The organism is Moorena sp. SIO3I6, assembly GCF_010672095.1.
In genome coordinates, this window is the sequence record NZ_JAAHHU010000011.1 from 57672 (window position 1) to 156292 (window position 98621).

The 98621-nt window shown below is 44.0% G+C and carries 87 protein-coding genes, 1 tRNA gene and 5 pseudogenes (1 of these 93 only partly in view); 43 read left to right on the plus strand and 50 right to left on the minus strand.

Annotation, left to right across the window (positions count from 1 at the left end):
* Window positions 1-334 carry the 3' end of a serine/threonine-protein kinase gene (locus F6K49_RS06325; RefSeq protein ID WP_293028730.1) on the plus strand. The gene continues 734 nt to the left of window position 1, outside the view, so 334 of the gene's 1068 nt are visible here — the last part of the coding sequence; its start codon lies beyond the left edge, outside the window; its stop codon occupies window positions 332-334.
* A gap of 106 nt (window positions 335-440) precedes the next feature.
* The gene (locus F6K49_RS06330) at window positions 441-800 is read left to right on the plus strand and encodes a sigma-70 region 4 domain-containing protein (protein WP_293028739.1); all 360 of its coding nucleotides are present in this window, start codon (window positions 441-443) and stop codon (window positions 798-800) included.
* A gap of 223 nt (window positions 801-1023) precedes the next feature.
* On the opposite strand, the gene F6K49_RS06335 is transcribed toward F6K49_RS06330, so the two are convergent.
* Window positions 1024-1455 (minus strand): hypothetical protein, encoded by a 432-nt coding sequence (locus tag F6K49_RS06335; RefSeq protein WP_293095098.1) that lies wholly within the window; start codon window positions 1453-1455, stop codon window positions 1024-1026.
* Between the two features lie 476 nt (window positions 1456-1931).
* Entirely contained in the window at window positions 1932-2813 is an 882-nt protein-coding gene (locus tag F6K49_RS06340; protein WP_293095101.1) for a 4-hydroxybenzoate solanesyltransferase, read from the minus strand.
* Window positions 2814-2987: 174 nt separating this feature from the next.
* Between F6K49_RS06340 and F6K49_RS06345 the strand changes: the two genes are divergently transcribed.
* Window positions 2988-4643: a Ppx/GppA phosphatase family protein gene (locus tag F6K49_RS06345; RefSeq protein WP_293095104.1), complete on the plus strand. Its 1656-nt coding sequence runs from the start codon at window positions 2988-2990 to the stop codon at window positions 4641-4643.
* Window positions 4644-4993: 350 nt separating this feature from the next.
* Here the strand turns inward: F6K49_RS06345 and F6K49_RS06350 are convergent, their stop codons facing one another.
* On the minus strand, window positions 4994-5287 hold the full coding sequence (locus F6K49_RS06350) for a hypothetical protein (protein WP_293028717.1): 294 nt from the start codon (window positions 5285-5287) through the stop codon (window positions 4994-4996).
* A gap of 430 nt (window positions 5288-5717) precedes the next feature.
* On the opposite strand from F6K49_RS06350, the gene F6K49_RS06355 reads away from it, so the two are divergent.
* Together F6K49_RS06355 and psbA (F6K49_RS06360) are read left to right on the plus strand one after the other, a co-directional pair.
* Window positions 5718-7106, plus strand: coding sequence for a GH1 family beta-glucosidase (locus F6K49_RS06355; protein WP_293095107.1), 1389 nt, complete (start codon window positions 5718-5720; stop codon window positions 7104-7106).
* Between the two features lie 347 nt (window positions 7107-7453).
* A pseudogene (psbA, locus tag F6K49_RS06360) lies at window positions 7454-8362 on the plus strand (photosystem II q(b) protein); the annotation flags it as partial.
* 41 nt (window positions 8363-8403) lie between these two features.
* Here the strand turns inward: psbA (F6K49_RS06360) and F6K49_RS06365 are convergent.
* On the minus strand, window positions 8404-9354 hold the full coding sequence (locus F6K49_RS06365; RefSeq protein WP_293095110.1) for a DUF4351 domain-containing protein: 951 nt from the start codon (window positions 9352-9354) through the stop codon (window positions 8404-8406).
* 621 nt (window positions 9355-9975) lie between these two features.
* Between F6K49_RS06365 and ndhL the strand changes: the two genes are divergently transcribed.
* The 4 genes and pseudogenes from ndhL (at window position 9976) to F6K49_RS06385 (ending at window position 11583) form a co-directional block, all read left to right on the plus strand.
* The gene (ndhL, locus tag F6K49_RS06370) at window positions 9976-10221 is read left to right on the plus strand and encodes an NAD(P)H-quinone oxidoreductase subunit L (RefSeq protein ID WP_293095318.1); all 246 of its coding nucleotides are present in this window, start codon (window positions 9976-9978) and stop codon (window positions 10219-10221) included.
* 30 nt (window positions 10222-10251) lie between these two features.
* Window positions 10252-10617, plus strand: a complete 366-nt coding sequence (locus tag F6K49_RS06375) for a DUF3007 family protein (protein WP_293095113.1) — start codon at window positions 10252-10254, stop codon at window positions 10615-10617.
* A gap of 14 nt (window positions 10618-10631) precedes the next feature.
* Window positions 10632-11192, plus strand: a pseudogene (gene trpA, locus F6K49_RS06380) (tryptophan synthase subunit alpha); the annotation flags it as partial.
* Between the two features lie 16 nt (window positions 11193-11208).
* Window positions 11209-11583, plus strand: coding sequence for a hypothetical protein (locus F6K49_RS06385; protein ID WP_293095117.1), 375 nt, complete (start codon window positions 11209-11211; stop codon window positions 11581-11583).
* A gap of 56 nt (window positions 11584-11639) precedes the next feature.
* Here F6K49_RS06385 and F6K49_RS06390 read toward each other — a convergent pair whose 3' ends face one another.
* The 5 genes from F6K49_RS06390 to F6K49_RS06410 all read right to left on the minus strand — a co-directional run bounded on the left by F6K49_RS06390 (window position 11640) and on the right by F6K49_RS06410 (window position 18410).
* Window positions 11640-12251: a Uma2 family endonuclease gene (locus tag F6K49_RS06390; protein ID WP_293095120.1), complete on the minus strand. Its 612-nt coding sequence runs from the start codon at window positions 12249-12251 to the stop codon at window positions 11640-11642.
* A 435-nt stretch (window positions 12252-12686) separates the two neighbouring features.
* The gene (locus tag F6K49_RS06395) at window positions 12687-14270 is read right to left on the minus strand and encodes an NAD(P)H-quinone oxidoreductase subunit 4 (RefSeq protein WP_293095123.1); all 1584 of its coding nucleotides are present in this window, start codon (window positions 14268-14270) and stop codon (window positions 12687-12689) included.
* 104 nt (window positions 14271-14374) lie between these two features.
* Complete coding sequence (locus F6K49_RS06400; protein WP_293039627.1) at window positions 14375-16441, minus strand: NAD(P)H-quinone oxidoreductase subunit 5; 2067 nt, start codon at window positions 16439-16441, stop codon at window positions 14375-14377.
* Window positions 16442-17175: 734 nt separating this feature from the next.
* Window positions 17176-17607, minus strand: a complete 432-nt coding sequence (gene trxA, locus F6K49_RS06405) for a thioredoxin (protein ID WP_293017631.1) — start codon at window positions 17605-17607, stop codon at window positions 17176-17178.
* Window positions 17608-17693: 86 nt separating this feature from the next.
* Window positions 17694-18410 (minus strand): NnrU family protein, encoded by a 717-nt coding sequence (locus tag F6K49_RS06410; protein WP_293017629.1) that lies wholly within the window; start codon window positions 18408-18410, stop codon window positions 17694-17696.
* Window positions 18411-18627: 217 nt separating this feature from the next.
* Between F6K49_RS06410 and F6K49_RS06415 the strand changes: the two genes are divergently transcribed.
* The 4 genes from F6K49_RS06415 to F6K49_RS06430 all read left to right on the plus strand — a co-directional run bounded on the left by F6K49_RS06415 (window position 18628) and on the right by F6K49_RS06430 (window position 24640).
* Window positions 18628-19641 carry a LysR family transcriptional regulator gene (locus F6K49_RS06415; RefSeq protein ID WP_293017627.1) on the plus strand — a complete coding sequence of 338 codons (1014 nt, stop codon included), beginning with the start codon at window positions 18628-18630 and terminating at the stop codon, window positions 19639-19641.
* A gap of 249 nt (window positions 19642-19890) precedes the next feature.
* Complete coding sequence (locus F6K49_RS06420) at window positions 19891-21315, plus strand: serine/threonine-protein kinase (protein WP_293095126.1); 1425 nt, start codon at window positions 19891-19893, stop codon at window positions 21313-21315.
* 59 nt (window positions 21316-21374) lie between these two features.
* A complete protein-coding gene (locus tag F6K49_RS06425; protein WP_293095129.1) occupies window positions 21375-22811 on the plus strand; it encodes an ABC transporter substrate-binding protein in 1437 nt (478 codons plus the stop codon).
* A 500-nt stretch (window positions 22812-23311) separates the two neighbouring features.
* Window positions 23312-24640 (plus strand): ABC transporter substrate-binding protein, encoded by a 1329-nt coding sequence (locus F6K49_RS06430; protein WP_293095132.1) that lies wholly within the window; start codon window positions 23312-23314, stop codon window positions 24638-24640.
* 272 nt (window positions 24641-24912) lie between these two features.
* Here F6K49_RS06430 and nadC read toward each other — a convergent pair whose 3' ends face one another.
* From nadC to cofG, 13 genes and pseudogenes are all read right to left on the minus strand, one after another.
* The gene (gene nadC / locus F6K49_RS06435; protein ID WP_293095135.1) at window positions 24913-25782 is read right to left on the minus strand and encodes a carboxylating nicotinate-nucleotide diphosphorylase; all 870 of its coding nucleotides are present in this window, start codon (window positions 25780-25782) and stop codon (window positions 24913-24915) included.
* 79 nt (window positions 25783-25861) lie between these two features.
* Window positions 25862-26665 carry a DUF4058 family protein gene (locus tag F6K49_RS06440; RefSeq protein ID WP_293095138.1) on the minus strand — a complete coding sequence of 268 codons (804 nt, stop codon included), beginning with the start codon at window positions 26663-26665 and terminating at the stop codon, window positions 25862-25864.
* 113 nt (window positions 26666-26778) lie between these two features.
* Window positions 26779-27522 (minus strand): isochorismatase family protein, encoded by a 744-nt coding sequence (locus F6K49_RS06445; protein WP_293039617.1) that lies wholly within the window; start codon window positions 27520-27522, stop codon window positions 26779-26781.
* 56 nt (window positions 27523-27578) lie between these two features.
* On the minus strand, window positions 27579-27914 hold the full coding sequence (locus F6K49_RS06450) for a XisI protein (RefSeq protein ID WP_075903795.1): 336 nt from the start codon (window positions 27912-27914) through the stop codon (window positions 27579-27581).
* Window positions 27902-28318 carry a XisH family protein gene (locus F6K49_RS06455; RefSeq protein ID WP_293095141.1) on the minus strand — a complete coding sequence of 139 codons (417 nt, stop codon included), beginning with the start codon at window positions 28316-28318 and terminating at the stop codon, window positions 27902-27904. Before F6K49_RS06455 ends, F6K49_RS06450 begins: the two co-directional genes overlap by 13 nt.
* Window positions 28319-28418: 100 nt before the next feature.
* Window positions 28419-28754 (minus strand): XisI protein, encoded by a 336-nt coding sequence (locus tag F6K49_RS06460; protein ID WP_293095144.1) that lies wholly within the window; start codon window positions 28752-28754, stop codon window positions 28419-28421.
* Window positions 28742-29158: a XisH family protein gene (locus tag F6K49_RS06465; RefSeq protein ID WP_293095147.1), complete on the minus strand. Its 417-nt coding sequence runs from the start codon at window positions 29156-29158 to the stop codon at window positions 28742-28744. The genes F6K49_RS06460 and F6K49_RS06465 overlap by 13 nt, the downstream gene beginning before the upstream one ends.
* 282 nt (window positions 29159-29440) lie before the next feature.
* On the minus strand, window positions 29441-29965 hold the full coding sequence (locus F6K49_RS06470) for a Uma2 family endonuclease (protein ID WP_293095151.1): 525 nt from the start codon (window positions 29963-29965) through the stop codon (window positions 29441-29443).
* 145 nt (window positions 29966-30110) lie between these two features.
* The gene (gene nadB, locus F6K49_RS06475; protein WP_293095155.1) at window positions 30111-31835 is read right to left on the minus strand and encodes an L-aspartate oxidase; all 1725 of its coding nucleotides are present in this window, start codon (window positions 31833-31835) and stop codon (window positions 30111-30113) included.
* A 146-nt stretch (window positions 31836-31981) separates the two neighbouring features.
* Complete coding sequence (gene nadA, locus F6K49_RS06480; RefSeq protein ID WP_293095157.1) at window positions 31982-32956, minus strand: quinolinate synthase NadA; 975 nt, start codon at window positions 32954-32956, stop codon at window positions 31982-31984.
* 513 nt (window positions 32957-33469) lie between these two features.
* Window positions 33470-33958 (minus strand): annotated as a pseudogene (locus F6K49_RS06485) (hypothetical protein); the annotation flags it as partial.
* Between the two features lie 24 nt (window positions 33959-33982).
* Complete coding sequence (locus F6K49_RS06490; RefSeq protein ID WP_293095159.1) at window positions 33983-34225, minus strand: hypothetical protein; 243 nt, start codon at window positions 34223-34225, stop codon at window positions 33983-33985.
* Window positions 34226-34281: 56 nt separating this feature from the next.
* Window positions 34282-35280, minus strand: coding sequence for a 7,8-didemethyl-8-hydroxy-5-deazariboflavin synthase subunit CofG (gene cofG / locus F6K49_RS06495; protein WP_293019535.1), 999 nt, complete (start codon window positions 35278-35280; stop codon window positions 34282-34284).
* Between the two features lie 79 nt (window positions 35281-35359).
* Here cofG and F6K49_RS06500 point away from each other — a divergent pair, with 79 nt between their 5' ends.
* Complete coding sequence (locus tag F6K49_RS06500) at window positions 35360-35497, plus strand: hypothetical protein (RefSeq protein ID WP_293019533.1); 138 nt, start codon at window positions 35360-35362, stop codon at window positions 35495-35497.
* Here F6K49_RS06500 and F6K49_RS06505 read toward each other — a convergent pair.
* Together F6K49_RS06505 and F6K49_RS06510 are read right to left on the minus strand one after the other, a co-directional pair.
* A complete protein-coding gene (locus F6K49_RS06505) occupies window positions 35494-36219 on the minus strand; it encodes a helix-turn-helix transcriptional regulator (protein WP_293019532.1) in 726 nt (241 codons plus the stop codon). The genes F6K49_RS06500 and F6K49_RS06505 overlap by 4 nt on opposite strands.
* 419 nt (window positions 36220-36638) lie before the next feature.
* Window positions 36639-36944 (minus strand): hypothetical protein, encoded by a 306-nt coding sequence (locus tag F6K49_RS06510; RefSeq protein WP_293095162.1) that lies wholly within the window; start codon window positions 36942-36944, stop codon window positions 36639-36641.
* Between the two features lies 1 nt (window position 36945).
* On the opposite strand from F6K49_RS06510, the gene F6K49_RS06515 reads away from it, so the two are divergent.
* Both F6K49_RS06515 and psbA (F6K49_RS06520) read left to right on the plus strand, forming a co-directional pair.
* Window positions 36946-37068 carry a hypothetical protein gene (locus F6K49_RS06515; protein ID WP_293095165.1) on the plus strand — a complete coding sequence of 41 codons (123 nt, stop codon included), beginning with the start codon at window positions 36946-36948 and terminating at the stop codon, window positions 37066-37068.
* Between the two features lie 465 nt (window positions 37069-37533).
* A complete protein-coding gene (gene psbA, locus F6K49_RS06520; RefSeq protein WP_293019530.1) occupies window positions 37534-38613 on the plus strand; it encodes a photosystem II q(b) protein in 1080 nt (359 codons plus the stop codon).
* A gap of 189 nt (window positions 38614-38802) precedes the next feature.
* Here psbA (F6K49_RS06520) and F6K49_RS06525 read toward each other — a convergent pair whose 3' ends face one another.
* The 5 genes from F6K49_RS06525 to F6K49_RS06545 are packed head-to-tail and all read right to left on the minus strand — an operon-like array spanning window position 38803 to window position 46090.
* A complete protein-coding gene (locus F6K49_RS06525) occupies window positions 38803-39156 on the minus strand; it encodes a four helix bundle protein (RefSeq protein ID WP_293065193.1) in 354 nt (117 codons plus the stop codon).
* Between the two features lie 51 nt (window positions 39157-39207).
* Window positions 39208-42180, minus strand: a complete 2973-nt coding sequence (locus F6K49_RS06530; protein WP_293019525.1) for an SAV_2336 N-terminal domain-related protein — start codon at window positions 42178-42180, stop codon at window positions 39208-39210.
* A gap of 12 nt (window positions 42181-42192) precedes the next feature.
* On the minus strand, window positions 42193-43290 hold the full coding sequence (locus F6K49_RS06535; RefSeq protein WP_293065191.1) for a MoxR family ATPase: 1098 nt from the start codon (window positions 43288-43290) through the stop codon (window positions 42193-42195).
* A 1-nt stretch (window position 43291) separates the two neighbouring features.
* On the minus strand, window positions 43292-45223 hold the full coding sequence (locus tag F6K49_RS06540) for a caspase family protein (RefSeq protein WP_293065190.1): 1932 nt from the start codon (window positions 45221-45223) through the stop codon (window positions 43292-43294).
* A gap of 12 nt (window positions 45224-45235) precedes the next feature.
* Window positions 45236-46090, minus strand: a complete 855-nt coding sequence (locus F6K49_RS06545; protein ID WP_293021947.1) for a hypothetical protein — start codon at window positions 46088-46090, stop codon at window positions 45236-45238.
* A gap of 1035 nt (window positions 46091-47125) precedes the next feature.
* On the opposite strand from F6K49_RS06545, the gene ltrA reads away from it, so the two are divergent.
* Both ltrA and F6K49_RS06555 read left to right on the plus strand, forming a co-directional pair.
* Window positions 47126-49036, plus strand: coding sequence for a group II intron reverse transcriptase/maturase (gene ltrA / locus F6K49_RS06550; protein WP_293095170.1), 1911 nt, complete (start codon window positions 47126-47128; stop codon window positions 49034-49036).
* A 511-nt stretch (window positions 49037-49547) separates the two neighbouring features.
* On the plus strand, window positions 49548-52457 hold the full coding sequence (locus tag F6K49_RS06555; RefSeq protein WP_293095173.1) for a glycerol-3-phosphate acyltransferase: 2910 nt from the start codon (window positions 49548-49550) through the stop codon (window positions 52455-52457).
* Window positions 52458-53202: 745 nt separating this feature from the next.
* Here F6K49_RS06555 and recG read toward each other — a convergent pair.
* Together recG and F6K49_RS06565 are read right to left on the minus strand one after the other, a co-directional pair.
* Entirely contained in the window at window positions 53203-55689 is a 2487-nt protein-coding gene (gene recG, locus F6K49_RS06560; protein ID WP_293021949.1) for an ATP-dependent DNA helicase RecG, read from the minus strand.
* Window positions 55690-55733: 44 nt separating this feature from the next.
* Window positions 55734-56627 carry a hypothetical protein gene (locus F6K49_RS06565; RefSeq protein ID WP_293095177.1) on the minus strand — a complete coding sequence of 298 codons (894 nt, stop codon included), beginning with the start codon at window positions 56625-56627 and terminating at the stop codon, window positions 55734-55736.
* A gap of 898 nt (window positions 56628-57525) precedes the next feature.
* Here F6K49_RS06565 and F6K49_RS06570 point away from each other — a divergent pair.
* A pseudogene (locus F6K49_RS06570) lies at window positions 57526-58335 on the plus strand (ammonium transporter); the annotation flags it as partial.
* 113 nt (window positions 58336-58448) lie between these two features.
* Here the strand turns inward: F6K49_RS06570 and F6K49_RS06580 are convergent.
* Complete coding sequence (locus F6K49_RS06580; RefSeq protein WP_293071330.1) at window positions 58449-58610, minus strand: hypothetical protein; 162 nt, start codon at window positions 58608-58610, stop codon at window positions 58449-58451.
* Window positions 58611-59072: 462 nt separating this feature from the next.
* Between F6K49_RS06580 and F6K49_RS06585 the strand changes: the two genes are divergently transcribed.
* The gene (locus tag F6K49_RS06585) at window positions 59073-60002 is read left to right on the plus strand and encodes a hypothetical protein (protein WP_293019201.1); all 930 of its coding nucleotides are present in this window, start codon (window positions 59073-59075) and stop codon (window positions 60000-60002) included.
* A gap of 444 nt (window positions 60003-60446) precedes the next feature.
* Here F6K49_RS06585 and F6K49_RS06590 read toward each other — a convergent pair whose 3' ends face one another.
* Window positions 60447-61127, minus strand: coding sequence for a hypothetical protein (locus F6K49_RS06590; RefSeq protein ID WP_293095181.1), 681 nt, complete (start codon window positions 61125-61127; stop codon window positions 60447-60449).
* Between the two features lie 325 nt (window positions 61128-61452).
* On the opposite strand from F6K49_RS06590, the gene F6K49_RS06595 reads away from it, so the two are divergent.
* Entirely contained in the window at window positions 61453-61995 is a 543-nt protein-coding gene (locus tag F6K49_RS06595; protein ID WP_293095184.1) for a hypothetical protein, read from the plus strand.
* A 293-nt stretch (window positions 61996-62288) separates the two neighbouring features.
* Here the strand turns inward: F6K49_RS06595 and F6K49_RS06600 are convergent, their stop codons facing one another.
* The 5 genes from F6K49_RS06600 to F6K49_RS06620 all read right to left on the minus strand — a co-directional run bounded on the left by F6K49_RS06600 (window position 62289) and on the right by F6K49_RS06620 (window position 65367).
* Entirely contained in the window at window positions 62289-63386 is a 1098-nt protein-coding gene (locus F6K49_RS06600) for an anthranilate phosphoribosyltransferase family protein (protein ID WP_293095187.1), read from the minus strand.
* A 30-nt stretch (window positions 63387-63416) separates the two neighbouring features.
* Window positions 63417-64412: a LysR family transcriptional regulator gene (locus F6K49_RS06605; protein WP_293019204.1), complete on the minus strand. Its 996-nt coding sequence runs from the start codon at window positions 64410-64412 to the stop codon at window positions 63417-63419.
* A gap of 257 nt (window positions 64413-64669) precedes the next feature.
* Window positions 64670-64879 carry a hypothetical protein gene (locus tag F6K49_RS06610; RefSeq protein WP_293071334.1) on the minus strand — a complete coding sequence of 70 codons (210 nt, stop codon included), beginning with the start codon at window positions 64877-64879 and terminating at the stop codon, window positions 64670-64672.
* An 86-nt stretch (window positions 64880-64965) separates the two neighbouring features.
* Window positions 64966-65181 (minus strand): hypothetical protein, encoded by a 216-nt coding sequence (locus tag F6K49_RS06615; protein ID WP_293095190.1) that lies wholly within the window; start codon window positions 65179-65181, stop codon window positions 64966-64968.
* Window positions 65182-65367 carry a hypothetical protein gene (locus tag F6K49_RS06620; RefSeq protein ID WP_293095193.1) on the minus strand — a complete coding sequence of 62 codons (186 nt, stop codon included), beginning with the start codon at window positions 65365-65367 and terminating at the stop codon, window positions 65182-65184.
* Between the two features lie 293 nt (window positions 65368-65660).
* On the opposite strand from F6K49_RS06620, the gene psbA (F6K49_RS06625) reads away from it, so the two are divergent.
* Window positions 65661-66740, plus strand: coding sequence for a photosystem II q(b) protein (gene psbA, locus F6K49_RS06625; RefSeq protein WP_070393396.1), 1080 nt, complete (start codon window positions 65661-65663; stop codon window positions 66738-66740).
* 154 nt (window positions 66741-66894) lie between these two features.
* On the opposite strand, the gene F6K49_RS06630 is transcribed toward psbA (F6K49_RS06625), so the two are convergent.
* Window positions 66895-68796, minus strand: a complete 1902-nt coding sequence (locus F6K49_RS06630; RefSeq protein ID WP_293095196.1) for an iron uptake porin — start codon at window positions 68794-68796, stop codon at window positions 66895-66897.
* A 562-nt stretch (window positions 68797-69358) separates the two neighbouring features.
* Window positions 69359-69514 (minus strand): hypothetical protein, encoded by a 156-nt coding sequence (locus F6K49_RS06635; protein ID WP_293046617.1) that lies wholly within the window; start codon window positions 69512-69514, stop codon window positions 69359-69361.
* A gap of 308 nt (window positions 69515-69822) precedes the next feature.
* Here F6K49_RS06635 and F6K49_RS06640 point away from each other — a divergent pair, with 308 nt between their 5' ends.
* The 7 genes from F6K49_RS06640 (at window position 69823) to F6K49_RS06670 (ending at window position 76027) form a co-directional block, all read left to right on the plus strand.
* Window positions 69823-70239 (plus strand): element excision factor XisH family protein, encoded by a 417-nt coding sequence (locus F6K49_RS06640; RefSeq protein ID WP_293095199.1) that lies wholly within the window; start codon window positions 69823-69825, stop codon window positions 70237-70239.
* Window positions 70227-70562: a XisI protein gene (locus F6K49_RS06645; protein ID WP_075900259.1), complete on the plus strand. Its 336-nt coding sequence runs from the start codon at window positions 70227-70229 to the stop codon at window positions 70560-70562. The genes F6K49_RS06640 and F6K49_RS06645 overlap by 13 nt, the downstream gene beginning before the upstream one ends.
* Window positions 70563-70650: 88 nt before the next feature.
* Window positions 70651-71940, plus strand: a complete 1290-nt coding sequence (locus F6K49_RS06650) for an AAA-like domain-containing protein (protein WP_293095204.1) — start codon at window positions 70651-70653, stop codon at window positions 71938-71940.
* Window positions 71937-73853 carry an AAA-like domain-containing protein gene (locus F6K49_RS06655; RefSeq protein ID WP_293095209.1) on the plus strand — a complete coding sequence of 639 codons (1917 nt, stop codon included), beginning with the start codon at window positions 71937-71939 and terminating at the stop codon, window positions 73851-73853. Before F6K49_RS06650 ends, F6K49_RS06655 begins: the two co-directional genes overlap by 4 nt.
* Window positions 73854-73991: 138 nt before the next feature.
* Window positions 73992-75443, plus strand: coding sequence for a CHAT domain-containing protein (locus F6K49_RS06660; RefSeq protein WP_293095212.1), 1452 nt, complete (start codon window positions 73992-73994; stop codon window positions 75441-75443).
* A 156-nt stretch (window positions 75444-75599) separates the two neighbouring features.
* The gene (locus F6K49_RS06665) at window positions 75600-75785 is read left to right on the plus strand and encodes a type II toxin-antitoxin system HicB family antitoxin (protein ID WP_293095215.1); all 186 of its coding nucleotides are present in this window, start codon (window positions 75600-75602) and stop codon (window positions 75783-75785) included.
* Window positions 75786-75904: 119 nt separating this feature from the next.
* Complete coding sequence (locus tag F6K49_RS06670; RefSeq protein ID WP_293044099.1) at window positions 75905-76027, plus strand: hypothetical protein; 123 nt, start codon at window positions 75905-75907, stop codon at window positions 76025-76027.
* 168 nt (window positions 76028-76195) lie between these two features.
* On the opposite strand, the gene F6K49_RS06675 is transcribed toward F6K49_RS06670, so the two are convergent.
* Both F6K49_RS06675 and F6K49_RS06680 read right to left on the minus strand, forming a co-directional pair.
* A complete protein-coding gene (locus F6K49_RS06675) occupies window positions 76196-76804 on the minus strand; it encodes a PAS domain-containing protein (RefSeq protein WP_293095218.1) in 609 nt (202 codons plus the stop codon).
* A gap of 401 nt (window positions 76805-77205) precedes the next feature.
* Window positions 77206-78405: a HEAT repeat domain-containing protein gene (locus F6K49_RS06680; RefSeq protein ID WP_293095221.1), complete on the minus strand. Its 1200-nt coding sequence runs from the start codon at window positions 78403-78405 to the stop codon at window positions 77206-77208.
* A 530-nt stretch (window positions 78406-78935) separates the two neighbouring features.
* On the opposite strand from F6K49_RS06680, the gene F6K49_RS06685 reads away from it, so the two are divergent.
* The 5 genes from F6K49_RS06685 (at window position 78936) to F6K49_RS06705 (ending at window position 82690) form a co-directional block, all read left to right on the plus strand.
* Complete coding sequence (locus tag F6K49_RS06685) at window positions 78936-79499, plus strand: globin family protein (protein WP_293066503.1); 564 nt, start codon at window positions 78936-78938, stop codon at window positions 79497-79499.
* A 29-nt stretch (window positions 79500-79528) separates the two neighbouring features.
* Entirely contained in the window at window positions 79529-80173 is a 645-nt protein-coding gene (locus F6K49_RS06690; RefSeq protein ID WP_293095224.1) for a cytochrome c3 family protein, read from the plus strand.
* Window positions 80170-81009, plus strand: coding sequence for a cytochrome c3 family protein (locus tag F6K49_RS06695; RefSeq protein ID WP_293095227.1), 840 nt, complete (start codon window positions 80170-80172; stop codon window positions 81007-81009). Before F6K49_RS06690 ends, F6K49_RS06695 begins: the two co-directional genes overlap by 4 nt.
* Window positions 81010-81178: 169 nt before the next feature.
* A complete protein-coding gene (locus F6K49_RS06700) occupies window positions 81179-81823 on the plus strand; it encodes a DUF3365 domain-containing protein (protein WP_293048237.1) in 645 nt (214 codons plus the stop codon).
* A 255-nt stretch (window positions 81824-82078) separates the two neighbouring features.
* The gene (locus tag F6K49_RS06705) at window positions 82079-82690 is read left to right on the plus strand and encodes a hypothetical protein (protein WP_293095230.1); all 612 of its coding nucleotides are present in this window, start codon (window positions 82079-82081) and stop codon (window positions 82688-82690) included.
* On the opposite strand, the gene F6K49_RS06710 is transcribed toward F6K49_RS06705, so the two are convergent.
* Window positions 82684-82875, minus strand: coding sequence for a hypothetical protein (locus F6K49_RS06710; protein WP_293095233.1), 192 nt, complete (start codon window positions 82873-82875; stop codon window positions 82684-82686). The genes F6K49_RS06705 and F6K49_RS06710 overlap by 7 nt on opposite strands.
* Before the next feature lie 3 nt (window positions 82876-82878).
* Here F6K49_RS06710 and F6K49_RS06715 point away from each other — a divergent pair, with 3 nt between their 5' ends.
* A complete protein-coding gene (locus F6K49_RS06715; RefSeq protein WP_293095239.1) occupies window positions 82879-83511 on the plus strand; it encodes a thioredoxin domain-containing protein in 633 nt (210 codons plus the stop codon).
* A gap of 204 nt (window positions 83512-83715) precedes the next feature.
* Here the strand turns inward: F6K49_RS06715 and F6K49_RS06720 are convergent, their stop codons facing one another.
* Entirely contained in the window at window positions 83716-84120 is a 405-nt protein-coding gene (locus tag F6K49_RS06720; RefSeq protein WP_293095247.1) for a pentapeptide repeat-containing protein, read from the minus strand.
* 339 nt (window positions 84121-84459) lie between these two features.
* On the opposite strand from F6K49_RS06720, the gene F6K49_RS06725 reads away from it, so the two are divergent.
* From F6K49_RS06725 to F6K49_RS06745, 5 genes are all read left to right on the plus strand, one after another.
* On the plus strand, window positions 84460-86226 hold the full coding sequence (locus F6K49_RS06725; protein ID WP_293095253.1) for a cytochrome c biogenesis protein ResB: 1767 nt from the start codon (window positions 84460-84462) through the stop codon (window positions 86224-86226).
* A 61-nt stretch (window positions 86227-86287) separates the two neighbouring features.
* Window positions 86288-88012: a cytochrome c biogenesis protein CcsA gene (ccsA, locus tag F6K49_RS06730; RefSeq protein ID WP_293095278.1), complete on the plus strand. Its 1725-nt coding sequence runs from the start codon at window positions 86288-86290 to the stop codon at window positions 88010-88012.
* Between the two features lie 173 nt (window positions 88013-88185).
* Window positions 88186-88776: a DUF4058 family protein gene (locus F6K49_RS06735; protein WP_293095285.1), complete on the plus strand. Its 591-nt coding sequence runs from the start codon at window positions 88186-88188 to the stop codon at window positions 88774-88776.
* A 457-nt stretch (window positions 88777-89233) separates the two neighbouring features.
* The gene (locus F6K49_RS06740) at window positions 89234-89899 is read left to right on the plus strand and encodes a hypothetical protein (RefSeq protein ID WP_293023213.1); all 666 of its coding nucleotides are present in this window, start codon (window positions 89234-89236) and stop codon (window positions 89897-89899) included.
* 31 nt (window positions 89900-89930) lie between these two features.
* Window positions 89931-90314 (plus strand): hypothetical protein, encoded by a 384-nt coding sequence (locus F6K49_RS06745; protein ID WP_293023215.1) that lies wholly within the window; start codon window positions 89931-89933, stop codon window positions 90312-90314.
* A gap of 254 nt (window positions 90315-90568) precedes the next feature.
* Here F6K49_RS06745 and F6K49_RS06750 read toward each other — a convergent pair whose 3' ends face one another.
* On the minus strand, window positions 90569-91732 hold the full coding sequence (locus F6K49_RS06750; RefSeq protein ID WP_293095292.1) for a pentapeptide repeat-containing protein: 1164 nt from the start codon (window positions 91730-91732) through the stop codon (window positions 90569-90571).
* Window positions 91733-91988: 256 nt separating this feature from the next.
* Between F6K49_RS06750 and F6K49_RS06755 the strand changes: the two genes are divergently transcribed.
* Entirely contained in the window at window positions 91989-92789 is an 801-nt protein-coding gene (locus F6K49_RS06755; RefSeq protein ID WP_293095296.1) for an MOSC N-terminal beta barrel domain-containing protein, read from the plus strand.
* 309 nt (window positions 92790-93098) lie between these two features.
* Complete coding sequence (locus F6K49_RS06760; RefSeq protein WP_293023221.1) at window positions 93099-93293, plus strand: hypothetical protein; 195 nt, start codon at window positions 93099-93101, stop codon at window positions 93291-93293.
* Between the two features lie 783 nt (window positions 93294-94076).
* Here the strand turns inward: F6K49_RS06760 and F6K49_RS06765 are convergent.
* The 5 genes and pseudogenes from F6K49_RS06765 to F6K49_RS06785 form a co-directional block, all read right to left on the minus strand.
* Window positions 94077-94149 (minus strand) — tRNA-Ala (locus tag F6K49_RS06765).
* A gap of 77 nt (window positions 94150-94226) precedes the next feature.
* Window positions 94227-94439: a hypothetical protein gene (locus tag F6K49_RS06770; protein ID WP_008183028.1), complete on the minus strand. Its 213-nt coding sequence runs from the start codon at window positions 94437-94439 to the stop codon at window positions 94227-94229.
* Window positions 94440-94565: 126 nt separating this feature from the next.
* Window positions 94566-95252 (minus strand): annotated as a pseudogene (hisF, locus tag F6K49_RS06775) (imidazole glycerol phosphate synthase subunit HisF); the annotation flags it as partial.
* The gene (locus tag F6K49_RS06780) at window positions 95231-96523 is read right to left on the minus strand and encodes a nif11-class peptide radical SAM maturase 3 (protein ID WP_293095303.1); all 1293 of its coding nucleotides are present in this window, start codon (window positions 96521-96523) and stop codon (window positions 95231-95233) included. The gene F6K49_RS06780 and the pseudogene hisF, both read right to left, overlap by 22 nt.
* A 453-nt stretch (window positions 96524-96976) precedes the next feature.
* Window positions 96977-97318: a Nif11-like leader peptide family natural product precursor gene (locus F6K49_RS06785; RefSeq protein ID WP_293051653.1), complete on the minus strand. Its 342-nt coding sequence runs from the start codon at window positions 97316-97318 to the stop codon at window positions 96977-96979.
* A 1024-nt stretch (window positions 97319-98342) separates the two neighbouring features.
* Between F6K49_RS06785 and F6K49_RS06790 the strand changes: the two genes are divergently transcribed.
* Window positions 98343-98621: PD-(D/E)XK nuclease family protein (locus F6K49_RS06790; protein WP_293095307.1), on the plus strand; the 279-nt coding region annotated here is incomplete at its 3' end.

The window sequence follows — 98621 nt, forward strand, 5'->3', positions numbered from 1 at the left end:
AATGGTACGCTACAACTCTGATGAGCGTTACTCCTGTGCAACTCAGGCACTAGAAGCACTTAAGGAGGTTACAGAGAAACTACAACCAACCATAACACTTAAGCCTCTTCAACCAAATCCAAAAGCTCCCGCATCTCCACACTTTAATTTTGGGGCGATGCTTTTAGCTTGCTGGTTTTCTTTTATCCTTGCTTTGGGTTTTTTCTTTTTAGTTTTCAAGCCAACAGGAGAAGGTAAACAAAAAAAAGATCAAAGTCCTGAAAAGCCACAAGAACCAATTGTTCCCAATACAACACAACCTCCTGTCCCTCGGTCATGCGATCCCTGGTGTTGAAACTCAGAATATAGAAAACCTATACTTTCTTTATTCTTTCAAGGCTCAAAAAAAATTAGAATAATTTTAAACTTTAATAAGGCTGTCTCATCCCTTCCTAGTTAACATCCCTCATCAGCATCAACTCTCCCCAGATCAGGAGCAAATCTTCTTGCTACGTTTCGCGAGTGAGATGGAATATCAGGAAATTGCAAGTCAACTGAAGACCTCTAGAGGGTTGTGGCGCAAACCCATGAGTCAAATCTACATGATTTTAATAATTTTGTGGAATGGGCATCTTGATGGAATGGGCATCTGGCTGTGGAACGGGCATCTTGGTGGAATGGGCATCTGGCTGTGGAACGGGCATCTTGCCCGTTACAATTCCCAGGCGGGCAGGATGCCCACCCCACTGATATTCATCCCGCCCCTCAGCAATGCCAGAAATTTGACATCACAAGGGTTAATCGCTAATTTTCACCAATGATGTCTAATCACTAATGTAAGTATTCAGCTATCAGCTATCAGCTATCAGTTGATGCACTACGCGCACGGTACTTGAGGTGCTATCAGGGGCTTTAACTCGACGAGGTCGGATCAGTAAGACTAGCAGAGATTTTCAAGCAGCCGTACCAGCCCGTAAGCTTGTTTACTACCTCCCCTTGATTAGCTGATAGCTGACAGCTGATAGCTGACAGCTTACCTAATTACTAGTTATCAGCTTCACAGGACTTAATCAGTTTATTGAAATCTTCAGGAGGTTCCGCACCACCAGTAATTTCTAGACCAATACTTAGAAACTCTTCATAGGGGTATTTTTCTTGAATTTTATCAATGGTACACTGACAAAATGCCTGAGCCTCTGAGCCCTTAGTGCCAACACATTGCCCCATGTAAAAATTTACAAACTCTGGTGTATAGCCAATCTCAGCGTTTTGGAGGATAGTCTCAGCTTCTTCAGGGATAGTCAATGGTTTTTGAGGAATAGTCTCAGCCTCTTCAGGGATAGTCAATGGTTTTTGAGGAATAGTCTCAGCCTCTTCAGGGATAGTTTCAGTTTCTTGGGAATAACCAACGGTTGGGCTGACGAGAGCAAACAAACAGGCACTGATAATTGATAGCTGGTATCGTTTGATGTTCATGCTTTTAACCTCTACAGAAAATAGCCGATTCGGACTATTTTAACAATTGCACACTATTAGGTTTCCCATCTTTTCTCTGAAAGAAACATTAGGCAAAAATATTGCATGCAAAAGGCAAAACAGCTCATTAAAAATTAGCAATTAACTGTTTTTAATCAACAATTAACTGTTAGCAATTTTTAAAATACTAAGAGACTAGCCAATAAACACAATACCAGCTTTTACCTTGTAGGATAGGCCAAAAAAGTTTGGTTTTGTTGAGTATTCTAGATTAGATTAACTTAAGTGGCTAGTTATCAGTAGCTAGTTAAAAAAATACCTCAAAATCCCTTCCACACACCAAAGCTTAGTATCACTAGATACTCAATTCTCGATTATTGCTATCAAGAGCTAATCTTTCTAAGAATAACTAGCAACTTTCCTGAGATTACTTCGCCCACCCCACTTTAATTGGTATTTTTTTTTGACGCAAGTCCCTAATGACTACCAATAATCATCCCCGCCAGTAGCACAAAGCCAATCCAGACATTTTGGCGAAAAATCTCTCCATAGACAGATGTGGGATGATTGGGCTTTCGTAGTCTAGTATAGTGCCAAATCCAGACTACTGTCGCTATCACTAGGGTTAACCAAAAGGCCAGTTGGAGATCCATCACAACCCCGAGGCCAGCAAGCAAGCTAGCACTACCAGCAAAGAACACACCTACGGCATCAGCAGCATACTTACCGAAAAACAAGGCACTAGAGCGCACCCCAATCCTCTGGTCATCCTCCCGGTCTGGCATGGCATAGACTGTGTCAAATCCCAATGCCCAAAGTACTGTTGCTCCCCAGAGTAACCAGGTAGCTGGTTCTAGAGTAGTAGTAATGGCACTCCAACTAATCAGTACAGCAAAACCCCAAGCAATTGCCATAACCAGTTGCGGTACAGCAAACACTCGCTTGGCAGATGGGTAAAACACAATTACTGGTACAGCGGCCACGCAAAGCCCAAAGGTGAAAGCATTAAGATACAGAGCAATCACCCCAGCGCAGACCATAGCAACTAAGGCAACTACTACGCCAACTTTGACCGATAGGGCTTTGGATGCCAAAGGGCGTGAGCGAGTTCGCGCCACTTGGGAATCAATATTGTGATCCCAAACGTCATTAATTACACAGCCAGCAGCACTGGTGGCTAAGCTTCCAAGAATAATCACCGCAACCAGGGGAATCGGTGGTGTCCCTTGGGCTGCTAAAAAAACAGCCCACAGTGCTGGCACCATTAAAATCAATCGTCCAGTTGGCTTGTCCCATCGCAACAGTCGCATAATGGCTAGCCAGGTGGGTATGGGATTGGGGTTTGGCTGGGTAAGCATAGCAGGAATGGTTACTTGTTTGTTGGTAATTTTGTTTGTAGGTAATTTTCCGGATTGTTTCCTCGAATCAGAGGAATTTCACAATAGGAGATAGTGCCTATTTTTTGTTATTCTCCTTAAAGATATCGTTATTCATAGGTTTCGGGCTGATATATGTAAGCAGGATACATCAATATGGTTAACTCACTGACCCAAGACATTTTCCTACATGTTTCCACTCCTGACAAAGAGCAAGAGCGCATTATTGCTGCCATCGATATTGGTACCAATTCCATTCACATGGTGGTGGTGCGAATTGACCCTAAACTACCGGCATTCACCATTATTGGTAAAGAAAAGGACACGGTCAGGTTAGGGAATTGCAACCCCCGAACCGGTGAGTTGACCCCCGAAGCCATGAAAAGAGCGATCGCAACTCTACAACGCTGCAAGGAACTCGCAGCCAGCCTCAATGCTGAAAACATCGTTGCTGTAGCAACCAGTGCTGTGCGGGAAGCTCCAAATGGGCAGGCTTTTTTACATCAGGTATATACAGAATTGGGTTTATTGGTCAACCTAATTTCTGGTCAGGAGGAAGCACGACGCATCTACCTAGGTGTGTTGTCAGCTATGGAATTCAACAACCAGCCCCATATCATTATTGATATTGGTGGTGGTTCAACGGAATTGATCCTCGGGGATCGTCATAACCCCCGTTCCCTAAGTAGCACAAAGATAGGAGCCGTTCGTCTTACAAAGGAGTTTGTCACTACAGACCCGATCAGCCAAAGTGAGTTTCTCTATTTGCAAGCCTATGTCAGGGGAATGTTAGAGCGAGCTGTTGACGACATCCAGGGTAACTTGAAACTCAGTGAACAGCCTCGTTTAGTGGGGACATCTGGCACTATTGAGACCCTAGCCAAGATGCACGCCTATGAGAATCTGGGTATGTTACCTAATCCCCTAACCGGGTATGAGCTCAGTCGTGAAGATTTGGAAACAATGCTCAAGGGCTTAGCTGCTATGAGTTTGGCTGAACGCTCAACCCTGCCAGAGATGTCCGAGAGGCGTTCAGAAATTATTGTTGCTGGCGCAATCATTTTATTAGAAGCTATGAAGCTTCTGGGAATGGAGTCGATCATAATTTGTGGACAATCACTCCGGGAAGGCTTAATCGTTGACTGGATGCTCACCCATGGATTGATTGAAGACCGACTACGCTACCAAGATGAGGTCAGGGAAAGGAGTGTGCTCGCAGTTGCTGGGAAATATCAGGTCAACCTGGACTATAGTCAGCGGGTGGCTAACTTTGCCCTGAGCTTATTTGACCAAACCCAAGGAAAACTGCACAATTGGGGAACACAGGCACGGGAATTACTTTGGGCAGCAGCAATTTTACACAACTGTGGGGTGTATATTAGTCATTCGGCCCACCACAAGCATTCTTATTACTTAATTCGCAATGCTGAACTGTTGGGCTTTCTGGAGCCAGAAATTGAAATCATTGCTAATCTGGCTCGTTACCATCGCAAGAGTGCTCCGAAGAAAAAGCATGAGAATTACAATAATCTGGCCAATCAAGAGCATCGCCTGTTGGTGAGTCAGCTTAGTGCTTTGTTACGGTTAGCTATTGCTTTAGACCGTAGACATATTGGTGCAATTCGGCATGTTAAGTCGGATTATCGCTCCGATGATAAAGCACTTCATCTAGATCTAGTGCCAGCTTTTGCTAATGATGATTGTGCTTTGGAACTGTGGAATTTGGATTATAAAAAATCGGTATTTGAAGAGGAATTTGGAGTTAAAGTGGTGGCGAGTTTGGCATCCAAGAGTAGTCTGGACCGTCATTAAGGCTAAGCATTCAGCTCTGGGCTCTGAGGCATTGATAGAGCTGAAGGCTTACAAAAAAATTGACATATCAAGACTTCCAGTAGAAAGTTTCCTGTCAATTTTTAGGAATTTTAGTTACACGATTTTGCTTTTACCTAATCGTTAGCCAGAAAAATCCGCTGATAAAACTAGCAATTTATCGGCTAACTGTTATCAATCTATCAACGCCGAAAAGGTCTTGGAGTTCGTTTCCCTTCCTAAACCATTAGGATAATTCCCGTACAGAACAGATATAGATAATAGATAATTTTAATCTCAACCATATCCCCAATACCTCAGGGGAGTTTGAACAAATTTGAGTACGATTATACTTAGTTATCATTCAGATTTTGGTAGCGGGCGCAGGCGTAGAGGTCAAATAATGCTCCGACTAGGCTACAGGTAAAGGCAATCACTAATACTCCCTGAATTGGGGATCCATTACCAAAAATAGTCAGAAATTTCAATAGCTCAGTTGTGGCAGTAAGACCAAACCCTGTCAAGCCAGGAATGTATCCTATTATACCAAAACCTGCAAGTAAACCAATAACTAGTGCCACTGGAGCCATAAAGCTCAGAAGGATTGTTATTACCAAAGAACGGAGAAAGTTTGGCAAAATGCTCATAAAATTTAACCGCATAAGCAGGTGAGTTAAAAGCCAGAGCCAAAGTATGACTTGGCACTTTCTACCTTAGGCGAAATCCCTGTCGATAACCGAAAATGTCAAAAATCTTAAATTTTCATTAAAAATCTTGGTAAAGGTCTGTGAATCTGGATCATAAAGCCGGGTTGTTGGTGGCTTCTCTTTTGGGCTACCGGTGCTCGGTTAAATTGATCGGCCTCAAGGTCCCTGGCTTGATATATCAGTGATTTCGGCTCAGTGGCAGGGGACTTCCAACCCTAAAAGACCCTACCCAATTCCTGAGAAGCTGTGGATCAAAAGTTATCATTCCTGTTAAGATTCTTCGTTGATTGCGGATAGGTTAACTCGTCCCAGGACTAAAGTAGGTGGGATGATCTAGTACGTAACTCCCTTTCTTAATAACAAATCACTAATGACTAACGGCGATCGCATCAGTTACCAATTCCCAGAGAAATTCTTATGGGGAGTAGCCACCGCTGCCTATCAGATTGAAGGAGCAGCCAGTGAAGGAGGACGCAAACCTAGTGTGTGGGATACCTTCAGTGGTATCCCTGGAAAAGTACTTAACGGTGATACCGGTACGGTTGCTTGTGACCACTACCATCGCTACGAACAAGATATAGAGCTGATGGTAAAACTAGGGATCAAGGATTATCGCTTTAGCATTGCTTGGCCTCGGATTATTCCTGACGGGCGTGGCAAAGTCAATCAGGAAGGAGTTGATTTCTATAAACGTTTGGTGGATTGCTTGTTAGATCATGGCATTACTCCCCATGCCACTCTATTTCATTGGGACTCTCCCCAAGCCCTAGAAGACAAATACAAGTCTTGGCTTTCTCGCCAGATGGCCTTTGACTTTGCGGATTATGTTACCGCTGTGGTCACTCAATTAGGCGATCGCATTACTAATTGGATGACCATTAATGAGATCATGTGTTTTACTCACTTAGGCTATGGGTTTGAGCACGACCCGATCCATGCTCCGGGTAGGCGTGTTACATCCATCAAACAGGTATGGCAAACCTCCCATCATGCCCTTTTAGCTCATGGTTTGGGCTGTCAAGCCATCCGTAGTGCTTCCCGGGTTCCCTGTTCTATAGCCTTAGTGGATAACTTGTCCGTCACGGTGCCAATCAATGAGTCACCCATCCATGTGGCAGCAGCAAAAAAGGCATTCCCTTTATGTGGGCAAAATGGCGGTATCATTATCCCTGCTCTGACTGGTGCTTATAGTCCTGAATTACTTGAGGTGTTAGGAGACAATGCCCCAGACATCGGACCATGTGACCTACAAATCATTCATCAGCCTCTGGATGGGATTTGTCTTAATATTTACACTGGTACCTATGTCCGGGCTGCTGACAATCCACAGGGGTACGAGTTCCTTGGTATGCCCAAAGGCTACCCTCGCATGAATCTGCCTTGGCTGAATATCCTACCAGATTCCCTTTATTGGGGCATTCGTCATGTCAGTGAAACCCTGGGGCGACAGGATTTGCCTATGTTTATCACTGAGAATGGCTGTGCGGCACAGGATGAATTGAATGGTCGGGGTGAGGTGATTGATACGGACAGGATTATGTACCTCCGAGAGTACCTCAAAGCAGCCCATCGCGCTGTTAGTGAAGGGTATCCTCTTAATGGTTATTTCCTCTGGAGTCTGATCGATAACTTTGAGTGGTATTGGGGATATGATCGGCGCTTTGGGATTACTTATATTGATTATCCAACCCAACAGCGTATTCCTAAAGCTAGTTTTGAGTGGTATTCCCAGTGTATTCAAAATAATCGGGTGGTTTGATCATTAATCGGATAAATCCGATAAAACCCTATCGGTATAGTGGTAATCCGTTAGTGTAACCCTAGGGAGAGGGTTAAGGAGTAAGTCCTAGTAGCGATCGCTACCAGATCAAATGCGATCGCTATTTTGGTTTACCTATTTTTGTTGGCTAATACCCTATTATTATCATTTTGTCAATACTTAAGTAATATAATTATTACTTATTTACATTATTTAATAACCTGAGGGGAAATTACTCTCAAAACCCTTTACAAAAATAAATATATTGCTTAATATAAATATATGAAGGCGCACACAAGCCGGACGAACCTCGAAAAGTTCATATTCATACCCGCAATCATAAGAACATGACTACTGTATTACAGCAGAGCAACACCTCTGTGTGGTCTCAGTTCTGCAATTGGGTCACCTCCACCAACAACCGCCTCTATGTAGGTTGGTTTGGTGTCTTAATGATCCCAACCCTGCTAGCTGCTACCACCTGCTTCATCATTGCTTTCATCGCTGCTCCTCCTGTGGACATCGATGGTATCCGCGAGCCTGTTGCTGGCTCCCTGATGTATGGAAACAACATCATCTCTGGTGCTGTTGTTCCTTCTTCTAACGCCATTGGCTTACACTTCTACCCAATCTGGGAAGCTGCTTCTTTAGATGAGTGGCTATACAACGGTGGTCCTTACCAGTTGGTAGTGTTCCACTTCCTGATTGGTGTATTTGCCTACATGGGTCGTGAGTGGGAACTGAGCTACCGTTTAGGTATGCGTCCTTGGATCTGCGTAGCTTACAGCGCACCCGTTGCAGCTGCTAGCGCCGTATTCTTGATCTACCCAATTGGACAAGGTTCTTTCTCCGATGGTATGCCTCTAGGTATCAGCGGAACCTTCAACTTCATGTTTGTGTTCCAAGCTGAGCACAACATCCTAATGCACCCGTTCCACATGCTAGGTGTAGCCGGTGTATTCGGTGGTTCCTTGTTCAGTGCAATGCACGGTTCTTTGGTAACCTCCTCCTTAGTACGTGAGACTACTGAAACTGAGTCTCAGAACTATGGTTACAAGTTCGGTCAAGAGGAAGAAACTTACAATATCGTTGCAGCTCACGGCTACTTCGGTCGTTTAATCTTCCAATACGCTTCCTTCAACAACAGCCGTTCCTTGCACTTCTTCTTGGGTGCATGGCCTGTAATCGGCATCTGGTTTACTGCACTGGGCATCAGCACCATGGCATTTAACCTGAATGGCTTCAACTTCAACCAGAATAGATACAGGACATATCAGTCCTGGTTTTAATCAGCGTTTTAATTAGCGGCTTCGGGTGCTGGCAAATGGTCTACTAATTGCTCAACAGATTCTACATCAATGGCCACATCCATTAACTGTTCTAATTTTTCGACACTCAACCCCTTCACACGAGCTTGAATTTCAGGGGATAGGTCTCCAAAGCGCCTTTGAAGCAATCGTAGCAGCAGTCGCTCAGCTTCTTCCTGACGACCTTGCTTAATGCCCAACCTTTCGATACTCGTGACATACTTCATGTTGACCTCCTGTTCGTACTGGTTAAGTTCTTCACGAAAGGTTTGTTCTAGTGCTGAGGGTAAGTGCATTACCCAGTCGATGAAGTGATATAAGTTTAAAATGTCTTGTCGCTGATACCCTTGCTGGTACAATCGTCTGGTCAGAGCCATTTTCCAGATTTTCCGTTGCTGGCCATCACTACGAGTATCAACTGCTTTCAGGTGAGCCATGATCACCGTGGCAAAGGGATTGGCACTTTGTTCTAATTCTGGCCACTGCTGTTTGTAGTCTAACAGTTTCACCATCAAAAAATTGAACTGGATTTTACAGCCGAAGATTTCGCTACTGTATTGGGTTGGTCGCCACTGGGGGTTAGCATCACTCAAGACTGCTAAACTAGCAACCGGTCGATTGTAGCGTCCGCTAATCCGATGATGGTAGGTGTACATCCGTTTAGCAAACTCCGTCTGTTTTTCCCCTTGGACTTCCACATGAATTAGAATCCAAGTTTCTTGACCATTGTTGAGCCAGACCTTAACCAGTTTGTCTGCCCATCGACGTCCTACTTCGGCGTCTCGCACCACCTTTTGTAGTTCTTTGTCGAGGAATTCACTGGGACGAGACCAATTGATTTGACTATGAATGTGGGCAAAGCACAGGGCAATGAAGGGCTCAAAGTACCATTCCAGGGTGTCTTTCCAGGGGGAATCATAGTCCGCTGCTGGGTTAATCATTAATTTCCTCTAGTTCGGCTGATTCATCTAATTAATCACCAAACCCTGTTTCCCTGCTCTGAAAATATCTCTGTCGTAAGTAAATATGGGGGCGGTGGGACTTGAACCCACACGACCGTTTAAGGTCAACGGATTTTCATTCTCCCGTAGCTTTCGCTACTGCCATAGCTGGCTCTTGAGAATTGGACTCTCTCTTTACCCTCGGCTTTACGTTAGGGTAGCTCCCGTCGAGTCTCTGCACCTTCCGAGAGGTTTTCCCGGCTTGGCTCAGGATTGCCTTATCTGTGACCAGACTTAGGTTTCCCTGAATTTGAGAGCATTCACATGACAGATTTCTCTATCAGTGCTCAATTTCCTTAAGTCCGTAGCGTCTACCATTCCGCCACGCCCCCTGGTTGATATCACATAGCGGTGGGTTTGCGTTTACCCATCAACCACTGTGATTTCACTGTTTTCTATTTAACCATGAACTGGGGCTACTATGCAAGTATACTGTTGAAATTTTTGAAATTTTTAAGAGGGGGCAAAGTCTGGCTCTGGGGGAACACAGGGCAGCATGTTCGACCTAAGGTAATATAGTAGGGTTGAGCGATTGACCTGCATGTCACGCTACGCGAACGCATTTTTGTCTTCTGTGTCCTAAACCAAAATTCTATGATTACTGCGATACTATACCTGTCTTTGGCAGGAGCCTACTTATTGGTATTCCCTCTCGCCATATATCTCTACCTACAGAAACGGTGGTACGTTGCTAGCTCCTTCGAGCGAGGCTTCATGTACTTCCTGGTCTTCTTATTCTTTCCCGGTCTATTACTCTTCAGTCCAATCTTAAACCTCCGCCCCAAGCGGCGTCAGCCACAAGGGTAAGTCAGTCACTTAAGCGATCATTAGTAATTCATGCGACGAATTGACGCGATTGGAATTGCCCTTGGTATCTTTGCTACTGGCGGCATAGCCTACTTGATCTTTCAGCTCGCTGGGTACGATCAAATCCAAGCCGGGATTTGGAGTCAAGTCCTCTTGGTTGGGGGGTTAGTTGGGTGGGTGCTAACCTACCTGTTTCGAGCCCTGACCCAAACCATGACCTATAACCAGCAGGTGAAAGACTATAAAGATGCTGTCCTGCAAAAGCGACTCGAAGAAATGACACCAGAAGAACTTGCCCAACTCCAAGCAGAGGTGGAACAGGAAAAGTGTTTGACAAAAGCACAGGACGATTCCTCCATATCCCCCCTTAAGCAGGAGGGGCAGGGGCAAAACTAGATGACGAATGACCAATGACAAACATTTCCGATTGCTTCGGATCCCTGAGATCTAACTCCCAGTGTGCTCTGATTCCTTTTATTACCGCTGGGGATCCCGATTTAGAAACCACAGCCAAAGCCTTGCGGGTACTCGACCAATCCGGTGCTGACATCATTGAATTGGGAGTACCCTATTCCGACCCCTTGGCCGATGGTCCAACTATCCATGCTGCTGCGACTAGAGCATTACAAAAAGGTGTGCAGTTGGATGATGTTCTGGCAATGGTAAAGGAAGTTAGCCCAGAGTTACAAGCGCCAATTGTCCTATTTACCTACTACAATCCCATTCTCAACCGAGGGATTAATTCCTTTTTAGAGCAGATTGCTGAAGTGGGGGCGAAAGGCTTAGTGGTGCCTGACTTACCCCTGGAAGAAGCTCAAATATTGCTCAAACCTGCAGCAGAGCTTGGGATTGAAGTGATATTGTTAGTGGCACCAACTTCACCAACAGAACGGATTGAAGCGATCGCTAAACAGTCTCAGGGCTTTATTTACCTAGTCAGTGTTACCGGTGTCACCGGGATGAGAACTCAGCNGAGTATTAGAATACATGCAGTATGACCCTGTGGAAGATTATCTCCAACCACCCCTGAAAGGATTACGTCTGGTGGAGGGAAACTATGAGCCTATAGCTAGCAAACCTTTAGGAGATGAAGATTTCTCGATTTACAGTGAAGTCTTAGGTCTAGAACTTCAAGTGAATCAGGGAAAATTAGAGTTTTTCGATCCAAAGTTAGGTAAAAAGCTATTAAATTTTCAAGAACTGGACATGGCTTATGAGGAAGCTGAACAAGCACTACAGAAAACTGAACAAGCACTACAGAAAGCTATTTCCCATTTATTAGGATTAGGGGTGAGTGTGGAACAGATAGCTGACGCTTTGAGTATATCAGTAGACGAGGTTAATCACAGACTGCAAAAATAACTAAGGTCAGTTTTGGATAAGGAGGAGCGAAGGGAGTAGGCTGAAAGTACTACCCCTCAACCTTCCCAAATTTCCTCCATAACCATGACAAAACCAGGCAGCACCGAATCATCCCCCTTGACCGTAGTGGGATTTTCCAATTGCTCCACATCAGCACCAGGACGGTAAATATACACCCGACGACTATTTGGCTCAATCAACCACCCCAACCTCGCACCATTGTCCATGTACTCCTCCATCTTGTCCTTGAGGTCTTTTACCCTATCACTGGGGGAACGCAACTCAATCACAAAATCTGGGCACAGAGGAATAAATTTTTTCCTTTGTTCTTTACTCAGGGATTCCCACCGCTCCAGCTTGAGCCAAGATGCATCAGGAGAACGATCTGCCCCATTGGGCAGCTTAAAGCCACAAGAAGACTCAAAAACTTTCCCTAGCTTTGTTTGGCGGTTCCATAACCGTAGCTGAAAATTAATGTCGGAATTTCTGTCAGATGTTTCACCTCCTGTTGGGGGCATAACAATTATTTCTCCGTCTAATGTGCGTTCAATACGTAAATCTCGATTAACCTGACAAAACTCAAAAAATTGGTCATCATCCATATCCAATGCTGGAGGCATCCTCAGCACAATGGGATTAGTTTCAACAGCTGTGGTGGCTACTGTCATGATTTAGCTACTTCCCGCACAAGTTTCTTATATTTTAAGATCAGTTTTGGTTAAGCGATCGCTAGCAATAGCTTCTCTAATATCAAGTTCGGTTGAATACCCATAATAAAAGTGTGGGGAGATGGGGAGATGGGGAGATGGGGGAGATTTTTATTAAGGGTAATTATCCTGACATGATATAAGGGAGCTTTTTGGGGGCTTTGGCAACAAAAAAATGTAGGGGTTGGTTCATACTACCCCTACATTAAACGCTGCTAATTTGTTAATCACTAGTATGGTGGGCAAACTAATCTAGTCTCGAATACTCAAAACAATAGAACTGTTTTTGCCCACCCTACTAAGCACCATTAGTAATCTAGTCTCGAATACTCAAAACAATAGAACTGTTTTTGCCCACCCTACTAAGCACTAGTCAACGGTAAACCAGATCAATCCCTAACGAGGAGCAATGGATGGAGCGACAGAAACTATTGGAGCATTTTCTAGTGCTACTGGTGCTTCGTTGACCAAGGTTGGTACAGAGTTGCGGAGTCGTGCGGTTAGCTGGACTGTGGTAGCGTCATAGATCTGAGTCACAATTTTCGGATACAAACCAATGCCGATAATTGGTACTAACAGACAGGCAATAATAAACACTTCCCGAGGTTCAGCATCAATCAAGGCTTCGTGGGCGACTAATTCCTTGTTTTCCGGACCATATAAAATCTCCCGCAGCATGGAGAGCAGGTAAATTGGTGTTAAGATAACCCCGATAGCTGCCAGGACGATCACTAATACTTTGAACAAGGAACCGTAAGCATCACTGGTGGCAAAGCCAACAAACACCATCACTTCTGCCACAAACCCACTCATTCCGGGTAATGCTAAGGATGCCATGGAACAGGTTGTCCACATGGCGAACATTTTGCCCATTCTCTTACCAACACCCCCCATCTCATCGAGCATCAAGGTATGGGTACGGTCATAGGTAGCTCCTACTAAGAAGAATAGGCTGGCACCGATTAAACCGTGGGAAATCATTTGCATCACTGCTCCACTCATGCCTAAGTCGGTAAAAGAAGCAATACCAATTAAGACAAATCCCATATGGGAAATGGATGAGTAAGCAATCTTACGCTTGAGATTACGCTGGGCAAAGGAGGTAAGGGCAGCATAGACAATATTGACAATCCCTAAAATTATCAATGCCGGAGCAAACACGGCATGGGCATCGGGTAGCATGCCAGCATTCATGCGGATTAGGGCATATCCCCCCATTTTCAGCAGAATGCCAGCCAGGAGCATGTGTACCGGTGCTGTGGCTTCCCCATGGGCATCTGGTAACCAGGTATGTAGAGGGAAGATGGGTAGCTTGACCCCGTAAGCAATCAGGAAGCCTCCGTAAAGCAATAGCTGGAAATTGAGGGCGTAATCTTTGAGGGCTAGCGATCGCATATCAAAGGTTACGGTATCTCCATAGAATGCCATGCCTAAGGCAGCTAGCAAGATAAACAGGGAACCCCCTGCGGTGTAGAGGATAAACTTGGTAGCTGCATAGAGACGCTTTTTGCCCCCCCAGATTGACAGTAGCATGTAAACCGGAATTAACTCCAGTTCCCATACCAAGAAGAACAACAGCATATCTTGAACAGCAAATACAGCAATCTGACCACCGTACATTGCCAACATCAGGAAGTAAAATAGCTTAGGCTTGAAGGTTACCGGCCAAGCTGCCAGCATCGCTAGGGTAGTAATAAAGCCAGTCAGTAAAACAAGAGGCATGGATAAGCCATCTACACCTACTGACCAATTCAAGTCCATTTGAGGCACCCAGCTGTATTTTTCGACCAGTTGCAGTTCTGGGTTGCTCAGGTCGTACTGGGTCACAAAAGCATAGACAATTAGGGCAAAATCAATTAGCCCGATAATTAAAGAGTACCAACGCTCCCAAGTCCCATTTTTTTCTGGCAGAAACGGGAGCAGAAGCGATGCCGCAATCGGAAACAGAATAATTATTGTTAGCCAGGGGAAATCTGTCATAGTCAACTAGTCAGTCACCATTGGTCAAAATAAAATTGCAAATTGTTAATTGTTAATTGTTAATTGTTAATTGTGTATAAACAACTAACAATTAACAAAGCAGGTCAGGTCACACCTGAGACAATTACTAAACCCAGTACTGCGAGGAAGACAATTAGAGCATAGAATTGGGCACGACCGTTTTCTACGTATTTCAGTGCTTCACCACTGAGCAGGGTGAAAAAGCCAGTCAGGTTGACTACACCATCAACGATACGGTAGTCTACTTCCATAACTTGCCGTGCTAATCGACGGCTTCCCTGAACAAACAGCCGGTCATAAATTTCATCGAAGTACCACTTATTGAGAGACAGCTGATATAGGGGCTGGATTTTTTTAGCGATCGCATTGGGGTCAATCTTGCCCTGTAAGTACATCAGTACCGCAACGGAAATCCCAATCAGACCGATTCCCACGGAACTGCCGCCCATAATCAGAAATTCTGACCAGTCAAAGGCTTCTGCTTCTGCCACGACTTCGGCTATGGTTTCACTGGCTGGGTGGATAAATTCCTCAAAGTAGTTGTTAAAGGGAGTTCCCACCAAACCAATCAGTACCGATGGCACGGCTAACACTAACAACGGTAGTGTCATCGTTAAGGGTGACTCATGGGGAAACTCACTGTGGTGGTGGTCGTGGTGATCATGGTCAGCCTGAGCCTCAAGTTCCCGTACATCCATAGCACCAGGACCAAAAGCAGGTACAGCTACACCAGCAGCTTCCTTGAGTTGATGACGGATTTCCATCTCATTGCCCCGAAATTCCCCTTCAAAAGTGGAGAAATACATCCGGAACATATAGAAAGCAGTCATTCCAGCGGTCAGCCAGCCAATTCCCCACAGGAAAGGACTTACTTCAAAAGTACTGCCTAAGATTTCATCTTTTGACCAGAACCCTGCGAAGGGGGGAATTCCACAAATTGCCAAGGTTCCAATTAGGAATGTCAGGGAGGTAATGGGCATAAACTTACGCAAGCCTCCCATTAACCGCATATCCTGAGCTAAAATCGGGTCATGGCCAACCACAGCTTCCATACCGTGAATTACTGACCCAGAGCATAGGAACAGCATGGCTTTGAAATAAGCGTGGGTCATCAGGTGAAATAAGCCAGCACCATAGGCTCCAATGCCCATTGCCATTACCATATAACCCAATTGAGACATAGTTGAATAGGCTAACCCTTTCTTAATATCATTTTGAGTAATAGCAATGGTTGCCCCTAAGAAAGCGGTAAATGCTCCCGTCCAGGCAATCACAGTCATGGCGACTGGAATCCCTTCAAACACGGGGTACATCCTGGCAATCAAAAACACCCCAGCAGCTACCATGGTTGCGGCGTGAATTAGGGCAGAGATCGGGGTTGGGCCTTCCATGGCATCGGGAAGCCAAACGTGGAGGGGAAATTGTGCGGATTTAGCCACCGGACCGAGAAACACTAAGACAGCGAACACAGCTGCCATGCCTGCACCCAGGTAACCGGATTCGACAAAGGCTTCCAGATTGGCTCCCATGGCATCAAAGTCGAAGGTGCCAGTTGCCCAGTAGAGTCCCAACATGCCTAACAGCAGACCAAAGTCTCCAACACGGTTAGTCACGAAAGCTTTTTGACAAGCATCTGCTGCTGCCTTACGGTCATACCAGAATCCAATTAGCAGGTAGGAACACATTCCCACCAGTTCCCAGAAAATATAAACTTGCAACAGGTTGGCAGAAACCACCAAACCGAGCATAGAGGAACTAAACAAGCTTAAATAAGCATAGAAGCGCACATAACCGGGGTCATGAGCCATGTAGCCATCGGTATAAATCATCACCAGAAAAGCTACGGTGGTCACCACTACCAGCATCAGTGCGGTTAAGTGATCGATGGTATAGCCCATCATTAGGTGAAAATTGCCAGCAGCAGCCCACTCCAGGGTGCGTTGATAGGGTTCATGACCATGAAATTGACTCCAGAGTATAGCAAAGGAGAACACCATGGACGCCCCCAACCAGGAGACAATAAATACAGCTAACAGCTGCCGCAGACGGTTTGTTGCTCTATTGAAGGAAATTAGCCCCAGACCAACCAGCATTGCCCCTGCCAAGGGAAACACTGGGATTAGCCAGGCATATTGATAAAGCGGTTCCATTGAAGACAGCCTACTTCAGATTTCGTTACTATTTTGGCAAACTGTAAACCGCTGATGTCTAAAGTTTTTCTTTTTGTTTGTCTGTAGAAGGCCAGATCCTTTAATCTCAACTGCACTATAGCAGCCTAGACCATGGACTCACGGTTGGCATTGGTTTGCGGTGACTACTACCAACAGCCGCCATCCGGTGAATAGGCCACTAAGGTCTCATATCTGATACAAATCTTAACCTTTTTAGTAATCTTCATTACAAAATATCTGATCAAAACGAGTAATCATCAGATAATCCCAATATTTGATGAAAATAATAAGAAAATTTAATTAACAAAAATTTATCTTTTTGGCACGGATACTTTCCCAATTCCTAGCCATGAAAGTGGTATAATATAACTTTTATCAATTCACAGGGACAGTTCAGGCACAAGAGTCAGAAACCAATTAGTAATTGGTAATTGGTAATTGGTAATTGGTAATTGGTAATTGGTCATGGGAAAGGGAAATTGGTCATGGGAAATGGTAAACCCACAACCTGGTTACCGATGACCAATTCAATGGCTAATTAGGTTAAGAGTCGCTAATTAGCTAATTAGTTTAAGTGAAGGTTTTAGGCTTTTAGGTTGAATGGCTAAGGGTGTTCTGACCCAGTTCCCTAGCGCCGGGTAAAGCAGGTCGGGTGTCAACAGCTTTCCTTGTGTACCATTACCCTCTTGCACCTAAGACCTAAGACCTAAGACCTAAGACCTAAGACGTAGAATTTCTCTAGAGGGGATATTGGCCGAAAAAGCTTTCAAACCTTGGCGCTGCCTTTTATCCAACTCCTTGGTCAAATCTGGGTATTGGCAGTGTGATTTGAGCAGCCTGGCAATTTCCCTGAGCAGCTCATCCCGACCTTGGAAACCTTCTATTCGTGAGACCAACTGACCTTGCTCAAAGAATAGCAATGTCGGTAGGGTCTTGAGTCGATAGGTATTGGCAAGCTTGAGATTGTTATCGGCGTTTACTCTGACAACCTTGACATCATTGCTTCCTTGAGCTTGGAATTCCTCAAGTATGGGGTGAACAAACCGGCATACTCCACACCAGGGAGCCCAGAAATCAACGATAACTGGCTCAGAAGAGTCTAAAACTGTTTTTGAAAACGTCCGTTCATCAACAGACAATACCATGATTTTTTGAAATATAAGGGTTTTTAGATTTGTTTGGGATCATGCTACATCGAATCGGGATCATCTGAGCAACAGAAATGTCCTAATTACCAATTTACTTGGGCTACAGCTGTAATCATGAGGGGATGTACCCACCACAACAGCCCAGTAAAACCGATGACTCCTAGGTATGCCGGACGAACAAACTCCTGCCATCTCAGGAATTGACGTCCCTGGATAATTGCCAAAAAAGGGATTACGGATGTGCGAGCTTTGAGTGCACAAAAGGCTTCTCCATGCCGTGCCAACAACCGGCGGTCTCCATGCCAGACAGCGAAAAGATGGTGGAGAATTAATCCCACGGAGGTCAATAGGGTAAAGGTGCTACCAATCCAGAGGGTATGGGCAATACACCATATTACTTGTCCTACCATTTGGGGATGCCTGGTAACCCGCATAATGCCAGACTCATACAGATGGACTTGGGGCTTTTGAATCGCAGCAATTTCTAATAAATTAAACGTAGCTGGATAAAGAAACAAGAAAGAAATGACTGAAAGCCCCCATACTAATGACTTAATACCTGGCAGGTCCTGAAGGAGCCACAACTGTATACCATCATATCGATGGTTCAAAAAGTAAATAATTAATACAACTGCTAGCGGAAGACTCACTAAAGCAAAGACAATACGATAAAGCCTTGGACCAATTATTTGTTCACCCTTAGAACGCAGGGCGGCTAAACCACTATGAGCGATCGCAAAAGTCAATAGCAACCCAAACATGACAAAGTGGCTGACACTCAGCCAATTTGGAAATACCATAGGCAAGGGTGATAGATGGGAAATAACGCTCTATTATAGCAAAAAAGCGATGCAGAGGTGCGACCCGTGGCGAATTTAATTCGCCTACGGAAAAAGCACCATTACGGTCTTGGGGGTCCCCCCCATGAGCGACTGCATCAAGACGGAGTAGGAACTTGAGTCCTGGTTATGTTAGTTTCGATTTCAGCTCGCTCCTTTCTGTTAATGGTTTAGCCCTATGTCTGACCTACCTTTTTCTCTCGATCAACTCCGTATACTCAAAGCGATCGCTACTGAGGGGAGTTTCAAGCGTGCTGCTGATAGTCTATACGTAAGCCAACCTGCTATCAGCCTGCAAGTACAAAATTTAGAGCGACAGTTAGAGGTGCCGTTATTTGACAGGGGTGGACGCCGTGCCCAACTGACGGAAGCTGGACACCTGCTGTTGGACTATGGGGAAAAAATTCTGGCTCTATGCCAGGAAACCTGCCGAGCCATTGACGACTTACAAAGTCTCCAAGGTGGGACCTTAATTATTGGTGCATCTCAAACTACCGGAACCTATCTACTACCTCGGATGCTTGGTATGTTCCGACAAAGCTATCCTGAGGTGACAGTACAATTACAGGTTCACTCCACTCGCCGCACTTCCTGGGGTGTAGCCAATGGACTAGTGGATTTAGCCATTATTGGTGGTGAAGTTCCCCCAGAACTTCAAGAAACCTTGACCATTAGTCCTTATGCTGAAGATGAGCTAGTACTAATCTTGCCTGCATTTCATCCCATGGCTAATTTGGAGAAGATCCAAAAAGAAGACCTGTATAAGTTACAGTTTATTGCTTTGGACTCCCAATCCACCATCCGTAAGGTAATTGACCAGGTATTAGGTCGCAGTGGCATTGATGCTAAACGGTTTAAGGTGGAGATGGAACTTAACTCCATTGAAGCGATTAAGAATGCAGTACAGTCAGGACTAGGAGCTGCGTTTGTATCGATTACAGCTATTGAAAAAGAATTACAAATGGGGGTGCTACACAGGGCAAAAATAGAGGGAGTAGTGGTTAAACGGGTATTGTCTTTGGTGATTAACCCCAATCGTTACCTTTCCAAAGCAACAGAAGCCTTCTGTAGGCAGATTTTGCCCTTGTTTGGCTCAGTAGCATGGCACGGGCAATCCTTGGCACTATCAGGGATGGTAACTAATCCTAAAAATTTAGAAGTGGATAGCCCCCACGCTGAAGCTGGGGGTTGAAAGCGATGCAGCGCGGTCTTGGGGGTTTCCCCCATGAGCGACTGCATCAAGACAGGGTTGAAAACAAGTGACGAGATTTATTCCGCTGCCTACGAGAAGATCTGATCAGTAATGCAGAAAATTCCAGGGGCTTCTTCAAAATGGCGTGAGTTCACTAATATCTAACGACTAAAATAAACACAACAAGCAGTGACTTGCTAGAGCTTGTCAGCTGGTAGCGCCTTGTATTTCGTAGTGATCCTCTAAAACATGGAAATTTTCTGCACCCGTCCTGGCTGCCCAAATCCCCATAATTACTTTGATGATCTAGATAACAGAACCACTCTAACCACCACGGAGCAAAGGTATTGTAATAGCTGCGGCATGCCCCTGATTGTAGCAAGTCGCTACATTCCCTCCCAGCTGCTGCGCAAAGGAGGATTTGGAGCGGCATTTCTAGCACGCGATCGCTATACCCCTACCTTGCGTCAATGTGTCGTTAAGCAGTTCCAACCGTCTGGGAGAATTAGCCAGAGGGAACTACAAACTGCCCACAGATTGTTTGAGCGGGAGGCAACGGTTTTAGAGAAATTGGGCAGGCGTCACCCCCAAATCCCCGATTTGTATGCCTACTTTCCGTTGACGGTGCCGAGTCGGAAACCGGGTAAACAAGACCAGTTTTTCTATCTGGTACAGGAATATATTGATGGACAAAACTTGGAGGAAGAACTCAACACCTTAGGAGCATTCTCTGAAGCCAAAGCCATAGAAGTGTTAACAGAAATTCTCAAAGTCCTCCAATTTGTCCATGACAATGGCTCCATTCATCGCGATATCAAGCCTTCCAATATTATGCGCGATCGCAATGGGCTTCTCTATCTATTAGACTTTGGTGCAGTTAAGCAACAGGTAAACCCAGGAACAACAGCGGCGAGGTCTACTGGTATTTATTCCATCGGATTTGCACCACCGGAGCAAATGACCGGTTCTCAAATTTACCCTTCAACGGATTTGTATGCTCTGGCAGTGACTGTGATGGTTTTGATGACTGGCAGAGAACCTAATGAACTCTACGAACCTGTTACCCATGAATGGAACTGGAGAAGTTATATCCAAATCAGCAATGAACTTGAGAGTATTTTCAATCGACTACTTATGCCAATGCCCAATCAACGCTTTCAGTCTGCTCAGGAGGTTCTTGATGCCATAAATAGTTTAAACATTGCTCAGACAACCCCTCAACCCCGTCACGGATCAGTTCTACCAGTATCCCCACCCTCCCGGCCCCACACCAGGCAACCACAAACCCACTCACCCCTATCCAAACCCCTTAGAGCAAAATTCTCTCTACTTGAGGTACTAGGAGCAGCTGCTTTTACTGGATTTGAGGGAGCTTTATTATTCATTGCTGCAACTGCTTTTGCTAAGATAGTCTCCTCCAACCCACTGGGTATGCTTTTATGGGGAATGAGTTTGGGAGGGCTAATTTATGCTCAATATCGCAGGTTTATTGAAAAAATTGACCTAGTGATTATAGGAGGCATCAGCTTGGGACTGTTGATACTTTTCCCGGTGTTGCGAGTCCAGCAGTCAATCCAGTTAGTTATCATAATATCAGTTCTAGCAGCAGCAGCAGCGATCGCTCTGACGGCACTTTTCCGGCTGGTATATCAACTGTTATCTCGAATACTATAGCAGGGGCGTTGCTGATTAATGGAATGATGCAGGGTAACTGACAACGGAACTTATGTCCGATGAAAAACGAAACGAGTGTTCTTTTGCTATCGATGGTGATTACGGTAGCTATGGTGTTGGGAGGCTTATGGTGGCTTCAGAAAAGTCAGATAATCACACTGCCATTTCCGGAGGAAACGGAGGAAGATGAACCTAGGGCTAAGGTAACTCCAAAAACTACAAACATTAAGCCTGAGATAATCATCGCAGAGCACCTTAGTGCCGGAGATAGAACCTTAATATCAACAGAGGTAACACCAGCCAAACAGGCAGCAGTCAAAGCATTTGCTTCTGGGAATTATGGTAAAGCGGCTTCTTTACTGGAGGCATCCCTTAAAGCTAAGAAAAATGATCCAGAAGCTTTGATTTACCTCAATAATGCTCGGATCGGTACATCTAAGTCTTATACAATTGCGATCTCAATACCTATTGGTGTAGAGGTAAATGCAGCCAAAGAAATGTTACGGGGTGTTGCCCAAGCCCAACAGGAAATCAATGCTACCGGTGGTATTAATAATGTACCCTTAAAGGTGCTCATTGCTAATGATGACAATGATACCAAGGTTGCTAAAAAAATAGCTAAAGCTTTTGTGGATAATCCAGATGTTTTGGGGGTTATTGGTCATTTTAGCAGTGAGGTCACCCTGGCAGCCGCAGAGGTTTATCAAGAGAATCAGTTGGTGGTGATTTCTCCGACTAGTACCTCAGTAACTATTTCAAGACTGGGTAATTATGTCTTTAGGACTATCCCTAGCGATCGCTTTTTTGGTAGCGCCCTGTCTCGCTACATGCTCAATCAATTAAATGTACGCAAAGCAGCTGTCTTTTTTAATTCCCAGAGCAACTACAGCCAATCTCTTGCCGATGCATTTACCACTGCCCTGTTTGCTGATGGTGGCGAGGTAGTGGGAGAGTTTGACTTTGCCAAACCTAACTTTAATGCTGGTGTTGATGTCAAACAGGCGATCGAGAAAGGTGCAGAAGTGTTGATATTAGCTCCCAATTCCGCCACCCTTAACCAAGCGTTACTAGTAGTGCAGGTCAATGATGGACGTCTACCGATGCTAGCAGGGGATAGTGTTTACAAACCCAAGACCTTGCAAATCGGTGGTAGGGATGCGGCTAGTATGGTGTTGGCAGTCCCCTGGCATATTTTGGGCGCTCCAAATTCCCCCTTTCCCCAAGCCGCCACTAAATTATGGGGTTCAGATGTGAACTGGCGCACTGCCTTAACTTACGATGCTACTCAAGCTTTAATCGCAGCCCTCAAACAGCAGCAAAGCCGTTCCGGTGTACAAAAAGCCCTATCCGGATCAGGTTTTCAGCCCCAAGGAGTATCCAGCAAAATTCGGTTTTTACCATCAGGCGATCGCAACCAGGCTGTCCAGCTTGTCAAGATTGAAGCAGGTAATCGTTCCAGCTTTGGTTATGACTTTGTGCCGATTCCTAGCAAGTAGAAACCGGGCAATATAGAAATAAGAGCGTTGCCCAATTTTGGAATAACTGATCAATATTTTTGCCATTTTGTCACCTGATCAGTGGTCAAATCTTGTACCATAAGTTATTTAGCTAAGTTATTTAGCTAAGTTATTTAGCTAAGTTATTTCCCTAATCAGGAGTATCCAACAAGGGCTTTTGTTAACTAGTTGTATTTAATTGTATTCAGTTGTATTCAGTTGTATTCAGTTGTATTCTACAGGGTCACTATGTGAACCACCGTTGATGGTTTTTCGTTGACCCTCAACCGTCAACCGTCAACCGTCAACCATTCCACTCATCAATTACCTTGAAAGATTACAAAACAAATTAGTATTAAGCATTATTCCGGATAATCAACTGGGTTAGCCTGTATAAAAATTAGCAATAGCGTATGTATCAGAACAACGAAACTAAGCTTCTTGGGCTATCATTAATGATCTCCTTAGCTTTGGTATCTGGGTGTCTGTGGTGGTTTAAAGTGACCACATCTCCCTTATCTATCCTGGTATCGAAAAATACATCTTCAGAGAAAACAACGATACCAAATTACCTTAGTGGGGGAGACCATATTTTATTTTCTGATTCAACAACACTGGAAAAACAGCTAGGAGTAGAAGCGGTTACTGCTGGTAACTACGACCAGGCAGTTGTTAAATTCACGGAATCCTTAGACCTCCACCGTGATGATCCAGAAGCTCTCATCTACCTTAATAACGCTCGTATTAGGGACAAACCCTCTTACACCATTGCTGCTGTTGTGTCCATTAGTGATGACATAAATACTGCTAAAGATATACTTCGGGGTGTGGCTCAAGCCCAACAGGAAATCAATCAAGCTGGTGGAATTAAAGGTATTCCTCTCAAAGTACTGATCGCTAATGATGATAATAATCCAGAGGTGGCAAAAAAATTAGCATTAAAGTTGGTGAGTAAGCCAGAGATTTTGGCAGTTGTTGGTAATTTCAACAGCAAGGTGACCCAAGCTACAGCAGATAGCTATGAATCCGGTAAATTAGTAACAATTTCTCCCATTAGCACTTCAGTAAACCTATCAGGAATTAGCGACTTTGTTTTTCGTAGTGTACCGAATGATCTCCTGGCAGCTAGAGCATTAGCTAAACACATGGTGCAAGACCTCAAGCAGCATAATGTTGCTGTTTTCTACAATTATCAAAGTGAGTCTAGTCAGTCTCTTAAGTCAGAGTTTGTAACCGCTGTATTCTTGGAAGGAGGACGAGTAGTTAGTGAGTTTGACGTGTCTGAGAAAAATTTTAGTGCTGCTAAAAGCTTTAAACAAGCGATTAATCGTGGTGCTCAAGTTCTGATGTTAGGTGCTGATTCTAGCAGCCTTGATCAGGTACTAAATGTGGTTCAGCTCAATAGCAAACACCGCAATAGCTTGGGTCAACAATTAGTGATTTTGGCGGGAAATCAAGTTTACAGTACCAAGACATTGACAGTAGCAGGTAAAGATGCTGAAGGTATGGTAGTAGCATTACCCTGGCATCCCCTAGCCAAGCCTGGTTCTGAATTTCCCAAAACCGCTTATCAGCTTTGGGGTATTGATGTTAACTGGCGCACAGCCATGGCTTATGATGCTGTGCAAGCCTTAAGTGCTGGGATTAGACGTAATCCTACTCGCACCGGAGTTCAACAAGAACTTTCAGCACCGAACTTCTTTGCTAGAGGTGCTGCTGCTCCGATTCGTTTTTTTCCATCAGGCGATCGCTATCAACCGGTCAAATTGGTGACAATTGAACCAAGTAATAGTTCTAGCTTGGAGTATGAATTTGTGCCAATTCCTTAACCCTGATACCAATTTTATTTATGCCTGCTAGGGATGATGATGGGGAGATGGGGAGATGGGGAGATGGGGAGATGGGGAGATGGGGAGATGGGGAGATGGGGAGATGGGGAGATGGGGAAATGGAGAGATGGGGGGATTATTAATCTGTAGGAATATTTTTTATAATTGGTAAGCTGATGTGTATTGAAATTGGTTATTTCCCGTTCCCTGTTCCCAGCTCCCCTGTGTGGAACGGGCATCTTGTGTGGAACGGGCATCTTGCCCGTTTCAATTTATTGTTTATCCCAACTCCCCAATCTCATACTCAAATCCAACCAACTAGAGCGAGTAATGGGAGCACTGCTGGAGATGTAATCTACTCCTGTTTCGGCCACTGCACGAATCGTCTTTAAGGTCACATTACCCGATGCCTCAATTTTAATGTTGTTGTTGCTTACACGAATTAGCTTAACTGCTACCTCCATCTGCTCAACTGGCATATTATCCAACATGATAATATCAGCATTGTGGGTGATCGCCTCTTCTACTTCCGCGAGAGTTGTTGTCTCTACTTCTATGGTCATAGGATAGGGAATAGTATTACGAATTCGAGCGATCGCTTCCCCAATTCCCCCAGCCGCTTGAATATGATTATCCTTAATCATCACCGCATCATCTAAGCCCATGCGATGGTTAATGGCTCCTCCCACTTGAGTTGCATATTTTTCCAATAGTCTTAAGCCTGGAGTAGTTTTGCGAGTATCCACCAACTGAGTAGGCAAATCAGCAATTTTTTCGGCATACTGACGGGTTAGGGTAGCAATGCCACTCAGACTCATCGTTAGATTTAAAGCTACCCTCTCTCCCATCAACAAAGCATCAAATGGTCCGTGAAAACGAGCGATGGCTTGGCTTGGCTGACAACTTTCTCCTTCTGCTACTAGCGGGATAAAGCTGACCTTTTCATTTAATAAATAGAACACCCGCGCTGCTATTGGCAATCCCGTGATTACACCTGCTTCCTTAGCGATCCATTGTCCGTTTCCAGAACTAGCTTCTTGAGTGAACAAACCTTGGGTGGTGCGATCGCCTCTACCAATATCTTCTTTGAGCCATTGATGCAGTAGAGGGTCTAACACTATTGGGGGAGGTAATATCGCCATAAGTCTTACCAAAAAACCTGGTTATTTTTTTTAGTTTTTAGTTTAACGAGTTATTATCTCAAGTTATCCAATAAATCATTTAATTTAATGTTTTATTAACTTCATCCTTGTTTTTTAAAATTTTTTCTACCCAAATTGTATCAGCTTTTGATAAACCAGGAATATTTTTTTGTTTGTAGTCAATCATTAAATCATAGCGCCCTTGGTCATAAACTTGATGTAAAATCATTTGTAAATCTAGAAGCATTTCTGGATCTTCTGGACATAAAGGTAAAGGAAAAACAGGAATCACATCTTGAAGGTTAAAAGCATATAGATAGGCTTGAGGCCGTTGATGACTAGGACTAACTAAAATGTGATAGTCACGCTCGATATTCTGGTTTAAATTAATTAGTGAATTACCTTGACGTAGTAAATCTATTTCTACGAAATTTGTTTTACTATTTAAAATAAGCTGACGTTTGTTTTCATATTTTTTCCGACCTTCTCCTACATTTTTATTGATAGGAGAAATAATTTCAATAGCCGTAACCACTTTTCCGGTACCAACTCTCCTAACTTCTAGATATCCTTGCTTAATAGTTTCTGTCAGAGCAAGTTCTATCGTTAAAGGTTCGGTAGAAGGAACTGCAACAGCTACATTAGACTCGGGATATCTGATAGTATTTTCAGAGCTTTTAGCAATGGCATTATCAGGAATACCAATAAGCGTGGACTTTTCTCCACTAGTTTCGTAGATTCGCACTTCTACCGCAACTACATATTTAGGGGCTAACTGTTGGTTTAATAAGCGAGCAATTTCCGTAATTAGCCAATGATGTACGCTTGACCAATAGGCTGAATCTTCTAAATAGGGATTCATTCCAGGGAATGGTGAGGGCATGGTTATTTATACTTAAAATTACGGGGTAACAGAGAAGCTAAAAGGAATAAGATCAAAAGACATTAATGCTGTAAAAAAAGGTTAGTTTTACTTAGTTTTGAACTTGGGATTGGTCACATCAAAATTGTAGAAGCAATGAACGCTCCACGCTCTGCCATAGTGTATAAACCAACGTGATGAGCAATTTTCTGGGGATGAATGGCTGTTTTTGGCAAACCCTGCTGGGCTGCCATCTCTGCTGAGAGGTCGAAGGTGGAACAGCCTTCGGTATAAACGGTAATGTCTTTTAACGTTGGTACCATATCATGATTGCGTGCTGATAGCATAGTAACCACGAAGTCCATGACGCAAATATCGGTACAGATTCCTACGACTACTAAGGCTTCCAGTTTGTGCTGGTTTATCCAGCTAATTAAACTATTGTTGCCAGTATCTACATCAATGGAACCGATAAAACCATTGATGCAGTCTTTTTGAATTAAAGTAGCGTGGGGATGAGTTTCTAGCCATTCCAGTTCAGGAACGAGCTTTTCTTCCCCAGACCCTTTTTCACAATGAGGAGGATAGGGAGGTTCTGGTTTGCCTGGTTCGTGGGTATCTAGAAAAGCTAAGACTGGCCAACCTTTGGCGGTGAAAGCTTTTGCTAGGCGATCGCTTTCTGATACCATGGTGGCTATTTGCTGATTTGGTTCTGTTGGAGCCAAAGGAGCAAAACCAACAGTGCAAAAGCCATTGAGCACATCCACAACGATCAAACCCGTGGGGCGATCGCCAATAGTATAGGGCTGAGGGTCAATGGGTAAGGCGGCTTCAATTGCTGCTAAGGTGGCATCGGGAGTAGTTAAAGAAGTTACCATCAAAACCTCCTGGTTATTCTTGGTATCGACAATTTAAAAAGCTAAGTTATGATTTCTTACCCTACCGCGAATTCAGTAAATTTCCTAAGGTAAGGGGCATGATAGGCCAGAACAATATCTTGGTGAGGGACACCGCGTTCAACTAAGACGTTGGCAATCCCAACTTCTGTACCATCATTTTGAATCCAAATCTTATTATCTTTAAGGTCAATGTGAATTGTGGAACCATAAATACGGCGACGATTACTCCATCCGGCATGGACAAGCTGGTAGCGGTCTCTTTCGGTATCAAAGATTAATTCCACTTCTACCTCACCATAAGCGGGTTTGTGGCTGCTGTATTCGGTTAGAATCTCTTTGACGAATTGCCGATATTGCTCTAGTTTTGCCATTGAACAATTTCCTCCTTAGTTGGCTCGAATACAAGCAATTTTATTTGATATTCTTGGGTAATAAGTTGAACGAAGCGACGGGCAAAGAATGTCTCGTAAATTTCAAGAGGAATAGCTAAATACAATAATCTCTCTGGATCTTCTGCTTTAAGGGCAAAGCGATAGTTAAGGAATTGTCCCAAAACCGTATGGAATTCAGAAATTGCCGAAGGCTTGAGAAAGGTTTTAATTTCAACAGCTATTTTTTCTTGATATTTTTCGGCGGCAATGAGTCTTTCGGCACCCAAATCGATGTAAATTTCAACTTCAGCAAAATTGATGTAGAGAGGATCGTGAGTAATACACCAGCCGTCCTTCTGTAAAGCTGATTTTACGGCTTCATGGAAGGTATCTCTGGCTGCCATTGTTGACCTCTACTTTAAGGTTGTGGTAATTAGCGATCACTCTAAATTATATCAATTAGATAGAGCCTCTTCTTGACTTATTACTTATTACAGGGTGACTTTAGGCAACTGCAAACCCTGTGTGCTTCCTCACTCCTGGTGATTTAAAGCCTAGAACAATACGCTCTTTGGGAATACCTGCTTCTAGGAGTTCCCCAGCGATGCCATCCTCTGTCCCATCGCGATGAATCCAGATTTTGCCATCGATAATTTCCACATGAATGATACAGCCGTGAACTTGGCGCACTCCCTCCCAACCAACTATCATTAATAGGTAGCGATCGCGTTCACAATCAAACACGCTATTTCGTTCAATTTCTCCGTAAGAATAAGGAATTTGTGCGTAGTCAGAGATTATTTTTTGAATAATCTCCCGGTCTCGCTCTAAAGTGTCCATCTAATAATATCCTCCGCTTCAGAATCAAAAACCAAAAGACGAACTCGATTGTTTTTTAACAACAGCTCACCAATAGGTTCTTCAAACAATCCACTGGCAACCTCTTGGGATACGGCTAAATAAAGCTCTCGGTCTGGTTCAACTTCGGCGAGAACGTCATGATATACAATATACTGACCAATTGCTTTCTCAAGATCGTTCATTTCCGATAGACCCATAAAACTTTTAATTTCAACAGCGATTTTGCGTTCGGCTCTCTCGGCTGCTAAGAGTTGCTCTGCTCCCAAGTCAACATACATATCCTTCTTACCCCATTTTAAACTGAGGGGATCGTCGGTAATTGTCCAACCATCTTTAATGAGAGCATTTTTGACACAGTCATGGTAAATGTCTTTAGCTGGCATATCTCCTTCAAGACCTCATCCACCTTCATCTTACAGTGCGATCGCTACTTGAGCTGCCAAAGCCCTGTGGCCAAGGGCAAATCCCCAGACTTTCAATTCTGTAAAATCTCGAACTCTTAAATTCTCCCAAATGAAGTTTATTTTAAGCTGACGGCTGACAGCTGAACGCGCACGCGTGAGCTTTTAGCTCACGGCTGTTGGCGTAGCCTGCGCGTAGCGCATATGCTTACATCCTAACTACCAAACGGTTTCAAAATTTAAACTAAATCCAGGTAATACTTCTTATGCAGATAGCGTCTTAGGAGAATTCAACACCTTAAACTGTTGTTGAGGTTTATAAATTTCTACAATTCTATTTTTGGGATCGATTAACCAGCCTAAGCTTATGCCATTGTCTAAATATTCTTGCATTTTTTGTCTTAAGCTTTCCATAGTATCCGTACGGGAGCGTAACTCAAGGACAAAATCAGGACAAAGGGGTGGGAAAGTGTCTTGTTGTTCTGGTGTGAGTTGATTCCAGCGTTCTATTTTTACCCAACTGACATCAGGAGAGCGATCGGCACCATTAGGAAGACGAAAAGCACAAGAAGAGTCAAAAACAACTCCGAGTTTGGTTTGATTGTTCCAAATCACAAATTGTGCAGATAATTGTGCGTTGCGTTTTCCGGTATTGCCTCCTGTAGGGGGCCTAACAATTAATTCTCCATTAGCAGTACGTTCGAGGCGCTTTTCTCGGTTAGCAGTAGCGAGTATTTGGAATTGTTCTTCTGTAACTTTGAAGGTGGGGGGAATGTTAATAGTATTCACCTTAAATTACCAATAATTAAATTACCAATAAAAAATGAAAGCGAGCTGCACATCAAACCTGTAGGGCGCTCGCCAATAGTATAGGGTTAAGGGTGAATATAGGGATAGGTTTGCACTGTTGTCACTGCTTTTGAATAAGTGCTATTCATACCGCTATCTCCTTGGGTTCTAACATTAGAGAAAGTTGTGGAGATTTCCACCAACGCTCCCCCTGTACTAAGGTGTGAACTTGCCAACTGGGTGAGGTTTGGTAATAATCCCTGCGGTAATGTCCGCCCCGACTTTCTGTGCGCAATGCTGCACTTTTGAGAATTAAATGGGCGATATCCAGGAGATTGAATGTTTCTGCAGCCGTTCGCAATTGCTGCTCCGCTAATGGTGACTCAAATTTAACTGTTTGGTTGGGCAGTAAATCAAGCAAGTATTGACTCACCTGAAAACCAGCCAATTCAGAGCGCCAGGAATTAACTTGAGCAAGGGCTGACTCTAAAACTTCCTGGGAGCGACAAATTCCTGCACTTTGCCACATCAGGGAGGGTAAACTTTGCCTTACTGAGGCTGTCTTCTCGATTTCCCTTTCCCACTCACCTTTCTCTTTTCTCAAAGGTAGGGATTCCGCCAGAACTGGATTAGGAGCTGTTTGAATTTCAGCTAATTGGGCGGCAAAAACCAAGCATTCCAATAAGGAATTACTCGCTAAGCGATTGGCACCATGAACCCCTGTACTAGCCGTTTCGCCAATGGCATATAGCCCTGGAATTGAAGTGCAACTGGTCAGATCGCAAGCCACTCCTCCCATCCAGTAATGGGCAGCAGGTGCAACGGGAATGGGCTGCTTTAAGATATCAATGCCCCAATGTTGACATACGTTAATAATATTGGGGAAACGATAGCGAATTCGATCTGGCTCGATTGGTTGCAAGTCTAAATAAACATTCCCGTGGCTAGGATCGGCGGAGGTTTTTTCTAAGTGACTAAAAATTGCCCGACTTACCACATCTCTAGGGGCCAATTCCCCTGAAGGGTGGTAATTAAAAGCAAAGCGATCGCCTTTGTAATCTACTAAATGTGCTCCTTCTCCCCGGACAGCTTCTGTAATCAAAAAGCGAGGTGCCCCTAGTTTGGTTAAAGCCGTGGGATGAAATTGGAAAAACTCCAAATCTCTAACAATTGCCCCAGCCCGCCAAGCCAGTGCTACTCCATCTCCTGTACTTACGGCTGGGTTCGTTGTCTGGGCAAAAACTTGACCGCCACCACCTGTGGCTAGGATTACCGCAGAGGCTTTTAGCCAAGATATCTGACCTTGATAGAGGAGGCTAATCCCCTGACAATGACCAGTTGCTGGATTGAGCCATAAACTCAAAGCCACTGCGTGAGAAAGCACCTGAATATTGGGACGCTCTAAAACTTTGGCAGTGAGCGTATCTACAATTGCTCGACCTGTGGTGTCTGCCGAATGGAGGACGCGGGGACGAGAGTGAGCTGCTTCTAGGGTCATGGCTAGCTTTTTGCCTTTGCGGTCAAAGGCTACCCCCATCTTGACTAGAGAGTCAATGGCAGCAGAGGCATTTTCTACCAGAAACGTTACCGCCTCGCGATCGCAAAGACCAACACCCGCTCGCAGGGTATCCTCTAGGTGAAGCTCTGGGGAATCAGATGGGTCAATAGCAGCAGCAATTCCTCCCTGAGCCCAGTTGCTAGAGCCTGTTTTCAGGGTGTCTTTGGTAATCAAACCTACCTGCAAATGAGCAGGTAGACAAAGGGCTGCATATAGCCCAGCCGCACCACTGCCCACCACTATGATGTCAAATTGGGAGGGAGTGTTAGCAGATCGGGAAGACTCGTCAGGGGATGATTTAAACTCTTGCACGATAGGTCATATTTCACTAATCTGTGATTAATTCCTAAGCAGTTCTTAGTTTTAACAACACAAATTGCTTATAAACGCTCCAATATAACTTATAAAGGATATTTTTGTCAAGTAATTGTGTCAAGCTGCTCAGGGGCAGTACAGCACTACACTGATAACTCCAACATCCGTTGAATTGGTCGCAAGGCGGCTACTCGGATTTCCTCGGGCATAGTAATTTCTGGTGTTTTCTGCTTCATGGCTAGATACAGCTTCTCCAAAGTATTGAGCCGCATGTGAGGGCATTCGTTACAGGCACAATTGCTATCCATACCTGGAGCAGGGATGAAATTTTTCTGGGGTGCCCTCTTTTGCATTTGGTGAATAATTCCTGGCTCAGTAGCCACGATAAATTCTTCCGTTGAACTTTGCTGGATATACTTTAATAAACCTGTTGTGGAACCAATGTAACTGGCATGACGCAATAGAGGGGGTTCGCATTCTGGATGGGCAATAAACTCCGCTTCAGGATGCTGTATTTTGAGTTCAACGATCTTTTTCTCAGAAAAGGTTTCATGGACAATACAACTGCCCTCCCACAGGACTAACTCCCGTCCGGTTTGCTCCATGACATAGCGACCTAAGTTCTTATCTGGGGCAAAAATAATCGGCTGGTCTTTCGGAATTTGGTTGACGATTTTAACTGAGTTAGAACTGGTGCAAATGATATCGCTCATCGCTTTAATGGCAGCGGAGCAATTAATGTAAGATACCACTAGATGGTCAGGATGGGCTGCTTTGAAGGCGGCAAATTCTTGGGGAGGGCAACTGTCAGCTAGGGAGCAACCTGCGTTTAAATCGGGGAGTAGTACCAATTTATTGGGGTTAAGGATTTTGGCAGTTTCTGCCATAAAGTGAACCCCAGCAAAGACGATAACATCTGCATCTGTAGCCGCCGCTTGTTGAGAAAGACCTAGAGAATCGCCGAGATAGTCAGCAATATCTTGAATATCTGGCTCTTGGTAATAGTGAGCCAGAATAACTGCGTTTAATTCTTGTTTAAGGTCTTCAATCGCTTCAAAAAGGTCTTTGGGCGGATACTCCAACTCTAGGGTTGGTTTTGGGAGTACATTTGTAAACATCGTATTCTTTCCCTATTTCTGACTATTTTAGTGCTTTTTGAAAATTTTATTTCTTTAATAATTATTAAATCTTCGGGATCCCTCCCACTGGGTGTTGTACTACTAAACTTTACTTAAGTTATGCTATTTTAATCCTGTCCTCGACTAGGCTGACCTCATGGGATCGCCAAATCAAATGATCTAGGGCGGTTTGCATAACTATCAGGTACACAGGATTGTTTTCCCACTTCCCTGCTCCCTGCTCCCTGCTCCCTGCTCCCTGCTCCCTGCTCCCTGCTCCCTGCTCCCTGCTCCCTAAAAACCTAGAACTTTGTACCTAACTGAATTTAAAACCGCTGTATGTGCATAACTTCAGCAGCCAGCTCTATTAGGTTTGGGTGCATCTCAATGAATGAAATTAGGCAAAAATGAGATGCAACCGATTAGATTTAACTATTATTATTTCCTATATTTTTTATCCAAATTGGTTGTTATTAAATTTTAAATTAACAATTTATCCACCTAATTTAAACCTTATTTTATGAAGGTATCACCAATAGCATTACCCTTAGTTTTTAAAACACTCTTCATTAACACCTCATGCACCAACACGGCTACAATAAAGCCTGGACAAACTTCGGATAGGATGTTATTAAATCCTAAAACTCGCCAGAGGATAGCAGTACTTAATCCTGCCAACATCATAGAGTTCAATGCTAAATAATGAGTGCGCCTTTTCAATAAGATAATCAGCATGGCTGGACCGAGGGAACTGGCCACAGATCCACTAGCAAAAAGAACCAACGAAAACACTGTGGAGGAAATAGAAATCGCCGCAATTACAGCGAGTATTCCCACCACTAAGGTCATGAATTGCTCGTATTTCACGCCATATTTCCGGGACATCCTCCGATGCAAACCCGGGGAAATATCTCTAGCGATGGCACTGGAACAAACCAGAAGTTGGGAATCTGCTGTAGAGGCAATGATAGAAAAAACACCAGCCAACACAATACCGACTAAAAAGGGATTAAACTGTTGTGTAGCTTAGAAGGGCAAGGCTTGTCCTCCCGTTAGGCAGTAGACTAGAATCGAAGCTGCTGCGATCAAAGCTCCAATCGTAGGGTCAACTCCAAAAAATACATCAAGGGTCTTGGCAGCTGCAGCAAATTGTGCGGCAGTATAGGCTCCGATAAATACAACAGTGATCACAGCAACGATCAACGTGATTATTCGTCTGCCTTGAGNCACCAGTTGCCAATTTAACTCCCCATCTTCCCATCTGCTCACAGTTCCGACATTTCCGTGTTCAACACGTCTACCAATTACCAATTACCCATAACCAATTACCTATCACCAATCCGCCATCTCTTAACCACTTGTCGCAATCGCGCAGGTAACCAACTGTCATACTTAGGATAAACAGGCAAACGCGCTACTAACTTCCACCCAGCTGGTTCAATCACTTCCCGCAATCGATAACTATGGGGATGAGGATAATCGGGATTCACCTCATCCTTGGGACTAATTCCTCCTAAATCCCGTGCGCCAGCCTCCAAACACGCTAATAGAGCAGAAGACCGTTGAGGCAATTCCCCAACAGTATCAACTAAATTGGGAGGAATTTGGATAGTAATATCCAAGGGCAAAATCTGACGCGCCTTCCGAATCACCTTTGGCAGCTGATTAATCCCGAAAGACTGACTATGAAACATTTCTGTAGTGCCCTGACTATAAGGTTGCAGGATCACCTCTTGGATATGACCATACTCACGATGAATTTGTGCGATCGCATTTAAACTTTCCCACCAATCCTCCTCACTCTCACCAATCCCCAACAACAAACCGGTCGTAAAGGGAATCCCCAATTCTCCCGCCCATTGCAACTGTTGTAGTCTAACTTCTGGTATCTTACTGGGAGCATAGCAATGAACGGTTTTGAGCAACTCCGGTGTCAATTGTTCCAACATCAACCCCATAGACACATTCACCTGCTTGAGTGCCGCCATCTCCTCCCAACTCAAGGGTCCAACATTAGTATGGGGCAAAAATCCCAGAGACAAAGCCAGGTCACACAAATCATAAATTCGTTGAAACCAAGCTTTGCGCCGTGAAGACCTAGGATGAACCTCACCACTGAGAATCAGAATTTCACAAACACCCTGAGACTGAAGCAACCTTAACTGATTTTCAGCATCCTCCAGAGTCAACCAAGGACTGCTACCCGGTTCAGCACGAAAATTGCAGTAGCTACAGCGATTAAAGCATTCATAAGTGGGAACCAAAGTGTAGGCAGGGCTGTAGGTAATGATTTGGGAATCAGATTGGCAATCAGAAACGTTCATAGGAAAAAACACCCGCGCAAGTTAGAAGTCAGAAGTCAGAAGTCAAAAGTAAGCTATGACTAAGTTTCGGAGTTTAGGAATGTCAAACATCTTAATGCGTAGTGCTATATCAATGTTCCCTGTTCCCTGTTCCCTGTTCCCTGTTCCCTATTCCCTACTCCCTACTCCCTACTCCCTACTCCCTACTCCCTACTCCCTACTCCCTACTCCCTATTAGCTACTAACTAATGCCTGTTGTTTAGCATAAATATTTTTCATATGCTTCTTAACAGTATTGGTAGTAATATAAAGCCGAGCCGCAATTTCTTTGTAAGACAGTTTAGCTTTCTTAAGCAACCAAACTTCAGCTTCCCGGTTAGTCAATCCATATTTTTTAGCATCAGTAATAGCAGCATTATAGCCAGAACTATGGCGATTCTCTAGAGTGACTAACAGATAATGCTGTGCTTGATTATCCAAGACTAACCATCTGACCCTAACTCGAAACTTTAAGGAATTATCCGTTTGGATTTCCGACTCAAGAATCATTTTTTGCCCAGAAAACCAATCGCAACTATCAATTAACGCTTCGCACACTCGCCAAATTGACTCAGGGATAGAACTCATCTGTGACTGATATTGACAGAGTTGACGACAAATGCGACGCCCACGTTCATTAGCATGAACCCACTTTCCTTGAGACGTCAGAATCAAGACACCGTCAACAAACCCTTCAAGAATTTCTTCTAGAAGAAATTGAGGGTTCTTCGATTGTAAACTAGTAACCTGATACTTATTTTCTGAATGACTGAGCTGATTGGCGGAAGGCCACGCTACGCGATTGGCGGAAGGCCAAGCTACGGGATTGGCGGAAGGCCACGCTAAGCGATTGGCGGAAGGCCACGCTACGCGATCGAAACCTTTGACTTGCTGGTTAATCTGGGACTCTAAGCTATACATGTTGAATCTCCTTCAATACCCATAACGCATGCGAATTACCCAAGAACTCTATACAGAGATGGCTGAATTGAGTAACTCGTTCTGGCTTACTGATACAGTCATTGTTATAGGCGAACTCCTGTAGCTACAATGAGCAAGCTACAGATTTCTCAAATTCGTTGCATTTGTTTGCAATCAAGGGCAGCCGGGTGAAGGGACCGGGGTGCATCTCATATTTGTAAAAAAGATCGGAAGTGTGGGGCCCGGGCGCCTCTCAAGTTGTGATTTTCCTGGGTTCACACACCGATTGGTAGTCGTTCGCGTAGCGTGGCCTACGGCCAATGATTGGGTTTTTAAGGAGGATTTTCCCTGCCCTGGGAGCATTACTACTTTCAGGTCGATAAGTTACGGGTCTCTCTCCCGGCTCAGCCTGCGGTTTTTCAGCCTGTACTCATACTACTACGTCTATACTCTGCCGACAGTAGTAGGGTGGGCAGTGGATCAGACAGATAATCAAGCTTGCAAAGCACTTTGGTAAGCACTGCCCACCCTAGGATTCTTCTTGCTTGCCTGTTCTCTGCCGACAGTAGTAGGGTGGGCAGTGGATCAGACAGATAATCAAGCTTGCAAAGAGCCTTGGTCGGCACTGCCCACCCCAAGATTAATCCTGTGGAATCGGCATCAGGCGTGGAACGGGCATCTTGCCCGTTGTGGAACGGGCATCTTGCCCGTTGTGGAACGGGCATCTTGCCCGTTGTGGAACGGGCATCTTGCCCGTTGTGGAACGGGCATCTTGCCAGTTTCCTGCCCACAGGTCTAACAAACCTAATATATGGTCACGAAAGCGATCGCACCTTTTTTATTAAGTAATGTTAAGTTGTTATAGCAGTCAATCAGACAGATTCAGAAGCTTGTCATAGCGTTGGTAGGCAGTGCCCACCCTAGGATTAATCCCTAGGATTAATCAAAATTTTCCCAGCTCTGAGCAATCATTGACTAAAGCAATCACTGCTATTTTTGTTAAGCAATGTTAAGCTAATATAGCACTGGATCAAACGGATTCACCAAGCTGGCAATATACTGGCCTAAGTCTTGCCCAGTATAGGATTAATCCCTTTGATTCATCCCTCGGATTAAGCAAAATGGTGCCAGCTTTCAGTAATCATTAACGAAAGCGATCGCATAGTTTTTCTTAAGTAGAGTTAAGTAGTTTTAAATAAAGTTACGATTAAACCCCGAAAATGTATTTATCTTCAGCATTGTATTAGGATAAATACAGACAGGCGAAACAAGCCTGCTGAACCTAGATAATCTAATAAACGCAATCATCCGAACATGACTACCACATTAAACCAGCGTAACGCTAACGTGTGGGATCGGTTCTGCGATTGGATCACTTCCACCAACAACCGCCTTTATGTAGGCTGGTTCGGTGTACTGATGATCCCTACATTGCTAACCGCTACCATCTGCTTCATCATCGCCTTCATCGCTGCTCCCCCTGTGGACATCGATGGCATCCGTGAGCCTGTTGCTGGCTCCTTGATTTATGGCAACAACATCATCTCTGGTGCTGTTGTTCCTTCTTCTAATGCCATTGGCTTACACTTCTACCCAATCTGGGAAGCAGCTTCCTTAGATGAGTGGCTCTACAATGGTGGTCCTTACCAGCTAATCATCTTCCACTTCCTTGTTGGTATCTTCACCTACATGGGTCGTCAGTGGGAGCTGAGCTACCGTCTAGGCATGCGTCCTTGGATCTGCGTTGCTTACAGCGCTCCCTTGGCTGCTGCTACCTCCGTGTTCCTAATCTACCCCATTGGACAAGGTTCCTTCTCCGATGGTATGCCTTTGGGAATCAGCGGTACCTTCAACTTCATGTTCGTGTTCCAAGCTGAGCACAACATTCTTATGCACCCCTTCCACATGCTGGGTGTAGCTGGCGTATTCGGCGGTTCACTGTTTAGTGCTATGCACGGTTCTTTGGTGACCTCCTCCTTAGTGCGTGAGACCACCGAAACCGAGTCTCAGAACTATGGTTACAAGTTCGGACAAGAGGAAGAAACTTACAACATCGTTGCAGCTCACGGCTACTTCGGTCGTTTGATCTTCCAATATGCGTCCTTCAACAACAGCCGTTCCTTGCACTTCTTCTTGGGTGCTTGGCCTGTAGTAGGCATCTGGTTTACCGCTTTGGGCATCAGCACCATGGCGTTCAACCTCAATGGCTTCAACTTCAACCAGAGTGTTATTGACTCTCAAGGTCATGTAATCAACACTTGGGCTGATGTACTAAACCGCGCTAACCTAGGTTTCGAGGTAATGCACGAGCGTAACGCTCACAACTTCCCTCTAGACTTAGCTGCTGGTGAAGCTACTCCTGTTGCTTTAACTGCTCCAGTTATCAACGGCTAATATAAATTTGACTTAATTGGTTAAATTCAAATAGAGCGCTCTCCGTTTGGGGGGCGCTTTTTTGTTTGTGTGTAACGGGAATCGGGAAGTTTGAAGTCAGAAGTTTGAAGTTTGAAGTCAGAAGTCAGAAGTTTGAAGTTTGAAGTTTTTATCAAGTCAGAAGTCAGAAGTTTTTATGAAGTCAGAAGTCTATTCTTTGAGTTTTTTGACGGTAGTGACTAAGATTTTAATAATTTCTTCGGTTTCTTGGATTAGTCCTTTGAACTTTTCTAATGATACCAGTTCGGCTTCTATGAGAACCTCTAGCCAGTATTTTGTTTCTCTTGCTTCCTTGAGAGCAATTTCATATTTACTGATAAAATCTCTGCGGGATTGGGCTGACTGAGCTTCACTACAATTCGCTCCGATAGACGTTCCTGATCTTAATAACTGATTCCCTAACATTCTAGGAACTTTAGATTCTTCTAACCAAATGCAAGCTTTGACTATTCTAACCGCAAACTTTTTGGTTCTGTCCTGAATTGAAACTTGTTGATAACTCAAATTATTTCTTCAAACTTCAAACTTCTGACTTCAAACTTCAAACTTCTGACTTCATCCAGTTCTCCCGGACACGCACACTATACGAAAACCAACAACGTCGTTGCGGTCCTCGCGCCTAAAGTTGTTGCCGCGAATCGCAGAACGGCAGTAATCAGGATAGTCAATCCAGGAGCCGCCCCGCAGCCTGGAATAAGGGCTTTTATACTCATTTTTAGCTGAATATGACTGATTTTCAGTCTTGACATTTTCCGGTTCATTATCATCAATCCAAGCACTGCCATCTGTGGGGGCACCTTCGTAGTTATGATGCCAATCATCTAAACACCATTCCCAAACATTCCCGTGCATATCATATAACCCAAAGGGATTCGGAGGAAATTCACCCACAGGGGTGGTTCCCTTGCTTCTTTCTCCTGGTGGTTCATCCCGATAAGGTCTTGAGACGTCGTAATTGGCTAACTTTCCGGTAATCGTCTCTCCAAAGTAGAATGGGGGATAGGATTTTCCAGTATCAAGCTTTAGGGGTTCTCTAACACCTCGACAGGCATATTCCCATTCCGCTTCAGAAGGCAGTCTATACTCCCTTCCTGTTAGCTGAGAAAGGCGGTCACAGAACTCTACTGCTTCATACCAATTTACTGTTTCTACGGGGCGGTTATCCCCTTTAAAGCTTGAGGGGTCTGGATCTAAGTCTCTCTCGACTTTCAAGTCTGTCATTAATGCGATCGCGTTCCATTGGGCTTGGGTTACAGGGTATTTCCCCATAAAGAAGGCTTGGAGTGTGACATTATGTTGAGGTCTTTCATAGTCATAGCTATTTTTTTCGCTTTCAGGGGAACCCATTGTAAACGTTCCTCCAGGGATAGCCACCATTTCCAGTTCGACATTACCGGTTAGGGTTTCGGTGAAGTAAGAGGCGGTGTAGGTTGTTGTTTCGGTAATTTCCCCCTGATGGTTAACAGTCGGGGTTTTAAATGTCCACTGTTGTAATTTCTCTTGATCCTGGTCTAGCTCCTCTTCAAAAACAATGGTGGGAACTTCTGCTTCAAATTCAAAAGGTTCTAAGTTGTCAGTGAGCTCAAGTTTCTCCCGTTTCCGTTTTGCGACTTTTGCCCTGAGTTCTTGTGCTAAATTGGCGTATTCTCCTCCCCAAGTGGTCAGAACTGCTGCTTTGACTTCAGCAAAATAGAGGTCTCGATCCGCAGCAAAACCTGGAACAGAACCGGCTGGGTTGGGAATCAGTGCTGGAAAATCCCGCAGACTACCATAACGGTGCTCTATGAAATCTCCAATTTCCCGCCAAATCTCAGTGGTGCGTTGAACTGGACTATTTCCTAGCAGTAACTCCCGAATTCCCGGACGAAATTCATACCAAGTTTCGGCAACAGTTGCCTGGTCTGGCCCCAAGGAAGACTTTTGGATAAGACCACTAAAAAAAACTTCTGCCAGATGCCAGTGTTCGCTATCGGGTAAAAACCACTGTTGTGCCAAGCGCATCACTGGAGGAATCAGGGGAACAGCAGCCAGAACTTCAGCAAGTTTTCGGGCTTTGGGGCTAGCATTAGCCAAGAATTCTCTCAGTAACTGTTCGGGAGGGCGTTGCTGAATTGAAGTATGAATGCGGGATCGTCTGGTTTTGGTCAAGCCCCCTAAATCCCCCAACTTTGGGGGACTTTCAGAGTTTTGTTCCCCCCAGCGAGGGATTGCTCGCTGGGGGGCTAGGGGGTTGGTCAAGCCCCCTAAATCCCCCAACTTTGGGGGACTTTCAGAGTTTTGTTCCCCCCAGCGAGGGATTGCTCGCTGGGGGGCTAGGGGGTTGGTCAAGCCCCCTAAATCCCCCAACTTTGGGGGACTTTCAGAGTTTTGTTCCCCCCAGAATTGGGGGGCTAGGGGGGCGGAATCATACCCAGAATCAGCAACGCCTTCGGGAATTTCCGCCACTGATTTGGAATTAGTTGTCTCTGTTTCGGGCTTATCCTGTCTAATTAAAACCCCTTGAATCGAATTGCTGCCACTCCCGGTGATAAAATTCGCCCAAGTGCTAAAGTGGTTAACGGATAAATTGAAAATTGGAAATTTATATAACCTAGCCGTTGTACGAAGCCTAGCTCCTACTTGTAACATGGAGTTAGGGGACTCTGCCTGGCGAGCAATTAATGGTCGTTGAATTGCCTGATCTAGACCTGTGCGCTGCCATAGGGTTTGAGGAAAAACATGGGCAATACTAACAGGATGCTGTTCTCCTAATTGTGCTAAAACTTCAAAGGCTTGACCGGAATACCAAGCCTTTCCCAAAGTATCTGTTAAGGCAATAAAGAGTCGATGTCCTCCTGGTGCAATCAGGCTACGAACATTCCGTTCCATACGGTCAACACCTGAAAACAATTGGGGCGTAGGTTCTGTTGTATCGAAGTGCCAAATCCGGACATCCCGGAAAAACCCTTGCCAGCGAAAAAGCGTTGCCACTCCTTCCGCTAAATCTCCCCAAAATGCCATGGAAGGGGAGCAATCAATCAATAAATGTACCTCAAACCATCGCTCTAGGGGAGAACGAAATGCCACCATTGGCAATCCATTGGCTTCGGCTGTTTGTTCAACGGTTGCATCAATATCCAGTTCATTGGCTAGCAGTCCAGAAACACGCTTAGATAAAGGCAACAGTGCCTTACTGATTTCCCTAGGTTTGGGTAAGGGAAAGGGGTCAGGAACACGAATAGGAGAGCTGTAATTATTGGAGGATGATTCGGGTTTTTGAGGGGAAGTCGGGGCATGGTCAGGCTGTTTAAGATTAGCCGCAATGGGTATCTTTTGTTCTGCTTTTTCCCTTCCTGAAGGAGGAATCTTTGGATAATCGTCTGAGAGATTTTCAGTAGATGATTCTGGATCACAATGGTGTACATCCTCTGGTGGTTTGATGTCTTGAGAGGATGGAGGAGCAACAATACGATCTACGTGAGCCGCGCACCAGATCAGCTCTGCCACTTCTCTATCATCTTGCCACCATTGATTTTTTTCACTCACCATTTACCCCTGACCTCACAGTGATTTGAAGATAGTATTCAATACCTCTTTCCGTGTTTCTTCAGTCAAGTCATCTCCTTGTAGTAATAAATAAATGGCATTCAATAATTGATCCGTTGCTAACTTTGTGTCTCTTGCCTTAATCCGTGCCAAAAATTCCTTGATTAATTTCCGAGCTGGCTCATCCAGTTGCTTTAAATGGGTGGCATCAAAGCGGTTTTCTAAAATTTTATAAAAACCCTCTTCTGTATCAGGTTGCTTAAGAGATAACCGTAAACATCGGCGTAGAAAGGCTGGTGGAAACTCCCGTGCTTCATTACTGGTCATCAAGACTAAGGGAAACTCTTGACATTGAATTAATCCTTTGTCAACCGAAATTTTTTCATCACTATCATTGCTGTGACTGCGGTAAGGAAGTACCTTTTGGAAGTCCCTGTTTAAGCGACTCAGTTCTGGAATCTCAAAAAATCCTTCCTCAAATATATGTAAGAGATCATTGGGCATATCAATATCACTCTTATCAATTTCGTCAATTAACAGCACTGCCGGTCTACCGGGTTGAGATTGATGAAATGCCATACCCATTGGTCTTAATCTTAAATAGTTACCAATGTCAGGCTCTTTTATTCTCTCTGTATTACCAACTTGTTGCCTCAGTAAAGACACTTCTTGTAATCGCCCAATGGCATCGTAGGCATAGAGACCATCTTTCAAAGTAGTGCGAGAAACAATTGACCAGCGGTAAGGCCCCGGTAGTCCCAATTCAGCTGCTACTGCATAGGCTAAGGATGTTTTGCCGCTACCGGGATTTCCTTCCATCAGTAAAGGGCGACGTAAACACAATGCAGCATTGACCAATTCTACCGCTTGCTTGCTCGGAACAAACCCCAATGCCTTTGGATTAATCTTTCTTACGATGTCTTGAGTATTTTGTGATTTTGCTTTTTCACGCCATTGCTCAACTGACAGACCAAAGGTGCGCCAAGGGGGTGGCGGTGGCATACGACTCAGATGCTGTTGTTGGTCTTCTGGGGTTGGTAAACTTCCTCTAGTGAGGGTTAAGCCCCGGTAGATGCGACGATCCGGCTGGTCAGATGTTGGGTTCTTTGGCATTTTAGTCCACCACGTTGGTATTCAAGGGTCTACAGCGTTGGGAAGGCTTCGGATATAAATCATCCCAGAGAAGGGTTACCTCCAAACCCTTTTTCTTTTTTCGTAAATCACGTATTTTGTTAGGCCAATCTTGCCATTCTGAGAGGTTTAGATGCTCTCCTTCAATCAGAGGTTGGTTCACGTCCCGACTCCAGACCGCAATGGGTAAAGCTTCCTCAATTCTTTCTAGATCGGAATCTGATGGGTCTGTACCCATATAATAGATATCATCCCCTTCAAATTCCCCAGGGACACTCGGTTCAGTCACAGAATTATTTACATCATTCCATAACCCTTGCTTCTTGACTTCAATCTCATCACGAATCTCAAGAAAATCTGGATCAAAATATCGTTCATAGGAGTTGATAAAAATTGGGTACTCTTCACCGAGGGGTGTTAGGTTTCTCCCTCGCTTAAACCTAATCTTCTCCAATTTTGTTTTGAAATAGTCGAAAGGAAGAAAATACTCAATTGTTAAATTAACTCGTTCCGGTAAACTATAACGAGCCTTACGAATTAAGTTGGGCAAAATCTTTTCAAGATTAGTGTATAAACTCTCACTCTCTTGCTCAGAGACACTTTTTCCACTGTCGCAAGGTTCTAACCGTATCTTTTCTGCAAACCGACCAAGTGGTAAATCCTGACTTTCAAGCCAAAGATTCATACTCAAAAGTAAGGCACCAGAGGCTTGTCCTGTACCATTATCATTATCAACCTCTGGTTCAATCTCAACTTGAAGTCGCAGATTTTCTGTCGTAATCAGTTCTTGAAATTTTAAATCAGCTTTTTTAACAGATTCTTGGATTGTAGAGAGGTTTGCATCTTCTCGATATCTTAGAACTTCCTGTTGCCAATTTTTAATAGTCTTAGCAAGTCTCCTCAATTTGTTATCCTGTTTAGAAAATCTTCGCCGACACCATTCTGCACAAGCCACTAGAGGGCATATTCCTCTTGAAACTGGTTTTTTTCCTAATTCAGTCAGTCTTTTTTCGATTTCTATACAATCCAGAATAAATTCATCGTCTAAGACAAGCTTTTCAATATTTTTATAACTTAAAATAAAAGAGTTTACCTGAAGTAAGCTATCTTCTGGGTGTTTCTTTAATCCAGCAAAAAGTTCCCTAATGAGTTCATCTTGCTTTTCTTCCCATGTTTGTATAGTCTTAGGCAGAATGGGGAAGAATTTAGCAAATTTTTCAGAGCCAGAAGCTGAGTAGGAAGCACGTTGCTCTGAGGAAATAATCTGATTAATTTGGTCAACTATATAATCTAGAGGAATGTATAAATTACCGTAGTTTTTACTTAAATCGTTAAGAACTTGCTCCAAGCCCCTAGAAAATACATCTTCTTTGGCTGTATCTTTGGCACGACAAGCCGCAATCCCATGAACTGCGATACCTGCTCCTCCTACTGATTGGTATTTCTGAACAACTTGTGTAGTAAATTTCGAGACATCACTTATTCCGACCCCAGAATAACAACTATCGATAATATACAGGATTTGTTCAATCTTAACTCCTTCGTTATTCAAAGGACGAACTAAATCTTCTGTTGCCAAGGATGTCTGAGGAAGTTGATTGTAATCAGTCTCTTCCATCAAAAGATAATGTCTATCTCCTTTAAGATCTTCACCATGACCGGAATAGTAAAAGATAACGCGATCGCTCTGACATCGTTCTTCATGCTGAAGCCAGTCTGAAAATTGTTTTATCAACTCATTTTTATTCGGATTTAAACGAAGATTCGTCAAGGCTTCTTCATATCCAAATTTATGAATAAATAAATCAACAACTCTCTGTAAGTCTGTCGGAACACTATCTAAGTTATCTACATCCTGATCGTTGTAGTTGCTTGTTCCACAAGCGATTAAATAATACCTGGGTTTTCCCGCCATATACCTCGTCTACTAATCAATCAAGCCCAACTTAATAGCTTCTCCTGTTTCAGATGCAGTAAAATAGTTACTAGCATTGTGAGCATCAGATCCATTATAAACAAGCTTATCTTCCACTAACCCGTCAAATAAAGGATTTAATTCTTTTTCTAAAGCAACAATATCTCCCGCATCCGCAATGTTGATCCACTGTTTGACACTTCCCGGCCAAGACCCCAAATTAGAGACAGGTGAGGGTTCCAGGCGATCAAAAATCAGCCCTCTTATCCCCAATGGGGAACCTAGAGTCACAAAAACCTCCACTGACCATTCTGGATGTTGGCATAGGGCTTCGTAACAGACAACTGACCCCAGAGAGTGACCAACCAATACACGGGTATCTTGATCTATGGCTTCCACAACGCGATCGCGAATTTTCTGTCTTAACTCTGGTTTATGTAAGTAACCCCCAACTTGCTTCAGAAAAAAGATGACGATTTTTTCAGCAACACCACCAAAAAACCTAGAACCACTTAAGGCATTTAAAGCCTTTTGAACAAGTCTGGGTGTTGCCTTTTCTCTGGATATATCCGCTGGGCCTTTAATATCGTCTTCTACTTTTGCTACTTCTTCCCACCATTCCAGGAGGAGTTCCTTCTCCCAATCCGAGTCAATATCACTGGCGTCATAGTTAGGTATCCCCATTGCTGATTTTGACCGACCTCTGAACAGGTCTCCATAAAAGGCACAGCGAAATTCATGATCGGACTCTAATCTAGCTCCAACACGCTCCAAACCATCTTTGAGGGCTGGTAGCCACTTATCATAAATTGTATTACTACCTCTAAATTCTTGATTAATCCCATGAACACCCACAATCTTAGCCACACCATTACCTACCTATCTGTATAAGGATTTGCTCAAATCCTGTATTATAGCACTACCCATTCAGAGGTGCCGTGCCAAAGCTACCAACTCCTCCAGCAACGTTAGACACGTTGTTGTTATCGGCAAAGTTCTGAAAACTTACCCGATTGGTGTTGGGACGCAATCCACGCACCCACACCTTATAGCACTACCCATTAAGCTTAGGACATTCCTAAACTCAGCAAACCTAGTCCTAGCTTACTTTTGACTTCTGACGCAAGAACCTTGCTGACTTGCCCGTAGCGCTATACCAGTACAGAACTTACGTGGTTAAGTTAATTTTGCCCCCCTAGCCTGCCAATTTTGGGGGGGAAATCAACGTAACCGCGTAAGTCCTGTTCATATTATCAATTTACATTGGGCGACTGAAAGGCGCTCTTGGAAGTGAAAGGCTAGAACCCTTTCCTAGTCTTGGATTCAGACTAGTTTCCACCCGAAGGAGTGTAGTGAGATGGATATCGCGGCTAAGGCTACGACACTCCCGAATCACTAGGTTTCAGAGCTAGAGGGGAATGCACAACAAATCTTTACATGCCGTGGAGAAGATGTTGTTGGGTTAGGAAAAGAATCAAAAGGTTGAAAAGTGATGAATCGCCACTACAAGGCATCGTTACGATAGACACTTTCCGATAAAGCGGTAATGGAAGGTGCCAGCTCCTGGATTAGCCTTGCGATGAAAAGGCAATCGAATCCCAAAATGGACTCGGTGTATAGGCGGCAACCTCAGATTCGTAACTTCTTAGTGTGTCAACAGGTAAGCCGAGGTTGAGTCCTACATCTAGGTCGATTGATGTAGGTAGCCAAATCGTAAGAGGAGGTATAACTCTCAGCCCGGTAGAAGACTGAACCAAGCAAAAGCCAACAGCCGAAAGGCAACAGGAAAATACGAAAGTATATAACTGGTTGGATAGAGGGAAATCCCTTAACTTGAAAGAGTGCTGAATTTCAGAACTGACTTCGAGCTAGGGAAATAATACGTAAGTACCTTAATTGTATATGGAAAAGATAGAACCGCAACCAAAAGGGAACGGTATCGTAACTAAACAAGCCACTGACTGGCACGCTATCAATTGGAAACGTGCCTACAGGACGGTCAGGAAACTTAGACGTAGAATTTTCAGAGCGACACGTGAGGGTAATTGGAAAAAGGTCAACAAACTACAAAGACTAGCTCTCCGTAGCTATTCCAATATCCTGATATCAGTCAAACAAGCAACCCAAGTAAATAGTGGTAAAAAAACAGCAGGGATAGACGGAAAGAAAAAATTAAACCCTGCGGAAAGAGGGAAAATGGTCGATTCCCTCACCACATATAAGACATGGAAGCCAATACCAACCAAACGCATCTACATCCCAAAATCCAATGGAAAGAAAAGGCCATTAGGGATTCCAAGCATAACCGACAGATGCCTACAAGGTATAGTCAAAAATGCACTTGAGCCATCATGGGAAGCAATGTTTGAACCAGTATCATACGGGTTCAGACCTGGAAGAAGTACCCATGACGCAAGACAAAGGATATTCCTAAACATTAAGGGAGAAAACAACAGGAAATGGTGGGTAGTAGACGCGGACATCTCAGGATGCTTCGATAACATTGCCCATGAACCATTACTAGAAACAATTGGAAGTTTTCCCGCAGCCAAACTAATAAAAGAATGGCTGAAAGCAGGATATGTACACAAAGGAACTTTCTACGACACCGAACAGGGAACCCCTCAAGGTGGAATAATTAGCCCTCTCCTGGCCAATATAGCCTTACATGGATTAGAGGAAGAATTAGGTATTAAATACACCTGGTGCAAAGACAATAAATCTAAAAACGGTGGTAATTGGAAAAATAGGACACCAAGGACTTACGTCCGCTTTGCCGATGACTTTGTAATCCTCACCGAAAGCAAAGAAGATGCGGTGAATGCTAAGAAAATCGCTGAAGAGTGGTTATCCAAAAAAGGACTAACATTATCCTTCGAAAAAACTAGAATATCCCACTTGACCACCGGATTTGATTTTCTGGGATGGAACTTCAGGAAACATAATACCAGTACCAGAAAATCCGGGTATATAACCATCATTAAACCTTCAGATAAGAATGTAGCGAAATTTAAAACCAAACTTAAAGAGGAATTCAAGAAGGTACGAGAAGCTCCACAGGAAGTGGTAATCAAAAGACTCAACCCGATTATAAGAGGGTGGGGTAATTACCACAGCGGAGCAGTATCTTCAGAAATCTTCAATAAGATTGACAGCTACATATTCTGGAAGTTAACAAGATGGGGATTAAGAAAGCATCAAAAATCCCGGGAATGGTTGTACAAGAAGTATTTCGGGAAATTATGTCCCGGAAGAGACGATAAATGGGTATTTGGAGAAAGGAAAGTTTATCTCACTAAGCTTGCATGGGTCAATATCGAAAGACACACCCAGGTCACACATACTCATAGCCCGGACGACCCAGAACTCAAAGAATACTGGGAAAAGAGGGAAAATAAACAGAAACAAAAGACCGCAAGAAATAGACTATCCAACGGAAAAGACAAAATAGCAAACAGACAGAACTACATATGTCCTGTCTGTAATCAAACCCTTGGAAGGTTTGATTTTGTGCATCTACATCATATAACACCAAAAAAGGATGGCGGCACAGATAAGTATGACAATTTAATATACTTACACAATGACTGCCATCACTCAATCCATGCCCTGGGTGCGACAAATCCCGAAATACAACAAATGCTAAAAATGGGATTAAAAAAACCCTCCAAGAAGAAGGGACAAAAGCCAAAAGGTACAAACCCGGATTCAAGGAAAAGTAAGTCGCAAAAGAAAACGTGTTCTAAAGAAGTTGGGCGCGCCGTGTGCTTGGAGACTCGCTCGCACGGTGCCTTGGGGACGAAGCGGGAGTAATCCCGCAGATTTACCCGATATCAATCGTTAAATAAAAGAAAAGAAAAAACGTTAACCTTACCAAACATCGTAGACTAATTCAAAAGTGTGACTACCGAAGGCAGGATGGGGTTTTACGGGCTGCTGGCATGGGAATCTCATTCACTATGGAAAACGCACTTGAGAACCCCTGTGCAAAAGCTGTGGGGATTAAAGCAACTTAGGGACTAAATCAGGTTAACGCATTGAACCCAAACTATAATTATAACAGGTAATAATATACCTACCAAATGATATAAATACTTTACTCGTATTTTAGTTAAATCAAGCAAATTGTTTAGACAATTTGGCTTGCTTTTGGGTTAGATAATTTTACAAACTACAATTGTGATTACTAGTTGTGATTACTAGTCATCTTTTGATGCCAGTAAGTCCAAATATTTATTATATACTTTTGATATACTTCTTATTTAATTCTTATAAAGTAGTTATAAAGCTCTCTCTATCTCACTAAGTGATTTCCATTAGTCCCATGACACTAACCCAGATTTTAGGGTTCTTGCTCATTTTTACCGTCTGTCCTATCTTAGGTGGACTACCTCTGATTGCCTGGATTACCTATGTACTGACAAGGCATAACCTAGCCCAGGTAGGTACTGGTAATATATCAGTTTCAGCCGCCTTTTACCACGGAGGAAATCTGGTTGGTGTCTTGGCAGTACTTTCAGAGGCAGCAAAAGGAATTGCAGCAGTCTTACTAGCTCGTCACTTCTTTCCCAGTGAATCAGCCTGGGAATTGATCGCTCTAATCATGTTGGTGTTAGGTCGTTACTGGATAGGCAAAGGTGCAGGGACGACCAATGTCACTTGGGGAGTATTATGGCATGACCCCATTCTCGCATTGCTAGTATTTTTGATTGGAGGGATTAGCTTTACCATTTTCCGCAATCCCAAACATGGCAAACGGGTGATTTTAGTATTGTTTCCCGTGATTCTGGCTTTATTGCATCCCCAGGATTACTCCAGAATTGTAATTGCCACCAGCTTGAGTCTATTATTAGCTTGGATTTATCAAAAAATTCCCGATGACTTAGACCTTCCCAGTGGGGAAGCTCAAGCAGAATCAAAGAAAGTGTTTCATTTTTTCCAAGGCGATAGTGCCGTAATTTCTCTGGACACCAAACTAGACCCTAAAAAAGTTGGGCAAAAAGCTGCCACCCTATCCCAGCTGAAGCGTTCTGGTTACTCAGTACCTGTCGGCTGGGTACTACCTCCAGGGGATGATCCAGAACCTTTGCTCAAATACCTACCCGTTTCTGAATCTGAACCCCTGGTTGTGCGTTCTTCCGCAGTAGGAGAAGATTCAGCCCAGGCTTCAGCAGCAGGGCAGTATCAAAGCATCTTGCAGGTGACCAGCTCAGCCGCACTACTCGATGCCATTAATCGAGTTTTAGAGTCTTATCGTAATCCAGTAGCTGCACAATACCGTCGCGATCAGCAACTGCCAGATACAGCTATGGCTGTGCTAATTCAAAAACAAGTCAAGGGGGTTTTTTCTGGGGTTGCTTTCAGTCGTGACCCTATTTCCCAACAGGGAGAAGCTGTAGTGGTCGAAGCCCTACCTGGATATGCTACACAAGTTGTATCGGGTAAAGTAACACCAGAGCAGTACCAAGTTTATTTCCAGAAGTCAGGGAAGCAAGAGGATTCAGCAGAAACTTTGCCCTCCTCACGGATTGAGGGCAGTGGTGATGTCCCTCCAGCTTTAATCAAACAAGTGGCGCTTTTGGCACGTCGGTTAGAAAACTATTACCAGGGTCTTCCCCAAGATATTGAGTGGAGTTATGACGGTCAAACCCTTTGGTTACTGCAAGCACGACCTATAACTACTCTACAACCAACCTGGACTCGTAAAATTGCTGCGGAAGTAATTCCAGGAGTAATCCGAACCCTAACTTGGTCGATTAATCGTCCCCTAACCTGCGGTGTTTGGGGAGAGATTTTTACCATAGTGCTGGGGAAGCGAGCTAAAGGAATGGATTTCAAGGAAACTGCCACCCTGCACTATTCCCATGCTTACTTCAATGTAACTCTGTTGGGGAAAATTTTTCGGCGTATGGGTCTACCCCCAGAAAGTCTGGAATTTCTGACTAGGGGAGCTAAGTTTTCCAAACCACCGATAAATACCACTATAAAAAACCTACCTGGTTTACTACGATTGCTCGGTCGGGAATGGCGTTTAGACCAAGACTTTGAAGCGGATTACCAAACCCACTTTCTGCCGCTATTGAATCAGCTTTCAGCAAGAACCCAGTCGGAATTATCTCCAGTACAACTCCTAGAACGCATCGACAGTATTCTGAAGGTGTTGAAACGAGCCACCTACTATAGTATTCTTGCTCCCCTTAGTATGTCCTTGCGGCAGGCAGTACTCAAGATTGAGGACAAAGAACTAGATAACAGCAAAACTCCAGAGGTCGATAGTATGGGAGCCTTGGCTAAGATAGCAGCAGATGCTCGCCATTTATTAAGCCACGAACAGATTATCTATGACAGTGGAGCCTCTCTGTTTGCCACCCTAGCAGAAATCCCAGATGGTTCCAGCATTTTAGAGCAGTTTGACCGCTTTCTTGAGGGCTATGGTTACCTTAGCGAAGTGGCAACCGATGTCGCAATTCCCCGCTGGCAAGAAGACCCCCGATCGCTCAGAAAGCTGTTCGCTCAGTTTCTAGCTCATCCACTCCCCCAATCTCCAAAACCTAGAGGGCAAAACTGGAAAGCTGAAGTGGTACAAGCACGGCTGAATCTCAAAGGTCGAGTGACCCAAGTCTACTCTAAGCTGATGGCTCACCTACGCTGGAGCTTCTTGGCTCTAGAGGCACGCTGGCTGCTGTCAGGTTTACTAGTTGAACCAGGGGACATTTTTTTCTTGGAGTTACCCGAAATTCGCTCTCTAGTAGGTAGTGATAACCAGGAACTCAGACAACAGCTTCCAGAAATTGTGCAACAACGGCGCACTAAATTTGAACAGGATGCTCAGCTGACTACGGTACCTTTCCTGGTTTATGGCAATAATCCTCCCTTACCCGCTGACCCCAAATCTTTAGCTGGGTCTGAGCAACGACTGCTACAAGGCATTGGTGCCAGTTCGGGACTTGTAGAGGGTTTGGTAAAAGTAGTGAAAAGCTTGCAAAGTGATATCACTATTGACCAGCAAAGCATTGTAGTTGTACCCTACACCGATTCCGGTTGGGCACCATTACTCGCTCGTGCTGGTGGCTTAATTTCTGAAGTAGGGGGACGTCTGTCCCATGGTGCCATTGTAGCCCGAGAGTATGGTATCCCAGCCGTAATGGATATTAATCATGCTACTGATATATTACGAGATGGTCAACGGGTCAGGATTGATGGTCAGTTGGGGACAGTTGAGGTATTGGACTAGTATAGTAAAGGGAACAGGGAATAGGGAATAGGGAGTAGGGAGTAGGGAGTAGGGAATATGGCATCAAAAATTATCACAATTCATTGAGGATTTCTATACTGCTTTGCCCAATTCAAAATTCAAAATTCAAAAAATTATAGTCATTTACCGATAAATGAATTATAAAAATTCGGCTCTACCGAACTTGCTATGTAAAACTTTTAAAAAATAATTAGTCTAATCCTTATGCGGTAATAGTTTTAGTTTCTGATAGAATGATTTTTTATATAGCACTACGCATTCAGATGTTTGACATTCCTAAACTCCGAAACTTAGTCATAGCTTACTTTTGACTTCTGACGCAAGAACCTTGCTGACTTGCGCGTAGCGCTATAAATAGACTTCCCAATCAGATTTAGTGGTAAATAAGCGCGTATTTATGCATACTAGGTTCGGTATAGCCAAAAATTATAAACAAACAAAATACAGTTTACTTATTACAGCAATTTTAAATTGGGGTTCTTTAGTACCTTGTTTAAAACCCCTGTATACACCATATCTTTGAAGTCAAAAACTAACTCCAAATAATAAAACTAATTAGTTGCTTTTACAGTTAACCATTACCGTTTATCCATTTTATCCATTATTAATTTCTATTATTAATAGGTATCCGTGTAGGAATTATGAGAATTAATTTTTGTTCCCTCTGCCCTACTCCCTACTCCCTACTCCCTACTCCCAACTTATCAAATAATTCTATGGTAAATTAAGTCATAATTGTCCCATCCATTAACCACTGATACCGATACTCTAACTCGACTTTCATTAAAGGGTAATTCTCCAATATTTCATCCTGAAGAATAATCTTTTCTGCTGCATCCCTCGCCAAATTTAATACCTCTTGGTCTTCTACCAAACTAGCTAGAGCAAAATCTGCTAACCCGGATTGGCGCTTACCTAAAACTTCCCCAGGACCACGAAAACGCATATCCATTTCAGAGATAAAAAAGCCATCCTGGGACTGTTCTAATACCCCCAAACGTTGTCTAGCTGTTTCAGTATTAGAACCACTTACTAAAAGACAATAAGATTTGTCAGAACCTCGACCCACACGACCCCGTAATTGGTGTAACTGAGATAACCCAAACCGTTCTGCATTTTCAATCATCATTACGGTAGCATTTGGTACATCTACACCCACTTCAATAACAGTAGTTGAAACAATAATTTGGCTTTTGTTATCCCGAAAGGCACTAAGTGATTTATCTTTCTCAGCTGAATTCATCCGACCATGAAGTAACCCAACCTTAAATTCTGGAAATATACTTTCAGACAGTCGTTTATGCTCTTCAATTACTGACCGCAAATCTAATTTGTTCGATTCCTCAATCAAGGGCAATACCATATAGGCTTGCCGTCCTTGAGCCACTTCTCGACGAATCAGGTCATAGGCATGTTTCCTCTCTTTTCCCTTTAGTACAGTAGTCTGAATCTTCTGACGACCAGGGGGCAATTCATCAATCTGACTCACATCCAAATCCCCGTGGAGGGTTAGCGCTAGGGTTCTGGGAATTGGCGTAGCGGTCAGAGTCAGCACATGGGGAGATTGGCCTTTTTGCTGTAAACGAGCCCGTTGCTTGACCCCAAATCGATGCTGTTCATCGATTACTACTAAACCCAAACTGTGGAAGTTCACTGGGTCTTGAATCAAAGCATGAGTTCCTACCAACAAAGGAAGTTCTCCTGTTTCTAGCTGGGAATGAATTTTTCTACGCTTAGAAACTTTAGTAGAACCTGTTAGTAATTCAACCGGAAGGTGTAGTAAATTAAACCAATTTACTAACTTACGATAGTGCTGTTCAGCTAATACTTCAGTGGGAGCCATCAGAGCAGCTTGGTACCCCGATTGGATGGCGGCTAGAATAGCATAAACTGCCACAATAGTTTTACCGGAACCGACATCTCCCTGAACCAATCGATTCATGGGTGTCTCGGATTCCATATCCTTGAGAATTTCATTGATGACTCTTGTCTGAGCCCCGGTTAATTCAAAAGGAAGCAGTTGATGAAATTGGTCAAAGAGTTTACCAATCGGAGCCATGACCGCACTGCTTTGGGTTTTACGCTGAGCTTGGCGGCGCTGGAGAAATCCGAGCTGTAAGTAGAAAAATTCATCAAAGACTAAGCGCCTTCTGGCATCAGCAAGGGTGTCTGCATCTTGGGGAAAATGAATGTTTGCGATCGCATCAGAAACCCCCATCAACCCATATTCTTTACGAAAGGTTACTGGCAAGGGTTCCTTAATCAAAGAAGTGTAGGGAAGTGCAGCAATTATCGCCCGCCTCACCAAGTCGGCTGGTACCCCTTCGGTTAGGGAATAAACCGGTACAACTCGACCTATTTTCATCGAGTCAATGCTACCCCCTGGATGCTCTAATACTTCCAGTTCCGGGTCTTCTAGAGTAATCCCATATTTATTTTTCTTTACCAAACCCGAAGCAGCTACCACTGCTCCCACTGGATACCGCCGCTTTTGTTGATACTGCCAGTTACGATTACTGTAACGAAAGCCAGCAAAAAAACGACTGAGCTTAATTTCACCAGTAGAGTCTTTTAAGACTATATCTAAAATAGTTAATTTTTTATTACGAGGGCTACTGAAACAGTTACAGCGCTTCACTGTACCCATGATAGTAACTGTTTCACCAGGTACTAAGTCAGCCATATTGACCTGACGGGCATAGTTAACATGATCACGGGGGTAGTAATAGAGCAAGTCACGCACTTTGTGCAGACCCAGACGTGCTAAATACTCACTGTTTTTACTACCCACCGCTGCCAACTTAGCCAGTGGTAGGTCAAGGTTTTTTTTACTACCAAGCTCTGAGGATGCCTGTTGTTTCTCCACCAAGGGCTTGGTTTTAGGCACTCTGACCATAGGATGTTCTGTTTGAGATTTATCTTTAGCTAAACGGCGTTGAGTGTCCTGCTGGAGGTCGTTGAGAAAGCGGCGAGTATCAGCTACCAGATGTTGCCTTTGCTGTAGCGTCATCTGAGCATAACGGGCAAACTGATTGCCGATTTCCTGCCAACGCCGTTTCTCAGTTGATGTGAGGACATTAGGAGTCTTACTAAAACTGAGGCAGAGGAATTCACTAAAGCGGTATTGATTCCCTTCCAAATCAGTAAAGCCAACTCTTGCTTCTACCGACAGGGCTTTTTGCAATCGCACCCAATCTGGTAATTCGGTCATTGGTCATTGGTCATTAGTCATTAGTCATTGATCATTACCTCAGTTTAATCATCAAACCAGCTGGCACGCCATGCTGCTTCGGCTTGAGCAACTGCCTTTTGCCGCTGTTTTTTGTAATACTCTCGCTTCAGTTGACTCATTTTAGCTAATAGATCTCTAATTTTATTACGTCCAGGGGTCAAGTTGGGCTCAGCAAACTCTATCTCAGATAAGCGCAGCTTAATGGCAATAATACGGGTTAATCTGGATTCATCGGTTTCCCGATCACCTTTAGTTTCCATCATTATTTTGATAATATTAGGAGATTCAGCCGTTTCGACCGCAGATGCTTCGACTTTTACCGCTGCTTCTAGGATTTCTTGGGGGAATTTGTCTGGTATAATAGAGCATTTATGCAATAGCCGATTAGCTTCCACAGAGACATCTTGAATGGTTTTGGTGATCCCACTGTCTAGGTGCTTGAGCCATTGCTCCAGTTTTTCTATGCTATTTCGTGGGTTACTCGTTAACTCAGCTGCTGGTGATGGCTCGGTTGGAGCTTTAAACCATGAAGAGTCTTCTGTAGATGAAGACATTTCATAATTTTCAGAGTCATGACTTGGATCATGATCAGAGTCATGATCCAAGTCATGATTAGAGTCATCAGTAGTAGCTGACCTTGACTCTTGCCACTGTTCGAGGAGTGATGGCAACTGTTCTTGAGTCTCTTGAGCCAGCTTTCGTAGGGATTGCTGTAACTGTTGCTTACTGTTAACCGACAAATTTAGAAAAGACTCAGGATACCCTTGAGTGCAAATCCGATAGGCAGCCATAATCAGCTGCTGCCCCACGCATTGACCTAAAAAGGTCAAATACTTAGAGTAGGTTGTTTGGAATTCCTGTGCCAAATGGATGATGGCTTCCTCTAAGGTTGCCAATTCCTGGTCAATTCGATTCACTGCTGTTATCTATACAATTCCATAGTTAATCCGTTGAGCATATCAAATACATGCCTAGTCTACAGTATGCCCATTCTTATAGTTTTACCATGATCGGCTTATACCCGTGAGATTGTCCAATTCTCCACACCCAACTCCACACCCAACTAAACGGGCAAGTAGTTGGGACATCTTGCTAAACTTGGGTCTTGGGGACTAATCACTTTTACACGAGAGGTTGATAACCATGTATCGTGTAACAGTTTTATCGAAATTGCTTGGTCAATTTTCTACCAAGAAAACACAGTTACTCGAACCTAGAACTGGATTAATTTGTAAACCGTTAGTTGGAGGTGCAGCATCTCACAGGGGGCTGAGTGCGACAAAGTGGCGTTCGCACTTTGACAGGACTTACGCGGTGAAGTTTATTTCGCCCCCCTAGCCCCCAATTATGGGGGGGTAATGATGTCAAATTTACCCAGAAGTGGGTAATTTAGGGGTCAAATGTGTAAGTCCTGTTTGAAATCCCCTTAACCAGGTAACTCTACCAATGTAGAGGGTGTATCCTGCAGAAATTTTTAATGAAATATTTCTTAATGAAATTTTTAATGAAATATTTCAAATAATGCTTTAATTCCCTTGACTATAGTCCCAGTTATTTGTAGGGTTTTGTCTTAAGACGAGGCTTTAGCTGAAGAAACTCCCTGATTACTGGCGCAGACAGGGGTCTAGCATCTAGCAATCAGGTATGTAAAGGTAGCAGGGTGAGGTCATGATGAGTCCTTGAAAAACGATGGACTCTTAGGTTTCGGTGGCTAATTTTACAATTTGTTTCCTGAAGTTTCTCAGTGTGAGGAAGTGTATCTAAAAGAGAGGTAAGTTAACGCTTATTATGACAAGTTCAAAATCTCAGCGAACAATGAAAAACAAAGGTACCCTAGTAAAATCTAGGCGACCTATGGCTCACCAAGCCTCCCGCTCATCGTGGGATTATCCTTATCTAGAGCCATTAAAAGCGATCGCAAAATCCTTTTCCCCCTACTGGCTCGCCTGTATTCCCCTGACAGGGATAATTATTCTAGTTTGGCATACAGCTGCTGTTGCCCAGGATAGTGCGGCACCTACCCCAGCAGAAATTCAGGGAACTCTCAATACTATCTGGGTATTGGTAGCTGCTATTTTAGTTATTTTCATGAATGCCGGATTCGGAATGCTAGAAACCGGCTTCTGCCGCCAGAAGAATGCGGTAAACATTCTCTCGAAGAACCTAATCGTCTTTGCCTTGGCAACCATTGCGTTTTGGGCAATTGGTTTCTCCTTTATGTTCGGCAAAGGCAACGCATTTATTGGACTGTCGGGCTTTTTCCTCAACAGTGAAGAGCCCGCTACCTATGGGTTAGATCCATTTCCGGCAGGTCTACCGATATCGGTATTTTTCCTATTCCAAGCTGCTTTTGCTGGAACTGCTGCCACCATCGTGTCCGGTGCTGTTGCTGAACGGATTAAGTTCCTAGACTTTTTAATCTTCAGCATCCTGATTGTTGGGGTATCCTACTCCATCACTGGACACTGGGTTTGGAGCAGTGATGGTTGGCTTGGTGCCATGGGATTCTCAGACTTTGCTGGCTCAACCGTGGTTCACTCCGTTGGTGGCTGGGCGGCTTTGATGGGAGCTGCCTTCCTCGGACCCCGTAGCGGTAAGTACGAAAACGGTGAACCTCGTGCTATCNCGTGACATCAATGGCGCTCGTGGGATATTCCTGAGAGCTTTGGTAGATACACCCTGGCTGAAAAATCAGCTTGCATTGGCGGGCTAAAGTATACTTTGGTAGATTTTGGTAGCTAAAAAGTATCGGTATTATTGATTTGGCGTTGCTGAATCTTAGAATGAATATAAGTAGGGTGGGCATCCTGCCCGCTTGGTAATTGTAACGGGCAAGATGCCCGTGCCACCAAGATGCCCGTGCCACCAAGATGCCCATTCCACAAAACTCTTAAAATCATTCCATTATTAAGCAACGCCAGTGATTTTCCCCTACAGGTGCCCGATCCTAGCTATAGACTTTCCCACTAGGAGCTACCTAGAACAGCCAGCTTCAGCAGGCTTTTTGGCCAATTAGAGCAGTTTCATCTGGAGCAGTTGGGATAAATCAGGTTTTGGCTGCTGATGGCCGCCATTTTAGCTGGAAAAATGGCCTATCTAAGCTAACGTTTATAAAGACTTCACATAAAATTTACAATCTGGTGGGACGATTCATAAGTAATTTACAGAAAATTGCTGATAGACATGGTTAACTTTAGAAGAAGCAAAAAGTGCAGCAGGTACTCAAAGCATGTAGTTTCTCCTAGTCACTGCTTAAACGCCAAGATGCTAACCAGAGTGAAAAAACCGTACCATGCGGAATTTCTCTAACAGCCCTTGAGGTAAATAGTAACACGAGTAGTTTTAACAGTTAACTATACAACATGTCAGGCTCTCCTCTGAATAAATTCCTTTTTAAACCCGTTCTTCTTGCAGCAGCGGTATTGTCAGTACTGTCCTTACCAGTAGCAATTTTTGGCTCACAACCAGTATCCATTCGCATTCAGGGAGAACAGTGGATGGATGGTGAAATTAAGGATCTTGCTCCCCCTTACCTAGGCTTGGTTGGAGCCTTAAGTTTGGGAGTCGGTGTAGCCAGTTTGGCAATTTCAGGGTGGCAACACTCCGCCCATAAATTTTCTCAAACTCAGGACAAAGTTTCGACTCTATCTGGGGATATCCAGGCAAAAGAAAAAGAATTAGAAGACCTTAAGCTTTCTCTGTCGAGTTTGGAAGCTTCTGGACTCAGTGATTTTATAGATAAGGGAGAAACCCCGAAAACAGTTACAGAAAACCTTCCGGAAAAAGTTACCGACAAAGTTACCGACAAAGTTATAGAAAACCTTCCGGAAAACGTTACGGAAAACGTTACCGACAAAGTTATAGAAAACCTTCCGGAAAAAGTTACCGACAAAGTTACCGACAAAGTTATAGAAAACCTTCCGGAAACTCAGGATAACAGCATTGAATTCCAGCCAGTCTTTGAAACTATAGTGACTAGCTCGAATTTTGTTGAAGAGCCCTCCATAACAACCCCTACAAGGTCTGTAGAGGATGTAACCCAGAAGTTTGCCTCAGCACAAACGTTTCTAGGTTTTGTGCGCACAAAACCTGTAGTCACCCAACCTATCCAGGTGAGTTCACCAAAACCCGAGCAGCTGGATCAACTCAACACTCAACTTCAAACAATTATGACTCAGATGGCTTCTTTACAATCTGCCCTTGATGGCACACAGAAAAGTCGACGGATTGAGGTACCTGTAGCCAATCGAGCATCCAAACAACTTGTTAAGTCCTGGTCTGTAAAGGGTTAGGAAGGTTTAAGACAAGTTGTTAGACGATTAGGGTGCATTGTTATCGAACCATAAGCTAAAAAGCATCTACTGGAATTTACTCCAGAGAGTTATGTATAGATAGTTGACTGTTGGCAATTAGTCAAAATTGCTGAATTTAGTTGACCATTTTTGCCTTCCAAATTCACAATTATAACCTCAATTTATCCATAGATTAATTTGGGATTAGCTAATTACTGGATTGTTACAATTGATATCACATTGATCCTGTTCACAAAAAGCGCCAACAAAACGCGATCATAGCGCTCATTAAATAAAACTGTTAGGGTATGTCGGTTAAGACCTTGCACAGTGTTGCTGAGTATTATAATTAGTATTATTATTAATATTATTCATGGTTCAGGCTTGATAGTAACCAACCATGAACCATGACCATGAACTATGAACCAAGATAAAGGTTTTGTCTTATCGGAAAAACTCTGACGGCGAGAGTGGAGTATCGCTTTGATTAGTTAAATTGGTTTGTGGGCTAATACTACCACTAACCGATCTTTGGGGTCTAAGTTCTGAGCGGTTTCCCCAGCCACCATTGCGTTCTGCTGCCCTAATGCTAGGTACTGATTTCCTGCCACTAGGTAGCGCTATCGGTAGAGTGTAACTTGCCTTTACGTAAGGTTGACCATCATTATTAAATCGGACGAGGTCACCTTCCATCTCTGGAATCTGCGGCTGTTGCTCTTCAGCCCTTCCTAGGTGACCATAGGGCTCATAGGTAGCTAAGAAAGAGACACTATTATTGGGGCTAACCGAGAATCGTCCTTGTGATTGATTGATTTGCCAAGCTTCCTGAAGGCGACCATCTGGTGCCACCTCCCATAGGTTAAGCCTAGCTTCCCATTGACCCTGCTCGTCTACCTCAACAACTTGGCGATCCAAAATGGAATAGGTGCCTAGGGGGTTAGAACCAAATAAAGGCTGTTGTGTCGGACGCAAATAGCGAATAGCAGCCACAGCAATTTGACTTTGGTTAGGTAGATTACTACTACCGGATACAGTGTAAGCACCAGGACGACTTGCCGGTTTCACACTGAGTTCTAACTCAAGGTCAGGGGATTCTTTTGGGGAGCAGCTGACACACAATGCCATTAGCATTAGGAGCACAGTCCCCTGCCTATTAGAGTAAAGTGAGCGAACTGTTTGACTTAAAAATTGGTAGAATCGGATAAGCATACGTATACACAGATTAGATATTCCTTAGGGATAGCTTACAAAGAATGAGTAATTGTCAGATTAGGGGTTCAAAATATCGACTATCATAGCAAGTTGTTAAAAACGACCTAAGTTGATTGGTAGTTAGTGATGGATTTACCACGGAACCCTAATCAACGTCTAACATAATCAATACCTTGATTGTTTATAATTGAGCCTTTATAATTGATTATTTATAAAATTTTATCGACTAAGACTAGTTATGAAGCAGCAAAGTAGGTTTAGACATACATCTTTATTGAAATTTTGTACTACTCAGTTGGCAATCGCTGGCCTAGTAACCCTAGGGATTCCTAATGGTTCTGCCACTGCTGGGAATGGATTTAGTTTGTGTGCCAAAGATCTTAAAGCGGCCAATATAACTTCAGAAATCGCATCACAAGCTTGTTCAGAGGCACTACAACCTGAGGATTTATCGTTGTGTGTACTAAAAATTGAGGTACTGACCTCATTAGCAGGTCAAAAAGCCCTAGGTGCTTGTACACGAGTCCGACGACCTTTGGAATTAGCTAGGTGTGTGGTTGATATTGACAATCAGATTGAAAACATAAATGCTAACTCAGTGCTGGATCACTGTCGTCGTAGCCTCCTGCCAGAGCAATTTTCTGAATGTGTTATTGGCTTGAATAGTGCCAATGTCGCTAGCCCTGACAAGGCTCTAAACACTTGTATTTCTGTTGATCAATATCCCTCCCAATTGTCTCCGACCTTTGCGCCACCTCCGGCAAGAACGTCGGTTCAGTAATTTGGTTGAGTATTGTAAGCATATGCGCTACGCGCACGCTGCGCGAACAGCATTAAGCAGTCAGCAGTCAGCTTTATGGCACAGGCCACAAGCCCTGTGACAACACTGCAGCATTATTCCAATGCTTACCGATTTTATTCAAAAGCTGTTCAGTGTAGCTTGCCCTATGCTCATAAGCACATCAAGTACCGTGGCACAGGCTTCTAGCCTGTGACTGATTAGCTGTTCGCGTAGCGTGCGCGTAGCGCATTAGCTGATAGCTGATAGCTGATAGCTGAATACTTACCTTCTATTTATTTAAGCTTGTGCAAGTAATCAACAATTTCGTTAAATTTTTGAGCCACATTACCACTGGTGAATAAATCTTCAGCCCTGGCCAGACCTGCTGTCAAATCTGGGCAAACACCACAACGCCACAGATAAAACCCACCATTCCAGATAGTAGCTGGCATCAATGGGTTGGATTTACCCTTTAGGATTTCCTGGTACTGTGCCAGCAGTTTAGTGGTTGACTCAAACGGTAAGTCCTTGCCAGGCAAACCGTATTCACTCGGATGGAGTAGCAGACGTTCAAACCCTTGACTGGATGATGGTTCACTAATGGCTATGATGGCAGTGCGATCGCGTGGTAAGTCACAGCTACCCTCTAAGCCTTTGACAAAGGTAAAATTCTTGACCAGACGCAGCTGAGATGTCTGTCTAAACAGGATTTCTGTAGGTGGATGAACATACCCGGCAACATGATGAGTCTCTCCTCTATAGGCAGACCACAGGAGTTCCATGGTTGCTATCGGTGGACGTTTACCGATTTGGTCGCGGTAGGAAACTAACTGATCAGCTTGGGGAAAATGCTGGGGTAAATAGATAAATCCTAAGCCAGTTGTCTCCAATACTTGTTGCACCTGGGGCATAGAAAGTTGGGAGAAATCCATTCCCAATCCCTGCCAAATCTCAATCAAGGGGACTCCATACTTAGTGGGCATACAATCTCCCCCATGCATGACCACAGGTACCCCAGCAGTAGCTAAGACTAAGGCGGTCAGGGGTGTGACTGGTGCAGTACGGTTTCGTCCATCATAGGGTGTTCCTAACACTGTAATCCCCAGGGATGGAGAAGAAGAAAGTGACCGAGAGGCATCTTGCCCATGGTTGATGTCCCAGGGGTGTAACCTTGGTCCAAGTTGGTCATAAGCATCCAACATTCCTGCCAGTTCTTCACTGGTCGGTCGTTTGATGCGGTGGGCAATCATAAATGCTCCAATTTGCGCTGGTGTAGCCTCTTGTGTCAACATGAGGCGGGTTGCAGTGGTGGCTTCCTCACGAGTTAAGGCTTTCCCAGTGTGTACACCACTGCCCACTTTCTTTAATAATTCCCTGAAGGCATTACTCATTGGCGATTAGTCCAAAGCTGGAAACAGTGATCAAGCTTGAGCAAGGGCTGGCAGCTGGAGGTTCCAAGCCTGAACTGTTGGCATGTCCAGCTGACGCACCAGTTGACAAAAATGCTGAATTGGTGGAATGTCTAAGCGATCGCGAGTCGTGACTAAGACCACTTGACGAGTCCACTTGGAATCCAAGGCCGAGAGGTTACCAACTAGTTTGTTGGAGCTAGCCACGGATTCTGGTAGTTTTTCTAGGGTACGCACAGCCAGAGTAGAGTCTTCCTGTACATTGATCAGGGCTGATTTGGGCAATAGGGCAATCAATTCTCCTTGGCGCACTACTCCTTGGAATGCTTCTAGGGTATTTAACTCCATAACTGCCCGCAAATTAGCCCCTAGGCGGGAAAACTGCTGTTGTACTAAACGTTGCATCCCGTAGCCACTTTTAAAGACTGCTTGTGGGTATTTAATCAGTTCTGACCAGGGCACTGGTTGATAGTTGACTAAGGGATGGTCTGATGCCATCAGGACTTCGATGGGCTCTTCGTAGAGTATCTCAACTACCATCTCTGAACTAGTGGTCAAAAAGCGATTGTTCATCACAATTGCTACATCCACTAGACCATCTCGCAGTACCTTCAAAGAGCGATCGCTTCCGAGGGCCGTCACTCGTAACTGCACTTGAGGATAGGCCTGACAAAATTGCCTTAAGATCGGTGGCAAGTAGTGAGCGCAGACTGATTGGATTGCCGCTACACACAATTCTGGCTGCTTCCCTGCGATCAAATCTGCTAATTCTTGGGTAGCAGTTTGCCACTCTTGACAGATTTTACGAGCACGGGGTAACAGCTGTTCCCCTGCAAGAGTCAACTTGGCGTGAGCAGTGCGATGAAACAGTGGCATACCCAGATAGCTTTCCAGAGACTGAATTTGTCTACTGATAGTCGATTGTGTTACGCCGCATTTTTGTGCCGCTTGTCCAAAATTACCTGTCTGGGTGACTGCCAGAAATGCCTGCAACTGCTCAATCCGCATGATTTGTTTAAGGTGTATGAGGTTTCATCATAATTAATTGAACATAGTAGATTTTTTGAGGAACTTCGGTAGAATTTGATACATTGACGCTTTCCGATTTAACTAGATCCATAACTCAACTAATGTAATCTAATAAACCTAAGTACACCAATTTCAAATGGGACAGTTACGGTGAAAGGAGAACAGGGCGCTTTGGATCCGTCAACAATCCAGGATGTTAAGAAAGTATAAATAAATAGATCAATATATAGCAGTTCTCAATTGGGTGAGTTACTTTCGTTCTGGGTTTTAGGGAGTCGGGAGTCGGGAGTTGGGAATCGGGAGATAGGTAAATGGGCATAGGTGGAGTGGTAAAAAATCCTGTGTACCTGATCAGTATGAGAATTGCGAACGCGCCCCGCGTGACCAAACGCGATGGACTTCGTCCCGCTTTGCTGCGAAGCGCGTGGCCTTTTGGCCAAGGTCAATCGCGAAGCGGTTCCAAAGGAACATCGCGTTTCCTAGTCTACTGACCTACACCAAAATTTTGGCGTTGCTTAATAATGGAATGATTTTAAGAGTGATTAGGTGCGCGCCTCCAAGGCCGGGTTCCCCGGCCTTGGGTCGCACCTGTGGAACTGGCATCAGGCGTGGAACTGGCATCTTGTGTAGAACTGGCATCTTGTGTAGAACTGGCATCTTGGTAGAACTGGCATCTTGGTAGAACTGGCATCTTGCCAGTTTCAATATATTTTGGGGCGGGCAGGATGCCCACTCTACGAATATTCATTCAAAGATGTCGCACCTGTGGAATAGGCATCAGGCGTGGAACTGGCATCTTGTGTAGAACTGGCATCTTGTGTAGAACTGGCATCTTGGTAGAACTGGCATCTTGGTAGAACTGGCATCTTGGTAGAACTGGCATCTTGGTAGAACTGGCATCTTGGTAGAACTGGCATCTTGGTAGAACTGGCATCTTGCCAGTTTCAATATATTTTGGGGCGGGCAGGATGCCCACTCTACCAATATTCATTCAAAGATTCAGCAACGCCAAAATTTTCTCAACCACTCACTTACCACAATCACAATATAAAGTCAATACTTATTTAATATAAGTTTTACTTATTTACATTATTTAATAACCTGAGGTGAAATTACTCGCAAAACCCTTTACAAAACTAAATATATTGCTTAATATATATACATGAAGGCACAAACAAGCCGGACGAACCTCGATAACTTCATATTCATACCCGCAATCATAAGAACATGACTACTGTATTACAGCAGAGCAACACCTCTGTGTGGTCTCAGTTCTGCAATTGGGTCACCTCCACCAACAACCGCCTCTATGTAGGTTGGTTTGGTGTATTAATGATCCCAACCCTGCTAGCTGCTACCACCTGCTTCATCATTGCATTCATCGCTGCTCCTCCTGTGGACATTGATGGTATCCGCGAGCCTGTTGCTGGCTCCCTGATGTACGGAAACAACATCATCTCTGGTGCTGTTGTTCCTTCTTCTAACGCCATTGGCCTACACTTCTACCCAATCTGGGAAGCTGCTTCCCTAGATGAGTGGCTCTACAACGGTGGTCCTTACCAGTTGGTAGTGTTCCACTTCCTGATTGGTGTATTCGCCTACATGGGTCGTGAGTGGGAACTGAGCTACCGCTTAGGTATGCGTCCTTGGATCTGCGTCGCTTACAGCGCACCGGTTGCAGCTGCTAGCGCCGTATTCTTGATCTACCCAATCGGACAAGGTTCTTTCTCCGATGGTATGCCTCTAGGTATCAGCGGAACCTTCAACTTCATGTTCGTGTTCCAAGCTGAGCACAACATCCTGATGCACCCCTTCCACATGCTAGGTGTAGCCGGTGTATTCGGTGGTTCTTTGTTCAGTGCAATGCACGGTTCTTTGGTAACCTCCTCCTTAGTACGTGAGACTACTGAAACTGAGTCTCAGAACTATGGTTACAAGTTCGGTCAAGAGGAAGAAACTTACAACATCGTGGCAGCTCACGGCTACTTCGGTCGTTTAATCTTCCAATACGCTTCCTTCAACAACAGCCGTTCCTTGCACTTCTTCTTGGGTGCATGGCCTGTAATCGGCATCTGGTTTACTGCGCTGGGCATCAGCACCATGGCATTTAACCTGAATGGCTTCAACTTCAACCAGAGCATCATTGACTCACAAGGTCACGTGATCAACACCTGGGCTGATGTACTAAACCGCGCCAACCTAGGTTTCGAGGTAATGCACGAGCGTAACGCTCACAACTTCCCTCTAGACCTAGCTGCGGCTGAAGCTACTCCAGTAGCTTTGACTGCTCCAGCAATCAACGGTTAATCTCAACTTGGCTTAATCTGCTAAGTTAAAAAAAAGCGCTCTCTTTTTGGGGAGCGCTTTTTTTTATTGACAAATTGCTCAAAATATTTATACCTGAGCTTTAATCCCGACGCTCACCAACCATGTATAGAGCGCCGGACGTCGAGCCTAAAGTTTAAAAGGTGAAAGTGGTTCTGAGGGTACCGATCACCACGTCATCATTGTCAGAACTTTGGTTAGGATTCAAAAGCCAAACTACACCAGGAGTAACGGAGATGTTGTTGTTGAGTTTATACTTATAGAACGCTGAAACCTGGTAGGCAAAATCATTGTCAAAGTCACTGTTGCCATCATCTAAATCCAGTCCTCTGAGGGTTGGTGCCGCACCACCAAAAATTCCGGCCAGATTACCTTTTTTGCCCAAATCGGGGAAAGCGATACCAGCAGCAAAGTTCCAAATTTCCGCATCACCCAAGCCAATCAACTCAGCATCGGTGTAGCCTGCCCAGCCATTGAGTACGATGTTGGGGGTAAGTCTCAAAGAGGTTTGAACACCGAAAGAGTTACTTTCCACTTTTGCGCTATTAAAGTCAACCGTGCCTAAACTGGTAGCATTCCCCAAGGCTGCTGGATTGAGATTAGCCAGAGCCGTACCAGTACCCCCTAGAATTAAACGGGGTCGTCCATCAGCATTATCTTCGTAACCCCGAATGTAGGTGAATCCAACTTTGAAATCACTACCATAAACCAACTGAGCGATCGCAGAAAAGTTGCCATTGAATAGACCCTGGCCTTCTTGAGGATTGCTAGCGGTGTTGGAGATGTAACCTAAATCAATCCGAACATCCTTGATGGGCTTGATGGCAAGAGCAGCCCCAGCACCGAATGGCCCAATCCGATAGATGGGATTACGTTCAGCAAAACGGGTAATAGCATTGGAACCACCAGCACGACCTTCAAAGAAAGGGTTAACGGTATCGACGTAATAGTGATGCAGTGCTCGGTTAGCCAACAGTTGAACCGTTACTTTATCCCCTAGGGGGAACTTATAGCGCAAGATATCAATAATAACGTCATTACCGCTCGGTCCATCGTAGGTAAAGCGACCTTCTTGAGTTCCGGCCAGTTCACCACCAGCCCCTGTGATCAAAGTTGGGGCATCCCCAGCCTGGAGACGGGTTTGGAGCATGTCCTTACCGGTAAAACTGGTTAAGAAGTTGAGACGAGTCCGGTTGTGAAAAACGGTCTGAACATCATCAGCATCCCCTCCAAAGGCATCAGCTAGAGCAAAGATCACCTCACCCTTGAGTTTAGTGGTAGTGGAAAACTGATGGTCTTCTAAGAAGGCTACTCGTCCTTCTAGGTTATCTACTCGTGCCCCTAGGGTAGCCAGTTCTGTTTCAAACTCCTGTATTAACCGTTGTAGACCTTCTAAGTCCTCACGGGTGATAAAATCTCCAGTAACGCCCCCCAGTAAACGCTCAATCTGGTTCAAACAGGAATTCAAACCAGCAGCAAATTCGTAGCGAGTCAAGGCTCGGTTACCTCGGAAGGTAGCATTAGGATAACCAGCAATACAGCCGTAGCGTTCTACCAAAGAGCGTAATGCTTCATAAGCCCAATCTCCAGGGGAAACATCTCTGAGTTGAGACACATTAGTGACTTGTTCCATGGAGTCATCTTCTACAATCTCTCCATTTAGTTGAGAAACACCAGTCACCGGTCCCATCAAGTCATCTTCTGCAGTTTCCCCATCACCGTATGAGGTAACTGATTCTATAGCAGAATCACTATTGGAATTACTGATATCAACCGTATGCCCAGTAGAGGCATCAGCCACTAATGGTAGATCAGAGGGAAGAACAGACTGAGTTAGGGAGGTGACGTCAGGGAGTGCTTCTACCGTCAGGGCTTCTACTGTAGTGCTAGGGTTGACAGCGGATTCTTGAGAGATTGTCTCTTCTGGCAAAGCTTCCTCAGTTGCTGCTACTGCTGAGGATGAAATCAATAGGGTTGCCCCAACAAACAAGGTGGGCGACTTTAGCACAGAGAGCCACAAATTTTTTGATCTGTTCACAGGGTTTCCTCACACTCAATCAGGGTTTTGATAGGTGCGCTTTCCGCATCTAATTATTAAATTCGCCACGGGTCGCACCTCTGGATAAAGTCAACAGGACTACCGTCTCTTCTCAGGTGTGTTACTAATTCATGACAAATTGATGACAATATGGCACACAGAGATAACAGATCAGGAAATACCAGCTTCAGAATTCTGGTAGTTCTTCTGCTCATCTCCCGATCCCGTCATGGTCATTTGTCCTGACTTAGTCTCATTTGAGCCCTTTTTGATCAGTTTTTGATCAAGGGATAGTTTAAGAGACGATTAACTTTACCGATTTAAGAATTACCTTGGATGGAGGTTTTGTTTGTATTTTTTAATACAAAAAATTTTGGCTTTATGGGATTAGAGCATAGTATCGATGTAATTATGACAATAAAATCCGATATTAAATCGGGTTTAACCGCTGTAATCCAAATTTTTGATATATTATAAAAATTTATTTTAATTAATACTATTATAAGTAACAATAAACAATTATCAAATTGGGGAATCGGGAATCGGGAATCGGAACCCACCCCTAACCCCTCCCAGGAGGGGAACGGGAATCGGGAATCGGTAATCGGTAATCGGGAAACAGACTCAGGTGTGGGGTCTGGGTTTGGGGAGTAACTGGCGTGGCCATTGCCAATGCGATCGCATTAGCCAAGGGAACCGGGAATAGGCAAGCTAGCAACAGGGAATAGAGAAACAGGCGGAAGTGAGTTATGCGTGAGTTGTACTTGAGTTGGGCTAACTCACAAGCAAAGAGGGCTTACGCCCTCTGATTTTTGGTCAATATAAAAATTGAATATAGTTTGGCTAGTATACTTAGAGTGTACCACTTTTTTTGAGCGAGCGATTAAGTGGAGAGCTAAGTAATGACATTTATCAGCCCCAAATTTTCTGAGCATAATATGGTAAAATCTCATTTTTATTTACGATAATATAGCACCAACATTAGCTATATATAAAATTACTAACCTCTTATAATCATGCACTTTTATGGCCGCTAAGGACTTTTACCATGAAGTAGTCAAAACAGCTCTCAACAAGGACGGTTGGACTATTACTCATGACCCTCTAGTTCTAGAACTATCATCTGGTCGTCTTGAGGTAGACTTAGGAGCAGAACGTTTAATTGCTGCTCAAAAAGATCAGAGGCGAATTGCTGTAGAGGTCAAGATTTTTTTAGCACCTTCTACTACCTCAGAATTTCACACTGCACTCGGACAATTTATGAATTATCGCGTTGTTTTAAAGGTAAAAGAGCCAGGTAGAGTACTTTTTCTAGCCGTACCGAGTAAAGTATATCGCAACTTTTTTCTTGAGGAGCTAGGACAGTTAAGCGTAAAAGAGTACAAGGTAAAACTAGTAGTTTTTGACCCAGACGAGGAGGTAGTTGTACAGTGGAACGATTGAACCAGTATCGGCAATGGATTCAGCAGGTTTTAGATCGACATAAACAGTTTGTACCTTCTTATGGTGAGATTGAACAATTTACAGTTTTTGACCACAACGATGATCATTACTTACTAGTAACAGTTGGCTGGGAAGGTGACCGCCGAGTTTGTGGTTCGTTGATCCATATTGATATTAAAGGAGGAAAAATCTGGATTCAACATGATGGTACTGAGGTGGGTGTAGCCAATGAGCTCGTAGAATTAGGAGTACCTAAGTCAGAAATTGTCATCGGTTATCATGACCCCAACGCACGTAAGTTGACAGAATTTGCAGTAGGATAAAAGGTGAGTTATGCCTGAGTTGTACCTGAGTTGGGCTAAGTCACTAGGAAAGAGCGTTATAGTTTGAGTAGCTCATCTCACCTAGACCATGCCACGCTCACTTAGAGTTCGCCCAGAGTATATTGACCAGGTCAAACTAGCGGTTCAACGCAACGGTTTTCCTCGCCAGAAAGACTTAGCTGACGAGTTATTGATATCTCTATCAACCGTCAGTAATTATCTCAATGGGAAAGCTGTAGATAACCTGAATTTCAAAGAAATTAGTGAAAAACTGGGGCAAGACTGGAACGCCATAGCATTCTTTGACGAAAATACTAATGATACGTCAGCCCATGGAACAATAAACTCAGAGGTAGTGATCACACACTGCCCTGAAGAAGACTCTTCATTGATTTATGTCCAACGTCCTCCCATTGAACAGTCTTGTTATCAAGCCCTTTTAGGTCCCGGTGCGTTGGTCAGGATTAAAGCCCCGAGGCTGATGGGGAAGACATTGCTCATGGTGAGAATGTTGGATCAGTTTGCGGAGAAGGGCTACCGAAAGGCGTATGTAAATTTCCACTTAGCCCATAGCAATGACTTGACCGATGTCGATCGATTGTTCAAGTGGTTTTGTATCAGTGTTGGCCAAACCTTGAAGATACCGAATCGGTTAAGAGACTATTGGGATGAAGACTTTTCCACCGCTAAGGTGGATTGTACCGAATACTTTGAGAACTATCTTCTGCCTGAAGCTGGCGCTCCCGTGGTTTTATGTCTGGATGAAGTAGACCGAGTTTTTCCCTACCCTGAGGTAGCTTCAGAATTTTTGGGATTGCTGAGGGCGTGGCACGAACGGGGGAAAGTGGAACAGGTCTGGAAACGGTTGCGGTTGGTGGTTGTCCATTCCACAGACGTTTATATTCCCCTCAATATTAATGAATCCCCGTTTAATGTGGGAGTGCCCATTGAATTACCAGAATTTACCCCCCAACAAGTCCAGGAATTAGCCCGACAACATGGACAGGATTGGAGTGAATCCCTTGTGGAGCAACTGATGGGGATGGTGGGAGGTCATCCTGATCTGGTACAGCAAGCCTTATCTCACTGCCAAATAAACGGTAATGACTCCCTAGCGCAACTGTTGCAAGCCGCTCCTACAGATGCTGGCATCTACGCTAACCACCTGCGACATTTGTGGCGGATGCTGCAACCACACCCAGACTTGGCCAAAGCACTGTTACAGGTCATTGATGCTAACGCTCCTGTGCATCTGGACTTGATCGCAGCCTATAAGTTGTACAGCATGGGGCTAGTGAAAAAGCAGGGCAATCAGGTCAGGCTCAGTTGTAATTTATATCGACAGTATTTTAGAGACCGCCTTGGAGAACTGCTATGAGTACAGGAGCCTATCAGGTTGGGGGATGCCTACCACCGGATGCTACTACTTATGTGGTGCGTACCGCTGATGGGGAACTTTATCAGCAGTTGCTGGCTGGAGAGTTTTGCTATGTGTTGAATTCCCGCCAGATGGGGAAGTCTTCCCTGAGAGTGCGAACCATGAAACGGCTGCAAAACCAGGGGGTGGCTTGTGCATCCATTGATATTACGGAATTAGGAACCCAACAGGTTACCCCAGAGAAATGGTATGGCGGCTTAACCAAAACCCTGATTAACCGATTCGGTCTACAAGAGAAATTATCATTTCGCAGCTGGCTCAATGAGCACAAAGATATTCCCCCAGTACAGCTTTTTCGGGAGTTTATCGAAGAGGTATTACTGATCCAAATTGCGGAAAGGATTGTTATTTTTATTGATGAAATTGATAGCGTTCTGCAACTAGCGTTTAAAGATGATTTCTTTGCCCTAATTCGAGCCTGTTATAACAAACGGGCAGAAAATTCTGCCTATAATCGGATCAGTTTTGTGCTGTTGGGGGTGGCGACACCAGGGGATTTAATAGCAGATAAAGACCGCACCCCGTTTAATATTGGACGAGCTGTTGAGTTACATGGCTTTCAACTCCATGAAGTTGAGCCGTTAGTCAAGGGATTGGAGGGACATGTCAGTAACCCCCAGGCTGTGATCGAGGAGATAGTAAAGTGGACAGGAGGACAACCGTTTCTTACTCAAAAGCTTTGTCAGTTGGTGGTGAGTTCTGGGTGTTGGGATCCCCCCCAACCCCCCTTAACAAGGGGGGAGAAGGAGAAGGTATGGATTGAGAAGGTGAGTTCTGGGTGTTGGGATCCCCCCCAACCCCCCTTAACAAGTTTCGATCCCCCCCAACCCCCCTTAACAAGGGGGGAGAAGGAGAAGGAATCGATTGAGAAGCCCTTGACAAGTTTGGATCCCCCCCAACCCCCCTTAACAAGGGGGGAGATGGAGAAGGAATCGATTGAGAAGCCCTTGACAAGTTTGGATCCCCCCCAACCCCCCTTAACAAGGGGGGAGAAGGAGAAAGCATGGATTGAGAAGCCCTTGACAAGTTTGGATCCCCCCCAACCCCCCTTAACAAGGGGGGAGAAGGAGAAAGCATGGATTGAGAAGTCCTTAACAAGGGGGGAGAGGGAGAAGGTATGGATTGAGAAATTAGTGCGATCGCATTTTATAGAGAACTGGGAAGCTACCGATGAACCAGAGCACTTGAAGACCATACGCGATCGCATTCTTTGTAATGAGCAACGGGCTGCCTATTTGTTGGAATTGTATCAGCAGGTGTGGCAGCAGGGGGAAGTTGTTGCTAATAACAGTTTTGAAGAGGGGAAGTTACAGTTATCTGGGTTAGTGGTCAAGCACAGACTTGGAACGTCTCCAGTGCTTAAAGTCTATAACCCGATCTACCGTGAAGTCTTTAATCAGGACTGGATTAACCAAGAATTAGCCCACTTACGTCCCTATTCCGAAGCCTTTAGGGCTTGGGTGGCCTCGGATTGTCAGGATCAGTCACTATTGTTGCGCGGTCAAACTCTAGAAAATGCTCAAGCCTGGGCAAAGGGTAAGAATTTAAGTTATCAGGATCAGCAGTTTCTGGCAGCAAGTGAGAAAAAGCAGATAGAGGAGCAAATAGCTCAAAAAGAACGAAATGCGGAATTAGAGAGAGAGAGGAAAGATAGGGAAGCTGCCCAGACGAGAAATCTGGTACTAACTGAGGCGAATCGGAAAGCGAAACGACGGATGCGTTTCGGATTAGGTGTGTTAATTTTAGCGTTATTGGGAGCTGGTATTTCTGGAATACTAACAGTAATTCTAGTAGTAGACGCGAATCGCCAGGTTGATTCTGCCAAGATAGAACTTAACCAGGTAAAGCAATAATTTCAAAATGTATCGCAGCTATCTGAACTAGCTGGAAAACTTTACAAAGCCAATAAGCGCTCTGAGGCAGAAAGAGCCAGAAAACAAGCAGCTCTATCCTTTGAGATTCAAGACTATGAACTCAAACAAGCTATGCTGATGAGCAATATTTCAATTGCTTATCAGCAACTTGAACAGTTTGATCAGGCAATGAATGCAGTTTCAGAGAGTTTGAAACGATTAGCAAATGCAGATAAGAGAAACTCTCTAGATTACTCAATCATTTTTGCCCAAGCTTTAACTACCAAAGGTCGTTTGCTGGCAGCTCAAGGAGATACTCAAAAAGCATCGTATGCTTACGCCAAAGCTTTTGATACTATCCAATCCTTAGGTAGGGATTTAACCAGGATAAATCCAGCTATAAAGGTTTATTTTGGAGAGATTGTAGAGAGTGTTTATCAGGAGTTTATCGGGTCACTTTTGGATTGTCAAGAAACTGGCTCTAACCAGCAAACTCTGATAAAAGTCCGTCAGGTTATTGAATCGCTCCATTTGACTCAACTCAATAACTTCCGTGAGATAGTTCCTTTGAATCCTAATCTAATCCAAATTGATCAGATTGATTCCCAAGCAGCAGTCATCTATCCTATTATTTTAGACGACCGCTTGGAAGTAATTCTTCACTTGCCCGGTCAACCATTGCACCGCTATTCACCACCTTTATCTCCAGAAGAAGAAGTTGAGGAAACGCTTAAGAATATGCAACGAGTATTATCGAGGCCATTCCGATCTGTGAAATCTTCTCGAAATCAAGTTTACGAATGGCTTATTAAACCAGCAGAAACTGAATTAGCTAAAAGCAGCATCAAGACTCTCGTATTTGTGCCCAATAGTGGACTAAGAAATATTCCTATGGCAGCTCTCTACGACGGTGAGCAGTATTTAGTAGAAAAATATGCTATTGCTGTCACCCCTGCTTTACAGATACTAGAGCCTCAGCCAGAACTACATAGATCTTTAAAAGCTTTGATTGCTGGAGTTTCTGAATCCCGCAAAGGCTATCCAGCATTACCCTTTGTTGAGGTGGAGCTAGAAAAAATTAGCTCAATCATACCGAGTTCAGTCCTACTCAATCATAGCTTCACTACTACAGCCCTCGAAAACGCACTTAACTCCTCTTCCTTCCCTGTAGTTCACTTGGCAACCAATGGAGATTTTTCTTCAGAAGATACATTTATATTGGCTTGGGACAAAAAAATTACAGCCAAGGAATTTGAGAAGTTACTGCGTTCAAGAGAACAGGAAAAATTCGACCCGATTGAATTACTTGTGCTCAGTAGTTGTGAAGGTGCTGTAGGGAATAATCAAACACCTTTTGGATTAGCGGGATTAGCCCTAAGATCTAGAGTCCGCAGTATCCTGGGCACTCTGGTGGATGTTAACGACGAACCCACTGCTGTGGTTATGGTTCGGTTTTACAAAGAATTCACTCAACAGAACGTTACCAAAGCTGAAGCCCTGCGCCGTGCTCAGTTAAGTGTTTTGAAAGACCCTAACTACGATCATCCCTATTACTGGGCACCCTTTGTTATAATCGGTGACTGGCGCTAAGGGGCTATGACTTAAGCAGTCAGCCGTCAGCCGAAGGCCTTTGGCCATGCTACGCGAACAGCCGTCAGCTAAAAGCTCACGCTACTTGAAAAGTCGCAAACCGCTAGAAGATATTATTAAGTAGAAGACATTATTAAATTTAAAAAATATAATTTCATGAAAACATTTACTGCAATTGTTGAGAGAGATTTAGATACCAATCTCTACGTTGGTTATATTCCAGGATTTAAAGGCGCACATTCTCAGGGAGAAACCTTAGACGAATTAAAGGAAAATTTGCGAGAAGTAATTGAAATGCTGCTAGAAGATGAAAATTTAACCTTTGAAACCGAATTTGTATGATAGTTACAGGGTTTTTCATAACTATCAGGTACACAGTATTTTTGGCTTGCTGAATCAAGCAATGAATAGGAGTAGAGTGGGCATCCTGCCCGCCCGAAAATAAGCATGAAACTGGCAAGATGCCAGTTCTACCAAGATGCCTATTCCACAAAACTCTTAAAATCATTCCATTATTAAGCAACGCCGTATTTTTTCCCGATTCCCGATTCCCGATTCCCGATTCCCGCCACACTAATCGGTGAATAGAGGCTCAGGGAAGTTAATTGATGATCGAATAAGATGGGGATAGAGGCAATCAGCCATCTGTGCTAGTTAATTGATGATCTTATTCAGGGGTTTGCTCAATTCCAGAGAAACGGTAATGCTAAAACTGCATTGTAGAGCCCTGATGTTTTTAACTTCAAGTTCTTTTAGCAGTTGTAGAACCCAGTGACATGGAGTATCAGCCACTGGATACTAACCACATTGCCTTGAGAGTCACAGAAAACAGACACAGACATATCAACGGCTACAGGTTTACCTTGCCGTGGACACAACACCACTTGCCAGTCCTTGAGCTGTTGCAATTCCTGGAGCTGGTGGAGTTGGTGGTGGAACCGATTAGACTCAGCGTCACTGATAAAGCTCATCAGCGGTTTACCGACCAGATAATACTGCTGTACGTTGAGTAGACTAGCCGCTGCATAGTTTGCTTCTTGGATAATTCCTTGACCATTGGTTACCAGGTAACCCTCCGGAGCCAATTCAAACAAATTATGGTAATGTTGTTGCTGTGCTTGTAACACAGCGTAAGCCGCTTGCAAAGCCTCATACTTCTCGCTGAGTTCCTCAAGACCCGTAGAGAGTTCCTCTAGAGCAGCATAGAGCAGCTCCGGCTGTAGAGAGGATTGCTTAGTATCTAGTGATTCAAGTTTGAGGCACTTTTGAGCTGGAATCTCGTGCTTGGTAAAGTCAAAGCCTGGATTTGTGTTCAGTGAACTCAGAAGTGCTTTGAATACGGGATCTTCGTTTATATTCACTCGTATTTCTCCATCCACAGAGCAAGTCTAGGAACAATTGAGGCTGGACTACTCAACGGCCTTCTGCCAAATCGTCCCCTAGGGTTCGCGAGTGTACTTGATGCTAGCAAATTTTTGTGGCAAAATCATGAAGCAAACGCCCAGAATTGGCTAATAAACCACGCTTGCTCCGCAATATCTTTGCTTTTTATTGATTTTTCTGTTTTCTCTATGGATGGCTCAGATCGGCTCTCCTCAATTAACGTCCACCTTAGGGATTTGAGTTAAGGGGTAGCCCACTTCTGAATCAAACCATAAGTATAGAGTATAGCACAAAAAAATGCAAGCGTTAGCAACGGTAGGCCCTGAAGGCTTGACGCACCTAGACTAATGGGAATTTACTGGGAATTTACAATCAAAATTTACAATGGGAATTTTTTCAGGGCTGCGATCGCATGCAAGCTCACGGAGTGATCTGAGTCTGCGACCAAGTCTTTGAGTAAGGGTATTGATTCAAATTGAGCTAATTGTCCTAGGGACATAGCTAGAGTTTGTTTGATTTGCTGATCTTCAGTAGCCAGTTGCCCTGATTGACAAAAGTCGATCAAAATATCAGCCGCTTTGGGTTTCAAATAGTCTGACTCTACCATCCCCAGGACGCTAATGATTTCCCGACAGACTGGTGTGGGTGCCTCCCTCAGCAATGCTTGTAACTGTTGTAGGGAATTGGTAGTAAACTCCCAACTGAAAGCACGGACAATCTCGATTTGTAAAGTGATTGGTGTAGGTGGTGACTGGAGTGCCTTAACTAACGCTTGATGGGCGTCCAAGGTAGCTAAACGCCCGAGTGCGATCGCAGCTTGGTGGCAAACCTCCAAATTCAGGTCATAAAGCAATGGTTTAATCCGCTTGACTAGATCTAAATCTGGCAACAGAGTGCGTAGTAACCCTAGACCAATCACCGCTTCTTTCCTCACCGCTGCCACATTATCGCTTAAGGCGTTCAGCAGGACTGGAGTAATTGAAGGTGAGCGAAAATTACTGAGGGTTTCAATAGCAGTAGCCCGTATTTCCCAGCTGGGGTCATTAACCACACTCAGCAATGGCTCAATAACTTCCGGACGATGAATATGAGCCAGGGCTTGCACTGCCAATAATCTGGCCTCTGGGGATTCTGGAAAACGGCTTAAAGCCGCCACTGCTGAAGTCCCAATGTTGGCCAGTGCTTCAGAAGCCATATAGGCTAACTCTTCATCCTCACCATCCTTCAGCAATTTGACTAACACCATCACAACTGCCGGGTCATCAAACTGACCTAAGATTCGACCAGCAAACCAACGGACTTCCAAATCTAGTGCTTCATCTTCTAGGATGCTGATTACCGGAGCAATAACAGCTTTCCCCAGTTTTGGTAGCACCTTTACTAAATCCCATTTTTCTTGAAAATCCCCACTCTTGAGCACCTGTAATCCCAGACTCAAGGCTAGCTGAAACTCTTCATCATTTAACCGCTGCTGTGTCTGACCATTTTTCCCTAAGGACAACTGCTGAAGATGGTGAGTTAGTAATGAAAAATTTTCCTGCTGTCCAGCAAGACTGGCTTGTTTTAAAATGTTCAGCATTGTTTAATCGTTGCCTCACGGCAATAAAAAATTAACTGCATCAACCAAATTAAGTGCATTTGACTACTATCTCGATCACAGAGGAGACTGATCCGACGAACAGCTGATTTTCCGACCCGAATATCGGACTCTAATTTAAGCGTTCTCCAACAAAAGCCTAATTATCAAATCGAAAATGTATTACATGCAATAGTTTAATGCATACTATTCATTTTTATAAATTATTTGTAACCAAAGCTACGATGTTTCCCAATTGTGAAACCTATCGTTAGATATCGATATGGACTATTGATCTAATCACATCGACTTAGTCAGTTAGTCAGTGGGAACCTTACACAGTTAGACATCTTTACATCCTGCCTGGTGGGAGGTTATCTCCACTGGGCATCTACCTTTAGCGGATGTCAAGCTCTCAACCTCAATAACCCCAACCCAGAAGTGGGCTTAAGTAATTATCGGGTGCTGGGTGCCAAACTAACAGTTAAATCCCATGTAAATAACATGTAAATCACACGGAGTAATATAGAACAATGTCTTTACAAGTTGAACTATTAGAACAAAGCTTTGATCAGGTTAAGCCTCGCGCTACAGAATTTGTAGCCAGCTTCTACGAAAATTTATTCACCGATTATCCAGCCGCCCAGCCTCTGTTCGATACCACAGATATGGTGGCGCAACAGAAAAAACTGCTGGCTTCCTTGGTACTGGTAGTAGAAAATCTACGCAAACCAGATACCCTCGGTGCAGCCCTCAAAGGACTAGGAGCGAGACATGTTAAGTATGGAGCGCTGCCAGAACATTATCCATTAGTGGGCAATAGCCTCCTAAAAACCTTTGAGCAATACTTGGGTGCGGATTGGACACCAGAGGTCAAGCAAGCCTGGGTAGATGCCTACGGAGCCATTACCACCATCATGTTGGATGGTGCGGATTATTCCTCTGAAGAAGTGGAGTTAGATTCCCCAAAACCAGAGGCGACAACAGCCAGCCCCCAACAGTATGAGGTGCCAGAAAGCAAAATTAACTGGCCATTATTCGGTGGAGTGTTTGGAGCTGGTGCAATTGTTACCCTGATCCTGGCCATGCTCTTGTAAGCCATGGGGTTGTAAATAGTTAAAAATAAATGGCAAGCAATCTAGGTAAGTTTTTTAAGCCCACTATTCTCCAATCCAAGGTAGTCATCATCGGTGTGATGGTGATCCTACTAACGTGGTTAACCGCTGCCTTCGCGTTAGATCATCGCAGTGTGTTCCTTCCTGGCACTACCTCGGAGGGGCATGTTTTGTTTGAGGTCTCCTGTAACTCTTGTCATGAAGGGTTTAAACCGGTCACCAACGAAACCTGTATGCGCTGCCACGAAGCCGAAATGGCAGCAGATGCTCACGGAGCTAAAAAGTTCCGTGACCCCCGTTGGGCTGAACTCTTAACCAAGATAGATGTACTGACCTGTACTGCTTGTCATAACGAACACGTCCATATTTTTGGGCGAGGAGTTCACCTCAAGCCAGACCTATGTATGGCTTGCCATGAAGGCATCATCACCGGTGACTTAGCCAGTCATACAGGATTTACTCGGGATGGTTGCTGGACCGCAGGCTGTCATAACTTCCACGACCACCGCTCCATCTCCACAGGATTCCTGCGTCAGAATATCGATCAGTTGCCGATGTTGCCAGAACCTATACTGTTGGAGCGGACAGTTACTGGGGAATTAGAAGAAGCGCCTACTCCCGATTTAGGTGAAGAATTCCTGGGGAGCGAGTCATGAAAAAACTGATTGCCATTGTACTCGTCCTAATTGGGTTGGTATTGGTCAGCGCTATCCGAGGTAACGCAAACAACGTTATTGATGTAGCCAATGGGGGTGTGCCCAAAGACGCCGCTGCATCGCTTTCCCAAGCGGAATTAGTTGAGATTAATCAGTTGTGGCAAGGCAGTGCTCATGCCTTAGCAGACGTTAACTGCTCTAGCTGTCACCAAGACTCTGAAACTAAAGAATTAGTGGTTAAACCAACCCAGGAAAGTTGTCAAAGTTGCCATGAGGTAGCGGTTGAGACCTTTCTGTATGGTAAGCATGGCATTCGGATCTCAGAAGGACTATCTCCCTTGACACCAGCAATGGCTCATTTGCCGATGAAAGAGTCAGCGATGGACAAGCAAATGAACTGCAACAGCTGTCACAATGTCCATTCTGTAGATACCTGGCAAGCCTCTGTAGATTCCTGCTTGACCTGTCATAATGACAGCCACTCCCTCAACTATCAAAACTCAAAGCATGCCCAACTATTTGCTGACCAAGGCACCTTACCCAGACCCAATGGTGAATCGGTGACCTGTGCTAGCTGTCATCTACCTCGTCAGCAGCTGGAAAATACAGAAAACACAATTGTCGTTAATCACAACAATACGTTTACTCTTAAACCACGCGATCGCATGGTTAAGGAAGTTTGTATGAACTGCCACAGCGTCGAGTATAGCTATAACAGCATCTTCGACGATGAGCTAGTGGAGGAAAACTTTTCTCAACCTCCTACCCTGAAGCTAGAAACCTTTGATCTAGTTCGTGCATTTGAGAAGAAACGGTCGAGTAACGCTGAAGAGTAGTAAAAGCTACTAATTAACGCTACTAATTAACGCTACTAGTAGTTAAAGCTACTAATTAACGCTACTAGTTAACGCTACTAGCTAACGCTAATCATTAAATTAGCGCTAGTCATAGCCATGTTATAGCTACGTCATAGTAATTAAATAGAACGAGAGGAAACACGAAATCATGGCAATCAATACATTGCTACATCGCATGAAAACCAAAGCTGTAGGCTTAATTGCCTTAGGTTTAGCGATTTGCGTCACTGTTGTAGCTTGTGGCGGCGGTTCCAGTCAGCAAGCTGGAGGTGTTGCTCCAGAACTAGTTGTGGATTATATCCATACCGTGCTGTTAGCAGACCGCACCGCTTACACCAAGCACGTCATTAACCGCTTGAAGAAATTAGAAGGCAAAGACAAGCCAAAGGGAGTAGTTGATGCTGAAGCCACTGAAGGTTGGCAACAAACTGGTGGTATTCCGCTACCAGCTCAGATGTTCCGTCTAGGAGCAGAGATTGCTGCTGACAACGGAGAGTTTACCTACGGCTTAATTTCCCCTTGGAATATCAACGATAACCAAGCGCCAAAATCTGAATTTGAAAAGAAAGCGATGGCAGAAGTGGTTGAAACTGGTGAGCCTTACAAAGACTATCAAGAAATTGCTGGTACAACCTATTATTCTGCCGTCTACCCTGATAAAGCTGTGGCTGAAGCCTGTATCACTTGCCACAACACCCATCCTGTACACAAAGAGCGCTATCCCGACAAAGTCTTTGAGATGGGCGAAGTCATGGGTGGCATAATCATTAATCTGCCTCTAAAAGGCACCTAATTTTTAGGGGAAATGTTTAAGCGATCAGCTATCAGCTATCAGCTATCAGCTATCAGCTATCAGCTATCAGCTATCAGCTATTAGCTATCAGCTATCAGCTATCAGCTTATGCCCTACGCCCACGCTACGCGAACAGCTATCAGCTATCAGGCATGACTGACTGCTGACTGCTGACTGCTGACTGCTGACTGCTGACTGCTGACTGCTGACTGCTGACTGCTGAAAAAATAGGTTTAACCGAAAAGCCACTATGTTATGAAGCCCAAATTTTCTACCTTAATCATCCTCACCTTCATCTGTGTGGTAATTCTGACTCCCTTTGCCCTCAGTCCCCTTTATCTACCGATGCTGCGGGACAATTATTTTAAATGGTATCAGCTTTTACAAGGGGAACTTTATAAGCAAATTACCGGCTATCTATCCCTAGCCTTTGTATTGTTTGAGATGGTACTAACGGCTAGAAAGCGTAGTCGTGGCTGGATGATTAAGTTGACTATTCCTGGTTCTATGCAGCTGTGGCGGAGTTTACATATCTTTTTGGGAGTCGCCCTTTTAGGAACAACATTAATTCATACCATTGGGGCGACGGGTAAGAATTTTAATTCTATATTTTTGTGGCTATTTTTTGGTGTAACCCTATCGGCTCTAGTCGGTGTTGTGGCGGAAACCGGGGTGCTAGAATCTCCTAGAAAATATTTTGGTTGGGTGCCAGCAAAGGATGGCATTGGCAGTATTCTACCGGGTATATCTAAAGGCCCCCTAATTCGTAATCTACGCTCTATCTGGCTATCCACCCATATATTCCTAGTCAGTGTCTTCTTTGTGATGCTAGGATTTCACATATTTTTAGCCTATTACTATCAATGAATAGGGAATAGGGAACAGGGAATAGGGAATAGGGAATAGGGAATAGGGAATAGGGAATAGGGAATAGGGAATAGGGAGCAGGCAACAGTGGCGTAGGGTGTGTTAGGGACGGGCTCGCCAAGACACAAGCCATAGCAAGTGTTGGTAAAATCCGTCCCGTAACGCACCACCGCGTCAAATAGCATGCATTGAGATGCACCCTATTGGTAAATGCTATATCAATAAATATAGCGTTTCCTAGTATAATCAGGTATATCTTTTTATTCGCTGCTCCCTGCTCCCTGCTCCCTGCTCCCTGCTCCCTACAACCCAGGAATTTAGACATCACCCAATTGAGAAATACTATAATGAATAGTGAGAAAGGAAAACTCAGGGCAAAACTCAGCATTGTTGTAGGAATAATCACTGTTGTATTCGCAGCTGGAACATTTTTCCTAACTCGTTCTGATCTATCTATCCTTAGCACTTCCACCGTGCCTGGGTTAGCTCTAATCAAAACAATGGCAAAGCAATCCCTACCTTATGAAGTTGCTTTGAGCAATAATAAGCCCACTTTAATAGAATTTTACGCTGACTGGTGTAACACTTGTCAATCCATGGCTCCCATCCTAAACAAAGTACACCAGCAGTATGGAGAAAGTGTCAATTGGGTGATGCTAAATGTAGATGACACCCAGTGGGCTAAACCGATTGAAAAATACAGAGTGACTGGTGTTCCTCAATTCACATTTATAGACAGTAATCAGAAAGAGACAGAAATCCTAGTTGGCAAAATCCCTGAAACAATTATCACTAAAGTGCTGCAAAATCTATTATCCTGAAAACAGGATTACCAGAGGTTAGAAAGTAGCAGGTTAGAAAGTTACAGGTTAGAAAGTTACAGGTTAGAAAGTTACAAATTATTAAACCTTAAACAAACCAACTTTAACCCTTCAACCCTTCAACCTTAAACCTTAAACCTTCACCCCTTAAACCTTCAACCTTTAACAACACAACTTTCAACAACACAATTAAACAATATCTGTCTAGAAAGCTGCCAACTTTAAGATACCGATATCAAAACCATGAGACATTACTGCACTAGTTAAATCTGCGCCATTGAGATTAGCACCACTCAAATCCGCTCCACGCAAATCGGCTTTGTGTAAGTTAGTTTCAGTCAAATTTGCCTTGATTAAAGTAGCTGCAGTTAAGTCTATCCAACTGAGGTTAGCTCTAGTCAGGTTCGCTTCGGTAAGGTTAACTCCTTCTAAGATAGATACATAAAGCTGAGCCCCACTGAGATTTATCCCCTCAAGATCTACCCAACTCAACATTTCCTCACTCAGATTTATGCCCTGAAAATCCCGTTCTCCCCTAGCATATCGCTTCAGTACTTCCTCAGGATTGGTTGTGGTAAGTTGGCTAGATGGACTAGTGTACAACAGCATAGATAACCTCAAACGTGATCTGGATTGGGTCTGGTGTTAGTCACAATTCCTTACAGATGAGAAATTATAGACAGACCGTGATATGGCCAGTATCGAAGTATGATGTTAGCGATCGCGTTTACGCAACCGTTTAGCAATGTCTAAGTTAGTAGACTATTAGTAGACTAATTGAGTACACCTTTAAGATTAAAAACTTGATATAGTGGTTTTCATAGTAATCTGGTACACAGGATTTTTGACCACTTGCGACTTTGATATTACCTATTACCGTTTTCCCATTCCCTATTCCCTAAAATACCAAAGTTATTGTGTACCTAACCTATTTTAGAACTGCTATATATGCTTGAGAATACCTTTAAATTTATTGGCTCGATTAAACTAGCTGTCCCTTTACTTAGTATGATTGTCGCTATCTTAATGGGGGCGACGTTTTACGAATCTCAGGTCGGGTCAACTACCGTGCAACAAGAGATTTACAAAAGTCCGTGGTTTGGAGCCTTAATGTTCCTACTAGCCCTCAACTTAGCGGTCTCAGGTCTGTATCGCTATCCCTGGCGAGGTGCGCGTAAAATCGGCTTTGCTCTGACCCATCTTGGTATCATCGTAATTATCGCTGGTTCAGCGGCTGTAATCCACTTAGGTGTAGAGGGTATGTTACCTTTGCGCACCGATATGGCTTCGAGCAATCAGATTCGGGTTGAAGGGGAATTGTTAGAAGTGATGACACCATCATCAGAGTTGCAGCAGGCTGATGTATTGATCAAGCCAGATGGTTCAGTCATCCCCAAGCAAATTGGTAAACTGTCTTTGCTAGGCTACAGCGACAACACCATCAAAACAGTAAGTTTTACCGAAGGGGATAATTCAGCAGTAGATAATCCAGCAGTGCGATTACGCTTGAAAAGCGATCGCATGGGGCAAACCCTAGAGCGCTATTTAGCTGTAGCCCCAGTAGCCTATAGCAAAGTCGGGATTGGGCCAGCTGAATTAGAAATTATTCAGGTAGATACGGTAGCGACAGGAAAAGGCAAATCTCTGCTATCCCCCCCTGAAGAACAAAACTTGAGTCCTTGGGGAAGCATCGAGGTAACGTCAAAAGAAAGGGAAAAGATAGATACAGAGATTATCGATATAAAAGAAGCTCTGTCATCCCAAGCCCCAGACTCCTCAGTCAAAGTCGTCGATTTCTGGCCAGATTTCCGACTAGACAGCAACAACCAACCGACCACGGCCTCCCAACAACTGAGAAATCCGGCAGTACAGTTGGAGGTATCCAAACCAGAAGGGGTTGAACGCTGGTTTGTGTTTGGAAAGGACAACTTTCCCCCAATTCGTTCAGTGGTATCAGGAGAACCCCTAGAAGGAATTGAGATTAGCTATAACATTCAACCCCAGGAATCAGAGGATTATTTCCGGGTGATCGTGACTCAATCAGGTCAGCTATTCTATGCTGCCCATTCCTCGAAAGGCTTTAAATCTGGTACCTTAGACATTGGAAAAGCTGTCAGTCCCGGTTGGGCAGACTTCCAAATTACCCTAGACGAGTATATTCCCCATGGCAAAATCAATCGTGAGGTCATACCTGTATTTGACCCAACCGTTAAGGGAGTACCAGCCTTATTAGTCAGCACCGAAACCGGAACCCAAACCTGGTTACCCTGGGGCGAACCGACTACGATTAACGAACCAACAGGAGAAATCTTTGCTGCCTTTAGTCCCAAACTCTTGCAACTGCCGTTTGCGATCGCATTAGAAGACTTCATCGTTGAACGCAATGAAGGCAGTGATTCCGTTGCTATGTGGACTAGCAAAATCCGGCTCGAAGACCGGGATCACCATGTCATCTCCCAGCGCAACGTTTGGATGAACCATCCCACCTGGTATCAAGGCTGGAAAATAGCCCAAGCTTCCTGGAATCCCGGTGACTTAAAACAATCAACCCTACAAATCAAGCGAGAACCAGCCTGGGTAACTGCTTTAACCTGGACAGGCTCCGGTCTAGTAATCGGTGGCATCACCATCATGTTTTATGGTCGAGGGGTAGCTAAAAAACTGCGCCGTCAGCCAGAGGAGTCCGGAGTTCCCTTGTACTATCATTCTCCCTAGCATACTTTGTTCTAGTTCAGATTAGCGTTTACTTCTGTTTAGCGTTTACTCCTGTCCTCTGATGAAACCACTCCAACTCCTGATCGGACTCTGTCTCGGAATCGTAATCCTGATCATACCTCCAACCCAACTCCAACCATCACCCCTAGACCCCTTACAAACCCTAGCCGTCCAACTTGATGGGCGCAAAAAACCCTTAGACACCGTAGCCCGAGAAACCGTAGCCAAAATCCACGGTTCCACTAACTACCGCCTAGAAAACAATCAAACCCTCAACTATCTCCAAACCTACCTATCCCTATGGTTTAATAACCGAGACTGGAACCAAGAACCCTTCATTCTACTGACCTACCGCCCCCTCAAAGAAAAAATTGGTCTTGACCTAGAACGAAAATACTTCTCCTTCGCAGAATTAGTCAGTTCCAACCTAGGTGCCATCGTTCTGGAAGCCAATCAAAAAGAAGCGGACAACATTGAGCTGACTAGAGACGAACGAGAAGCCCTCACCATAGAAGACAGACTGGCATTAATGTTACGCACGGTAGGTACTGATACCCTACCCCTAGTTCCCCATCCCAGCGAGAGTAAAGGCACTTGGGTAAGCATACCTCAATCGCAACAGTATTACACCAACGAACAAATTACCCCCCTACAGCAAAGTTACCAAACACTCAAACAAGCCTATCGTTTAGATCCCCTACTGACTACTGTGGAGGTTGGGCAAGTCGCGGAAACACTACATCAGCAGTTAGCCGCTCTTAGCCCTGAAATTTACCCCAAGGATTCCTTGCTGCAACGGGAAGTTAACTTCTCTAGTTTTCGCCCCTTTAGTAAAGCCTGGAAAATTTATGCGATCGCATTACTAGTCCTGTTATTAGGATTATCCTTCAAACAATTCGACCTCTACTCAGGTGCAGTAGGAATTTTCCTGACAGGTCTTTTCATCCAAGGCTACGGCTTTATCACCCGCATGGAAATTGCCGGACGTCCCCCAGTCACCAATATGTATGAATCCGTAGTGTGGGTTGGATTTGGGATAGCCGCCATCGCCCTAGTATTTGAGCTAATCTACCGGGCAAAATACTATCTGTTAGCCGCTGCTCCTTTATCAATCCTTTGTCTTCTTCTAGCAGACAGTCTTCCAGCCGTGCTAGATCCAAGTATTGCCCCCCTTGTACCAGTACTACGAGACAACTTCTGGCTAAGTATCCACGTTCCCACCATTACCCTCAGCTATGCTAGTTTTGCCTTAGCGATGGGATTAGGACATATTATTCTAGGACATTATCTAGTTGCTCCCCAATCCTTTCAACGAATTTCCTATCTATCAAAATTCAACTATCGAGTCCTACAAATTGGTGTTTTACTGCTCACTACTGGCATTATTCTCGGTGGCATCTGGGCTCACTTCTCCTGGGGTCGCTTCTGGGGTTGGGACCCCAAAGAAACCTGGGCGTTGATTGCCCTAATGTGTTACATAGTCCCCTTACATGGTCGTCTGGTAGGATGGTTAGCAGACTTTGGGATGGCAGTCATTAGTGTAGTTTGTTTTAATGCTGTGTTGATGGCTTGGTATGGCGTTAACTTTGTTCTCGGTACTGGTTTACACAGTTATGGGTTTAGCACTGGTGGCTCAGAATTAATTGTCGGGATCCTCGTTGGTTTAGACTTATTATTTGTAGCAGCTGCCGCTACCAGACATAACCGTTGGTTTATCTCTAAATCTAGTCAAAATCTAGTGAAACAATGGAGTCAAAATCAACCAGTTATGGCTAAAGATAATTAAAATTAATTAAAACCAACTAAAAATGCATAATACCAACTAATGAGGAAGAAATTATCAACCTAATTTAGCTGGTCATGTTTTCGATTAAAAATTCCTAGATTGAGAGATAATATAATTAATTGTTAATTATGGTTTATTATTAAAATAAATCGTTTTCCAGGTAGAGGTATACTATGGATCGTCGTAAATTTATGGGCTGGTTTGGTGTTGGTGCATTAGCTACTTATCTACCAGTAGCATTAGCTGCCTGTAGTAAACCAATGAAGATTGCTCTACCGATGACTGAAACGGTTAGGGAGTGGTATTTAGAAGTGCGAAAGGTAGAAACTGGCAAAGTAATTACTGTTATCGAAATTCTTTCTCCCAAAAACAAACGGTCTGCAGAAGGGCGCAGCACTTATGAAACCAAACGGCAAAAAATATTAGATAGCTTAACCCATTTGGTGGAAATTGATTTACTGCGTCAAGGAAAACCGATGGCTATGAATACTCAAGCCTTCCAGAGCCACTATCGCATCGTAGTCAGCCGTTCTCAAGAACGTCCCCAAGCGGATTTATATGCCTTCAATCTCCCCCAAGCAATCCCTTCGTTTCCTTTACCTCTCCAACCAGGCGATCGAGAACCTACCGTTAATTTACAACAATTATTACATAATCTATACGACCAAGGGAGTTATGATTTAGCGATTGATTATAGTCAAGATCCGCCACCACCTTTATCGACCGCAGATGTAGCTTGGGTAAAGCAAGTCTTGATTGAATAGTAGCCTGCAGCTGGTTCTAGATTTGAGTAATATCCAGTCCGGTTAATCCCTTACGAAATAATCCCTAATCTTAAACTACCAATTACTAATTATATAGTACCCATTAGTAGGCAAAGTATAGAATAATTAGTCAACCGGACATGATATAATGTTATCATGCCACCTTAGAGGATATCTGAAAAGTTTTTTTATACTGGATTTTGCCCCCCTAGCCCCCCAACTTTGGGGGGAAAAAGAGTCAATTTTATTCTAAAAGTCCCCCAAAATTGGGGGATTTAGGGGGCTTGGATGTAGCAAATGAGACTTCTCAGACAACCTCTTAGTTATATATTATTGGTAATAGATACTAATAACTATGCAGTTTCGGACTCATAACAACTATGAAATTACTGAGCTAATAGCTCAACAACCTTCGTCGTCACCTGCACCGCAAATAAATAAAAGCACTAGAACAAACGTGCAGTCAGACGATCCTATTACCATTATCATTGCTTTATTTAGTTTACTTGTATCTATAGCTGTAGCTTATACATCAAATTTCAGGAAAGCTAACCTTAAGCTGTCTTTGGGAAGAAACATTATATTTTTTCCTACATACATTACTGTCCCAACTGGTAATAAAAATATTGTCGGATTAGGCTTCAATCTTCCCATAACTTTCTACAATTGGAGTCCTCAAGGAGGAACCATTCAACGGATTCGTTTAGTTGTTGGCAGAAAAGATAATGACAATTTTTACGACATGGCATGGACTACTTTCGTTAAAATCGAGAGTGCCGGAAATTTTCAAGATGAAAATCTAGCTCAACCGATTCCAGTACAAGCACGTTCTTCAGTAAATAAAATAGTTCGGTTCGATTGGAGTCCTGAATTAGGAGGAAAAGAATTTGATTTACAAGTTGGCAACTACGAGTTGAGGATTTATGGATGGACACAGAATACACAAAAACCTGACTTGAAGTACATGGCTTCTTTTAACCTTAAGGATCAACATTATCAACAATATAAAGACAACATAGCTGCTAACCTGACTGAATCGATCTGGGTGTCCCTAGACGAAAACGAAAAACCCAATCAGTTTGTGTCTAAACACACGATTGGTGTGCTTTACTCTAAAAAGTAAGTGTTTCATTAATCAAGGAGAACATTTTATTATGCCTGGAGATAGCAAGATATTCGGTTTCAATAATCTTAGTAAGAGTGTTTATAACGCTGGAAATATAGGAGGCATAGCTGAAAATTCTGTAACTGCTGATCTATCAATAGCCAACGAGCATAAGCAAACCCTAGTTGAAGCAGCAGAAGAAATCCAACAACTTCTAGACCAAGTCTCCCAGACTAATCCCACTACAACAAACAAAGAGAAGATTATAGTTGTAGGTGAAGTTGTTGACAAAATTGAGAATAACCCAACACTAAAAGTTAAGGTAATCAATTCCCTGAAATCTGGACGAGTAGATGCATTCAAGGAATCGATTGACCATCCGCTAGTGAATATTCTGATGGCGACTATTGAAGGGTTGGGGGAGGTAGAGTAACAGCTTAGGATTGTTGCAACACTCTACCATAGTAGACCTTAGCGGGGAATTAGGATAGGGTAGCGATCGCCTCAATAATTCCCCATTATCTCAATGAGTATTAGACAAAGTAGACTGGTCTGGTGGACAGTGATAGTATAATTAAAATTGCTTCGTATCCTGTCAGTAAGCTTCAGAATCCTTATAGTTTTTGCAAGCAAGAGGTTTACTTCAAGGTATGTCCTGATCAACCCTCAAACTTTTAGTGTTGAATCTTAATAATTATATCCTTCAGGTATATCTTCCTCTTCCTTGATTAACTTCATGCCAGCAGCTTTAGGGTCAAAGCCTTCAGGGAATATGGTGCGACAAGGATAGGTAATGTAAAGTCTTTCACATGCAGCTTCCGATGTTGTTTTGTCTGAATAAAGTGCGTCTTGTAAATTAGCTCTAGATAAATCAGTTTCCTTTAAATTAGCTCCCGATAAATCAGCTTCCTGTAAATTAGTTCTAGATAAACGAGCTTGCTGTAAATTAGCTCCTGATAAATCAGCTTTAAATAAATCAGCTTTAAATAAAATCGCTTTCTGTAAGTTAGCTTCCTCTAAATAAGATTGCTGTAAATTAGTTACTAATAAACTAGCGTTATGTAAATTAGCTGCATCTAAAATAGCTTGTTGGAAATTAGCTCTATATAAACGAGCTTTCTGTAACTGAGCTTCAGATAAACGAGCTCCCTGTAAATTAGCTCTATATAGACGAGCGTCTTTTAAATTAGCTTTATCTAAAATAGCATTCTTTAAATTAGCTCTCGATAATAAAGCTTCCTGTAAATTAGCTGCAAATAAATTAGCTTCTTGTAAATTAGCGTTAACTAGCTCCGCACCAGAAAGTTGGACTCCTTTCAAATAAGCCTTTGGAGCCTCTAAACCCTCTAAGCTCTGTCTCCGCCAGGTCAACCAAAACCAGGGAATACGCCTTGGTTCTGAGTTTAGGAATTCCAGAGCTTCTTTTCTGCCGCCACTGCCAGCTTGGTCATAGGCTGCTGTAACTACTTGCCATGCCTGATAAACTTCAGCATTTCGTCTATCCTGCTCACCACCAATAAAGACAATCACACCAACAAGTAGAGATAGATTACCAATTAGTCCTAAAATTTCTAGCAATGCTAATCTATTCAGATAATCCAGAACAGGCTCTAAAAACTTTTTTTCTATGCTGATGAAAGTTTGATGGCACTTGAACAAGGCTAACGTCAAAGGATTTTTAACAATTTGCTCAGCTTTATCCCAGTCTTGCTCCGCATCCCCTTCCCCTTTTACGAGTAGGCGATTTTGGTAAAGTTTATAGGCTATTTCTTCAACCTTTTGGTAATGATTTTTAGTTGACGAAGGGGTTAGAGAGACTTTGATTTGATTAAGAATTTGATTCAGCTTCATGATTGCCAACTCGGGGAAAACCCTATATATTTGGCTTATTCGTGGGCTTCTAAATCAACCCAATTGTCTGCTCCACAAATTACTAGACAAAGCGTAATGCTAATAATAGCAAGCACTAACAGTATTTTGGTTCGGTTTATTTTATCCCGTTTCCTAGTAAGCGTGAAGCACACTTCAATTTTATTCCCTGCTCCCTACTCCCTGCTCCCTAAAACCCACTCCTACTGAGTACCTCATCCAATTCAGAACTGCTATCATGACACAACCTTACCTTAAAGCTATCTATATCTACCCGATTAAATCCCTAGATCGGATTGAACTCGAAACCGCCACTCTCCTCAAAAGTGGTGCCCTAAACCATGACCGGGAATTTGCCCTATTCGATCAGCAAGGTAAATTTGTCAATGGTAAGCGCAATGCCAAAGTCCACTTGCTGCGGTCGGTCTTCGATATCCAATCCCAATTGCTATCGCTACAGATTCAGGGCACAAACCAAAACATTACCTTTCATATTGATCACGGGCGAACTGCTCTGGAAGCTTGGTTAAAGGATTACTTCGATTTTCCAGTTAAAGTAGTGCAGAACACCAGCACTGGTTTCCCAGACGATACCAATGCTCTTGGTCCTACTATTATTAGTAGCGCTACCATTGAAACCGTTGCTTCTTGGTTTCCTCAGATAAGTCCTGAAGACATACGACGTCGGGTTCGAGCCAATCTAGAAATTGGAGGAGTTCCCGCTTTCTGGGAAGACCAATTGTTTACCGAATCAGGACAATCTATTCAGTTTAAAGTAGGGGAAGCTTTGATAGAAGGAATTAATCCCTGTCAACGTTGTATTGTTTTAGCACGAGACCCTCAGACCGGAGAAGCTACTGGTAATTTCCAAAAGACTTTCATGGCGAGACGCAAGGAAACCCTACCATCCTGGACAACCAGCGCTCGTTTCAATCATTTCTACAAATTAAGCGTGAATACAAACGTGCCTGTTTCAGAAGCCGGTAAAGTGTTGCACCAAGGGGATCCCATCGAAATCCTGAAGGTTAGTCAAGGTTGACTAGGCTTTTTGCAGAAGTCAGTAGAATTGACGCAAACGGTGTCTTGATGCAGCGCTATAATCCCAAATTGGGTTCAAATCCCAAAAAGCGATCGCTTATAAACAAAGTGGTTAACCTAAAGTGATATCAACTGTCAACCCTAAACCGTGAACTTTCAACACCAATCAATATGGGAAATTTTATTAAATAAAACTTTTTGACTTTTTTGCGGATTCGTCGCTCTGGAATTGAAGTAGAGATTTAGGTACATCTGAACAAACAGAAGCCAGACAAAACCTCTACCTACCAAATGTTTAAACCTCAGAGCAATGAATCATCAGTGGAACAATGTATTTGTGAAAGTCAGCACCTGGCTAGTGGCTGAGATCATCCTAAATTTGATTGGTCTAGATGACCTCGCCGATTACAGCGAATTCGTCTTCGATAAAGAGGTTTTAATCTCAACATCTCACCATCAAGTCTCACGGGTTTTCCCCCCTCGTCACTCCCAAGGCTTGTTTTAAGAGTTTCCCCTCAACCGTCAAGCGTCAACAAATTCTAACCTTATAGCACTACCCATTAAAGTTAGGACATTAAAGTTAGGACATTGATACAAGCTTAAACGCTAATGCACGTAAACTTTTGCCTCTTGTCTCTTGCCTCTTGCCCTTGCGCGTAGGGCTATATTACTGAAGACTGATCGCCAAGCAACCCTACGGCAACCCCTCAGGCTAAAAGACTTCAGCCTGTGAAGTACCCCAACCTGCTTTGGCCGTAGGCCACGCTACGCGAACGCTGAGGTTGGGGCTTCCAATTCTCAGGTCAACTCAGGGACGGTTTTATTCGTCTTTTGGGCTTCCCGCGCGCGTCCCCGACGCCTCAACCAGAGGCGCGCGCCTGCTGGAATTGGTCTTACTCAGCGTCCACAGGCAGACATCCGCCTTCTATCGACGTATAACTTTTACGACAGACTCACCTTGGAATTACAGCACTATGGCCAACCAGCCGGGGTTTGTCTCTTCCCGGAGACGAAACCTTAGTAGAGTGGAGCCTTTATGGTTGGTCGGCTATGCATAAAAGGGTTAAAACTGTTTGATTAAGGCTCCACTCTACTTACGGTAACTTCAAACCCTGAGCTCTGAAGCGTACTTTTACACCTTGAAGGTAGCCTTTTAGTCAGTCAGGCGGGTCATCGACCAACATTATTTTAGCACGAATCGTCATAAGTTGTCGTCTCGCTATCCATCCCCACCGTGAAAGACGGTGGGGATGGATAGCGAGTTTTGTTAATCAATATTTAATCATTATGGAGCTAAGCGGATTCGAACCGCTGACCCCCTCAATGCCATTGAGGTGCTCTACCAACTGAGCTATAACCCCGCAATTTTATAGTCCATCAACTAGTATACCTTGATAGCTCAGCTAAGTCAAGTGGTTTGAGAATGAAATTATCTCGATCAGTAGAATACGCTGGGAGACTGAGCCATTTGGGTAATATACCCCATACAGCTGTTCATCAGAAAATAAACTACTAACATAGCTGCTGCTGACATGGCTACTAAGGTACCAGCCAGCATCAGAGAGAACTCTTGGGTATCAAAGGCTTCCTGCATCAGGTGCAGTGACCAAGCCACCAAGGCGACATCAAATATTAGAATTATCACCAGCATTTTTTACAAAAATTAATATTGCATCCATATTTAGTTTAGCAGCTATAAAAATCGCTGCAAACCATTAAACTACTTAATACTACACAACAAAACTTAAATATTTCGGAAGAATAATCGATTAATCTACTATGGCAATCGCACCGGAACTTGGTGCTGGTTCAAATAGGTTTTAATTTCAGATACACTCAGTTGCCCGTAATGCAACAGGGAAGCTAGTAACGCTGCTTCGGCTTTGCCCTCAGTCAGAGCCTGATAAATATGATCGCAGTTGCCAGCACCACCGGAGGCAATCACAGGAATTTCCACCTGTTCAGCCATAGTGCGGGTTAGCTCTAAGTCATACCCAGCCTGGGTTCCATCCGCATCCATACTAGTAACCAGAAGTTCCCCAGCTCCCCGTTGTGCCACCTCTTTTGCCCATGCGATCGCATCAATACCAGTGTTCTCACGCCCTCCTCGCACGTAAACATTCCAACCAGGATTATCAGGATCTTCCCGACGACGAGCATCAATAGCAACTACAATGCACTGATTACCAAAGCGATCGCTGGCTTGATTAATAAAGTCTCGATTGCGTACAGCAGCCGAATTAATACTCACTTTATCGGCTCCTGCTCTTAATAATAATTTAATATTTTCTAGGGATTGGATCCCACCCCCCACCGTCAAGGGAATAAACACTTGTTCAGCTGTACGGTAGACTACATCAATAATAATGTCTCGGTCTTCATGGGTAGCAGTTATATCCAAAAACACCAGCTCATCTGCACCAGCATCATTGTAAACTTGTGCTAATTCCACTGGATCACCAGCGTACTGCTACTACTAGCTAAAGATGGCACCAACTCCTCTTGTTCCTGCCAACCTTTTGGCCAAAGTATACGATCAGCACTAAAGTGAAGTGGATCATTGTCTGGCCAAGGAGCATCAATTGGTTCCTCAATCAGAACAAATTCGCCATTGTCAAAAGGGTTACCTTCGGCGCGATGCTTGATTTCAACTCGCTCCCGAATACCCTGTTTTTCCTGAGTAAGAGCGCGGTGGTGACAGTAAGGATTATTCCCTCTGCGGTCAAAGAAAACATGAGCAGTCCAACTGCAGCCACCACGACACAGTTGAGCAAATTCACAACTCTTGCAGAAACCCCACAGATGGTCTGTACCTTTAGGAGTATCAGCCCCTAGATTAAACCGCAACTCCTCGGTCTCTTCAATAATTTCACGTAGGGAGTGGTCTCGGATATTACCTCCAGTGTAGGCGGAAGTCGGCAATGAGGGACAACCTTTGATAGCACCATCGGCTTCGATGCCTAAGCTAGATAGTCCAGCATTGCACCCCTGCCAAAATGCCCAAGGATTATCCTCTCCCCGTCCCCGCAGCAGTCGTTCATAGGGACCATAGTAACCAATATTATTACCAGCTTGAACCTTTACCCCTTCCCGAAAAGCCCGACGGGCCACCCGCGCTATCATCGGGTATACATCTAGCAACTCATAGGGTTGCAGCAGAATCTCACTATTATCCGCCGCATTCCCCATGGGTACAGTCAACTGAATTTGCCAAGCGAAGACTCCTGCATTCCGGATGCGCTCGTAAATCTGGGGAAACTCTGGTGCACTGAGCCGATTAATTTGAGTGTTACAACCGAAGGGGATACCGGCCTCTTTGAGATGGCTCATGGTCTTAAACGCCCATTGCCAAGAACCTTTCCTACCCCGCAACCGGTCGTGTGTGGCTTCTAAACCATCCACGGACACAGAAACTACTCGAATCCCAGCATCTTTCATCCGGCGGGCTGTATCTAAGCTAATCCCAAACCCTCCAGTGGTCATGCCACAGACCATTCCAGCGGAGGTAATCGCTTTGGCAATATCGAGCCAGTCAGGACGCAGAAAGGCTTCACCTCCAATTAAGGTGACTTCTGTAATCCCAACGTCGGCCAGTTGTCTGACCATGTCTAAGGCTTCTGTAGTGGAAAGTTCTTTAGCCCTGGTATGACCAGCCCGAGAACCACAGTGTTGACAGGCTAAATTGCACTTAAGGGTGATTTCCCAGACGGCATAACTAATTCTGCGATATGTCATCACAATTCTCCCATGTTAAGTTATCTCGAAAGAGGGACAGACATCAGGTGATACAGCGGTTTTCAATGGGGTGAGGTACAGATTTGTGGGTTTTAGGGAACAGGGAATAGGGAACAGGGAATAGGGAATAGGGAATAGGGAACAGGGAATAGGGAATAGGGAAAAAATCTTGTGTACCTCATAAGTATAGAAAACCCTATAGTAAGCCAATCACCAATTAGAGACTTGGGTGTCAACAAACTACCAATTAAAGATATCAATTCAAGTAGGGTGGGCAAAGTGATATAATATAGACTATTCAAAATAATCAAACTTTTTTTGCCCACCGGACGAGCTAAAAACTGGTGTTTTTTTGGCTACTCCCTTACCGACTAACTATCTGTAGCATCCATAAACTGAAATGGTATGATCTGTGTCTGTCGGAATCAACCTGAGCTTATTGCTCAAACTTCCTTAGAGAGTATCGTTTAGGACAGCGCCATACAGCAGCTGAAGCGGCGGCCAAATAACCCCATAAAGTGGCTGAATACCTCCCTTTATGCCCATAACTTGACTAGCCCCACCAAAAACAGCTTCTAGTTCTTGTTGATCAAGATCCCTCAGACCATCTTCAGCAGCACTTGACTCCAACAATTGGCCAGTATAGTCTTCAAGCTCCTCTTGGGTGAAGTCATAGCCAGCGCTTTGCACGATTTGGCGACATTCATCTTTACTGTTTACTCCTTGAATTTGGGCACGGAATGCTTGATCAGTGCCTAGCCTTTCGTAGAAGGCTTTAACATTTTCTAAAGACATAGTTTTCTCCTGAAATTACTGAAATACTGTTGGTAGCATCGGTTAAAAAACAGTACCGTAGCTAGGGCAGTATTTTCTGAAATAGATGAAGTTTTCATCGATAATAAAATTTTATTCAATATAAAAATTAATTAAGTAGGCTTTTAAAATTTTGTTGCGACAAAACTTTAAAATTATGTCCCAAACCTTGCTGTATGGGATAAGAAAATTATTTCCTTAGGGGGAGGATAGCAGCATCATTACTATGGCAGCAACACATGACGATAGTGATCAGGACTTACCCACAACTGCATCATCAATAATATATTAAGTAATAATACCCATTATTAAAAGTATAAGGACAGCTCCAGATGGGAAGATGGGCTGAGGGGGTGACAAGCAAGGTAAAACCGTTACTGGGTAATAATTTCAGGCCATCTGTAACAAAAAGATACATGCTGTTTTGGGCTGACGTTGGACGTAGTTATAAAGGTTTGAGCTTGCCATTAAATCATTCGTAGGGTCAATTTGGGAGTTTATCTTTACTGATATAATTGGCATCAAAGTCTTATATAGTAAGCTTTTCAGGGCTCATGTCACCCCCTCAGGAAGATGGGGAAGCTTTTTATTAAGGGGAATTATACGGAGATGAGATGACAATAAAAACAACTAAATTTCGAGATATAACTAAAACAATTATGTCCCTAAAATCTGTGGCAATCAAATTTTCGATTGGCGAGTTAGCCCCAGGGGGAAGCGTTCGCGTAGCGTGGCCAAACGCGCCCCGCGTGGCCAATAGGCCAAGGCCAATCGCATTCGATATCTGTGTGGAAACTTCCACCTCTTCCGCTAAACTAGCTAATATAGCGTTTCTAAATGAAATCTAAACCTAGGAAGTCTTTTTTTCTTGTTCAAGAAAAGTCTGTATATCTTTCCCCTATTGCCTTTTGCCCGCCCCCCTTATTAAGGGAGGGGGGATTCCTCTAGCCTTTTTCAGCAATTCGTGTGTTTACAACCCAGATACAAACGCCCTTATCATTGACCAGTGTCTCCTCCTGCACCTCTGACTCGTCTATCCCAAGGACAGCTGAACGTATTAGAAACCTGTCCCCGTAAGTTCCAACACATTTACTTTGACCAGCTGGGAACACCGGTGTCTCCCGAACAACAAGAGCGTCTTACTTGGGGAAGCCGCTTTCACCTATTAATGCAACAGCGCGAACTTGGGTTACCAGTCACATCCTTAGTAGAAGAGGATACCCAACTCGACTACTGGCTGACTGGTTTAGTCAATGCCGCACCAGAACTTTCCAACCCAGAGCCT

Excerpts from the sequence above, each read along its gene's own strand:
- F6K49_RS06335 (WP_293095098.1), bottom strand. The coding sequence starts at position 1,455 with ATGAACATCAAACGATACCAGCTATCAATTATCAGTGCCTGTTTGTTT.
- F6K49_RS06340 (WP_293095101.1), bottom strand. The coding sequence starts at position 2,813 with ATGCTTACCCAGCCAAACCCCAATCCCATACCCACCTGGCTAGCCATT.
- F6K49_RS06345 (WP_293095104.1), top strand. The coding sequence starts at position 2,988 with ATGGTTAACTCACTGACCCAAGACATTTTCCTACATGTTTCCACTCCT.
- F6K49_RS06350 (WP_293028717.1), bottom strand. The coding sequence starts at position 5,287 with ATGAGCATTTTGCCAAACTTTCTCCGTTCTTTGGTAATAACAATCCTT.
- F6K49_RS06355 (WP_293095107.1), top strand. The coding sequence starts at position 5,718 with ATGACTAACGGCGATCGCATCAGTTACCAATTCCCAGAGAAATTCTTA.
- F6K49_RS06365 (WP_293095110.1), bottom strand. The coding sequence starts at position 9,354 with ATGATTAACCCAGCAGCGGACTATGATTCCCCCTGGAAAGACACCCTG.
- F6K49_RS06375 (WP_293095113.1), top strand. The coding sequence starts at position 10,252 with ATGCGACGAATTGACGCGATTGGAATTGCCCTTGGTATCTTTGCTACT.
- F6K49_RS06385 (WP_293095117.1), top strand. The coding sequence starts at position 11,209 with ATGCAGTATGACCCTGTGGAAGATTATCTCCAACCACCCCTGAAAGGA.
- F6K49_RS06390 (WP_293095120.1), bottom strand. The coding sequence starts at position 12,251 with ATGACAGTAGCCACCACAGCTGTTGAAACTAATCCCATTGTGCTGAGG.
- F6K49_RS06395 (WP_293095123.1), bottom strand. The coding sequence starts at position 14,270 with ATGACAGATTTCCCCTGGCTAACAATAATTATTCTGTTTCCGATTGCG.
- F6K49_RS06400 (WP_293039627.1), bottom strand. The coding sequence starts at position 16,441 with ATGGAACCGCTTTATCAATATGCCTGGCTAATCCCAGTGTTTCCCTTG.
- trxA (WP_293017631.1), bottom strand. The coding sequence starts at position 17,607 with ATGGTATTGTCTGTTGATGAACGGACGTTTTCAAAAACAGTTTTAGAC.
- F6K49_RS06410 (WP_293017629.1), bottom strand. The coding sequence starts at position 18,410 with ATGGTATTTCCAAATTGGCTGAGTGTCAGCCACTTTGTCATGTTTGGG.
- F6K49_RS06415 (WP_293017627.1), top strand. The coding sequence starts at position 18,628 with ATGTCTGACCTACCTTTTTCTCTCGATCAACTCCGTATACTCAAAGCG.
- F6K49_RS06420 (WP_293095126.1), top strand. The coding sequence starts at position 19,891 with ATGGAAATTTTCTGCACCCGTCCTGGCTGCCCAAATCCCCATAATTAC.
- F6K49_RS06425 (WP_293095129.1), top strand. The coding sequence starts at position 21,375 with ATGAAAAACGAAACGAGTGTTCTTTTGCTATCGATGGTGATTACGGTA.
- nadC (WP_293095135.1), bottom strand. The coding sequence starts at position 25,782 with ATGGCGATATTACCTCCCCCAATAGTGTTAGACCCTCTACTGCATCAA.
- F6K49_RS06440 (WP_293095138.1), bottom strand. The coding sequence starts at position 26,665 with ATGCCCTCACCATTCCCTGGAATGAATCCCTATTTAGAAGATTCAGCC.
- F6K49_RS06445 (WP_293039617.1), bottom strand. The coding sequence starts at position 27,522 with ATGGTAACTTCTTTAACTACTCCCGATGCCACCTTAGCAGCAATTGAA.
- F6K49_RS06450 (WP_075903795.1), bottom strand. The coding sequence starts at position 27,914 with ATGGCAAAACTAGAGCAATATCGGCAATTCGTCAAAGAGATTCTAACC.
- F6K49_RS06455 (WP_293095141.1), bottom strand. The coding sequence starts at position 28,318 with ATGGCAGCCAGAGATACCTTCCATGAAGCCGTAAAATCAGCTTTACAG.
- F6K49_RS06460 (WP_293095144.1), bottom strand. The coding sequence starts at position 28,754 with ATGGACACTTTAGAGCGAGACCGGGAGATTATTCAAAAAATAATCTCT.
- F6K49_RS06465 (WP_293095147.1), bottom strand. The coding sequence starts at position 29,158 with ATGCCAGCTAAAGACATTTACCATGACTGTGTCAAAAATGCTCTCATT.
- nadA (WP_293095157.1), bottom strand. The coding sequence starts at position 32,956 with ATGTTTACAAATGTACTCCCAAAACCAACCCTAGAGTTGGAGTATCCG.
- cofG (WP_293019535.1), bottom strand. The coding sequence starts at position 35,280 with ATGAACGTTTCTGATTGCCAATCTGATTCCCAAATCATTACCTACAGC.
- F6K49_RS06500 (WP_293019533.1), top strand. The coding sequence starts at position 35,360 with ATGTCAAACATCTTAATGCGTAGTGCTATATCAATGTTCCCTGTTCCC.
- F6K49_RS06505 (WP_293019532.1), bottom strand. The coding sequence starts at position 36,219 with ATGTATAGCTTAGAGTCCCAGATTAACCAGCAAGTCAAAGGTTTCGAT.
- F6K49_RS06510 (WP_293095162.1), bottom strand. The coding sequence starts at position 36,944 with ATGCCCGTTCCACAACGGGCAAGATGCCCGTTCCACAACGGGCAAGAT.
- psbA (WP_293019530.1), top strand. The coding sequence starts at position 37,534 with ATGACTACCACATTAAACCAGCGTAACGCTAACGTGTGGGATCGGTTC.
- F6K49_RS06530 (WP_293019525.1), bottom strand. The coding sequence starts at position 42,180 with ATGGTGAGTGAAAAAAATCAATGGTGGCAAGATGATAGAGAAGTGGCA.
- F6K49_RS06535 (WP_293065191.1), bottom strand. The coding sequence starts at position 43,290 with ATGCCAAAGAACCCAACATCTGACCAGCCGGATCGTCGCATCTACCGG.
- F6K49_RS06540 (WP_293065190.1), bottom strand. The coding sequence starts at position 45,223 with ATGGCGGGAAAACCCAGGTATTATTTAATCGCTTGTGGAACAAGCAAC.
- ltrA (WP_293095170.1), top strand. The coding sequence starts at position 47,126 with ATGGAAAAGATAGAACCGCAACCAAAAGGGAACGGTATCGTAACTAAA.
- F6K49_RS06555 (WP_293095173.1), top strand. The coding sequence starts at position 49,548 with ATGACACTAACCCAGATTTTAGGGTTCTTGCTCATTTTTACCGTCTGT.
- recG (WP_293021949.1), bottom strand. The coding sequence starts at position 55,689 with ATGACCGAATTACCAGATTGGGTGCGATTGCAAAAAGCCCTGTCGGTA.
- F6K49_RS06580 (WP_293071330.1), bottom strand. The coding sequence starts at position 58,610 with ATGATTTTAAGAGTTTTGTGGAATGGGCATCTTGGTGGCACGGGCATC.
- F6K49_RS06585 (WP_293019201.1), top strand. The coding sequence starts at position 59,073 with ATGTCAGGCTCTCCTCTGAATAAATTCCTTTTTAAACCCGTTCTTCTT.
- F6K49_RS06590 (WP_293095181.1), bottom strand. The coding sequence starts at position 61,127 with ATGGCATTGTGTGTCAGCTGCTCCCCAAAAGAATCCCCTGACCTTGAG.
- F6K49_RS06595 (WP_293095184.1), top strand. The coding sequence starts at position 61,453 with ATGAAGCAGCAAAGTAGGTTTAGACATACATCTTTATTGAAATTTTGT.
- F6K49_RS06600 (WP_293095187.1), bottom strand. The coding sequence starts at position 63,386 with ATGAGTAATGCCTTCAGGGAATTATTAAAGAAAGTGGGCAGTGGTGTA.
- F6K49_RS06605 (WP_293019204.1), bottom strand. The coding sequence starts at position 64,412 with ATGCGGATTGAGCAGTTGCAGGCATTTCTGGCAGTCACCCAGACAGGT.
- F6K49_RS06615 (WP_293095190.1), bottom strand. The coding sequence starts at position 65,181 with ATGAATATTCGTAGAGTGGGCATCCTGCCCGCCCCAAAATATATTGAA.
- F6K49_RS06620 (WP_293095193.1), bottom strand. The coding sequence starts at position 65,367 with ATGCCAGTTCTACCAAGATGCCAGTTCTACCAAGATGCCAGTTCTACC.
- psbA (WP_070393396.1), top strand. The coding sequence starts at position 65,661 with ATGACTACTGTATTACAGCAGAGCAACACCTCTGTGTGGTCTCAGTTC.
- F6K49_RS06640 (WP_293095199.1), top strand. The coding sequence starts at position 69,823 with ATGGCCGCTAAGGACTTTTACCATGAAGTAGTCAAAACAGCTCTCAAC.
- F6K49_RS06650 (WP_293095204.1), top strand. The coding sequence starts at position 70,651 with ATGCCACGCTCACTTAGAGTTCGCCCAGAGTATATTGACCAGGTCAAA.
- F6K49_RS06655 (WP_293095209.1), top strand. The coding sequence starts at position 71,937 with ATGAGTACAGGAGCCTATCAGGTTGGGGGATGCCTACCACCGGATGCT.
- F6K49_RS06660 (WP_293095212.1), top strand. The coding sequence starts at position 73,992 with ATGAGCAATATTTCAATTGCTTATCAGCAACTTGAACAGTTTGATCAG.
- F6K49_RS06665 (WP_293095215.1), top strand. The coding sequence starts at position 75,600 with ATGAAAACATTTACTGCAATTGTTGAGAGAGATTTAGATACCAATCTC.
- F6K49_RS06670 (WP_293044099.1), top strand. The coding sequence starts at position 75,905 with ATGCCAGTTCTACCAAGATGCCTATTCCACAAAACTCTTAAAATCATT.
- F6K49_RS06680 (WP_293095221.1), bottom strand. The coding sequence starts at position 78,405 with ATGCTGAACATTTTAAAACAAGCCAGTCTTGCTGGACAGCAGGAAAAT.
- F6K49_RS06685 (WP_293066503.1), top strand. The coding sequence starts at position 78,936 with ATGTCTTTACAAGTTGAACTATTAGAACAAAGCTTTGATCAGGTTAAG.
- F6K49_RS06690 (WP_293095224.1), top strand. The coding sequence starts at position 79,529 with ATGGCAAGCAATCTAGGTAAGTTTTTTAAGCCCACTATTCTCCAATCC.
- F6K49_RS06695 (WP_293095227.1), top strand. The coding sequence starts at position 80,170 with ATGAAAAAACTGATTGCCATTGTACTCGTCCTAATTGGGTTGGTATTG.
- F6K49_RS06700 (WP_293048237.1), top strand. The coding sequence starts at position 81,179 with ATGGCAATCAATACATTGCTACATCGCATGAAAACCAAAGCTGTAGGC.
- F6K49_RS06705 (WP_293095230.1), top strand. The coding sequence starts at position 82,079 with ATGAAGCCCAAATTTTCTACCTTAATCATCCTCACCTTCATCTGTGTG.
- F6K49_RS06710 (WP_293095233.1), bottom strand. The coding sequence starts at position 82,875 with ATGCTATTTGACGCGGTGGTGCGTTACGGGACGGATTTTACCAACACT.
- F6K49_RS06720 (WP_293095247.1), bottom strand. The coding sequence starts at position 84,120 with ATGCTGTTGTACACTAGTCCATCTAGCCAACTTACCACAACCAATCCT.
- F6K49_RS06725 (WP_293095253.1), top strand. The coding sequence starts at position 84,460 with ATGCTTGAGAATACCTTTAAATTTATTGGCTCGATTAAACTAGCTGTC.
- ccsA (WP_293095278.1), top strand. The coding sequence starts at position 86,288 with ATGAAACCACTCCAACTCCTGATCGGACTCTGTCTCGGAATCGTAATC.
- F6K49_RS06735 (WP_293095285.1), top strand. The coding sequence starts at position 88,186 with ATGGATCGTCGTAAATTTATGGGCTGGTTTGGTGTTGGTGCATTAGCT.
- F6K49_RS06745 (WP_293023215.1), top strand. The coding sequence starts at position 89,931 with ATGCCTGGAGATAGCAAGATATTCGGTTTCAATAATCTTAGTAAGAGT.
- F6K49_RS06750 (WP_293095292.1), bottom strand. The coding sequence starts at position 91,732 with ATGAAGCTGAATCAAATTCTTAATCAAATCAAAGTCTCTCTAACCCCT.
- F6K49_RS06755 (WP_293095296.1), top strand. The coding sequence starts at position 91,989 with ATGACACAACCTTACCTTAAAGCTATCTATATCTACCCGATTAAATCC.
- F6K49_RS06760 (WP_293023221.1), top strand. The coding sequence starts at position 93,099 with ATGAATCATCAGTGGAACAATGTATTTGTGAAAGTCAGCACCTGGCTA.
- F6K49_RS06770 (WP_008183028.1), bottom strand. The coding sequence starts at position 94,439 with ATGCTGGTGATAATTCTAATATTTGATGTCGCCTTGGTGGCTTGGTCA.
- F6K49_RS06780 (WP_293095303.1), bottom strand. The coding sequence starts at position 96,523 with ATGACATATCGCAGAATTAGTTATGCCGTCTGGGAAATCACCCTTAAG.
- F6K49_RS06785 (WP_293051653.1), bottom strand. The coding sequence starts at position 97,318 with ATGTCTTTAGAAAATGTTAAAGCCTTCTACGAAAGGCTAGGCACTGAT.